Genomic DNA, 96,057 nt, shown 5'->3' on the forward strand with positions numbered 1-96,057 from the left:
AAGAATAATAAACATATTACCAATGACAATAACAGAGAGAGAGAGAGAGAGAGAGAGAGAGAGAGAGAGAGAGAGAGAGAGAGAGAGAGAGAGAGAGCAAAATTCAGAATCCAGTTCTGAATTGGAACAAATTCGGCAATTCTTTCAAGTTAACGGCATTAAATCTATAGAACTTACCGACATAGGTGATGATGAGTTAATTATTAGTTACCAAGATGGCAGAGATAGACGCTGAACTCCTGCTAATAACCAGGAATTAAAAGCAATTAAGAACTATTTACAAAGTCAAGGCAAAAAATCGATTAGTTTAGCAGAATTAACTGAATTAAGTAAAAGTCAGGAAAACAAAAAGAACTATTGACCTTGAATAATCGGCGGTGGAATTATTTTAGCAGGAATTATTGGGTTAGTAATTTGGCTGGCTACTAGGAAGAAAGGAAAGGAGGGATAGGATGAAGAACAATAATTCTCAATTGTTTCTCTTATTAGACGACTTTAAAAATGAGGACGAAGTAAGTAACTTTTTTGAGAAAAACATGTCTGCTATTTTTAAAAATCTGGTACATATTAAAACTAAATGAAGAATTCCTTGTTGTGATTTAGAAGACAATAAAAGAACAATAGATGCTTTGGCTTTTTATAACAAAAAAGGCGAACGAGAAAGATTAGTGCTTTTGGAATATAAACATAATGATCCGAAAAATCCTATCAGCCAATTACTAGGCTATTTTAATATTTTGAGAGATAATAAAGGAAATCTAGTAAGTTTAGAAAAAAGGTACAACAAGTTTTTAACAGAAAACGGCAGAAAAAAGGAATTTGTCGAATGAGAAGATTTTAATTCTAATCAAAAGAAGAATTTTTGAAAAAATAGAATCTTAATTGCTGTAGCTCCTTTTTTTGACAAAAACAGAAAGCAAGAAGCTAAAAGAGAAGAAGAGAAAATTATTTTGATAAAAGTTAAAAAATATGTAAGTAAATACAATAAAAAGGACGAATTTGTCTCAATTTCATTGGTAGAAAATAGCTACAAGGAATTATTAGGAATGTCATCTGAAAGCATAATTATCCAAATCCCTAAAAAAGAGAAGCAATTAGAAAATAATCAGGAAACACTCATTCACATACCCGAGCGTGTGGGAGAAAGTAAAGAAAAGGAAAATAATGAACCAAGTTTAGAACGATTTTTAGCAGGAAAAGAGATAGACAAAAAAGAAAAAGATAAAATGTTAAAAATCGATGAACTTATTAGACAAATTTTCGGAAAAGAGAAAAAAATCAAATTAACTCATGGATATCTTGTTTATTATGACAATATTGACAAGAAGCAAGCAAAAGGACAGATATTAGGCATTAAATTGACTAAAAAAGAGTGTTCAATATGATTGGAAGACAATCAGACAACAAAAGCATTTGTAAGCAAGCCTTACACATCTAATTCGCCAGCAAAGAATTTAACTCGCTTAACTAACATTAAAAACGATGAAGAATACAATAAAATCATGGAAATTTTAGAAGAATATTTAAGCCAATTTAAAGAACAAATTTAACCCCTTTTTTAGTGCTTTTTAATTAAATAAGAGTGTTTAAACTTCTCTTTCTTGCTTGAAATTGTATTTGATATGATAGAAAATAAAGAAACGGTCAGGATTGCCAATAGTCAGTTAAAAGTAGAAAGAGATTCAGAATATACATGTGAAGAATGTGGAATCCAAGCTAGCGAAGGAGACATATTTTATATAGCATATGACACAGAAGGCGACGGCTCCTGATCTGCCTATGTTTGTGAAGATTGTTCTCGATTGTTTAGTTAATGTTCCAATCCTCAAAACTATTCCAACCACCAAAAAAAACATTCTTTTAAAATAAAAATCTAAATAGAATGAACCAATTTGAAAAAGCAATTAAACCCAATGAAGAACTAATAAAAGAATTAGACCAGTGTTGTGGAAAAGAAAGAATTTTAACCGATACTTGGGAAAATAAAGAAGATAATCAAGTTTGCTTAACTTATACTTGTCTAACTTGCCAAAGTTATATTTCTGCTTTGGAGAATAAAGAAAAGCCGATTATAATAGCTAAAAAGCAATATTATCAAATTTGAAATATTAACCAAGAAATCCAAAATAAAATCTGTGAAATAGAAAATTTATTAGAGAAAATAAAAAGCCCAGAAGAGTGTTATAGTTTACCATCAGATGACGCTGACCGATAAGAAGAAGTTAACTGTTGAGAAGCAAAGAGAAATTATTTTTCATAATTTTCATAAATTAAAGAATAAATATTTGAATCAAGGGCAAAAACCAAGAGTTCATTTAGGAGAGCTAGAAGACGATTACTGACGAGAACGAAGACGAAAGAGTTATGGTTTTACTTACTATGTGAAAAAAGATAAAAATATGTGAGTTTTTATTCGCTTATTTCGCAAGCGGAAAATACAATTAAAAGAAATATTTGATACTTTGGCTCATGAATTCGCTCACGTTTGGCTAAACTTTATTGACCCAATAAAATATGCTAAGGAGGAACACAAACATGGCAAGGAACATGAAGAGAAACTCAAAGAATATTATCAGTACTTAATGGAGAATTTGGAAACGGAAGAGAAAGAAATTATAAACAATGAACAGAAAAAATAATATATGAACTTAAAACCAACTTCTTTTGGAACCCACCAGCCCCATGACGAAGTGGCTCAATACGAATATTTAGGCAAGTTATTATTCACCGCTAACCGAAAAGAAATAGATGAAGAAAACACTAAATACATTATTAAAAGAAATGGTAATAATAGTATCCATGAAATAAAAACAGGCAATTGCTTTTTCACTTGAGAAACCCACAGCACTACTGAAAATAATGAAGAAGAATCATTAAAACTAGCAGGTGTAGATTTAACCATTTGAAAAGCAGGTACCGAAAGTGGTGAATGAGTAGTAAAAGCAGTCTACAAACCAGTAATAGAAAAATAGTCAAAATCCCCTCACAGAGCCTTATTATATACAAAAAAATTAACTAACATAGTTAAAATTGTTGTTGATAGCAATGGCAGGAATTGACGGAAAAGTAAAACAATTTTCAGACAATATATTAACTTTAAAGGATATTAGGACTAGACCTGCTTTGTGATATAAGCCTACTGATATTAGTCCTAGTACTGGAAAGAATACTTACATAGATTTAAGGATTTATTATGAATGACCTAACTGAATTAATGATTATTATTTTTTACCTTTACCAGGATTGTGACAAAAATCCAGAGAACAAGTTTGTCAAGATTTATTAAAAAAAGACAATTTGGTTAAATCAGATGGAACAGAAAAAATTAAAAAACAAAGAAAAGAACTAACTGAAGCCCAAAACACTGATAAATATCCCCAAGTAAATTATTATCTATTAAAAGCAACTAATGACAGTATCACTGTAGTTTTCCAAAATTGAAAAGGACATTATTTAACTCGACCTGATACTGTGTTATTTTGGGGAAGAAATGATGGCTCTGGTAAAGCAGGAAAACAAATACCTAATTTATACTGAATTGATAATGTTGACATAATAGATCCAACAAAAGGCTATGTGCTGGTTAAGGCTACTTTAGATAAAATTTGGAGAGATTATAGTAAATATTGTGAAAGCTGAGGAACTGCTATAATAAAAAAAAGCACTATTGGCTTTTATAATCCCAAAGCCAAAATAAAAGGTTTTCAGCATAATGACCATGAAGATGATAGACAAGATGGTAGATATGAAAAAAGAAGCGGAGATTCAGAAAGAAGAGATCCAAGTAATCGTCCTCCTGTTACTCCTCCTCGTCTTACTGGTCACATTCCTACTCCTAGACAAATAAAATTCCTCTCAGTTAATGCAGTTGCATCATCTTATGGAGAAGAATTTACATGTTTAAACATTGGCGACGATTCCCTAACTGTAAGAAAGCAATTTAATCTCCCGAATAATTTTTATATTACAGAAGATTTATACAAAAAAATAAAAAAACACAACAGCAAAGACAGCGGTTTTTTTTATGTCCTTACTGAAGCCGATAGAAAGGAGATTAAAGAAACATAATGAAGAGAAATACACCATTTTACCCATTAAATTTACAACAATTTGCCGAAGAAGGCTGATGAGATAATGCTAACCCTAGAGGAATTTTAATGTGTCCAGCGTGTTTGGCTTGCTTTGACTTTTGTAGTGATTTAGGCAATTCTCGGTCAGTTCCCGGAGGCTACATCCGACCTGAAAATGCTACTTGGCAACCAAAGTTCAATTTAGTTTTTATTCACCCTGATAACAATGCGAACTTTTTAACAGGAATGGCAGGAAATGAAGTATATGACGGAACTAGAATCAAAGATCCTGAAACTGGAGAAGTGGTGATTAAAGTTCCGACTAATTTTTCAGTGCAACCTTGACAAGGAGGAGCTAGAAGTTTATTTACTATTTTCACCAGTAAAGACGAAAATAAACCTTTTTTGTTGTTTTTAGTTGATGAAGGACATAATTTAAAGACTGAAGAAGAAAGAAACGAATTCAGTAGTGGAATAGTTTCAGGAATGGGCTTGTGAATAAAGTCAAAGAAACTTCATTATAGCACTTTACCTAAGATATATAACGAACATCCGCATTTGCTAAATCATTGTTCAGTTTTGCTTTATTTTATGAATAATTCAGCGTTTTCGGCTAATTTGCGACATGTTAAAATAAGAAAAGTTGAGGGAAAATTAAAGATGGTTTACCAAGTATATCGAAAAAGTAGCATTAGTGGAATAACCTATATTTTTATGAGTGGAGAAATTGTTACTAAATGAGAATTAAAAGTAAAGGGACAAATTCAAAATACTCAAGATTTAGTAGGGACTTTATTAGATGGTTTATTTAAGTTTTTATTAGGGGAGGGAAAAGTAACCAAATTGGCAGAAAATGCCGATACTCCTGGATTTGAATGAGGAATAGGAAAAATATGGGCAGGAATTAAGCAAGCAATTAATGGATGAATAAAAAGGCAATGCGGAACTGATTTAAATCAGATATTAACTGGAGAGAAGTATGCCAAATTAATTGGAGCTACTTCTGATAAAAAAACTCTTTCGCATATCAATGAAGCAAAACCAGAGCAAAGCAAACAAGCAAGTTTAAAAGCCACTAGCACCAATAAAGCTAAACCAAGAGAAGTAGAGCCAAGTATGTACCATGCTGATGTCAAAAGTTTCAATTATGACTTTTGAGGATTTTGTAATAATCTTACTAGTCCTATATTTGACATTAAATATCAGCACAGCAACAACTTATACAATAATTTAGTTAATAATAATAACTTGGCTCCTAAGCAAAATATTATTTGTAAATTTAGTGCTTTTAAGCAATTAATGAAAGCCGGAGAATGACAAGGAACAGTAAAGTTAAGATATGATGACCATGGTTTTTTTGCAGGAATACTAAACAGAGGAACTCATTTTGTCGAAACATTTGACAAATACGAGACAACTACCGACAAAGAAGAAAAAGAAAAAACATTTCCAATCTGGCAATATAAAGGAACTGTGTTACAAAGTTTTACTTTTCCATTAGAAAGTCCTACTGGAAATGACCAACAGTTAGCTTTACGAACCAAAACAGCAGGAGAATTAAAAGAAAAGGGTCAAGGGACTGCTCATGATCCAGTCCGAACAGAAGAAACTGCTTTTTATGTGTCTAAAAAATCTTACTGCCGCGGTTCCAGTGGTGATATAATCGAACAATTAATGGAACTTGTTTCTGCACATTTCAAAGATTTTAAGGATAAAAATGATAGTTATTGATATCTTCACGGAGATCGAGATTATACTAGCGATGATATAGAAATAACCGAAGGCGATTACGAGTTTAAAATTATTGGATTTGGAGGAAGAAGTGAAACCCAAATCGGTGTACCAAGTGAAACTAACGGAAATGGTGTTAAAGTTAATAGAGCGAGAGCGGAGTTAAGAGGAGAGCGTTTAACCTTTGTCTTTTCAGAACAAACGCCTGAATCATCAACGCTCGAGTTTGTTAAAGAAGCAGATGACGATGCCAAAGAAGACCAAATTATTATTCAAGATTATGAACAACCAACTACTCCTGATGGAGGAACCGAACTAGACACTGAATTAGACTTAGATTTAGAAGAGAATAGAGATGATCCAGACATAGATGACGTAGATATCGATCCAGATGGTGGCGAAACAGAAAAAGACGATGACATAGACTATGATCCTGACAAAGACCAAGATAAAGACAAGGATAGAGATAAAGAAGATGACGTCGACGACGATATCGATGTAGACCAAGACGACGACTTTGACGATGATTTCGACGACGACTTTGAACAAGAAAAAGATAACGATGAGGATGATGACGACGAAAAAGACGATGACGAGGATGATGACCAAGAAGATGGAGACGAGGATTCTGACAAAGAAGGAGCTTAGAAGTTTAGTAAAGTAAATAAAAGCAAAAATTAAGCCAAGGGGGAAAACATCACTCAACAGAAAAACCAAACAAAAAATCAAGGAAAAACTACATTCACAAACAAAAAATAACACAAAAAGGAAAAAAAGAGAAAGGCAAACCAGAAAGAGAAAAAAAACTATAAGCAAATAGCGAAAAAAAGCACTCATTTTAGAGAAAGCAGAAATAGCCAAACACCGCAAAATAAAGGAGTTTAAGCATTTTGAAACATAAATAAAGAAAATTAAAAATAAAGAAAAAATAAAAAAGTTGTTAATAATATATTATATGGAAGATAAAGATATGGAAAGAAAAAATAAGAAAATGAAAATAATAGGTTATCATTGACCATTGGCAGCACGAGGTCATTATCCTAATGAAGGTATGGTACCGATATACGATTGGAATGACGAAGACAAAAAAGATTTAGAAATATGAATAGAAAAATAAGCAAAAGCAAGTTAATTAAAGAATTTGAAATATGACAGGAATTAAAAATTTAGATCGAATTATAAGAGGAGGTAATTGGAAACTTGATGTTGAAGCAAATGAAAAGAAATTGAAAAAGATTAAAAAGTTGTTTGAGAAGGCTTATACCCCTGAAATTAGAAAAGAAATGAATGAAATTGCTGAGAGTTTAAAAAAAGATAGAGAAAGAACCGGAAAATGACTTTGAGAAAGAGATGAAGAAATAATCCTAAAAGACAAAGAATGTGATTTTAAAACTCCTGCTTGTTCTAAAAAACCTGTTGATTGAGTGGTTCATAATCTAATAAGAAATTACCGAGTCATTTGTAAGAAATGTGGTGAATGATTATCTGAGGAAATAAAAAACGGCAAAGAGTGACACACCATTCCTGAAATTATGGTTAACTCAAAATTATGCATTGAAATCAAAGACAAAGAAGATAATCAAAATGAATAAAACAATAACAACCCTATACGACCACTACAAAAATACTCCTAAAAAACTCAAAATAATCTGTGATTGGGATGAAGTAATTCAATCATTAGAGAGTTATGCTTTGTATAAAGAAGTTCATAAAGAACCTATTGAAAAAGATTATTTTCCAAGTTATTTTGAATGATTTTGAGAAGTTGAGGGAGAAATCAAATATTCTCCTTATGGTTCTAGTATTGTAGACGACGATACCATTACTTCCCGCACAAGAGAAAAACAAATTCAAATCAAAAACTCCCCTAATTTCTATCAAGAAGCACCATTTTTAACTATCGCCAAGGAACTGCTGAAACTGATAAAAGAAGGCAAAGTAAGTAGGTTAATTTTCCTCTCTGCTTATGATAAAAGAAAGTTTCCTTATGGTGATGGGAGAAAAGAGTGAATATTTAAAGAAACCTTTGACAAAGTTGGGTATGAAAGGGAAGATGATAGCTCAAAAACGATACTCCCTTGTTATTTAGAACTAATCGGCTTTGATAGTGAAACCCAAGGACAAACCAAAGCTGACTGAATTAAAGAAAATGCCTCTGACTTTGATTTAGTTATAGATGATAATCCTTTGATTTGTAAGAGTTTAGTAGAAGTTAGCGGAATGTTTTGCTTCAATTGTGTTAAAAAAGTTAGCCAAGAAGTATTAAAAAGCAAAATTTCTATTAGTGGTAATGAAAGCTTAAAAGAAATTCTTAACAAAGAACCATTATCATCAAAAGAAAATGATAGTAAAAGCATAAAGGAATGTGATAAACATTTTGATATAACTGTTCTTGCTCCTTATTATCCAGCAGTAGCAGACCAACATCACCCAGAAGTGTTGTTAGTAGAAAGTAAGGTGAGTGGTTTAAGCAAGGAGGATTTTAATTAAATTTATGGACAAAATGAAAAGACAAGAAAACAAAAGCAAAAAAAATTTAAAAACTACGGGGAAAATCTCAACTAAAATCAATCAAGAAACCGAAATAACTAAACAAAGTGAAAACGAACGCACTAAGTCGCTGGTTCTTAAAGTCACTCCCCAAATGCATAGGGAAATGAAAACCTTAGCTGGCAGAGAGGGAAGATTTATGACTGAAATATTAGAAGAAGCCTGAAAGGAATATTATCAAAAGCATAAGAAAAAATTTAAAAACCAATCTTATTTAAAATAAGAGATAAAATTATAATGATGCCCAAACTTAATCAAAAGACAGTTTACGAACAAACCGAAGAAACTAACTCCTATTTAAAAGAAATAGCCGAAGAATTAAGAAAGATTAGAGAAGTTTTAGAATGTCAAGGAGAAGATGAAGATACAGAGGATGATGATGAAGATGAAGACGATGAACTCGATTGCGTATTATTAGAATGTAAACAATGTAGTTCGGAATTTCCTGAAAGTGTGGGACATGACTGTGATAAAAATGAGGATCCTGACCTAGATCAAGAAAATTAATGAAAAATCAAGAACTAAAAAACTTACTACAAAATCATTACAACCGAATAAAGAAGTTTAATCGGCAAGAATGAAACAAAATGCTAAAAGAGTTAAATGAATTAGTATTAGTGGAAAAAGAGGAAAAAAAACTCAAACTTAAAAAACAGTGAGCAATAGGCTATGATATTCAGGGGAAAAAAATAGAAGCCGATTCACCAACTAAATGTCCTAATTGTCAAACTGCCATTAACGAAACTGAAATGGACATAGTTAAAAGCAATTCCCAAGAAATTATTTGGGAATGCTTAAATTGTGGTCAAGAAATAACAATTCAGAGCTAATACTAATTAAATTAGTAAAATTTACTTAACCAATGCCTTTAACCACAAAAAAAGCCTTAGAAAAATTAAGCCAAAGAAAAAAACAGCGAGAGCAAGAAAAAGTAAATAGCCAAGAATTACAAACCAAATTTAGCCAAATAAACACAGATTATAATGAATTAAAAAAAGCCTATGAAGGTATGGTCACAAATCTAACTAAACTTCAAGAAAAATTAACCCTTAGTGAAGAAGAAAAGGATAAAATTCAACAGCAATTAGAAGAAACAAATACTGTCCTTAATAAGTCAAATCCAAAAATGGTAACCATCGGAACTCAAACTGAAATAAGTAGTCATGAAATTGAGCAAATGCAAAAGAAAATGGCTCAACTAGTAATTTTAGGAAGAACTAGAAGAGAAAAGAATGACCAAATTAAAGGATTGCAAAGGAGAATAAAAGCAAGTGAGCAGCAAGTAGATAGATTATGCCGTGATAAGGCTCATTTAGAGAATAAAGGACAAGAACTAAACCAAAAAATCAACGAATTAGAAGATGAGCTAAAAAAAGAGAAATTATCTACTGGAGATTTAGAAATAAAAATTAAGAATTTAGAAGAAGCTTTAGAGCAAGAAAAGAACGAATATGAAAAAAGTTTAGAAATTAAACAAAAAGAATGGGATATTTTAAATAAGAATTTAGATGAAATAGCCAGACAAGCCAAAGAACAGCATCTACATTTAACTAATTTAGAGCAAATAAAAAATAGGTTAGAAAAGGAATTAAGAGAAAAAGAAGAGCAATACCAACTAATAATTGAAAAACTAGAACACCAATTAAAGCAAACCGGTGAAGATTTAAATTTAGAGATTAATTCCCTTAATTCCGCCCGAAAAAAAGAAAGTGTTGATTTTCAAAAGCAAATAACTAAAATTCAGCAAGATTTAGAAAAAGAAAGACAGCAGGGAAAAGAAACCAATAAACAAACGCAAGAAAGTTTAAAGAAAATCGAAAAATTAAAGAAAGAACTAGAAGAAAAAGAACGAGATAATACTTTTTTGACTAGTAGTTTAAATATTTCAGAAAATAGAAAGAAAGAATTAGAGGTACAGGAAAAACAAGCCCGGGAACAAATCCAAACTGCCAAAAGAGAAATAGCGAATTTAGAACAATCTAAACTAACTGAAAAAGAGCGAGAATTAAGCAATTTTATTGACCAACTTTGAAGCAAATATTTAAAAACTGAAAGCGATTATAATAATCCTAGCCAGTTAAAAAAAGCGGAGGAGGAAATTAATGAGAAATACCAAGAAATCATCACTACTAAACAGACTAAATACGAAAAAGGAGCAAGAACAGAATTTTATCCTGATTATCCTTTTTTATTTTCCTATATTGAGAAATTAAAAAAACAAATTAGCCATCATTATCAACACCGGAAAGAAACTGATAAAATAAATCAACAAATAAACGGCTTAAAAGCCCAACAGCAAGAAAAAATAAGAACAATTTCCTTAACTTCAAGTAAATTAGAAAAAAAACTTAAAGAATGCCAAAAGCAAGTTAAGGATAATAAAGACTTAAATCAGAAAGAACAAATTGCTTTAAAAGCAGAAATAGCTAAATTAAACCAATTAAGAGAAGAATTAGAAAAGAAAACTAAAAAAAAGAAGGAAAAGATTAAGAAGTTAGAAGAGAATATTGAAAAACAAAAGCAAGAAATTGAGAAAACTAATGCTTGAATAGAAGCCGAAAGAAGATTATTTTTAAATTTAGACTTTTCTCCTAAAAGTTTAACAGAATTAAAGAAATTATTAGAGAAAAAAACAGAATGGAAAGAAAAAACAGAGACTAGTAAATATGATCAAGCAGAATTTAAACAGTGATTAGAAGAAAATCCTAGCAAAAAGAGCCAAATTGACTGAAATGGTGTATTAAAAATAAGAAGAGAATGATTAGATGACTTGCTACAAGACCATGGACACCTTAATACTGTTAAGCAAACCATAGAGGAATGAAAAAGCCAAGTAGATAAGCAAAATGACCATCAAATTGAACTACTTAAAGATAGAATTAGATATTTAGAAACTACGGGGAAAACTGAAGAAACTAAACCAGTTAATATTGAAGAATTAAAAGCCAATGTAAAGCAATTAAAGAAATTTATTGAAGAGTTGGGAGAAAACCCTAGTGAAGAACAGCAAGAATTAAGAGAAGAAATAAGGAATAATTTAACTGAATTATTAAGCGAAAGTGAGAGAATAAAAGACTTAATTAAGCAAGAAAAGTTAAAATTTCTTGAATTAAGAAACGAGAAGGAAAAATGAGAAGTAATGAAAGAGAAAAAAGGGAAAAAGAGAGGCTGGGAGGAATTTTATTACTGGCTAAAAGATGGGTTTAATAAAAATGAGGACATTAATAAGAGAACTCGACCTTTCCGAGTGACAACACCATCAGAATTTTTGTGATCACTACAAGTAATAAATCCACTTTCTGCTTATCTTTTTGGGTGTTTAAAAAAAACAGTTGGTGATATTGATTTAACAATAAGTCATTCTTTGACACTTAGTAATTATTTATTCGGGGGTGTTGATATTTTTGTTATTGGAAGAAATCCAGAAGGACAATGAAAAATAGGGAAACGTGATAATAAGATTAATGAATTAAAATTCCTACCTTATGAAGAAGATAAACCATTTCAAGACATGATAACTCCGATTATTGAGACTTGAACAGCGGCAATTAAAAAGGCAGATTCGGAACGAGCAAGAAAACAATATAATAATGCCGATTCCTCTTTTTTTGACCTATTACTAGAAAATTGAAGAAGCTCCATACCTCTAATAGAAAAATTTTCCCAAGAATTAACTGCTGAAGAAGAAACATTATTAACCAAAACTAATAACTTTTTAGATAAAATTAATGAATTCTTAAATCAAGAACCAGAGAACCGAGACCAAGAAGCACTTTGACAAGAATTTCAACAATTAAAAAATTATTTCAGCCAAAATCAGAACAATTTCCCTAATATTAGAACCTATTTTAGCCAAGCATTAGAAAACAATGGTAGTTTAAGTCAAATACTAAATAAAATAATAGATTTAAATCAGCAAAAAGAAAAAATAAGCAAAGAAATTAAAGAGCAAGAAGAGGAATTAAAAGATTATACTAATGCTTTAGATAAATTAAATGATTTAGAAAAAGAATTTTTAGATTTAACCAAAAAATTATCCGAAATTATTCATAAAAATCAGAAATTTAGTGAAGAAGAAATTGAGAAAATAAAAGAATTTAAGGGAGAAGACAAAATGCCTATTTTATGAAAATATGCGGAAAAATATGAAAAAGCAATGCTATCTTGAAATAATAAATGAGAACAGCAGAATAATAAAGAGGAGAATTATCAGCAGGAAATTGATGAATTAAGAAACAGAATATTAGGAGAAAATAATGAAAATCTGAGCCAGTTGTAAATGTTGTGAAAAACAAAATTTTATAGTCAAAGACTACGCCCTAGGAGAAGCATTTAGCCAAAAAACCGAATTTGGAAGAAAATTATTTGAGAGTTTAAAAAATCATTTGCTAGCCTTACAAAACGATTTAAAAAGCCAAGGACACTACGATAGGATATTTATAACTCCTGATGCTTTTACTGAAGAAAATCTAAAGATACCAAAAGACATATTAGACACCTTTTTACCGGAAAATAAAAAAGTTAAACCAAAGAAAGAGAGAAGAACTGAAACAAAAGAAAATCAGTTTAATTTAGCAGGTTGATTATCTGAAAAACAACAAGGGCGAGAAGGAATTGATCAAAAAGATTATGAGAATTTATTGAAAATTATTGGAACTGGGCGAAGCCAAGAACAATTTACTTGGGAAGAAATTCAAGATATGCTTAATGGAGAACAAGATTACGACCAGGAAGAGTAAAATGTATTTGATATTATGAAAAAATACGTAGCATGAGATTATATAGAAAAAATAGATCATTCTGAAGAGGATTTAATTTGTGAAGAATGCGGAGCAGCGACAAAAGAAGCTCACATAGTGGAAAACGAGGAAACTAGGGAAAGAAAACAACTCTGTTATAATTGCGTTAAATATAACGATAAATATAATTGAGAATGAGTTTATGAAGAGGACAACGAAGAAAAAAAATAAATGATTTCAGAAAAACAAAATCCCTTTCCAATAAAAGGCAATTGCCAAGAATATTTAGATATTTACTATCCCTTGAATGAAAGATATAAAGTAAAAATCTTAAACTTGCAAAACAAGAATTTAACCAATGAATTAAGTTTAAAAGATTTTTCCAATTTAGAAGTGTTAAATTGCTCAATTAATCGCTTAACTAGTTTAGATATTAGCCAAGATCACAAATTAAAGATAATTGAAGCCTTTCGCAATAAAATAAAAGCCAATTTAAGCATTTTTTCTCATTTAATTCAATTAAGAAAATTAGATTTAGGAGTAAATAGTGAAGGATTTAGTATAAAACCCACTGACCAAAGATTTATTAACAATAGTTTTGCGGGAAGTTTAGAAAGTTTAAAGAACTGCCAAGAATTAGAAGAATTAAACATTGGTTATCAAAGCGAAATTAGAAAAGGACTAGAATATTTACCAATAAAAAAATTAAGAGTTTTTAATTGCCCAGGGACAGTTTTCGATGAATTATTAAAACCTTTTGACTACGATGTTTTAGCCTGAAAACTTTTTTATTATCCAATGGAAGTGTTTCAGCGTGAATTTACCCAAGAAGAACTAAAACAAGCATTAGAAATTATTTGGAAAGAAAGTAAACAAGAACTAGTAGAGATTAAAAGCCAACGAAATCAACAAGGAACAAAAGAAAAAGTAAAAATAGAAAGATTGGAAAGCAAGATAAGGCTATTGGAAGAAAAAATAAAAAGTTATAAATAATGCTGATATACGCCACCTGCAAATGTTGCACCGAAAAAAACAAGATTGTCAAAAATTACGATATCGAAGGAATATTCAAGCAAAACCCTGAATTTAAGGCTAGATTGCTTAATAGTTTACTAGAACATTTAAGAGAACTTGAAAAAGTTTGCCAAAGCCAAGGACACTACAATAAAATATGAATCAAGCCTGATGAATTTATGAAAGAAACAACAAAGTTACCAACTGAAATACTAGAAGAGTTTTTGCCAGAAGATAAGAAAAAGAAATTTTCTGATACTTCAAGGACTGAAACAAAACACCACGAGGATTATTTAGATATTTATTTTCAATTAGATAAAGACGAAACAGAAGCAAACGAAACAGACAATCTTATACTACATGTTGGGAAAACTCTTGACGACACTTTTCATAAATTAGGAGAGGCTTGGAAAAGCGATGGAAACTGAATAAATGTTTATGATGAAAAAGATGACCCCGTGGTTCCTGATAAATATAAAGGCAAAGAATTAGTCAAGGTGATCTTTTCGGGATTAACACCAGATCAGAAAACGGAAATCATAAATAAAATCAATTCTCCTTCTATTTATGGTTATATTATTTGTCACATTAAAGGAAAAGCTTCTTATGATAAGGAAACAAGGGGTCTAATTTTTAAAGCAGAAGGCTTGATATTTGAAATAGACATATTAACGCCTCTTTAATAGCAGTGTTTGCTCACACGGGACGAGCATGAGTGAGGGAGTGTAAAGAGGAAATAAAAAAACTAACGAAAATAATTGCAAATAAGTAAAAAAAAGCAGTGTTTTTGCCTTTGGTTCGCTATTTTGGCTGATAAAAATATTAAATAAGCGAAGTCTATGGTCTTTATCGAGAAAGAAAAGTGAAACTGACATAATATTATCAAAGTTTGCACTAGATTAGACCAATGAAAGCACAAAGACTTATTTCTTAATCGAAACAACACTTTAAATCATACTTTCAAAGAATTATTTTTAGGAGCTTTAATAGATTGACCAGCTTTACCCAACGCAGAGAAAATAAAAGCAAAAATTCAAGAAACTATTAAAAGATATCGTCCGGATCAAAATGATTGGTGATATCCTGAAGTAATTGAATACTTTTACCCTCGCTATTTAGCAACTAAAGGAGGAGTATTCTTCACTCCAAGGCGTTATTGTGAGTTATTAAGTGAATTAGCCCTTTTGTATTTACCTAAGCAAGAAAACAAAACTTTAGCAGTTTATGACCCAGCTTGCGGAGCAGGAGCTTTATTATATATCTTTCGCCAATATCAACCTAATTGTGCTATTTATGGACAAGAAATAGAGCATGAAAGCGTTCTGATTGCTCGCTGAGTATTATTACGCCAATTCTCACGATTTTTAGGAGGAGGAACAATACCAACCAAGGTGAAAACTAAAAAAGGCAAAATAAAATGTGAAAATACTCTGGAAAGCACTGGATTTAAAAGATATTTTGATTTAGTATTATGTAATCCTCCTTTTAATCAACTTTTAAAAAAAGAAGTTCACAGAACCAAAGACGGGAATACAGCTTGGGTAAGGCAATGCTTGCAAAAACTACAAAAGAACGGAGTTTGCTTGATTATTTTACCAACTAGTATTCTAGTAACTGAACAATTTAAAGCAGAGAGAAAAAGACTAGTACAAAAGAATTATTTAGAAGCAGTATTCTATGACTTTATCCATAAAGATAGTAGCACAGGAAATGCCTTTGATAATGCTCAATTAGATACTTGCGTCCTATTATTAAGAAAAAAACGCCAAGAAAAAGAAAGTGTTTACTTTATTAATTGCTCGGGAAAGACTAAAGAGCAAATAATGGCAGAATTTAAAAGTGAAAATAAAGAAAAAGTAAGCAGAGAAAGACTAAAAGAACACGATTATTGCTTTATTAAATACATTTTAGAAAGATTAGATGAGCCGAATGGAGTAGCAATTAGCAATTATTTTCGCAGAGTTAGTAGCAGAAATCTTAAAGACAAAGACAAGCAAAGTCTAGCAATTAAACTGGCTACTAAATTATTTGAGAAAAATAGAGAACCAATTGCCATGCTAGTAGAGGAAATGGAGAACACTTGCGGAGGAGTAGAACACTGATACTTAATTAGCAAAAAAAAGAAATTAAATTTAAAGGAAAAAGAAGAAAATGAGAAAAGAATGAAAATGCTGATTAATTATTTAGAAAAAAATGAACCAAAGCAGAGGAAGTTTTATTATGGAGCGATAATTAAAGAATTAAGAATAAAAGAATTTTTAGAGTGAAAAGTTTTGTGAGAAGAACCGGAAAAGGAAGAGGAAAATAAAATAGACTTTACACAACCGAACATGAGTGAAAATTTGGAAAAAAGTAGTGAACAGACTGGTTTAAATTAAGAAAAATGCTTTAAAATTGTTGTTGATATGAAATGCGACGATTGTGGAAATGAAGTAAAAGTTACTGAAAATCGCGGAGGTGAACTTTGTAGATGTTGTGATAACTACTTTGATGAAAACAAAATGACTAACAAAGGGATTTGTAAATATTGTGATAAATAATCGCGATGGGAGAAAAACTCTGTCGCATTTGTATGCCAAACGAGTACTGATACATATAATCGTGAACTAAAATGACTAAAAAAACATAAAAATAAAGAATTTCTTTGCTAAATTAGGAAAAATTGTTTGATAAATGCTTATAAATTGGTTTATATGAATGCAAAAGGAGAAATTAGAGAAGGCTATATAGCAGAAGAACAAATTAAATGTTTAGGATGCAATAATATATTGGAAAAGGGCGAAACTGTATTTACATGGCAAGATCTAGAAGACCCATCTGCACTTAGTTGAGGACACGAAAGCTGTATGGAAAGTATAAATGAAGAAATGAAAGAATAAAAAAAACATCACTACTTAACAAAATAAATGGCAGAAAAACTTCCAAAAAAAGAAATAACTTTCAAAGAACTAGCCATTGATCCTCAACACCAAGAAGCCTTTAAAAAAATAACTGATTTAATTAGATTAAGAGAATATGTAGATGAAGAAGGCAATAAGCATCCAGTTAACACTAAATTTGGCATAACTGATAGGGCATTAGGAAAAACTAAAAATAGTTCTATTTTAATGCTTTATATGGTTGCTATCGACGACGATTATCAAGCGGGATTATTAGGAAGAGATTGAAATGAGAATACCACGCAATCAAGACCTTATTATGAAGATTTATTACAAGAATTTGTCCATGAAATATGACAAGACGAAACAGTTAAATTTAAAGATAATAGACAAGCAGAATGAAGAGATAACTGACATTTAGATTGACGTTCGCTTTACCGGGGAATAGTTTATCAAAATAAAGAAAGGATTAAATTTTTAGATTTATATAACCCTAGCCAAGCCAAAAGAAGAATTAATAATCCTTTAACTGATTTAATATTTGATGAGTTTATTCCTTCTCGGGACATGCGAGAGCAAGGAAAAGGCTATCAAATTAATGAAGTTAAACGATATAGCGACATTGAAAAGAGTTGCCGGAGAAATAGTCCTAATATTAACAAAGTATTTTTAGGAAATCCTAATGATCCTTACTGAAATATCCCTTATTTAACTGATTTTGAAGCGGAAAATGAAAAGTTAGAAAAGTGATATTGAGAGAATAGACCTAATGACCCTGAAGAGTACCGAAAATGAAGCTGGATTAAATGGTTATGAAACGACAAAGGACAAGTGCTTTATTTAGAAAAAACAGTAGGGGATATTTATGAGTTTGGAAGTTATGAAGAGTTTAATTGAGACTTATATTTTGCTAAAAGAGAAGATTTGGGAGTAGTTAAGTGAGCTGATGGCTGAAGAATAACTTATACTTTTAATAGTTTGGCTTGTTTTTGAGATCCAATTGATGGCATTGAAGTAATGGTTGAATTAAACTGATTAGAAAAAAATAAACCGCAAGAGTTTAAGGAAGCTCAAGAAATTCAAGATTATGTTGTGGACAATTATACTTTTATTATGAGTAAGAAACCTAACTGATTAAAAGCCATGCTTGATAAGGAGATATTTCAAGAAGAATTAAAGTGAAAACTAACAGAAAACAAGATTAAATTTTTAGACTTAGAAAGTAGAAGGAAAATTGAAGAATTTATTGTTAATGGTAAAACAAAAAGAGAAAGTAAGGATATATACGCACAATAAAAGTTAAAAAAAGACATTCAAAAGACTAGACCACATTTAAGCAGTTTTTAGCCAAAAATAGCATTTAAAGTCCTATGTTTACAAAGAAAAGAAACCTGGCCACTTAAATTAAAAAATAGTATTATGGAAAAAGAAAGTCAACTAATCAGGCAAGAAAAAATAGAATTGTTAAAGAAAGCAATTGGAAAAGAAACTTGCTTTTTGTGTTTCAGACATGTATTTTTGTATTCACTGAAAGAAGGAAGGGAGGAAATTATTAATGGTCTTTCTCTATGCTTAAAATGTGCCAACAGATATCGAATATTAAGAAGTTTAGAGGAAAAATGCGAGTGTGGTTGTGAAAAATGTAAATGTTAACGAAAATATGGTAAAACTTATTAAAATATAACTGCTTCTCTGTTGGCTTCAACTTCTAATAATTTTTTAACAGTGAAGTTTCCTGTTCTATTAGCAAATCCTGATACTTTGATTTGGTCTCCCTCTCCCATTGCTTGCAACTTCACAGTTAAATCATAATCAGGATCAAAGAAAAAAATAACTTGTTCGTTTCCGTCTTCTAAGTCTAATTTGCCGAAATAAAAAGGTTTACCATTTTTGTCTGCTTTGCTTCCTAATTCTCTTTGTAAGGTTCCACTTAATTCTTTTGTTTCACCATTTAAAGTTTGTGGTTTGGGGCAATTATAGCAAGTAAGTGTTTTTCGGCAAGTAGGACAAGTAATGTTCATTAATTAAATTTTAAAAAGATGGTTAAAATTGTCATTGATGACTGGAACAAAATTAAATGAAATACAAAATCCTTTAAATGTAGGTAAATGATTAACAGATGCTTATCAAACAACTCCTCATTCAGATTATGAGATAGAAATAAAAAAAATTATTGAAGAATTAGACACAGAAATTAAAAAAACACCGACTAATAAAACTGAATTAGAAGCAATAAGAAATAAATTAGAGAAAGCGACTGGGATTTGAGTAGCAAGCACTATTACAACTGCTGGAACAACAGGTACAGGAGGAGGAAGCGGCTTGACTCCCATAGATAAAGCAAGAACTGCCTTAAAGAGTGAATTAAAAAGAATTATTGATAAATATGGAAGTGAAACTAGTGTGTTTAAAAACTTTGAAGATGAAGTAGTCGCATTTAACAATAATACTGGAAAGAAAAATTTCCGTCAAAATGCTACTACTTGAAAGGAAGAGGTAGACAAAACACCTGCTGATGGAACTAACACCGATATATTAGACAAAACACAGGCTGATTCAGTAAGATTTGGCTTTGCTCAATATTTTGTATGAACAGTGCTGGAAAATAAAACAAAAAACAACACTGAAAAAAAGAAAATGATAGATGAATACTTTACTACTTGAAAACATGGTGAATTTACTATTTTGACAGATAAAACAAATACTCTAAAAAACGGCAAGAGCATTGAGGAGAATTATAAAGAATTAAGCAAAGTAGATAACTTCGCAAAAGAGAGACAAAAATTAGAAACAGAACTACAAGCGATTATTAACGAATATAAAAACAAAAAGATTGTGACAGGAGATTTTGAGAATGAGTTAGATAAATTTGCTGGGGATGACACAGGAGGAAAAGGACACTGGCATAATGGAGCAAAAAAATGAAGGGATGCCATAAAAGCACTTGGAGAAGACAATACGAAAAAAGGACAATTAGATACTAATGATATTTCATCTATAAAATATGGCTTTGCGGAATTCTTTGTGATATCAGTACTTAACGGATCAAAGAAAAAAGAAGAAAAAAAGGATTTAATTGATGAATATTTCAATAAGTTTAAAGGTGAAGAATACATTTTAAATGAAACAAACGCAAAAACCGAACTAGGAAATAAAAGCATTAAAGAAAAATACGGAAAATTGTAATAGTATTTACACACTCCTAGCAAGAACACCTCCGTTTCTATAAGGGGGGTAACTTGCTAAAAAAAATAAGTAAATCCCGCAAGTTAAAAGAGTTAAGAAGAAACAGTTAAATAATTTTAAAGCAAGTATACTAATAAAGTATACTGAAAATTTAGTTAAAGAGTGTTATAATGTATAATAATGACATCGAATAGCATTAATGGCAATATCGGAATGGTAATTGCCGAGTTAACTGAAAAAGTAACAAAAAAAGATAAAAACGGGGAAACCTACTATCTTCTAAAATTAAGTATCCGCAAAAGACTGACAGAAATGTATTTTGAATTAAGGAATGAAAAGCAACCAATTCCTTTACCAAATAGCGATGATCCGTTATTTGTCTTTACTAATAAAAACAGAAATCGCTTTGCTTTTACTTTGACGGAAAATTGTATTTACTTATTTAAATATAGCAAATCACGCCAAAATGACAACGACTACCTACACGTAGAAGATTGAAGAAAACTAGGAGACGACAAAAGAGTTATCGAAAGAAGTTATCGAGCATTATTAGACAAGAAAAACGACTTTGAAGACGAAGAAGATGAACTAACTAACAAAGAATTATTACTAGAACTAAAAAAGCGAATTAAAGACAAAAGAGTAAAATTCCTGTTCGGAGGAGCAGATGGTGAAGTTGCCAAAGTTTTAGAAGAATATGAACATAGGATTGATACTGACTTAAAGGATAATGAAAGCGGATATTGTCTTAATTTACAAGAATCAGAAGAAAAGGAGGTAAAGCATGAATAAATGAAAAAGAGACTACGATAACCTCTGCACTAAATGCCGAAAACCATTATCCACAAAAGCTCGTCAAGGAGTAGGACTTGATTGTTGAAGGAAGACCGAAGATTGTCCTATTCATGGACTTCTTGGTTATGTCTCTTGGGGTTGGGAGAAAGGACAATTATTAATTCATTGTTCAGCCTGCCAAGAAGAAGATGGAGACAACGGCGTTAGAGTGCTATGAGACAGGAATGCCAAGGAGGTAATTCGTGAATAAATTCTGAACCAAGATAAAGGCTTTATTTAAACCAAAACCTAAAAAACTACCAATCTTAAACACTCCACCAAAAGAGCCTGAGCCAATTAAAGTTAATTACCAACCTAACTGAAAAAAACATTGAAAACTAGTTAACCAATTAGAGCAAGAAATTAAAGAAAAAGGTGAGAGGAGAGAAAGTGGAAAGTAATAATCAACCAATAATTTTCCAAGCCCAAATTAAGCAGGTAGAAACCAAAAAAGCCATTAACGGAAATTCTTATCAGACTTTAACTTTAAGCAATGGTCGGAATACTTGAAAAGTAAACAATTTTGCTAAGTACAATGTTGAGTTTACCGATATTATAGATGAAAATTATTGATTTGCTGTTAGAAATGGAAAGTTGGCAAGTTTTAGCTATAGGCGGCAGGAGGTAAAATTTTAAATGAATTTATTTGGATTTTTTAAGAATTTTATTATCAAATTTTATTTATTGGCTCCTTGTCTTTACACATTCTTTAACTATTTTTTTGTAATCAAAGAAGAGCAAAAATGAACTACTATTGGCTGAGTTTGGTTAATTCTTTCAATGGCTTATTTTGGAGTGGCTTTGTATTTAACTATTAAAAATTGATAGATAGTTAAATGATTAACTGCTGTAATTTAAGAGAAAAAGCAAGCCAAGCAATAAATAGAGAATTTTCCTATTCTCACGAAGAATTAAGAAAATATTATCTTGCTCACATAACCCCTTTATTTCTTTTAGGGAATAATGCTTGTTTTGATTGTCAAAGATTTAGAGAAGAATTTAAGAAACTTTTTGAAAAAGTAGAAAGAGTAATCGAAAAAAATACTAAAAGGATTATCAGTAGTGAAATCAAGCAGTGCATTTACTGCCAAAGAAAAGAAGTAACCATGGCACAAGGAATAGAATACCAATTATCAGTTGATTATGCTAACTTGAAAGAAAATGAAGCAGTTTGTGTTAATTGCTTTCAACTAGTTAAAGAAGAAAAAGCCAAAGGAGGAAATCCGGTGGAAGTCACTAAAAGAGTAGTAGAAAGAACAGGCAGAAAATGAACTCATGAATATCATTGCGATGACTGTTGGGAAATAGCGAAAATCATTGAAGAATTTAAAAAGCAAGGAAAAGAAGCATTTTTAACCCAAAACGCAGAAGAGACTGATAGGTTAGGAAAGATTGCTTGCGATAGAATTATTGCTTACAAACAAAAGAAAGGTTCTCTTTGCGAAAATGGAGAAAAATACTTAGAACAAATGGAAAGATTATTAAAAGGAACGAAACATTAATAAAGAGTGAATAAGAAAGGCTTCAAACACAAATAAAGAAGCAAAGAAAAAAAAATTAGGGTAAAAATAACTTACAATGAGAATAAACGGATACAGAATTATGGGATTAATGGTTATGGGACTAAATATTTTAGGAAAAGCCAGTCAATATGACCAAGCAGCAAAAGCAACTGTGGGAATTAGTGTGGAGTATATCCACCCTAGTTTAGGAGTGGCATCTAAAATAGGAGCAACTTGTGCTGAACCTACTGCTGCTGTTTTAGAACAAGCAACTAATCAATATTGGCTAAATAGTGCTAGACAGCAATATACTCCTACTTGGGAAAAGACAGTAGAAAAAGACTTTTGCCTAGTGGATAAATTATACTAAATGACTAACACTAAACCAGTAGCAAGAACTAAACAAGCTTGAATGCAAAAAAGCATTGAAGCAGTTAAAGAGATAGAAAAGACCAAGAACCCGCAAGAAGTTAAAGATTGTAACGAATAAACAGAAAAGAGAACATACTACAACACTATACAGTTAAAATGTATTGTAATGCCAAGAAACAAACAAAAAATTTATGAACGATATAATTACCAATGCTCTTTAAAGCATAATCACGAAATTCATTTCAGTTATGATTTTACTGAAGATACATTTAAGATTAATAAAGAACAACCGGTAACAAAAGAACGAATAAAGCAGGTAGAAGAAGAAATTTTAGAGTTTTTAAAAAACAATTATTGTGAATTTTGTGATAAAAAAGTTAAAAGAGAAGAACTAACTGGGTTTTCGCACGAGGGATACAATTCATTAGGCACAAGGCTACCAATTTGTAAAGACTGTTGAAAAGAAAAACAAGGAGCAATTGAAAATAACGAGCAGTTTTATTGCACTCTCGACCATTATTTAGAACTAATTGGAGGAAAAGATAGTGAAAGATGCAAAGAACTAGCAAGTTGCTCTGTTTTACCTAATTATCCCAAAACAGGAAAAAAAGACTGAACAGGATTTAATCAACTTGATTTAGAGTGAATAAAAAGACTAGAACAAGAAAAGAATTTAGCAGTAGAAAAACAAAAATGAGAAACATTTGTTAAGCTGAATGACGAACAAAAACTTTTCATTCTAGAATATTTATGCTATTTAAGAGACAATGAGTTAAGAGAAGGCGAAAGATGGGGACAATTCCAAAAAGTAATAGAGATGATTAGAGAAATTTATCGAAATGAAAATAAAGACAATCACTCACACGGGACGAGCGTGCGTGAGGGAGTGTAAAGATAGAGAGGAAAATGAAAATGAAAAAAAACACTAAAATCCTAGAAACTAAAAACCAAAACGGATTAGAAAAAAAGGAAAAACTTACCGAACCTAAAAATAAAGAAAAATCAAAAGTAGAAAAAGTTTTTAGATTAGTAGGAAGCATCAATTTTATTAATTTCAGAACAGTAACTCGTAAAGGAGAGAATTTTGGTAATAAATTCTATGAACTGAATGTAAAAGACAAAATAGAGAACATTCCTGACAAAATAGAAAAAATCTATGTTTTTGAGGACGTAGTAAAAAATGAGAAGATTTGAAAAGATTTAGAAAAAGACGAATGAGTAGATAAAAGATACCTCTTTTTTTGCTATCGAAGTAGTAACAGATTTGGAACGAAATTATACCGATTATTTGATTGAAAAGAAGTGAAAAACGGCAAAGAAAACTAACTATATGTCTACCTGAATTGACTGTCCGGAATGCGATCAAACATTTTGACCTAGCAATCAACCCATTTGTCCTAATTGTAAGCAAGTATTTGAAGAATGTCCTGAATGTGAAGAAGAATTAAGTAGCATTTATAGCTGTTCTATTTGTAGAGATTGAAAGGATGGCGGCAGAGATGGCTATGATAAGAGAGAACCATTATATGCTCCTGGTTCTAATTATGATGATGGCTTAGAATATAGAATGGATACTGTTCATGAAGATGCGGGCTTTCGTTTTTTCTTTACTGGCGACGATTTGATAGGCGATGAACCTCCTCATATTCACATCAAAAGAAAGCATGGTGGTCGGGATAGAGCAAAGATTTGATTAAGAAATTTAGAATGGCATCACTGTTATGGCTTTAACTCCTCTGAACAAAGGAGAATAATGAATATCGTAGAAGAAAAACAAGAATTCTTTTTAGAAGAGTGAGAAAGATTAAGAAGATAAAAAGTGTAAACTTATATATATAACATGAGTGAAGTTCTCCAAGCCAATTATCAAAGAGGAATTAAATATAAGCAGGAGAAAAATATTTGTTTTTCTTGTCAGAAAGAAATCTCCAAAAAAGACCACCGAGAACATCATTATTTTGTAAGAAAAGAAGGAATATACCACAGTAAATGCTATAATGGCAATGACGAAAAAGAAAAAAATAGCCAAATAAAAGAGGCTAATAATTGAGAAGAAATAATTAAAAATTATCCGTGTTCCAACTGTGATTACAACTTTTCTGAAGAAGAATTAAGAAAGAAAAACTGGCAAGTTATTTACTGAGCAGACAAATATTATGCGAGCGAAAAAAACCCTTGTCAAGAAGAAAAAGAAATTTATAACATCAAGCACTTAAATTGTCTAGGTTCCTGCTGATGCGAAAGATGCAAAAAGGCTTATGAGGAAATAAAAAAAAGTGATTATTGCTGAAATTGTCGTAAGAAACTAGGTAATTTAGTTATTGTTTCAAAATTATCAGAAACTACTTATCATCCTGAGTGTTGAGAAAGAGGAGAAACTTTCCCCATAGTTTATAAATGGCATACTCATCCAAGATTACTCGAATTAAAAGTTAATCAAACCAAAATAACCGCTTATTTAGATGATGGGAGAGAAATAAGCATTCCCATTAGCAAACTAGCCAAAAGGTGGCAAAAACCCGATTTAACAACCAAACAATTAGAAAAATATGAAATTGACGAGCGAGAAAGATTTTCTTTTCATTTCCCAGATGCTGACGTCGATGACAATGTTTTGGCATTTGCTGGAAAAAATTGTGGCTGTTGCTAACTTATGAGAAAAGATTTTAAAGAAACTAAACAATGAAACAATTTTTAGCAACAATTTTCGCTTTAGCAGTAATTATCGCAGGAATAATTTTTTGTTTATGAAAAATCAATAAAAAGAAAGAGATTTACCAATCAAAAAAAGGTAAAAATTGTTCTGATTGCGATGATTTTAAGAAAATTAAGAATATTCAGCTTCTAAAATGCCAAACTTGCGATAATTATGGCGAAAATAACAGTTCTAATCAGTGCTGCTCTCATTGTCAACAAAACTTAATTAGTGGCAAAATTCACCATCATAAAAGCCATTGTGAACAAAATCACCACCATTCTCACCATCATCACTGTCAAACAGCAGAAAAACAAGAAAATATTAGCCTTAATTGGTTAATAATTCCCGTAATTATTATACTCGGTGCTTTTGTAGTGGTTAAACAAATTAAGAAAAAATAAGTTATAGACATGGAAAAATCAACAATTATCGTTTATATTTGACTAACTTCATTAACTGTTCTGATTTTAGGAACTCTCTTTGTGGTTTGATGAAAAACTAAAAAAGAAAAAAAGATAAGAAAAAAACAATATAATTGAGGAAAAGCACAATTAGCACTAATTAGTGAACAATTTAAAAACAGATGCTATCTTTGTATGATTAGCGAAGAAGATTTTAAAATGAATGACTGAAAGGATAATTCTCTTGAAGAAGACAAAAATTTAACACCTGAAGAATTAATAAATAACAGAATTACTATTTGCTATACTTGCATGGGCAAATTAAAAACAATGGCGAAAATAAACAGATTTGATTATAATGATTAATTAAAAAATCTAAATAATATGTCTTTTTTCTTTTTTTATTCTGGCTCAATTGGTTGAACTTGGTTAATGTGAGCAGTTAGCCTTTTGAATATTGCTCGCTCCGTTTACATTTACAGCAAAATTGGCTGAAAGATTAATTTTTCTAATTTTCTTACTTTAATTGATTTTATTTTTTTCATATTGTCTATCCTTTTATTTCTTGGTGAAAGTTTAATCCTAATCAAATACTACTTCTTGCTACCTAAAAATTACTCATAGCATGGAAAAACTTTAAATAAAGAAAATCCTATAAAGTTGCTTGCTGAAGAAATAGACTTGATGAATAACAACAACAAAACAACTAATACCGAAGAAGAATTAAAAAAATTAGAAGAATTTCAAGAGCAATTAGGACACATTGAGACTTCTTTTGCTTATCTATATGGAAATCAGTGAGTAAGAAGATTCAAAAGAGATAATTTTAATCCTGAAAGTGTGGAAAAACTGCTCTTAAATGTTTTGCTTTTAAAGGAAATTATCACAGGAGAAGAAGGGCTATTAGAACTAGCAAGAAATAAAGCACTAGACATTGAAAAAAGCCTTTATTATGCTCCAACCAAGAAAATATTTAAGGAAGTTGAAAGAAGAATAGAACGGGGAACTGTCTATTATGAATAAGCCAAAGAGGATGAACGAGATGGTAATGGCATAATAAAAGGAAATAAATACCTCCGAGGCTACGATACTAAAGATTGGAATCTTTTATTAGAAGATAATCAAAAAAGCAAAAGGGAGTATTTTTGCTATGGCTGTGATAGACCAAGAGAAACTGGTCATGAGGGAAGAAGTCTTTGTGATGATTGTTTAAAAGAGGAACTAGAAATAGTTAATATTCAGAAAAATTTACCTTCTAATATGCCTAGGATTAAGTGTAAAGAGTGCGGAGAAGTAAAACCAGTTCTTAAATATCAAAGAAAACTAATTGACCCTGAAACTAAAATTTGCTGACATTGTAAAGAAGAAACGAAAGAAAGAGATGAATAGCAATAATTAATTATGGCAGAAGAAAACAGAGACTTATTAATCGAATTAATGGAAGAAATAGAAGCAGGTAGAATAAAGATTAACAATAACTTCCACTTAACTGATAAAAAAACAGGGCTAGAAGTAGATTTGAACAACTTGAAAATCATTAACTCTCCTGTTGAAGAATGTCATAAGTGTAAAGAAAAAGTTAAAGAATGGTATAGAAGCTGACATAGCAGTTATTATGGAGATGAATATAGTTTTATCTACTGTCTAAAATGTTGTCCTGCTCAATGAGGAAATTTTGATAAGAACAAAGAAAAATGGTGAAGTAAAGATAAGTTTTTAAATTAATAACTTAGCCACGCAAAACATAATCAACCAAAGGAATAATCATTAGCACCAAAGAAAAAATAAAAAGACCTCATTTTGATTTTTGCTAACAGCCATTTCGCTTTTTTTCCGTTTTTGAATTCAAAAGCAAAAACCCGTTTTTGCCGATATTTATATAAAAAAACATTTTTTCGGTAGAACGTCCCCATCATTTTTATCATCATCTATCGTCATATTTTTCTCCCTCTTACTAGCATACCTTGGGTATAATGCCAGTTAGTAGTCTTTTCGAATACCAAACTTTTCCCTCTCTTAGGAAAAGTTTGTTGTATTGTCGTAAAGTAATACTTACTGGAATGAACTCCAAGGATTTACTAGGGGTGGCGGGCGGGAAAAGATAAGAACCGATAGAATTTAACAGCCAAAAATGACTTGTGGGGAGAGTTCGAGGGCAAAAAAGTCTCATCTCATAAATGTATAATATGGGAAGCAGAAAAGAAAGGAAAGCCTTACACAAGTGTGTTCGCGAGTAATCATGAATAGCGACTTTATGAGCAATTATCCCAACCAAACAGGGAATAAAGAAACAAAAAATTCAATATTTAAATCTAATTCGGAAAGAAAAAGTCTAGAAAGCCAGTTAAAGCAAGGAATAATGGCAATGGATCCCAGCGGAACCAGCACTACTAGCATATTTTATTATGAAAACTGAAATCAATGAAAGATTTTGAGTTTCACCGAGAAAAATTGACTAAAGCAAGCAGAAAATATGGAAAATTGACTGGAAAATTTGCGACCAAGTAAAGTATTAGTAGAAACTGGCTTATTATTCAGGAGACAAAAATACAATTACAACATGACTGATCTAATAAAGGTAATAGGAGCCTTAGAATACACAGCTTATCAAAGAGAAACTGAATATATCAGAGTAAGTAATGAATACCGGAAAAGATGAGCCAATGAATACGCTAATAAAGGCTTAATAAAAGGATTAGAACTAAGAAAAATCCAAGGAAAGATGGGAGCTCCTAGAAAAGTATGATTTTTTAAAGACAGAGAACTAAATGAGCATGAAAAAGATGCAATACTGGTCTTTTATGCTTGATGAACTAAAAAAATGGGCAGAGAATGACCTTTTGCTGAGTAAAAAAAACATATGTATAAAGAAGTAAAACACGGCACCGATAAATATTATCGACAATTTATTGAAGATTGAGATAAAAGGCACATTAGGACTGTTAACTTTACTAGCAATTACCATTCTCAACTCAAAGAAGATTATAATTGAATGCTGAATGAAAATGTAGATATCTTTCAACATGTAGAAACTAAAAAGTGAATGATTTACTGTCAACATTGTGATATTTTTTTAAGTGAATATCCCAAAAGAAAAGGTTTAAGCATAGTTGAATTAAGCGAAATCTATTATCAAAACGTTCACAAACCTCACTAAAAAAATAAATGACGCTAATCTATTTAATTCAATGTTCTAATTGCCAAAAGGATACGGGCATAGCAACTATTAACCCAAACATCCTTGAAGAAATTTCTTTTACCTGCGACCAGTGTGGACAAAAAGGATTAGGAACAGACAACTATCGCACCATGGAAAGAGAAAAGTATTTAGAAGGATTTGAGGAAGTTAATTCGGAAGAAAAGGAAAATTAAAACGTATTCTATTTTCTTTTTCCTGCTTTAGTAGTAACTCAAAACATTTTACTAGGTTTAAAACTAATTCTTTTATTTAACTTAGTGTTTTTTAATAATTCTCGTCTTTTCTTTTGGCAATCTTTACAAACTTTACTATCTCTAATTAAACTTTTAAATTTATCAGAACCAAAATAGGCTTGAATCCCTTTACCCTTGTTAGCACGACGAAAATCAGTTAAAGATTTTTCATGTTTATTACAGTGCTTGCTACCTTTTGGTTTAGCAGTGCCTCTTTTAATAGTGAAATAACCTTTAAAGTTAATGCTTTCGCCTTTATTTAACCTTTGCTTAGTTATTTCTAAGAAAGTTTTCATAACTCGCTTAGCTGTTGCTTCACTATTTAAATTACTTTTTTTGTTAATTTCTTTGCTGATTTGGTTAATTCCTAACATAATATTTGTTTTTAGAGAGTTGGTGTTGCTGTTTTGCTAAAAACTAATTATAGTGAAATAATGTCATTAAGTATAATTCACCAAGGTTAGATAATATGAATAGCACTTACCTAGAAGAAAAAACAACAACAGAAGAGCCTCATGCTTGCGAAAGGCATTGTGATCAAAAAGATAAAGATAATTATTATTGAAGAGAAAAATTATTTATGCTCTCTCGCAAATATAAAGCCTGTTATGAGTGCGGTGATACTAAACTTTGACAATCCGAAAGTATGAAATGTATTAAATGCTTAAAAAAACAAGATGATTATGAAATGATTGATTGAAATATTAGACCAAGAAAAGAAATCTATAAACAAAAAAAATTGAAAGGAAACTAAGCCATGAATAAACAATCCCAAAAACTCCAAACCAAATTCACAAGTACTTTAAAAATATTTGCGGGTAAAATGGAAGAAACTAAACAAAAGCAAGAACAAATTTTAGAGAATTTTAAACAAACTCAAAGCCAAGAAAACCAAGAATTAATTAAAGTTTCCCAACAAATCAAACCCAAAGAGGAAACCATGGCAGTTATTCAAAACGCAGTTAATTTAGTAGAGCAACAAATTCAAGCAAGAGACGAAACTAACGAAATCCTAAAAGAGGAAGCAAAAACCAGCAAAGAAACAGTTAAATCTCTAATTGAAACTTATCAGCAGTATCTAGAAAAGACTCACCAAGAAATAGATAACTAAAACGAACAACTAAAAGAACAACAAGAACTTCGAAGACAACAGCAAGAGGAAGAAGCCAAAGAGGAAGAAAGGAAAAGAAAAAACTTTTGAATTATCAGTGCGGTAGTTTGGTTAATTTCAGTGATTTTAACCGGGGTGATTTGTTATTTTATGTGAGGTAGAAAATAACCATGGAAAATAAAGAATTATTATTTAATTTAGTAAAGAAATTAGAAAGCGGAGACATTTCTTTCGAAAAGCATGGCAATGAATACTTTTTTTATCAAAAAGGTTCTAATATTCCAGTTAAAATTGGAGAAATAAAATTTGAAGAAGTAAACTATAATGGTTATGAGAAAGAAGATTGAAACACAAAATTCAAAGATAACTTCTATAAAGAAAAAGGAGTAAAATGTTGAGTTAAAGACTGTCAAAATAAAATACTCCAAGTAGAAGCAGACCATAAAAAAGTTAAAATACCTTGCCAAGAAAGCCATAGCAGAATGCTTTGCTTAAATTGTGCTGATAATTTGGAGGTAGAAAATGAATAAACTTTTAGAATTAAGTGATTACACCAAGACGATTAAAGAACTAAAAGCAGAAAAAAGTGAATTGGTTCGCAAAACTACAAATTTATCTTTTTCTAATATCGCTTTTTACACCCAAGAAATAGAAAAGTGAGAAAATGAACTTAAATTCTTCCAAGAAAAAGTAAAGACTGAAGAATTTAGATTACAAAGCACAGAATTTAAAAAAAAGTATTTATTGCTATGATTGATATGGCTAAAATGATAGAAGAAAGCAAAGAAAAACTTACTAAAAGCCAAAATACTCTACGAATATTATGTTTATCAGAAACAAACGCAAGAAAGGAAACAATTCATAAAGATATAGAAGAGATAAGCATGAATACACTGACGAAATTAAAATCTTAAAAAAAGTTAAAGAAAACTATCAATTAAAAAAACCTTGTCCTGATTGCGAAAAGCAAAAGGCTTGAAATCAAAAATATCTAACTCCTGAAGAACTGAACTCCAAAAAGTGATATTCTAGACATTGATGCCACGAACATTCTTGGGAAAATCCCATTAAATTAAAAAAAGATGAAAAAGAGTTAGAAACTTATCAAAAAACACAAGGCTTTAACATTTCAACAATAATACTTTTAGAAACTTTTCTGATAGTCATTTTTTTGTTTTGTACTATTTTTATACACTTTAGTTTTTTCCTATTGTTCTTTATTGTAAGTTTCTTTTTTGGTTGATTTATTAGAGTAATTGTTGAACATAAAAAAAAAATAACTCAAGAATGAAAAGAATTAAAAACCAAACAAAATTGGTGAACAAAGAAATCAAAAGGAGGTAAAATGTAATGGAAATTAAAAGAGAAATAGAAGCAAATCATAAAGCTCGCTTGGAATTTGCTAAAAAAGAACGAGAATTAAAAACTGGCTATTTAATTCTAACGAACGAACAAATTCTTTATTATCCCAGCAAAAAAGATTGAGAAAAAGACCAAGGAACTGAAGAATACAAGAAAAAATATCCTCAAGAAGAAATCTCTGCTGCTACTAATTTAGACTTATGGCATGCTTGATTAAAAGAAAGAGAGCAGATTTCGGGTCGAAATTAGCAAAATTAGAAAGGGCTTTTTTGTTTTAATTCAGTGGAGTGTATGCTCTACCCCAGCAGTGTTTTGAGGAAAACCATATAATAGTGAGGTTCTTAAGGGCAACACTGCTAAAGAAACAAAAGTAAAAGAGAAAAGAATAAAAATTGTTATAATGAGTAAGAAATACGACGGCAAGCAATTAAGAACTTGTAAACATTGCCATAAAAAGGTCGCTACTGAAGATGGAATTTTAGAAAATTTTTATAGTTTCTCTTGTTCTCCCTGCCATGCTTGATGAAAAAAGGCAACATGATGAGCAGCAGGAATTGGAGCAGTTATAGTAATAGGAACTCTTGTCCTTTTCACTTGGGCTTGGTTTAAGAAATGTAAAGATAACGAAGAGTAAAATAGTATATAATGAACGAAAAAGAGTGCAAATGCGATAAATGCTATCAAAAACAACCAAAAAAAGAATTGGTAAGGGTTGAAAATAAAGCCTATCGCTGTGAAAAATGCCATTGAAAGCATAGAATAATTGACAATGTCTCTTTGTTTGCTATACCATTAATTTTTGGCATTTTTGTTATTTTTTTTAGGCAATTATATACAATTTTACACTAAAAGAATAATTTTCTTTATGACTTGGTTCTTTTTACTTCTTCCTTTCTTTCCTCAGTTCTTCTTTTAAATCTTTTAATTTTAGCGGTGGTGTTTTTGCCAAAATTCTTACTTTTTGCTCAAAGTCAGTTTGAGATACTTCTGCCAATTCTTTCGATGAAGAATACTTTCTTTTCATTAATGCTAAAAATTCTTCTCTATCTTGGGAAATTGAAGCTAACGCTTCCACTGTGTAAATCACTTTCTTCAATTCTTCGCGACCTATTTCCGGAGTTAAGGATTGGTGAAATCTGTATCGGTAATTTCCTCCTTTAGTTTTCGGAGTTTTCTCTTTTAATTTATCTAAAACAATGGTGCCTTTAGGCATATTCTTGTAAACTAATTCATTAGTCAGGGTGCCGACAAATCCTGGTCTTTTGATATTTTCCACCGTAAACGGCAAACCTCATAGTCTAAATATTTCTTTATAAAAAGTTCAAGGGAAAGTTTTTTGTCATTTCAAAATTTCCTCTGAAATAAAGGCTTTTAATATCGCCTGTAGTTCGGCTTGCTCTCTTTCGTATTGGTAGCCAGTAGCTTCGTCTACTAGGGCGATAATGCCGACCTTGGCAAATGATCTTAGTAAAATTTCACACTGGTCAGCGATTGTTTTTTGCCGAGGTGATAAGTGAATGTTTTTTCGGGCTTCTAACATTCCGTCACAAAAATCGACTAATCTAGTTGCTTCATAACCGTGAATTTCATTTTTTCCATCATAACAAATAATTGGGTCAAAGTGGGCGGGGTTTTTGTCTCTATAAATAAAGGATTGCAGTGATTTTTGGTCTAAATATCGCTTTAATCTGGGCCCCCTTTCTTGCTCTCCATTTTCATCAACCATTTTTAAGGCATCTTGCATGCCTCGACTTGACAAAACTCGGATTCCATCTTCAAGAACGAAGCAGGGCAACTCGAACCCGGCTAAGTCTAATTTTCCTTTGTATTTTACTTTTCTTTCGATTTTATTTGTATCTTTCATGTTTTTAATTGATTAATTTTTGATAAGTCAAGTTTTTACCGACTACTGAAGAAAGAATTAAATCAAATCTTTCTCGTTCTTGGTATTTTCTAGTGTTAAACCGTAAAGTGAATTCATTAACATACTTTGATGTATGTTTCTTGCTTATTCAATGGTAGATACCATTAATTCCTCTTTTCAGATGTGACCAAAAGTTTTCGATAGCGTTAGTGGAAGTTGTTCCCTTGACATACTGTTTAGCACTATGATTGACTATCTGGTGATTAAAACTTTGAGACAAACTGCTGTGACGATATCATTCGTCAGTGTAGACATCTGAACCTTTTTCAATGTTGGCTCTGATTATTGGTTCTAGAGTGTTTTGTCGGGTATCAAAAACTACTTGAGTAATCAAATTTCCACCTCTTTCTAACAAACCTAACACGGGAATTTTGTCAGTTCAACTTCGACCTTGGGAATGAGGAACTTTTTTATTTCAGTGGCGGTTTTTGTTTTTTCCACCGATAAAAGTTTCGTCGATTTCTACCAAATCTTTTAGCATAGTCTCAAGTTCTGAGATTTTAAAAGTAGAGCGTAAGCGATGAAGCATAAATCAGGCTGATTTTTGGGTGATTGAAATATCTTTGGCTAGTTGGCAAGAAGAGATACCTTTTTTGTGAGCAGAGAAAATATATAAAGCTCACAGTCATTTTTGAAGTGGTATTTTAGAATTTCTAAATACGGTTCCGGTCTTGATAGTAAAATACTTATTAGTATTTTTGCACTTATATTTGTTGTCAGCACATTTGTAAACTTTAGAATTAGGATCAAAAGGAGAAATCGGTTGACTATTTCAGATAATTGCTTCTAAGTAGTCGATACAATTCTGCTCAGTAGGAAGAGTTATTAGCAAGTCTAATAAACTTTTAAAGTTTTGTTTGAGGAGCATTATGTTTTATTTTTTTAGTGTAAAATTGTATATAATTGCCAAAATTTTTTAAAGTTGATAAATGTTAAATTTCCTTGTTTCTTCCGAAGAAGATGACCAAACAATTATTAGTTTCCTCAAAAGAAGATTTAAAAATACCCCAATTAGTTTAATTTATAAGTTATTTAGAACTAAGAAAATCCAAGTTAATCAGCAAAATTGTCGTTATTATCACTATCGCTTAAAAGAAAACGACCAAATAACTATTAAAGATAAATGATTAAAAGTATCAACAAAGCAAAATTCCTTACCCCTACGACCTGATTTGAATATTAATATCGTTTATGAAGACCAAAATATTTTGTTGGTTTTGAAAGAACATAATCAAGAAATTTATAAAAAAAATGACCCTAATTGCTTAGATAATCAAGTTCAACACTACCTTTATCAGCAGAAACCTGAAAAGTATCAGCGGCAATTACAAAATTTTTTTGCACCCGTAGCCCTTCATCGTCTCGATAAATTAACCAAAGGATTAGTTATTTATGCTAAAAATGCTTCCAGCAAGAAAATTCTCTATAATTCTATTAGCGACAAAAACAAAATTACCAAAACTTATTTAGTTATTTGTGAAAATCAACAGCAAACTTTCATACCTTCTTTTATTCAAGGCTGGATTACCAAAAATGAAGACCAAAAAAAAATGGAATTTGATCTCCAAAAACCAACTAACAGTTCCACAGAAAAACACTGTTCTTTAACTGCCCAAAAATTATTTCAACAAAGCATTTATCAACTATATAAAATAACTTTGGATACTGGTCGCAAGCACCAAATTCGGGCAATTTTGGCTTTTTTTTCAAGTCCCGTTGTCGGTGATAAAAAATATGGTAGCAAAAAAGATTTAAAAAATAAAATCCTTTTATTTGCTTATCAACTAGAATTTAATAATTTACCTCAACCACTGGCTTATCTTAACAAAAAAAGATTTAGCATTGATAAATTAGAAAAGCATTTAATAAGCAACCTTTCCTCTGGAAAATGAACTTCATTTTAGTCAGGATCATAAAAATTCATTATAAATTAGACAAAATGTGAAATTACGAAAAAGACCAAGAATTTAAACAGTGATTAAGGAAAAATTATACTTGTTTACAATGTAAGAAAGAATTATTTATTTTTTCAGAAAACAAAATCACAACAAATTTTTTTACTCGCGTGCATTTGACAATAAAAATTGATGAGCCTTGAAAAATTTTCAGCGAACCAAAGGATAAAGGAAAGTATTGCGAGAAATGTAAAAAAAAATTAGAAAAAGCAGAAAAAAACTGAATATACAATTTAACAAATTTAACCGAACCCGTTGAAGAAGTTTTTTCAATTTTTCACAAAGAAAAAATGAGAAAAACACCCATTCCAGTTGCCGACCAAGAAAAAGTTATTGAATTTTATAAGCAAAAATATTGTTCACTAGATTTAAAATGCTCCGTATGCGGAGATTATTCAGTATGAATTGGAGAAGATGAAAGCGGAGCAAAATGCGTTTTTTATGAAGATTATAGTGCCGTCGAGAATGAAGACAGCAGCGGTGGTATTTACTGTGCCGAGCATATTAAAGGAAAGCACAAAACAGGAAAAATGTGAGCCAGTAATTATTTATACGATTTATGAGAGGAATGAAAAAAAGAAGTAAATAATTCTAGTCAGTCAGTTGTTCCCGAAGCCACAGAAAAACCAACTTCCTTTTGGTTTGCTAATTGGTGGTGGATTATTACTTATTGTAGGTTTTATCTGTTATTCGATAGGTAAAAAGAGAGCAAAGAAATAAGAATTATGATAATTCTTGCTATTGAAACTAGTTGTGATGAAACTAGTATTGCTATTTTAGAAAATAAAAAGGTTCTAAGCAACATTATCATTTCCCAGATTTGAGAACAACAAAAATACGGAGGGGCAGCGCCTAGTTTAGCCGTAAAAAACTACTCATTATAAATGCTGTGAAAAGTGCGGAAAATTAGAAAAAATTGCGTTATAATCAGGCAAATCCTAGCAATTACTTATTTTTCTATTTCTGAGAGGGATAATTAGGTTGTTGAATTATTTTGGCTTCAAAGGTTTCAAAACTAGGAATTTCTTTGTCTCAATCTTTTAAATCTTGATTGTCTTTTCTTAAATCCTCATTTTCTTTTTTTAGGTTGTCTCTTTCTTTTTCAGCATTGGTTTTGTCTCTTTTAGCCTGATCTAATTGAGTGTTTAAAGTATTTTTGTCTCTTTGGAGAGTGTTTTTTTCTCTTTCGGCTTGATTAAGTTGATTTTTTAGAGAATTAATTTCTTGGTTGTTTTGTTGTTTCAACTGAGAGTTTTCATTCCTTAGACTTTCTGCTTGAACTTTATATTTTCCTGCTTTATTTGATATTCCTAATGTTAAGCGTTGTTCATTATAAACATATCTATTTCTATCATTTCTGTGCGTCAAAATTTCGTTTTTGAACATAACTAAATGCGACCTAATTGCTACATTAGCTATCGAGTTATAAACATTAGCTTCTAATGAACTACTTCCATAATTTCAAAGATCTGCCACAAACTTTTCCGTATTATTTCTATTATTATATAGATTTTTGTCTATTATTAAGAGTTCGGTATGTACTTTTACTACTTCTGGTAACTGTTCAAAAGTTAATGTCATTATTCCTCTTCTCCTCCCACTATTTTATTTATTTGCTTTTTAATTACTACTATTTTTTTCATAATATATATATTTTACATTTATAAATAATTTTTTTTATAATTTGGTGAACCAAATTTATATAGTTTTACTCTTGGGTTTTTTTCTCTAAGTTAATGAATATGCGTGTGCGCGAACAGTAAAAACTAAAAACCTCAATAACCTCACCAGCGAATAGTTTTCCCGCCTAGTAAATTGCATAAAAGACAAGAAATTTAGAGTTGTTTCTTGGCAAGGAAAAGTTTTAATGGATTGTTGGAGCATGCCAAGAATTTAGTAGCCCGAGAAAGCACTAGTCAACAAACCCAAGTTCATACGGCTTATTTAGAAGAAATAGTTAGCTAAACACACCCCTTAGTTATTCATTAGTTTTTGTTAAAATCTACTTGCTTATTTAATTGATGTGCCCAATATTTCTTCTCTCTTTTTGTAAGTTTTCTCACTTTCTATCGCTCTTTTTTTTTCCATTTGCTCGATACTTTTTTCTCGCGTTCTTCCAATATATTTTCCAATGATTTTAATTCCCCGTAATTAAGCCAAAAAAATATTTCAATTAAGATTTTTTGTAATACTCTTAACCGTGGAGGAAAGTTTAATAATTCTCTAATTTGGATTTCCTCTAAAAAAGTAAATTTTCTAATAAAAGTTTGGGCTTCGCTATCTGATAGGTTAAAAAAAAAATCAACTAAATGTTCTTTTTTACTATTTAATCAGAGTTTTTTTTGTCCATTTTCACTTTTGGAAATTTTTTTACCTTCTTTGTCGGTTAATAAAGGAAAAGTAAAAACAAAAGTTTTATTTGTGGGATGAATATTATTAATTAACTTCAATCCAGTGGTTAAATTACCTCACTGGTCGCTGCCTCCTAATTGGCCATGACAATTATAGTTCTGATAAAGATACCAAAAGTCGTAGGCTTGTAAAAGAGAATAACTAAACGCCAAAAAAGATAAACCAGTTTTTGAATTTACTCGTTGTTTAATGGTTTCTTTGGCTAATAAATAGTTAATGGTAATATTCCTCCCCACTTTATCAATAAAATCAATAAACCCTAACTTTTCTAACCATTGTCGGTTGTTTAATATCTTAAATTTATTATCATAGAGAGGTCAAATATAGCCTAAATATTTTTCTCATTTTTTCTCATTGCTGTCTTTACTGTTTATTCCTAGTATTTTATATATATTGCTTAATAATTCAGGGCTATGGTTATAAAGTCTCAAAGGAGCAAATTCTACTTTTTCTATTGTTTCTAAAATTGGTGGTCTAACTACTATTCGAGTAAGTTGATTTTTGATTTCTTGATAATATTGGTTTATCTTTTCTGTTGCTAACCGTGGTCTTTCTTTTGATTTATCACTAGGATCGCCAATTATGCTAGTTGCTTCACCTAAAACAAGGAGCACAGTGAATCCTTTTTTGGCAAAGCGAATAGTCTGAATAAGTTGAAATAAATGTCCGATATGAAGGCTTTCACTTGTGCAGTCTATTCCTAAATAAACTACCTTTTCATTAGGATTTAACTGATAAAAGTTATTTTCTAAATTAGCACAATCAGCAATTACTCCTCTTTCTTGTAGATCAATAAAAAAAGTTTTTAATTCATTTTCTAGTTCAGCAGACATGTAAAAGTTTTTTAATTATGCTTTAATTTTTCTTCTATTTCATTAAAAGCATCTTGCGTAAAAAGTAAAGTTGAATGATTTATCATTGCGTAAGTATTGATTAGTTTACTGTTAGTCATTTCTACTTTTGGCAAATTGTGAAATGCCCTTTTTACTTCTTCATTTTTACTTTCTTGCGTAGAAAAAATAATCAAGATTTTTTTGTCGTTTAATTTTAATTCAGTAAGTAGATTATTGGCTTTTTTGGTTTTGTATTCAGAAAGATTTATTTTGTCAATAACCGTTATTTCTCCCTTTGCATTTTTTTTACTTAATACTGATTGGAAAGCCTTTTTTTTTACTTTTTTATTAATTTGGCAACGATAATTTTCTTGACCAGTAGGACCAAATGCTATACCTCCACCACGAAATTGGGGAGCATAACGGGCACCATGGCGAGCCCCACCAGTTCCTTTTTGTCGGTATATTTTTCTAGTGCTTCCTTTTACTTCTCCTCGAGTTTTCACTTTGCTAGTTGCTTGTCTTTGATTGGCTAAATAACTGCGAATGACTAAAGAAACAGTATGAGCGGAATAAGGCGATTGCCAAATTTCTGGATTTAAAGGTAAATTGCCCACTATTTCTTGTTTTTGATTAATTACATTTATTTGCATATTTTTTTTAATTATTTATTGTATTGTTTTGTCGTTGCTAGTTAATTTTACTATTATTAATATTTTTAGTATTCGCTTTTTTATTTATTATTTTGTCAAGTTTTATTTTTCTAACTTTTTAAGACTTTTGTTTCTTCTTTAACATCAAAACAAGACTATAAGATTACTATTTTAACAAGATTTAATTTGTCTTTTTCTTGAAATACCAGTATATAACACCAAATCCCACAATAACTAGTAAAACAATGGCAATAATTCAAATAATACTAGAACTGTCATTTTTATTGTTTTTGGCTGGAACATCGCTAGAAATAGGCTCTTGTTTTTCTTTTCTTGGTTCCTGGTTGTCCTTATTTTCCTTTTTTTGATTATCAGATTTAAAGGATTCAAGAAAAATATTACAAACTTCGTCAAATCATTTTTGGTAAACTTCCTTTTTAAATTTAAAATTTTTGGTGTAAATTTTTACTGTTTCTCCTTTATCATTTTTAAGCACTATTCTGTCTTTTCTAACCTTGCCTGTTTTGTCACTTTTAGAAAAAACTCTCTCTAAGTCTCATTTATCCTCCTGATTAGCATATTCTTTGGCTTTAACAATAATTTCCTCTAAACTATTAACTTTGTGTGTGTGTGTGTGTGTGTGTGTTGTCATTCATAATATTATTGTTATATAATAGAATTTTAACTTAATCGCTTCAAAACTTCTTCTTTTTCTAGCAAATAAATGATTTTTGGTAATTCAGGACCCGATTTTTGTCCGGTCAACTTTCTCCTCATTAAGGGAAATAAATCTTTAACAGTTTGAAGGGCTTGACGAATACTTTCTTCTTTTCAATCTTTTAAAGTTATTAATAATTCTTTTGCTTCTTTTAATTTTTCTAATTGAGAAGGAGGCAAGTCCAAATCAATTTGTAGCGGCTCTTGGAAAAAATATCTGCTTAAATTAATTAATTCCTGAAAATAATTCAATTGAGGACGAAGCAAAAAGGCAATTTTTTTAACCCATTCTTTTTTTTCTTCGGCTAATTGATATTCTTTTTGTAATACTTTCCAAGACCATTTTTCAAATTCTTTTTCCTCCAATTGCCGAATATAATAGTTGTTATATCAGTTGAGTTTTTTCAAAGTAAAAACCGCTCCTTGAGAGTGTAAGCCTTTTAAATTAAAGTTTTCAATGGCTTCTTTTAAGTCAAAAATTTCTTGGGTTATTCCTTTTCCTGGATGTCAACCTAAAAAGAGTAAGTAATTAACTATTGCTTGGGGCAAATATCCTTTTTGACGTAATTGGCAAATCATTTGAAATTCACTAGTTGTCTGGTCTCTTTTAGAAAGTTTTTTTTTTTCTTTATTGAGAATTATCGAAATATGACTAAAAAGAGGGGGATTTAACCCAAACGCTTCATACAAAACTAATTGCTTGCCGGTATTAGATAAGTGCTCCTCGCCCCGTAAAACATGACTAATTTTCATTAAATAATCGTCAACCACACACGCAAAATTAAAATTAGGAATGCCATTTTGCCGAAAAAGCACAAAATCCTCAATATCTTTACCTTGAAAATTTACTGCTCCTCGCACTAAATCAGTGAAAGAGTAATTTCTTTCTTGGGGAACTTTTAAACGTAAGACATAAGGAGTTTGTTGGGAGAGAAAAGATTGAATTTCTTTTTCACTCAATTGTAAGCATTTGCGTGAATATTGATAATTGCCCCGCTTATTTTCCCTGATAAATTGTTCCCTTTCTTGGGCTAATTCCTCAGGGGAACAGAAACAATAATAGGCTTTTTTTTCTATTAGCAACTTTTCAATATATTTCCGATAAATATCTAATCTTTGAGTTTGCCGATAAGGACCATAATCGCCATTTCGGAAAACTGATTCATCGGGTTTTATCCCTAACCATAATAAATCCTCATATAAATTATCAACAAATTCTTCTTTATTTCGTTCTTGGTCGGTGTCTTCAACTCGCAAAATAAACTTCCCTTGGTTTTTTTTAGCCAAAAGATAATTAAATAAGGCAGTTCGGGCTCCGCCAATATGTAATTCCCCGGTAGGACTAGGAGCAAAACGGGTTCTAGTTACTGTAATGTTTTTTTTGTTCATTGAGAATTTTTTGTTCAATTTTGTTTAATTCTCGGTTAACTTGTCAAATTCTTCACGTAGCAAAGAGAATTGGTATTAAATAGCAAATATAAAACAAGGGATGCTCGCTTCTTTTGTCTCCATTAGTTTCTTGGGGCTTATCAATTATATTGGTAAGTATGACAGGAATAACTAAAATTCCAAATTTCTTAAAAGTTTCTTTAAAAAGTTCATTGGTTTCCTGGGTAACCCTCATTAAATTGTTTTTTTTCTTTTCTTCCATTGGAGAAATATCTATATTCAAGGCTAGTCTTTGAAGAGGAGTTTTTAAATAAGAAGTAACAATACTATCAGCAATAAAACAAATTCCAAGAACTATTGCTGTTAAAGAGATGACTAAATTCTCATTATTAACTAGTCAACCAGCGGCTCTTGGTTTAACTAACTCTTTAATAATTCAGTTAGCAATAAAGAAAAATAAAATATAGAGTCCAGCACATAAATACATATTAAATCTTCATTTATTAAATTTAATTTTTATGTCTCTAAAAATATTTCTTTTTTTTCTCAATTCTTCTTTAATTTGTTGATTTTCTTCTTTACCCATATAAGACATTTAATTAAACTGTTAACTGTCAGCGACCTTTTTGGCGACGTCTAACAATTACAGAATAGTTTTTTTTCATTCTTTTGCGAAAACCGCATTTTCTTGCTCTTTTAATTTTACTAGGTTGATACGTTCGTTTCATACAATATATATTTTACACTTTTCTTTTCTAATTGTGTTCTAGTTTTTTTAGTTTTAAGTTTATTTTTGCTAGTGAACTACCCACCACTTATAGAAGTGAGAATATTCTTGCTAGGGTTTGATAAAAGTTTTAGTAGGGCTAAAATAAGAAACAGCATATCTAGTCATTTGGCAAAATTACATTTAATTAGATAGAAATTTATCAACATTTTTTTAAGATTGCTTGGTTTTATAAATAGTACCTTTTTCAACCCTAATATAAGGCTTAAGTTGCTCTTACAAAAGCCTATCTATGAATACATTTCTCTTTATTATCATCAAGTTCTCGTTAACTACTTTAAAAATATATTATAGAGATTTGGGTTTGCTCGTTTTTCCCTATCAATTAAAAAAATGAATCGATAATCTTTGAAAACTAAATAGAACCAATCACGTACGGGTGAATTCTCGTGCTATTTTTTTAAGAGTTTGATCCTAGCTCAGGATGAACGTTAGCAGCATGCCTAACACATGCAAGTCGAGCGGAAAGTGTTAGTAATATCACTTTTAGCGGCGAACGGGTGAGTAATGCTTATCTTACCTACCATTTAGTGGAGGACGTGCTGGAAAGGTCCCGCAAGGGATCTTCTAGTTAATACTGCATACTCTTGGGCTTCGGTCCAAGGAAAGGAAGTCTTCGGACTTTCGCTAATTGATGGGGATAAGTCGCATCAGCTAGTTGGTGGGGTAAAGGCCTACCAAGGCTAAGACGCGTAGCCGGGCTGAGAGGCTGATCGGCCACAAGGGAACTGAGACACGGTCCCTACTCCTACGGGAGGCAGCAGTGAGGAATCGTCGACAATGGGGGAAACCCTGATCGCTGCAATGCTGTGTGAAGGATGAAGGTCTATGGATTGTAAACTTCTTTACTTGGATGTACTCCTAAAAACTTGCATCTGAGCAAAAAGTCACGACTAACTATGTGCCAGCAGTCGCGGTAAGACATAGGTGGCGAACGTTATCCGGAATTATTGGGCGTAAAGGATGCGTAGATGGTAGAGTAAGTTACTGGTTGATGCCAAACTCAATTTGACGGAAGCTGGTAATACTGTTCTGCTAGAGGACAGGAGAGGTTGATGGAATTCTGTGTGGAGCGGTGAAATGCGTTGATCTACAGAGGAACACCAAAAAAGGCGAAGGCAGTCAACTATTCTGTTCCTGACATTGAGGCATGAAAGCGTGGGGAGCAAACCGGATTAGATACCCGGGTAGTCCACGCCCTAAACGATGAGCATTAGATATTAGGCAATATGCTTAGTGTCGCAGCTAACGCTTTAAATGCTCCGCCTGGGGACTACGGCCGCAAGGCTAAAACCTAAAGGAATTGACGGGGACCCGCACAAGCGGTGGAGCATGTGGTTTAATTCGATACAACGCGCAGAACCTTACCAAGGTTTGACATGGAGGGCAAAGTTGAAGAAATTCAACGGAGGTTATCCCGACACAGGTGGTGCATGGTCGTCGTCAGTTCGTGCTGTGAAGCATATGCTTAAGTGCTATAACGAACGCAACCCTCGTATTTAGTTACTATCATTCAGTTGAGAACTCTAAATAGACTGCTAAGGTAACTTAGAGGAAGGAGAGGATGACGTCTGATCATCATGCCCCTTATATCTTGGGCTACACACGTGCTACAATGGTTAGGACAAAGGGTCGCCAACCCGCGAGGGGGAGCCAATCCCAAAAAACTAACCCAAGTTCGGATTGGAGTCTGCAACTCGACTCCATGAAGTCGGAATCGCTAGTAATCGTGAATCAGCAACGTCACGGTGAATACGTTCTCGGGTCTTGTACACACCGCCCGTCAAATCACGAAAGTCGGTAATACCTGAAACCAACTCCCGTGAGGGAAACTCTCGCAAGAGAGGGAAAGTTGACAAGGGTAGGATTGGCAATTGGGGTTAAGTCGTAACAAGGTATCCGTAGGGGAATCTGCGGATGGATTACCTCCTTTCAATACAGAAAGGTTTTTTAGAAAGGTTCTATTTAGTTTTGGGAGATTTTATCTCTCATTATTCTTTGAAAACTGAACACAAAAAAAGATTTCACCAAATAGCGTAAGTTAAAAAGAGTGGATGGTGGATACCTTGGGATTGATAGGCGATGAAGGACGCGATATCCGGCGATACGCCTCGGGGAGTTGGAAAGTGAACTTTGATCCGGGGATTTCCGAATGGGGCAACCCATTACCAGTAATGTGGTAATATCTAAGTTTCATAATCTTAGAAGTGAACCTGGCGAACTGAAACATCTTAGTAGCCAGAGGAAAAGAAAATAAATAATGATTCTCTGAGTAGCGGCGAGCGAAAGGGGAAGAGCCCAAACCAATTAGTTTACTAGTTGGGGTTGGAGGAAAATGCGTTAAGAGTTACCAAAGTTATTGATAGAAGAATTGGTTGGAAAGCCAAGCCAAAGAAAGTGAAAGCCTTGTATTCGAAATCAATAACTCTCTGCATTTAATCCTGAGTACAACGAGGCACGTGAAACCTTGTTGGAATCCACGGGGACCGCCCCGTAAGGCTAAATACTCATCAATCACCGATAGTGAACTAGTACCGTGAGGGAAAGGTGAAAAGAACCCCGGGAGGGGAGTGAAAGAGAACTTGAAACCATCACACTTACAACAAGTCAAAGGACGTTAAAGTCTGATGACGTGCTTTTTGTAGAACGAGCCGGCGAGTTATAATTATTGGCAAGGTTAAACTTTTTTCGAAGTGGAGCCATAGCGAAAGCGAGTTTTAATAGAGCGTGTTAAGTCAATGATTATAGACCCGAAACTAGGTGAGCTAATCATGAGCAGGTTGAAGTGGGGATAAAACCCCATGGAGGACCGAACCAGTGCTCGTTGAAACGATCTTGGATGACTTGTGATTAGAGCTGAAATTGTTATCGAACCTAGAGATAGCTGGTTCTCCCCGATATAGTTTTAGGACTAGCGTCAGACGAAAAGCAAGGGAGGTAGAGCACTGAATATGGAAGGGCCCTTAACTGGGTACCGACTATAATCAAACTCCGAATACCTTTGCTCATTATCTGGCAGTCAGTCTGGGGGTGATAAGATCCCTGGACGTGAGGGTAACAGCCCAGATCATCAACTAAGGTCCCTAAATAATGCTAAGTGTAGAAGGAAGTGAATTCGTTTAGACAGCTAAAATATTAGCTTAGAGGTAGCTATTATCTAAGGAGTGTGTCACAACTCATTAGCCGAAGGAATTTGCACCGAGAATATAAGGGGGCTCAAGCATTATACCGAAGTTATGAACTAAAAGGCATTAATTAGCGTATTTAGTAAAAGAAACATCTGAGACAGAGTTTTGTTAAAGAATTAACTTTTATTAGTCATTAATTAATGCCTTTTAGTGGTAGGGGAGCGTAGCCAAAGTGATGAAGTTAAACCGTAAGGATTAATGGAATTTTGGCTAGTGAGAATGCCGGCGTGAGTAACGCTAGAAGGTGAGAATCCTTCTTGCCGAATGACCAAGGTTTCCAGGGTCAAGTTCGTCTTCCCTGGGTTAGTCGGGACCTAAGGCAAAGCTGAAAAGCGTAGTCGATGGACAACAGGTTAATATTCCTGTACTAGTATTATTACTGACGGAGTGACGGAGACAGTTAAGATAAGCCAACTGTTGAACATGTTGGTCTAAGTATGTAGAGGGCATCATAGGTAAATCCGTGATGCTTCGCCTTGAAATATGATGGATAGGGAAAGGTTCGCTGAGTACCGAAGTATCTGATACTTTGCTTCTAAAAAAAGCTTCTAAGTTTGGTTCGACCAAAAATAATAATATTACCCGTACCGAGAACGAACACACGTGGTCAAGGAGAGTATCCTCAGGCAAGCGAGATAACTATGGTTAAGGAACTTTGCAAATTAATGCCCAGGACAACCTGGTGCCACAGTAAAAAGCACGAACGACTGTTTACCAAAAACACAGCTCTCTGCTAACTCGTAAGAGGATGTATAGGGGGCGCCGCCTGCCCGGTGCTGGAAGGTTAAGAGGAATAGTTAGCCGCAAGGCGAAGCTTTGAATTGAAGCCCCAGTGAACGGCGGCCGTAACTATAACGGTCCAAAGGTAGCGAAATTCCTTGTCAGGTAAGTTCTGACCCGCATGAAAGGCGTAACGATTCGTGCACTGTCTCAACCATAGACTCGGTGAAATCTTAGTACCTGTGAAGATGCAGGTTACCCGCAACTAGACGGAAAGACCCCGTGGAGCTTTACTGCAACCTGATATTGATTTTTCTTCTTATTTATTTGAGGATAGCAATAGGTGGGAGACTATGAAGCCAAGACGCCAGTTTTGGCAGAGTCAACGGTGAGATACCACCTCTATAAGCAGAAAAGTCTAACTTATTGGTTTAGAGCCAAAAGGACAGTGTTTGGTGGGTAGTTTAACTGGGGCGGTTGCCTCCTAAAGAGTAACGGAGGCGTTCAAAGGTATCCTCAGCAGGAATAGAAATCCTGTGGTGAGCGTAAAGGCAAAAGGATGCTTAACTGTGAGACTGACCAGTCGAACAGATACGAAAGTAGGACTTAGTGATCTGCCGATGCTTAGTGGTAAGGTCGGCACTCAACGGATAAAAGTTACCCCGGGGATAACAGGCTTATCTTTTCCAAGCGACCATAGCGACGAAAAGGATTGGCACCTCGATGTCGGCTCTTCTCATCCTGGAGGTGAAGAAGCTTCCAAGGGTTGGGCTGTTCGCCCATTAAAGAGGAACGTGAGCTGGGTTCAGAACGTCGTGAGACAGTTTGGTTCCTATCTATTGCGGGCGCAGGAAATTTGCGGGAGGCTGTCCCTAGTACGAGAGGACCGGGATGGACTAACCAATGGCGTACCAGTTGTCATGTCAATGGCACGGCTGGATAGTTATGTTAGGAATAGATAAGTGCTGAAAGCATCTAAGCACGAAACTAGTCCCAAGATGAGATTTCCCATTCCGAAAGGAAGTAAGATACCTTTTAGACTAAGAGGTTGATAGGCAACAAGTGTAAGCAGAGTAATCTGTTCAGCTCAGTTGTACTAATTTATCGAGGACTTATTTTTTGGTTGAAATTCTTTCTTTTGTGTTCGGTTTTGAGGGAATAAATCCCTCTTTAATAATACTGGTGGTTTTAACGAAGTGAAAGCAGTAGCAATACTGTATAATACCCGTTCCCATTCCGAATACGGCAGTCAAGCACTTCTGTGGCGAAGATACTTTTACAGGAAAAATAGTTCACTGCCAGTATTTATTATATTATCCTAAATGAGTAAAATTATTTTTTTAAATGGTGGTGCCTCCGTTGGCAAAACTACTCTTGCCAAAGAGATTCAGCATTTAAGCAAAGAAAAATTTTTATATGTTGGAATTGATGCTCTTTTTGGTGCCATGCCGAAAAAAATAGTTGGTTTTGACGAACAAGCCGAAGAAGGATTTCGATATGTTATTGACCCTAAAACGGATAAATTAACTGAAATGAAAGCCAGTCCTTATGCTATCCAAGTTTTTACTTGCTTGCCAAAAGTGGTTAAATTACTGGCTGATAATGGATTAAATGTAATTTTTGATGAATGTAACTTTGTCAAGAAAAACGACACCAAATTTTTAATTGATGATTATAAAACTCTTTTCTCCGGTCATGAACTTTATATGATCGGTGTAAAATGCGATTTAACAACTATAGAAGAAAGGGAAAAATCAAGAGGCGATAGAGTTATAGGAATGGCAAAACTTTTTTATCAAAATGAAAAAGACTTCCGCTATCCTTATGATTTAGTTGTTGACACTACCTATGACAAGCATCTTTCTGCTAATGCACAAAAAATTTTAGAATTACTAAAAACTTACTAATGAAGAAAAGCAAAATTATCTTTCTCAACGGCTGTTCCTCAGTCGGAAAGTCTTCTATCGTGGGAGCCATTCAGCATTTAAGTGATGAACCTTGATTAACTTTTGGCATTGATACATTTTTTAAAGCTATGCCTCCAAAATATTTACCTTTTGGGGAGAAAGCCAGTGAAGGAATTCAATTTATTTCAGGAATTGACAAAGAAGGGCTTCCGATTACGGAAGTTAAAAGTGGCTCTTATGGCAAAAAAGTTAGTCAGTCAATCCCAAAAGTTATTAAACAATTAGTTGATGATGGACATAATCTTATTATTGATGAAGTGATTTGAGAAAAAAAAGAAATAGAGAACTATGCTTCGCTTCTTAAAAATCATCAAGTTTATTTCGTGGAAGTTATCTGTAAATTGAAATTAGTGGAAGAAAGAGAAAAAATTCGCGGTGATCGAGCCTGAGGTCTGGCTCGCGACCAGTATGCTAAAATGGAAGAATTTAAAAAAAGTTGAAATAAATATAATCTTAAAGTTGATACTGGCCAGTTTAGTCCTTTTGATAGTGCAAAAATGATTTTAGAATCCATGAAGTTAACACAAAAAACCTCTTAATAACAAATAAAAAGAAACAAAAACTTGTAAAAATAATTTAAAATATAAATTATAATTTGTGTAAATGGTAAAATTGAAAGACAAAAAAAGAATTTCCTCTCTTCACCTAATTAACCAAAAAATACCTTTTGGGGAAATTTTGTTAGTGGAAAACAACGGCGAACAAGAAAATAATGAAATCATTTCTAAGGAAAAAGCCTTAAAGAAAGCCCAAGAACAAAAAAAAGATTTAGTTTGTTTTCGCTTGCCAGACCCCGATAAGAAAACTCTGGCAGTTTGCAAAATAGTTGATTACCAAAAATATCTCTATGAATTAAAAAAAAAGCCTAAGATACAAAAAACTGTTCTTAAAAAAATTGAATTAACTTATCGTATTGGCGAAAAAGACGAAGAAACTAAAATTGAAAAAGTCAAAAAGTGGTTGGAAAGTAATCATCAAGTAAAAGTTAGTTTAAAAATGGTTGGCCGGGAAAGGGAATACAAAGAATTGATTTTGGAAAAGTGTAAAAAGATTATTGCTAACTTGCAATCTCAATCTGAAGGAATTAAACTCCAAGGGAAAATCAAACTCCAAGGGAAAATTTACAGTTTCCTTCTCCAAAAAAGTAAGTAAAAACTATTATATATGCCAACAATCAATCAGTTAGTTAGAAAACCCCGTAAGTCCAAGAAAAGAAGCAAAAAAAGACGTGCCCTAGCTTATGGTTGAAACTCTTCACACAATTCACTTTTTCTTAGTAATAGTCCTCAAAAATGAGGAGTTTGTAAAAAAGTTAGTAAAGCGAAACCCAAGAAGCCTAATTCTGCTCTTCGCAGTACTGCTCGTGTTGAGTTAAGCAACGGAAAAGAAATAACTGCTTATATTCCTGGAGAAGGACACAATTTACAAGAAACTAGTAAGGTACTAGTTCAGGGCGGTCGAATCCAAGATTTACCAGGAGTGAATTTTGTGATTATTCGGGGAACTAGAGACACCGAAGGTGTTAAAGACCGCAAGCAAGGTCGCTCTCTTTACGGAAAAAAGAAAGAAAAAAAATCAAAAGTTACGTAAAAATAAATAACAATGCGCAAGAAAAGAAAAATTAAAAAATATCAGCAACCAGCCGATCCCCGTTTTCCTTCTCCTTTAGTAAGTAAATTGATTACCAAGATAATGCTAAAAGGAAAAAAAACCCAAGCCCGTGGAATAGTTTACCAAACTTTTGCTTACTTAGAAAAGGAATTGAAACAAGACCCACTAGTTACTACCGAAGAAGCAATTAAAGAACTTAAACCAGAATTAGAAACCAAAAAAATTAGATTAGGAGGAACCAGCCAATTAGTTCCCAAGGAGGTCAAACCAGAAAGAAGTTTTTGCTTAGCTTTAAGATGGTTAGTGGAGGCTGCTAGAAAGAAAACTCAAAAAAAAAGACGAAAAGGGATTGGTCGACCAATATTTTACTGTCTAGCCCAAGAAATCATGGAAGCCAGGCAAAAATCCGGAGAAGCTTTTAAAAAAAAAGAAACGGAACAAAGGAAAGCAATTGAAAGTATGACCTTTTCTTCACTAAATGCTTATGCTAGAAAAAAATAACGACTATTTAAGCAAAATCCGCAACATTGGAATTATGGCTCATATTGACGCTGGCAAAACTACTACTACTGAAAGAATCCTTTACCATACTAAAAAAATCCGCATAATTAGAGAAGTTCACGACAAAAGCAGCGGAGGAGCCACCATGGATTATATGGAACAAGAAAAAGAAAGAGGGATTACCATTACTTCGGCTGCCACTACTGTTTTTTGACAAAAGCATCAAATCAACATCATTGATACACCAGGGCACGTAGATTTTACCGCTGAAGTTGAAAGGTCATTGCGAGTTTTAGACGGTGGCATTGTTGTTATTGACGGAAAAGAAGGAGTAGAAGCACAAACTGAAACTGTTTGAAATCAAGCGGACAAGTATCAAATTCCCCGTCTTGTTTTCATTAATAAAATGGATGGTGTAGACCATGTAGAAAACCGCTTTACTGCTTGCTGCCAAAGTTTAGAAGAGAGATTATATGCTAAATTGCTTATTTGTCAATTTCCCATTGGGGAATATCAAGGCATTAAAGGAATTATTGATTTAATAGAAGAGAAAACTTATTATTTTTCAGGTGAACAAGAAGAAAATTATCAAGTTAAAGAAATACCTATTAATTTGCGAGAAAAAGTTCAAAATTATCGGCAAAATTTATTAGAAAAAATTGTTACTTATGATGAAAAACTAGGCTTAAAGTATTTAGAAGGAAAATTGTTAACCGCTCAAGAGATAAAAAGTTTAATCCGCAAAGCGGTACTTAGCGGGGAACAGTTTGCTGTCTTTTGTGGATCGGCTTATAAACATGTTGGAGTAAAATTACTTTTGGACGGAGTGATTGATTATTTACCTTCTCCTCTTGACAGCCATCAAATTACTGTAATTTCTAATCAAGAAGAAAAAGTTATTTCCACTTTCGATCATCCTCATTCTCTCGCTTTAGCTTTTAAAATTAACAACTTTTCTTTTGCTAAACTTACCTTTATTCGGGTCTACTGTGGAAAAATTTCTGCCAATTCCTATGTTTATAATGTCAGTAGAGATAAAAAAGAAAGAGTTAGCCGTTTAGTAAGAATGCACGCCAATAAGCAAGAAGAAATAAGTGAAATAAAAATGGGTGATATCGCCGCTGTAATTGGTTTCAATCACACCAAAACAGGTGATACTCTATGTAGTCAAGAAGAGGGCGTGCTTTTAGAACAAATTAGTTTTACAGAGCCCGTCATATCATTAGCTATTGAACCAAAATCTACCCAAGACCAAAATAAATTAATTAAAAGTTTGCAAACATTGGAAGAAGAAGACCCAACTTTTTTTTGCCACTACAATACAGAAACAAGACAAACAATTATTAAAGGTATGGGAGAACTTCATTTAGACGTTTTAGTCGAAAGGCTAAAAAGTGAGTTTGGTGTAGAAACAAAGGTCGGAAAACCACAAGTTAGTTATCGTGAAACTATTACCAAAAAGAAAGAAAATGTAGAAGGAGAATATGTAAAACAAACCGGAGGAAGTGGACATTATGCCAAAGTTCAAATTACTTTTGAGCCTAATGAGAAAGGCAAAGGATTTGAATTTATTGACAACAAAAGAGGTCAAGATATGTCTGATGAGAATGCTAAAGAAGTGAAAAAGGGATTAGAAGAAGCAATGTTATCTGGTTTGCTCTTAGGTCATCCCTTGCTTGACATGAAAGCTACTTTACTTGGAGGGAAAAGACACGAGGAGGATACTCAACCAGGAGACTTCAAAATGGCTGCTATTTCAGCTTTTCGTGGGAGCGGAATAGAAGAAAGAAGAAAAAAAGCTCAAGAATTAGGGGTAATCTTGTTGGAGCCAATTATGAACTTAGAAGTAAGTAATGTTTCAGAAGAATACTATGGGGCAGTTTTAGCTAGCATTACCAAAAGGCGAGGCACAGTTGAAGGTATTGAAAAAAAAAAAGAAACTTACCTTTTAAAAGGCAAAATACCCTTAGCCGAAACTTTTGGCTATTCCACTATTTTGCGTTCTTCAACCAAAGGAAGAGCCACTCATTATCTCCAATTTTCCCACTACCAAGAAGTTCCCCCATACATTATGGAAAAATTAAAAGAATAGAAGTTGCGCACCAAAAATTACTTAACTGTTTTCTTTCCAATTAAGCATTTTTTTTATATAAATTATATAATTCTTCTAAACTTTCATCAGAGTTTAAGTTAGTCGTATCAATTTTCCAATCAGTTGCTTTTTCTGCTGCTAAAATATTGGCTTGGTCACGTCAGTCTCTTTCTTTTAAATCCTTTTCTACTTCAGACAAGGTTAGATTTTTGCCTTCTTTTTGTAGTTGAAGATATCTTCTCTTTGCTCTGATGGTCAAATCGGCAGTCAGAAAAACTTTAATTTCTGCTTCCGGTAAAACTTTAAAAGTAATATCTCTACCGCTGACTACAAAACCCTTGTTTCTGGCTAAACTTCTGACTAATTGATAAATTATGAGGCGTAATTCTTTAATTGGTGCAAATCGGGAGGCCAAGTTGCCAATTTCTGGTTGGCTCAAAATGCTTTTTTGTTTTTCTAACTCTTGGAGGAAATTAGCAGGGTTTTTTGCCACTTTTTCTTTTTGCTGCGAGCAAATGCTTATAACTTTCTCTTTTTCTTGATAACTTACGCCACCTTCTCAACAGATTTTGGCAAAATAACGATAAAATAGACCACTATCAACAAAATGATAATTGATTTTTTGTGCTAAAGTTTTCCCTAAGCTTGTTTTTCCTGAACCAGCCGGACCGTCAATTGCAATATTAATTTTGGACATTTAATTTTATTTTAATTTTTATTGTTTCTTCTTTCTCTACTTCCTTAGCAATTTTTTTCTCAACAATTAAATAATGCTTTTTCGGATTCAGAATTTACTTCTATTTTATCTTTCTTTTCTTGATACTCAATACCCTTGGCGCAAAAACATCGGGTCAGGTAGGTTTTTTTCTTGGGTTCGGGTTTAATTATCTCTCTGCTTAACTTTCGCACTATGTCTAATATCTTTTCGTTGGTCATGATATTGCTGTGTAAGATTTCGCGACAGATTTCATGCTTGTTTTTTTCTAGGGGAGTAGGATTTTCCGGTAAAATCCATGAGCCCCCTTGATAGTTAGGGCTGGCTAATTGGTTAAGATATTCCTTAAATTCAAGGTCGGGATATTGACTTTGAGATTTGTTTTTTGCCATGTTAAAAACTAATTTTTAAGCAAAAATGAATGTTTGCTATTGTTTTTTTATTACCAATAATGGTTAAAACTTCTGGCTTAGGAAACATATAAAAAAGATTTTTATAAATTAAACAAATCTTTAATTATTGCTCCTAAACATAATAATCCTAAACCAAACAAAACTAATCAACCTAAAACACTATTTTTATCAGAAGAAATATAAGGATTTACTGATTTCACATTTCCTCGATGATAATAATAGTAAACGTTTTTGGCAGGCTTTTTTAAATGGCGAGAATAGCGAGCTATTTCCTTTTCTAAACTTTGAAAACCAACTACCTTTCGTCCCCTAAAAATAATTCTACAAAATCCCGGAGGTAAATTATCTCTACTAGTAAAAGATAATTCTCCACCTTCTGTTAACAAAGTATAAGACTTATAACCGTCATAACTTTGATTGTTAGTTATTAACTTTCCTTGATATCCATGATACATATTTTATCTCTTGTTTTCTAATTCCCTTTGATTAACCGAAACTGCTGTTCTACGAAAGATAAAAGCATCTCGAATTCTTCTTGCTAATTCATTCCTAGCAGGAGCAGAGGGGAAAAAAATGCCCTCTGCCCTTCATTTACCACTTCCTCACGTGACATCATTTGCTGCTTGCCTTGCTTCCTCTTCACTATATACTGTATCATTTTTACTATTTCCGTTTCCATCAATCAGAACAATGGTAAGACGGAAGTTCTACAACTTTCTGCTTTTCTTTGTAATTCTTGAATTTGACTTTCCAGTTGACTAAGGCTACAACTACATGAATTGTTTAAACATGGTCCATGACCCTCCTGGTTTTCACTTAAATAATTACTACCACTGCGATTAATCACTTTGGCTCTTGCTGCTGGTGATAAACCTGATTGTTTGTTTTCATTTTCTACATATTTTACTTCATATGTCTTCGGTGTTACCGATATAAATTTGTCGTTTTTCATAATATATAAGTTTTTACACCCAAAATTTTTTTTATAATAATTTGGAATAGTTATAAACTACCAAATTATAATTTTACTCTTAGGTTTTTCTTTAAGCAGTGAATATATGCGCGCACGAAAGAGGGAGATTTTAAGGTGAATGTTTTTGCTGAAAATTTGGATGATTTTGACCCAAGTAAGAAAAAATTTTTGCTAGAAAAAAAATAACTTTATTTAGTTGTTTAAATAAAAACTAAAGTTAATATTAAAAGAATAATCGCAAAAACTATATACTTTCGTACACTTCTTACAAAAACTCCACCTGAATTTAAAGGCTGATCGTTTATGAGAATATAGGAAAAAGCTGGTTTATGAACTTCCTCCTCTCCGCTGGGAATTTTTTATAGCATCTCGCACAAAGCATAATATTTTTAGTTTTACTCGCCGGCTTTTCTAGCAACTAATTTTCTTTCTCAATAATATAATTTTGCCCGACGAACTTTTTGGTTAATTCTGCCTAATTTTTTAATTCCAACGATCAGAGGTGAATGATAAAAAAAAACTTGCTTGACAATTAATTTATTGCTTTCGTGAAGCACAGTAAAATTATAACTAATTTGCTTTTTTCTTTTTTGGGCAATAATTGTTCCTTCAAATGAAGACATGTGTGCTTCTTTGCTTTCTTTACCTTGAATTCCCATAATTACTTTTACTTTTTCTCCTATTTCTAAGGAAGGCAAATCGTTTCGCAAGTATGGTTGATTAATTTGGTCTAACAAACTGCCTTGATTAGAAGATTTAAGTTGTTCCATAATAGATATTTTTAATACTGAAAGAGCAATTTTTTTATTTTTATCTTTAGCTCTCATATACTCTTTTCTTTGCCGGCAGAAAAAAGTCCAGCACAAAAATCAATTTTTTTCTAAAAAAATGTGTCTTTTTTAGATAATTAAACTCAAAAAATTAAAAAGTTGTAAAAATTAGATATGGAAAAAGAGCAAGAAACAATTGAAGAAAAAACAGAGCCAGAAAATTTAAATGAAGACAAAGAAACAACAGAAGTAGAAAAGGATAAATCCAAATCGCACAAAAAAGTTTCTCCTAAGTTGAAAAAAGTTAAAAAAGTGTCAATAAAAATAGTAAAAAAAAATAATTATTTCACTCGCAATAATATTACTTATATTGATTATAAAGATACTAAGTTGTTAAGCCATTTTGTTAATAAACAAGGGCAAATAATACCCAAAACCTTTGTCAGATTGCCAAGCAAAATTCAAAGAATGGTAGCCAAAAATATTAAAAGAGCTAGGCAAATGAAACTAATGCCTTATATTATTGTTAACCAGGGTGAATTTTAGCAAATTTTTAATTAGCCGGTTTTATTACTTAGAAAGTTAGGAAAACCGTTTCCATTCAATAGAAATAGAAAATTATTTGAGTTCTGCGACAATTGAGAAAATTAAGAGTAACCAAAGAGCCACTAAAAACCAAAATCATTTCTTGTTTTTCCCGAAAATTCAACTATGCCAACTTCAAGGTTTATTACCATATCTTTTATTTCATTTATTTCAAAACTTAGACCGATTTAAAGAAAAAATTACCGAAATAATAAGATAAAATAACCACACCAATGCTGCATATTTCCATTCTCACAAAATAAATTTACAATTCTTTCCACAAAAAAAGCCTAAAACAAGGATTCCTGTGATGAAATAAAGTAAAAAATAGAAAACAAAGTCTTCTGTTTCTTGGCGTTTATCATTGTCTTTCTTACTTGACATTATATAACTTATATAATTTTATGTTATTCAAAAAAAAACAATATGGAAAACTGGGAAAAAGTTAAAGAACTGGCAGGAAGATATTTTTACCCTTTCCGAAAATGATGATGGATGCCAATTTTAATAGTTTTTTGGGTTTTTCGCTGCCAAGGTAAACAGATTTGATTTTCATTGACAAAGGAAAAAAAGAAAATTTTTCGCCAAACAGGGATTTTTCTCTTGGTAATGGCTTTAATTCATTTTTTAATTAAATGATTATTATCTTTCTCTCACTTACCTTTGCGGGCTAAGTTAATTGAAAAACTGATTTCACTAATTACCGAAGCGAAAGGATTTTTGGGACTATTGCCAATAATTTTGGGTTCTTGTGTTTTTGCTCCTATAATTGAGGAGTGTCTTTATCGTTTTTTTATTTTTAAGATTTTGGGTGAGAAAAATCCTTTTTCTTATTTACTTTCCTATTTTACTTTTATTTTGGCTCACTGGCAAGTCCGAGGAGAAAATTTTGCTTCTCTTTTTTTTCAATATTCCGTGGCGACAGTTGGTTTTATTTGAATTTACAAGAAAAGTAATTGGAATCTAATTTATCCCATTATTTTACACTCTTTGGTGAATGTATTGTTTATTGGGATAACCCTAATTAATCCTGATTTTCCTTTGATTTAAACTTAAAAAATATTATATTTCAACAATATGACCAATGAAAGGACAATGGAACACTGAGCTCTTAAAGATTTAAGAGTAGATTTAACTAGGGAAGAACACGAAAACTATTGAATTTATCCCCAAGGAAATACGCACGATCCGTTAGTCAGAAAAATACTAGAAAGATGCGACGGCAAACCAAAATATTGCCCATTATCCGAATTTCTAATTGAAACAAAAATAGGTAAAGGCAAGCCCGAATACATATTTCGTATTAAGAAAAGACCAATAATCTTGCTGGTAGAATGTAAAACTGAAAATGCTAACCACCAATCTGAAAAATTAGATAAACCGGCTTTCTATAATGTTGATGGTTTACTATATTACGCTAAATATTTTAAAGATGATTTTACTGTTTTAGGCTTGGCAATAACTGGTCGAGAGAGAAATAATTGTCAAATTAGTTTTTTTACTTGGCTGCAAGAAGAAAAAAATTTCAATCCGAAAAATATTCAAAAACACGAAAGACTCCGTTCCATAGAAGAATATTTTCCTGTTGAATCAAAACCCTCTTTAGATATAAAAATGGTAAGAAAAAGTGCTAAAGAATTGCACGAAATTATTTATCAAGGATTAGGATTTACCGAAAAGGAAAAACCTCTCTTTATTAGTGCTTGCTTAATAGCTCTAAAAAATGAAGATTTTCGCAACGAATTTTCCACCAAAACTACTCCTAGAAGTTTGGTTTCGGCTTGCAAAGGAGCTATTGAAAGTGAAATAGAAAAAGTTCAAGAAAAAGAAGTAGGAAAAAAATATGAAGACTTAAAGAGTAGTTTAAAAAGAATTATTGGCAACAATGAAAAGTTATCTTCTACTTCAAATAATAAGAAAAATTCCTTCGTCAATATCCTCCGAACAATTAAAAATGATATTTGGTCTTTTATCGATAAGGGAGACATTATTGGAGAATTTTACCACGAATTTTTAAAATATTCTACTGGTGACGGAAAAAATCTCGGTATTGTTTTAACTCCTCCTCACATTGCCGACTTGTTTTGTGAATTATCCTTAAAGGAATTAGGACAAGAAAAGTTCGCTAAGGAAGACAAATTTTTGGATGTCTGTTGTGGCACCGGCTCTTTTTTGGTAAGTGCTTTAAATAAAGGAGCCGATAGAAATAACATTTATGGTATAGAAATTAACCAAGATGTTAGTAATTTGGCTTTAACTAACATGATTTTGTGAGGAGATGGCAAATCTCATATTTTTCGTAAAGATTGTTTTGATAAAGAATCAAAAAATTTAATCAAGGAAGCAAATTGTAATATTGCCTTTTTAAATCCTCCTTATTCCCAAAAAAAGCAAAAGGAAGGAGAAGGAAAAAGCGAAATAGAATTTATTGAACTTTCTTGTGATTTGCTAAAAAAAGGTGGTTTAGTAATAGCAATAATTCCTTTATCTGTCGCTATTGGCACCAAATACAAAACTGAACGAGAAAGAATTATGAAAAAACACACTTTGAAAGCCGTAATGACTATGCCTTCTGATTTGTTTTCAGGAAATAATAGTGGTAGCCATACCTGTGTTATGATTTGAAAAACCGGAGAAAGTCATAATAAAGAAACTTATTCAACTTGATTATCCAATTGAAAAGACGATGGTTTTGTAATCTTGAAAGGAAAAAGATTTGACAAAGATAATAAATGAAAGGATATCAAAAAACAATGAATAAAAGATTTTTGCCAAAAGAAAGATAAATATAATTCAGTTTTTCGGGGATTGGATTATAAGGATTGTTGGTTAGCCGACGCCTGGGTTGAAACTGATTACAGGCAATTGACCGAAAAACATTTTGAAAAAACCATTCGCGATTATTTGGCGTTTCGAATTAGTGTAATAGAGGAAGAAAAAAACCCTATAAATAAAAATGAATAAATTAGATATTAGTGATTGAAAATATTTTTCTTTGGGAGATAAAGAATATTTTGAGATATGTAGAATAAAAAAGCCAATAATTCTTTCTAACTATAATGTTTCTGCAATGAAAGGAGAAAACAAATTTCCTATTGTTTGTTCCAGTTTAGAAAATAACGGAGTAGCGGGGTGAATTATTGACAACAACAACGAGGAAGTATTGCATTACGAAAATGCCATTACCGTTGCCCAAGATGGTTCAATTTTTTCTTCTTTCTATCAACCTTTTAAATTTTATACTCGAATTAATATGCTTATCTTTCGCTTAAAAAAAAGACAACTTAATCACCATTTAGCATTTTTCCTTTGTAGCATAATTAATTTAGAAAAATTTAAATACTCTTTTGGACGAACTTTAAAAACAGGAGATATCTGAAAAACTAAAATTCCTCTTCCTGTTAATGAAAAAGGAGAACCAAATTGATTATGAATGGAGAATTATAGTAGAAAAATATTTGAAAAAGTTAAAAAAGATATCATTGGATTAATTGACAAAGAGAGAGAGAGAGAGAGAGAAGAAATTAATATTTATCCTGATGATTTGCAAGAATTTAAAATTAGCAATTGTTTTTATATTCTGAGAGCCAAAATTACCAAAAAAGAAGATATTTTACCAGGAGAATTTGCCCATATTACAGATAAAAGTGGTTTTAACGGCTATGAAGGTTCTTCTTATTTCTGAACTGAAAAGGCTAATATTATAAGCATAGGAACCTATAGCGGTAGTTCTTTTTATCAAGAAAAAAACTTTACCAATTCTTCCCATCAGTTGATAAAAATTTGACCTAAAAATAGACAACTAAACAAATATAATGCTTTTTTTATTGCCACTATTTTGAATCAAGGAGCACCACGATATTCCTATGGAAGAATGAGAAGTTTATCAGAATTAAGAAAGGAAAAAATACCTTTGCCTATTGATAAGAACAAAAAAATTGATTGAGATTATACGGAAACTATAACAAAAAACATTTACCAAAAAATTATCCTTAAATTTGAGAAAATATTAACTGAATTAGATGAATAATGCTTCTCAGCAGAAAAGTAAAATCTAAGGAAAAATAAATTGCTGTTTTTTTATATATTCAAATTAGTTTGTTGGAGATTTAGGCAAACTATTTAGCAGAATTTGCCGCATTTTTTTGCGAATGTGGCGACAGGTAATTCGAAAAAGCCCCGAAGTTTCTCAAAAAAAAGCTTCTGGGGGGTCTTGCGGAAGCCATTGTCTCACATGTACTAGGAAACGAACTTTTTCCAAACTTTCCAAATAATTAGCTCAGGAAAAGTCAATTTCTCGCACTAATTGCGATTTTAAATATTGTTGAGATCCTGACTGGTTAGTCGTCAACTTTTGTCGCAAAATCATGGCAAAAATATTAGGACTAGTTAGCACTTTTTGGCGATAACTATAAATTGTTTTTCGTTGATGATTGATTAAAAGGTCATAATTCAAAGTATATTGACGACCGGAAGCATGGGCATTGCGAAGCATTTCCTGCGGTTCAGCCACCATCATATTAAACCATTTACCACTTAAAGGCTTACGAAAAAGTTCTCGTAAACTATTGCCCTGAAAAATTCTGGTAATTTGCTCCCTTACTTGGTAGTTTTTGATTAATTCATCTTCCAATGAAACGTAAAATTGGCTTTCTCCGGAATCTCCTTGTCTTCCGGCTCTTCCTCGCAATTGATTATCAATTCGACGGCTAAAGTTTCGCTCTACTCCAATTACTAATAAACCACCAACCTTGCGACTTTCTTCGGTCAAAATAATATCAGTTCCACGTCCAGCCATATTAGTCGAAATAGTTACGGCTCCTAATTCTCCGGCTCGCTTAATAATTTGGGCTTCTTCTCGGTGGTTAACTGCGTTTAACTTGTGGTGAAAAATGCTTTCTTTGGCGAGTAAAGTTGAAATATATTCAGAAACATCTACGCTGGGAGAACCCACTAAAATGGGCCGTTTTTTGGTCTGTTCGTTTTTTTTAATTCTTTGAATAATTGCTTGGTATTTGCTTTTTTTATCTAAAAAAATTAAATCATCACGGTCTTTACGGATTAGTTTTTTGTAAGGGCGAATGGCAATCACTTCCATTCCGTAAACTTGACGAAATTCTTCGGCTTCGGTCATGGCAGTTCCGGTCATGCCGGCCACTTTATCAAAGAGACGAAAAAAATTCTGGTAAGTAATTACTGCTGATGATTTGCTAGGTGGGCTAATAGGAATTCCTTCTTTGCTTTCAACTGCTTGCTGAATACCAGAACTGTATACTCGATTTGGCACTAATCGTCCGGTCAAAGAATCAATAATGACGATTTTTTTTCTCTCGTAATCAACGATATATTCTACTCCGTTTTGATAGAAATGTTTCGCTTTTAAGGAATTATGGAGCAAAAAATTAGTTTCGTGGTGCTTAAAAGAAAAAAGATCATCAATTCCGTAAAACGTTTCGGCTCTTTTGATTCCTTTGGCAGTTAATCAGAGTTCTTTTTCTTTATCGTCAACTTTGTAATCTACTTTTTCAACTAATTGCTGGGCTAGATAGGTAGATTTTTGGTGTTTTTCCTTAATCGCTAATTCATCACCCCCCCATCTTTGTGAAATAATTAAAGGGTTTTGGGATTCATCAATTAAAATAGAGTCTACTTCATCTAGTAAAGCATAAGTAAAACGCAAGTTATTTTTATCTTCAATTCGGGTTATTAAATTGTTTCGTAAGTAATCAAAACCTAGTTCGCTGCCAATGGTATAAATGACTGTGGAGTTAGCATAAAGTTCTTTTTTTTCTTCAGAACTATGAGAATTAGAGTTAAATCCTGAAGTAATACCAAAAAAATCGAAAATTGGTTTGCCTAAATTTCAATCTCGATTAGCCAAATATTCATTAACCGTAATTACATAAACCGGCTTACCAGACAGAGCATTTAAGCAAACTGGTAAAAGAGCAGTGAGGGTTTTTCCTTCTCCCGTATTCATTTGGGCAATATTACCATAGTGAAGCACGATTCCCCCAAAAACTTGCGTAGGAAAAAGTAAAAGACCAATTTTTCGGTGAATAACTTCTCTCACCAGAGTAAAAACGGGCACTAAATATTTGTCCAAGTCTTTGCTTTTGCGAATTTTTTCTCGCAGAATTGCGGCTTTTTTTTGCAATTCCTCATCAGTTAAAAGGCTAGTTTTCTTTTGGCGAGTTAAAATTTCTTTTTGCAAGCGGGCAAATTTGCGAAGGATAGCTTTTTTTCACAAAAGGTCAAACATATAACTTATTTTTAATTTTGCTCTGACACCATTTTTAAAAACTCAGTTAAAATTTAACAAACAGTCTTAATCCATACTTATATTTAAAAAAGTTATTAAAAATAAACCATAAATATGGATATCGAAAAAATTAGTATGTTTTTTCAAAAAGTCGGACAAGAAGTTTGAGAAAACGGAGAATTAAGCCCAAGCAATAAAGCCATTTTGCGTTCAATAAGCGTTAACCAAATTCGCCAGTATCGAGAACAATTTCAGCAAATGGTTTTTCAGGAATCTCGCCGGTGAGCAAATACTCCTGTTCGGCAAGAATTATTAGACGCAGCAATAAATTGTGCACAAGTTTTTTCGAATGATTTTGATTATTACGTCAAAGATTGCTTGGATATTCTTTGTGATAATAAAGGAAACGCCATAATTAATAAATTACTTTCTCGGACTAGCCAATATATCAACAATTATGTGGTCGTGGAAGATACCGACGAAATTGATGATGCCACTTATCAGCAAATGCGTTCACAATTTAAGCAATTTATTTTATTATTCCAGGAACAAATGAGAAACCACGGATTTACCAAAGTAAACGAGGAAAGAGTAAAAGAAATATTAAGAAATTTAAGTGAGGAAGACATTCGGACAATTCGCGAAGTCTTACGAAAATTTGCTCTCAAAGCCATTGACACTGAAACTGAAATTTATAGCCAAATTCCACCAGTTTGAAGAGCAGAGGCTAAAAATTTTTTCAAATCAGCAGTTAATTTATGTGCTGGTGTTTTAGACGAAAACTTAATTTATGACTGTTTACAAATTGGCTTAGATGCTACCTATAACAACATTAATCAAGAAGAAATACAAAATAGAATATTTAAAAGATTAGCCCAACAGTTAAATCAGTGAGCGGCACAAAGAAAATTATATGTGAAAAAGGCTTCTTCGGCAGGCACAGCGAAAATTTTGCCTTTAACTCAACAATTAACTATCCAATTTAATGAAACTAATAATTACCAAATTCAACAATTACAAGCAGAAATTAAGCGGCTGCAAAAACAAATTCAGGACTTAAAAGCAGAGAGAGAGAGAGAGAGAGAGCAAAGAACCCGATTCCGTTGGTTCCAATTACCATATTAGCGATGGGACAATAGAAAATTACCAAAAAGAATTAGCAAAAAAACAAAGCCAACTAGAAGATTTACAAAAATCGGAAAAATCAGCACCCGAAACCTGACATAAAAATCCTTTCGCCATCATAGTTCACAATCAAGAAGAATTAAATGAATTCGCTAAGAAAATGGAAAAAATTGACAAACAGCAGCCCAAAAAATTAAGTGGCGGCACAGTTGCTTTAATTGCGTGTGGCTGCTTTCTGGTTGGTGGTTTGATAACTTTCTTGCTGTGGCTTGCTTTTCGCAAAAAAAAAGTTAAATAAAAAACTTAGGAAAAGAAAATTAGCGATTTGAGATTGCCAAAATAGTCGGAATGTTTGATTAGTAGAACAAAAGTAAAAAAGTAATTTTACAGGTGAAATATAAACAGTATAAATATTGGATTTATGAGGATTAAAGGGGGCTTGGGTCGTTCCTTTCCCTAATTAAAAAAAACACATTAAATAATATGAAAAAAAAAAAAAAATGTTTTAAATGTAATAAAGGAAATAACCTGCTTTTTATAATAAGGACAAATTTTTAAAAGAAGTAAAAAATAATAAAAAAAAACGCATATTTACCGCTTATGTTTATGATGAAATACAAGAAAATTATTAAGTCAAAGTTAAAAAAACTGCTTTTAGTAACGGCTGTTTTAAAAGTTTAGGCATATAGAAAAAAATGAACTATAAGAAAAGAGTTGTTAAAAATAATCAAATGACTAATAAAACTAAAAATAAGTTTACTACTCACAACAAAAACAAAAAATATGAACAAGAATAAAATTACTCCTGAAAGTTATTCTTTACTACAAAAAGAATTAGTGGATTTAGAAAAAACCATAAAAAAAACTGCTGAAGAGTTAGGGCTAAGTGGCTTTGATTCTGATCTTACCGAAAATGGTGATTTTACGTCACTATGAGAAAAGTTAAAAGAAAAGAAAAGCAAATACCAGGAAAAATTTTTTTTGCTAGAAAACGCCGAGATTTGCCAAAAAACTAATAATAAATCATTAATCGGACTAGGAAGCATAGTTACTTACAAAATATTAAACACCGGAGAAGAAAAGACTGTGGAAATAACTGATGCAATTGAAGCGGACCCGCCTCAAAAAATTTCCATGTATAGCCCTCACGGCGAAAGTTTATTAGGAAAAAAAGTTGGTGATATTATCAATAACCAGGGAAAAGATAAGCACCAAATTAAAATTTTAGCGATTAAATAATGATTAAAATCGGTTTAGTTGGTTTACCAAATGTCGGAAAAAGCAGTTTATTTCGTTTCTTGACTCAAAAAGAAAGCAAGGAAGGCATTGAAAATTATCCGTTTGCGACTATTAAGCCTAGCCATGGCATAATGCCCATTCCTGATTTTCGTCTAGAAAAACTGGCACAAGATTTTCAAAGTGGTAAAGTGACTCCTAGTGCTATTGAATGAGTAGACATTGCTGGTTTAGTCAAGGGTGCAGCTCAAGGCTTAGGACTAGGTAATGAATTCCTTTCTCACATTCGAGAAGTAGATTTAATTTGTCATGTAGTTCGTTGTTTTGCTGGTTCCAATGTTGAACACGTAGAAAAAAGTGTTAATCCTCTTCGTGATTATGAAATTATTCAAAGTGAATTAATTCTTGCTGACTTGCAGCAAATTGAAAAACGAAAGCAAAAATTACAAATTTTACAAAAAAAACAACCACAACAAGCCGAGAAAGAACTAAAAATATTAACTTATTTGGAACAAAATTTAATGAATAACTGCGTTCTTTTCCAATTAAAATTAACTGCTGAACAAAAAAATCCCGAATGGATACAAATAATCAAAAGTTATAACTTGTTAACAGTCAAACCAATAATTATTATTGCCAATTATAATCAAGAGGCGGAAATTAAAGAACTAGAAAATTACGCTCAGGAGAAACAAATTTATTTTTTCCCCCTCTCAGTGAAGGATGAAAATGATTATTTAGATTTATCAGTTGAGGAAAAAAAGGAACTCGGAACGGACTGAAAAACTACCAACCTTGGCTTACTTGCCGAAAAAATTAAAGAATTATTGAACTTAAAAGTTTTTTTCACCGCTGGTCCAAAAGAAACTAAAAGTTGACTGGCTAGAAAAGAAATGAATGCTAAACAGTGTGCTGGCTTAATTCATTCTGACATTGAAAAAGGGTTTGTTTGCGTCCAAGTGTACAATTATCAAGATTGATTAATTTATCCTAGTGAACAACAACTAAGTGAACTAGGTAAAATTCGTAGTAAAGGTTCTCAATATATTATCCAAGAAGGAGATATTTGTCATTTTTTATTTAGTGCTAGATAAAATATTTATATATATGAAATTTAAAACTTGAGAAAAAGTATTTTGAGGAATAATTATTGGACTAATAATAATATCATTACTATCACTTCTTATGCATAAAGGAGACGTTCAAGTGACCGTAAACAATCGGGTAACTTATGTAAGTAAAGGCAAAGTGGCTCTATATTGTGTGCTTTTTTATGGAGTTATAGGTCTAATTTTTTGAGCAATCATTAAATTATTCACGGGTGGATTTAAAGAATAAAAAACGTCTTAATTGTTAAAAATTAACTTAATGATAATTTGCTTTTGTCAGAAAAAAATAAATATCCTTTGGGTTCCGTAGCGCAGCCTGGTTAGCGTGCCTCCCTGTCACGGAGGAAGTCGCGAGTTCGAATCTCGTCGGGACCGCCATAAAATTATGTCAGAAATAGCAATCAATAAACCAAAATTACAATTACCTCTTTTACTAACGGATGGATTTTTTCTTTTTCCTAAATGTAATTATTCTTTACCACTAATAGGAGAAAACGAAAAATTAAAGCCAATTTTAATTCAGGCTTGAAAAGAATACCAAGGTCAATTATTAATCATTTCCAGCAAGGAAAAAATTGCCGACCTGGGAGCAATCCAGAGTTTAGATAATTTTTATTCCGTAGGAACCTGAGGAAAAATTATTTTAGATTTAACCCACGAAGCCAATGTCGAACTAGTAATTAATTCGCTCCAAGAAATTCAATTAGAAGGGTTAGAAAGAGCCCAAATTATCAATCCGCAAAAAGTTAATGATTTTTGAAAAAGTGAATACCAAATTTTAGTGGAGCCAGAGCAAAATCGGGATGAAAAAGTTTTAAATAAATTAACTGAAAAATTTATCGCTTATTTGCCTAATATTTTAAAAAAAATTAACTTAGATTTTGCGGAGAAATTTCATTATTTAGCCATGAGTAATTTAGGCAATTTTATTGATTTCTTGGCTCAAATCAATCAGGAAATGCCTCGCCACCACAAGCAAGCCATTTTGGTGAGTGTCTATTTACCTCAAAGATTAGATTATTTGCTAGAAATGCCTCCGAAAGAAAATGAGCAAAAAGCAGTAGAAAAAGACATTAATAATCGAGTGAATGCTGAAGCCAAAAAAGAAGAAAAAATTTGACAATACCGAAAAATAATTAGTAAAGCCCAAGAGGAGTTAGAAAAACTTGAAGGCTCAGGAGCAAAAAGTTGAGAGCAAGAATATTCACAAAGATTAGAAAAAGAACCTTTCCCTGAGGAAGTAAAAAAAGTGGTTCGGGAACAAATTAAACAACTGAAAATCGTGCATCCACATTCCGGAGAAGCACATATTATTCGTAATTATGTTGATCTTTTAATGGCTCTTCCTTGGTTGCCAACCCAAGTTACTCCCGAAAATCAAGACATAAAAGAGGCTAAACAAATATTAGAACAAGAACACTTTGGCTTAAAAAAAAGTAAAAAAATTATCCTTGAGCTTTTGGCAACTATTAAACATGTTGGCGAAAATTTAGGAGAAATTATTTGTTTTGTTGGTCCACCCGGCACGGGAAAAACTTCTCTTGCTAAGTCTATTGCCAAAGCAATGGGGAGAAAATTTGCTCATATTCCTCTCGGGGGAATAAGGGATGTAGCTTTAATATCAGGATTTCGGCGAACTTATATCGGAGCCATGCCCGGAGAAATTATTAATAAATTTAAGATACTAGGAGTAAAAAATCCGGTATTTTTATTAGACGAGGTAGACAAAATCAATAAAATTTCTGGTTATCATGGCGACCCCTCTTCAATTTTATTGCATGTTTTAGACCCCGAGCAGAATAAAAAATATGTCGATCATTATTTAGAAGTTCCTTTTGACTTGTCCCAGACCCTTTTTATTTGCACGGCTAATTATCTTTCAAATATTCCGCGACCCTTGCGAGATAGAATGCAAATAGTTCAATTTTCCTCCTATGCTCCTTCGGAAAAGTTAAAAATTGCTAGAAATTATTTGATACCCAAAAATTTAGCAAAATATAAATTAAAAGCAATTGATTTTGTTAAAAAAAGTGTCGAATTTATTATCGACAGATATACTCGAGAAAGTGGAGTTCGAGAATTAAATCGTTTAATTCAAAGCATCTTTAGGTCTTTTATTTTATATACTGAAGAAAACAAAGATAAATTAAAAGCAAAAGAAGTAAAAATTTCGCCAAAAATTATTAAAAGTGAAGATTATCTAAGCGAACCTATTTACGAATTTACGCAAAAAGAAGAAAATCCTTCTCCAGGAGTAGTTAATGGTCTAGCCTGAACTGAAGTGGGAGGAGAAATTTTACCTATTGAAGTTAATTATCATTCAGGAAAAGGAGAATTAGGCAAATTAACCGGTAGTTTAGGTGAAGTGATGAAAGAATCAGCAATGGTGGCTTTTAATTATATTAGGAGTTATTTAGAAGAAGTTAAAGACAAGACTAATACAGAAGAAGAAAAAGAAAAAATTGAAAATTATCTAGCCACTTTTAACAAAAGTAACTTTAATCTTCATGCTCCCGAAGGAGCAGTAAAAAAAGACGGACCAAGTGCCGGTATTGCTATTACTACGGCCATTCTTTCATCTTTAACCAAACAAACTATTCCTGCTGATATAGGAATGACAGGGGAAATTACTCTTACCGGTAATGTGCTTGCGATTGGTGGTTTAAAGGAAAAGGCTATCGCGGCCCACCGCAGTAAATTAAAAACTATTTTTATCCCTAAAAAGAATGAAAGAGATATTAAAGATATTCCAACTGAGGTTCGCAAAGAATTAAAAATTATATTAGTTAGTAAATACTGAGAAGTATGGGAAAGTTTGTTTCCTCCAAAAATCGTTCCTTACATTGCTGACACTGCAACTGCCACTTATGTCTAATAATTTATGGAACCGTGACCGAGCGGCTTAAGGGAGTAGACTGCAAATCTGCTATTTCGTTGGTTCAAATCCAACCGGTTCCTCCAAAAATAAATTATTGCCAAAGAAAAGCAAGAAAAGTGTCATTTACTAACCTATTTTTTAATTAAATGGAAAGAAAAAAAAATCATCATAAAACCATAAAATTAATATTAAGAAGCATTGATAATGTTTACCTCATAATGGAAACAAAAAAATGGCTTCTAAATGGGAATGTTAGTTTTGACTTAATTCAGACGATAATTAGGGCAGCAAAAATTTGAAAAAATCAAGATAATAACAAAATTGACGAAAGTCCAAACATTCCTGTAAGTTTGTTGAATAACAACTACAGAACTAACTACGCAAGAATTTAATTCTTAACTAGTTCTTATTACTTGTTCCTTTCAAGTAGTTCGTAATGATAAGGAATTAGCAAAGAGAGTTTGTTTGCTTACTCCTTTGTTGATTATTTAAAATAAACTATTTGGCTGTAATATTTGTCAGTTAATATTGAGCCAAGAAATTTTAACTGAATAAGCTGTAGTCCTAATTATCTACTATTTAAGGACAGGGGTTCAATCCCCTCATTTCCACCATTTAAGCAAAATTGGCAAATTAGATCTTTTAATTGCGGAAACATTGTTAACAGAATTGTTTATGAAACTCTCCCGCTGGAAACTTTTTCTTTTAAAGAAACTTACTATTTGACCAAGAGCAATTATTTATCTGTTTACTTGGTTTTAGGTTTTACTTATACTCTAAATACTACTGTTGATACCAATTGAAATGCCCGTGTTTTAGGCACAATTAATAAGTTACTTCCAAGAGGCTTTATCCAAATACTGCTTTTTTTATTAGTGAAAGTAGTAATTCATTTTTTTTTAGTATTTTTTTTAGAGTGTTTGTTCGCCAAGATAGGTAAAATAAATATTTCCAGCAAAAACTTTTTTTGAATGGAAAAAATTATCAAGTAAAAAAAGTGATTTTAGAAAAGTCATTAAAAGAGGAGAAAAAAATATCAGGAAGGTTATCCTGCGAAGATGATTTTAATATTAACTTTTCTGTGCGAATTGCTTCAAAAGTCAAACTGATTGAAAAAAAGGATTTTGTTAAAGAAATTACTTGATGAGAAGCAAATCGGGCTAAATTTCTTTTTTCTCTAATTTTGTCTTTGGTAATGAACTGCTTATTTGTTGCTAGTTTCTTTTGATTTTTTTAACAAAATCTTTCTTAATATCTCTCGTTTTCTCCTACTTTCACTGGTAAATTAAAGTTAATTAAACAAAAACAACAAATTTTTATCTATGATGCTTATTAAAGTCTAGTCTGCTGGAACAAAAATAAATGCTCTGCCATGGAATAACTAAAAATAAATTAGTCATGCCAACCAGAATACCGACAAACATTTCACTAAAAAAAAGTGCTATTAATTATTTTAGCAATTACTTTTTTTTTAGTAATATTGTTTCTTATCATTTACTCTTATTATTTTGCTTATAAAAAAACACATATGAAGATTAAAATAATAAAAATGCTAAAAAAATTTCCTGTGGAAAAAGAACTAAATCGTGATGGAAATGAGCGTAAGAAGCATTTTAAAGAAATAATTAACCACCTTATTGAATATTACGAAATAAAAGACAAGCAAGAAATAAATGAATTAAATCGTTATTATAAAGAAATTGAGCGAAATCTTGATTATGAATTAAACAAACAGAGAGAAAACAAAACCATTCGCGAATTTTTTGCTCGGTATTTAGACTACTGCTTAAATGCTTATAAAGAGAAAAGTGCTGATGTAAATATAATTATTGGCACATTAAAACAATTTCACAACCCTTATTCTAGCGGATTTCCTGCTGATAGCGAACTCGGGCATAATTTACAAGAAATCGGCAACCAAAAAAAGAAAGAAATTGAGGAAATTATTGATGACTATTTAAGTAAAAATAATACAATGAAAATAGAAACTATTATTAATATAAATTTATTAATTCCTGAACTTAGTAAAAAGAAAAAAACCCCAGAAATTAAAAAAATTTTTGAAGAAATAATCAGAGAAATTTGTGAATATTATTCAGTAGAGAAAAAACACCCAACAAAAAAAAATTTAAATAAAAAACTTGATGAGATAAAAAAAAATATAACTCCTGAAAATGCCGAAAATATTGTAAAGCAAGACCTCAAAGATTTTTTTAAAGATTATTTACTTTTTTGCCAAGGAGAGTATAAAGATGATGACAGTGAAAAAGATAAAATAATAGTTGAAAATTTAGAGTTATACCAAACCAAAGAAGAAAAAAATTTTGTCTTATGTTTATCATAATGTTCTATCTCAACAAGAAAAATCAGAAGTTGACCGAATTGTTAATAACTGAAAAAGAAAGTTAAGCAGGAAAACCAAGACTGAAAATTCCGAACAGGAAGACGAAATAGTTGAAATAATTAATATTAACCCTGATTTAAATTTGAAAATAAAAAAATTGGAGGAAACACTAGACTTATGAAAAGAAGAAATTCGTCTTAAAAACATTGAACTAGACAATTTAAGGAAAGAATTAGATAGCAAAGAAAAAGCATTAAGAGTTTACGAAATGAATGCCAATGATGAGGAAACAGTAATAACAGCGAGAAAGGAAAAAGAAGACGCTGAAAAAAGAGCCCATGAAGCCGAAGAAAAAAAAAACGAATATTTAGATTGAATAGTAAAAAATGTTGGAAGAATAGAAAATGAAAATAAGAATAAAAGTGGCAAAGGTAAGGATTGAAAAAAAGAGACTGAAGACATCTTAAAAAAATTAAAAGAAGACAGTGAAGAATTAGGGAATATTGAAAAAACCATTAAAGACACAAACGAATTAATTGAAAAAGAAATTATAAATGCAGAAGAAACAATAGATGAAATTCCTGACGAGACTGCTATCGCTAAAAATGCAAGACTAACCAAGCAACTGATTAGCAAATCATCACGCGATAAGGAAGCCAAAGGGAAACTAAAAGAATTTATAGAAATCCCTGATTTAAAGGAATATAACGATTCATCAGAAGACAACCAAGCGTGACAGAAACGGGTTGATGAATGAATAGAATTGAGAAAAATATTAAAAATTGGTAGAGCTAATATAAGTGGTGAAAGTGGCATGTTAAAAGCAGCAAAAAGAAATGAAGAATCTTTAAGCCTGCTTATCAGGCGAAAAACGGTTGACTTTCCTAGGGCAATGCAAATTACTTATAATGCTTTAAAAGATGCCAAAGGAACAAACATTACTGACGAAAATTTAACAACTGAAATTAATCGTTTATACCCTAAAACTATAAAAAGTGGGGAAACTTGAATAAATTATTTACATGATGACAATAATGTTGCTAATGCTGCCAATTTAGCCCAAAGAACTACCATAATTTATGAAGCCATTTCAAGTTTAAAAGGAAAAGAAAAATTAACGCAAATAACTGAATTGAAAAAAATATTTGAAAATGGTCTTGGAGAGTTAGAATTTGATTACACTAATAAAAAAATACAGGATTTAGTGAATGCTAATAATAAATTTCTTATTTGAATGAATGAATTAGGTATAAAACTTGATTTTAACGAAGAAAAGCGAAAAAATATTAATCAATTAAAAAATAATCTTGAAAAAACTTCTGATTCTATAAAAAAAGAAATAAACACCGCGAAGAACAACGCTCAAACGCGTTTAACCACGCTCAAAGGAGGCATTAACGATAACGCTTTAAAAACCAAGATTAACGACACCGACCACAACACCATTGCCACCGGCGACAGTTGAACCGAGCACTTTAACCGTCTCACTACCGCTCAGGAGTTAGACGCTTACACCGGCAAAGTAGAAGCAGCCATTCGGGCCTTAACTTTAACGGCTGCTCGCACCGCCACTAAAAACCGCATTGAAGCAGCTCGGTCTGTGGCAACGGCCATTAACCACAATGACTTAAAACGCAAAATCAACGACGACGGAGAAACCATTGCCGACCCAGGCGACAATACTGCCGACAGTTGACACGCTTGAATTGACAACGCTAACGCAGCCGAATTAGCCGAAAGAGAAGGGAAGGCTCTCAAAGCCATTGCTGCCATTCGCAACGACTTAACTACGGCTATAACCACAGAACAACATAATATTGAAACCGCCCAAGACTTAACTAATCTTGACCCTAATCAACAAGTAAGCGATGCCGACTTAAAAGATTGGTTAAATAACCCTCCTCAAAATGCTGGAATTGCTGATGGTGATGACTGAAAAAACTGATTACAAACTAGTGCTAATGTTGAGGAACTAACTAACCGAGTGGGCTTAATTTATCAAGGAATTGGGATTATTCGCCAAAAACAAGCCGTTGTGTGAGTAATTGAAGAACTTTGTAATAATCAAAATGTCAACCATAATAACTTATATGATCAATTAAGAGATGAGGGACACATTACTGATGAACCTACTTGACAAGTTTATATTATCAACTCTACTCCGGCTGATTTAGCAGAACGAAAACTAAATACTTTAAATTCTTTGGCTAAATTAATTATTGCTAAACATAGCACAACCACAACTACAACCGACCAAAGCCAATTAAGCCAAATTCAGCAAGAATTAACAAAAGAAAAAAAAGCCCACGACTAAACTAAAATTAATTTAGAAACTGCTAATACTGATAAACAAAAAACGGAGCAAGAAAGAGACAATTATAAACAAGAATTAGACCAACAAGAACAAAAAATAGTTCAGCGATTAAATAATTCTCTAAAATTAGGCTTAAATAAAGATGAAAAAGACTTAAATAAAGCCATTATTGAAATTCAAAGATTAATTGATAAACCACCAATTATTAATAATGTAGATAATATAGATTGTGAAATTATTAAACAAGAATTAATTCAAGCCCAGCAAACTATTACTAGATTAGAGAAAGAATTACAGGAAAAAAATCCTTTTGGTGAAAACATTCAAGAAATCATTAAAGTTGATGAAAAATTATTGAAACAAAACCAAAACTTACAAATTGATCTAGATAAACAAATTCAAAATTATCAACAATTAGCCGAAACCCGAAATAAAGCAGTATTCAAACAAATTCAAAACATTAATGAAAAAAAACTTACTGAAATATTACCTGAAATTCAAAAAGAAGAAATTCAACAAGTTATTCAAGCCAATAATTATAACGAACTGGCTAACCAAAGAAATAAAGTAATTGCTAAATATATTAACCAAAATGCTAGTGAATTAACAAATACTCAAAAAGAAAATATAAAAATAACTGAAAAACAGAAACAAGAAAGAATTGTTTTAATTAGTTTATTGGTAGTGAGTTTGGTAAGTATTGGGTGATTACTAGGCAAGATAAAGAAAAATAAAAAAACTTAAATTGACAATTTTCTGAACGAAAAAAAGAAATTGAAACATAATTATTGAGGTTGCAAAAAGTTGAAAACATTTAAATAGTCCTGGGTAGTTAATTGTTGAGGGCGAATGTTTTTTTCATAATTTAACTGTTGAAATACTTCTCTGATTTTTTTTTCCTGATAAGAAGCAATTAATAAATTATTTCAAAGAGTTTTGCGTCGGTGCCGAAAGCAATTTTTCAAAAAAGCCCAAAACTGGACTCGTTTTTCTTTTTCTAATTCAATTTCCTTCTTTATTTCTAGGCGAATTAAAGCACCGTTGACACTTGGTTGCGGAAAAAAGCATTGTTTAGGGACAGAAAAAATAATTTCCGCTTTGGCAATTAAGGAAATATAAACCGATAATGAAGAGTATTCTTTTTTGTATCTTTGGGGAGTGGCTACCCATCTTTGGGCCACTTCTTTTTGTATCAAAAAAACCAAGTTTTCAAATAATTCAGTATTTTCTAATAAGTTAAAAATCAAAGAATTAGCAATTGAATAAGGCAAGTTTCCTACTATTAAGAAAGTTAAAGATTGATTGTATTTTTGCCGAAGTTCTAGCCAATTAATTTTTAGAGCGTCTTGGTGGAGAAAAACAACCTTATTTTTTTGCTCTTTATTTCATTTGCTCTGTAACCAAAAATGTAATTGAGTGTCTTTTTCATAACTGATTACTTGATAACAGTTGCTCTTAGCCAAAAACTCTGTTAAGTGTCCATAACCACTACCAATTTCTATAATTATTGTTTTTTCATCAATGGGACAACTGTTTACAACCTTTTGGAGAAGATTCTTGTCCAGTAAAAAATTCTGTCCTCATTTTTTCTTTGGTAAAAAAGGAAATTTCATTTTTTTGTGTAATATCTAGCCTCTCCGGTTAAGTTTCTTGAAAACGAACCTAATTATTTTAAAGTTGTGCTTCTTAACTCTTAATTGGTTAATCTTTTCCACAAATTCTTCTTGGTTGGTAAGATTTTTTTTCATTATTTAAAAATTTTATCAACAACATTACAAAATTATTTTTTTCTGGAACAAAATCACTAAAATTCGCCACGTTTCTTTCAAGCACTCTCGTGAACGTGTGTTTATTCTATTTAACCCATATCCTACAAAAAATAATTCTTCTTGGTAATTTTAGAGGTAAAGCCCTTTTCAAATCCTTGGAAAAAAAATTAGAGAATAAGGAAATTGTAATAAAAATTCTTAATCCAAAAATGAGCCAAAAAAATCATAACCAAAAACTAAAATCTAGTTTAAAACTCCTGATTGGTTTTGGTAATCCAGGTAGAGAATATCAAAAAACTCGGCATAATTTAGGTTTTCAAGTAATTGATTATTTAGCCAAACAGTTAAATCTCTCCTGACAAAAAGAAAAATTTAAAGGATTATACACCACTGGCGTTTATCATCAGCAAAAAATTATTCTTTTAAAGCCTTTAACTTATATGAATAACTCCGGAGAATGTGTTCGAGATTTTGTAAATTACTGAAAAATACCATTAGAAAACATTCTCGTTATTTATGATGACTTGTCTCTTCCCTTAGGAAGTTTTCGTTACCGACAACAAGGTTCCAGCGGAGGACACAATGGAGTAAAAAATATTATTGAATGTTTGGGCACCCAAAAATTTCCCCGATTGAAGGTTGGTATTGGTTCTAATGAAAAGATACTTTGAAAAGATTGAGTTTTACAAAAATTTAGTGAAGCAGAAATTAAAGAAATTAAAAAAATACTTCTTGAACTAACTGATTGGTTGTTAGGATGAATTGGATATTAATAGTAACCTAGTTGCTTGCCATAATTAACTTACATATATATTTTTAACCAAATTTAAAACCAACAACTAAATAAAGATATTTTTTTAGTAAAAATTTTTCCCCTCCTTCGAGCGCGCACATTCATTATTTAGAAAAAAACCAGTAAATTTATAAATTTGGTTCACCAAATTATTATAAAAAAAATTTTGGGTGTAAAATATATATATGCCTATTTCCAAACTTTATTATAAATAATAACCTTGCTAAACTCCTTTAAATTCAGGGTTGTTATTTTTTTTGGTTTTTGTCTATATATAATATTTTAGCATTTTCTTAGTTTTTTATATACCACTAATATATCACTTTCATATGCTTTCGTGTGTTAGTGATATATTAAAATAATCCTTAACTTGCTAGTCTATTTAGTAGGCTAAAACCCTTATTATGAATAACTTTTGAACCCAACTTGAAAACCAACAACTAGCCAACAAAGAAGCAACTGAGAAATATTTACTGACTAAACTTGGCTCTCCCAAAACCGAAATCCAAACCAACCTTTACGGAGAAATCTTAAAGAAAATAGTCTCTTACTACTTCACCTCTGAAGAACCCCAAAACTACACCACCTACTCCCTCTTTGGCTCCATCACTGAAATCTCAGAAAAGAAATATAAAGAAGGCAAAAACAAAGGTCAAACTTATTATGTCCTCAAACTCGGAGGAGGAAACACTAAAGAAACTCTCCAAGCCCGAAAAGAAAACCTCACCCAAGAGAAATGAAACCAAATCACTAAATTAGCCATCTTAGGCCAGAATTTAGTTTTCAAGTATCGAAAATGAATCACCAACAAACAAGTTTTAGACTTCTATCCCCAAGGCAAAAAGTAAGCATTATGAACTATCCAAGAAAAAATAATTTACTACGTAAATTATCCATAAAAGAACCTCGACGAAAGCACAACGGGCAGGAGATGTTGGCTGGATGGTTGACTGTGAAGGAGCAGAGATTTATAATCTCGCTCACTCGGTCAATACCTGCCAAATATCCCTTCCCCGTTGGCTTTCCTTGCCCTTGTATACACACGAAAAATTTTTTAAACTATGACAACTAAACTAATCAATTGAAAATCCATTTATAAACTCTCCCCACTTTTTCACATTTACTTCACAGCCAGGAAAAGAGGAAAGTCCGACACCAAAGGCTGGTCATTCCTGGAAGCCATAACCAAAGATACTAATTTTCGTTTTGCTTGAATTCGGAGAAGGTGGCATGATAGTTTACTTTCTACCAAACCTTTTTTTGAAGACCTAGTAGCTAAGTTCTGTGAAGAAACAGGACTTAACCGAAACCATTTTGAGATTAAAGAAAGAGGTCTCTTTTACCAAGGAGCCAAAAGAATTGATTTTTATGACCTTTTTTCTTATCAGAGAGCCCGAGGAGCCATTGCCCGGACTGTCTACCAAGAAATCGTCTTTGAAGAGGCTATCCCTATTGACCAAGAATTCCTCTATGTCGGAGGGAGAACGGAACAGTGAATGTTTAAAGACCTCATTGACAGCCTAAAAGGTCGGAAGGGTAAAGATGGCAAGAAGTTGCCTCTCACCACCAAAATCACCTTTCTGGCCAATCCTTATTTATTCTCAGCTTGGTTTTTGGATGTTTTTAAGAATATTCATAAACTCCGGAAGTTGGCAGAAGAAAAGAAAGCCAAAAATGATAGCTCGGGTGTTCTGGAAGTGGCCAAAGATGATGAAGCAGGAGTAGAGTGATTGTTATATCTCAACTTAATTGAAGGTGAATATGATGCCCACTCCCGAGCCTTAGAAGAGAAAATCAACCCTAGCACAGTTAATTGAGATGATTTCATGATTGATGAACCCAAGAAATACCAAATACTCTATGCTATACAAGACTTCTTTTTCTGTGAACTGGGAGACAGAAAGGTTCATAAGAAATATGCTTTGCTGCATTTCACTAAAAACACTAAGCAGACTGACAGCCAGTTAGTTAACTTTTGCTTTGATTGAGAGGAAGTTGCCAAAAGTAAGTTAAAGAATTGTAGGTTGAGGAAAAAAGAAGAGATTGTTAGGAAGTGAGTGAAAATGCTTAAAGAAGGAATGTTGAGGTTTCGAGATTATCGGGGAAGGGATTGATTTTTAGAACAGATAAAAGGAGTTCAAGGGAAGGTGAATAAAACCTAAAGGGATTTGTTATTTTTTAGATGAGCCTGGAGTGCCGTAAGTTGGTTGGATGATTTGAGCTGTTTGTTCTTTGTCTTCAAAATGTTCGTCTAAGTCAATTACTTGATGGTCTTTCTTAATCTTTTCTTGCCCGTTTTCTAAATCTTTTTCACTAACATCAATACCTGCTGTTTCTTTATTAAAGTAGCCCAGTTTTTCTAATTCTTCTAATGCTTTCGACAAATTTTCTCTTGCCCGTTTTGTATCCTCGTCATTTCAGTCTATTTCATTAAATACAAGACCAACAGCTGTATCTATTCCTTTTTCTTCATCTTTTCTAAAAATGTTTTTTATAAGTCTCTTTATTTCCTCCTTAGCTAATTCTGTTTCTTTATCAAGAATTTCTTCTATTGACTTGTCGAACGAACCAATCTTTTTCTTTAATAAAATTTGTATAGTTTTGTATAGAGACACCTCTTTTATGTTTTTTGCAATAATCATTGAATAAGAATAAACCACTTTTGACTCTAAACTTCTTTTTTTTATTTGTTTATTAATTTTCTCCTCAGAAATTCCTTGTAGATAGTCACTCACTGCTTCTTTAAAAATTAATATTGAATATTGCATTTTTTCTACGTCACCAAACATTTCTGTAACTCTTTTCAGACCTTCTCATAATAAACTATTGGCTTGTTTAGTCTTCAAAAAAATCAATCTCAAACTGTTCCCTTTTAGCAAATCTAATCTTGCAAAAACGTAATCTTTGTTTTCTAAAAAATTATTTAATGTGGTTTTTAAAATCCTAAGTTCTTCGGTTAATTCTTTTGAAAAAGAAAAGTGAGTAATAGGCTTAAGAGAATCTGCTGCTTCTTGGTAATTATTAAAAATATTTTCGACGTCTTCGGAAAGTTTATTAAATAACTTTGCTCTTCCATCAATTCCAAATATTTTATCTTTGGAAAATGAAAGAATAATATCTATCCCAGCACTAATAGTCGTAATTATTCCTCCCGTTTGAGCATCTAACTTTTTAGATAATAATAGACTACCGCTTATTAAAGAAGTAAATCGATTTAGGTATTGCAAAGTCGTATAGCATGCTTCAAAAGGAAATGTTTTTATCAAGTAAATAAGTTTTTTTTCTCCTCCTCATTTTTCAATAGCAAGTTGCATGATATTATAAGAATTATGTAGCTTTTCTACAGGAAAACTTTGAACTTCCCTAATTTTATAATTCTGGAACTGTTTTTTTAAATATTTATCTTTATCAGGAAGTTTACTAATGTTTTCAGGAGTTTCTTGTTCCATGTCTCTTAATTGTTGAGCATGACTTGATTGGATTGGTTCCAAACCAATATCTATTCATTCCTTAGTTTGCTTTTTATTGAATCCCCTTAATTTTCATTCAATTCCCCATTGATCCTCAAAATCTTTATGAATGTCCTTTCAATTTTCCATGTTATTCTTGATCTCCTTTCTTTTTAGTTAGGAAATAAATCACTAATCCAATTAATCCTAATCCTGCTATTCCTCCTAAAATTCATGGGAGATAATTCTTTGGCTTCTCTCTCTCTCTCTCTCTCTGTATTTGTGGGGTTAGTGAGTGATTTATTATTTTTTAAGTTTTCTTGTTCGTGGGAAGATAAATTATCATATTGTTTTTGACAGTTGGCTGAGCAAGTGTCATTAAATTTGCTTTCAAAATATCAGTTGTCGCAGGTGGGGCAAATTTCCCCTCTTTGATAGATGCCAACTCATCATAAACCAGCTCCATTATCACCATAATTGTTTAACTGAATTTTTGCTTCATCTTGTCTAACTTTTTCTGTTCAGTTATTTTTGTCTTTTTCTCAACAATCTAAACATAATACCAATTTTCGTTCTTTTCTTTCTTGCCGAGTGTATTTATCACCAATGGTAATATTGATATTTTGCTGCCAAACTTCCTTTTGACATTGATTACAAGTAAAATCTTTTTTATGTTCAGAACAATAACCTTTTCCAGACAAAGCATCGTTTTCACAACGACGAGTAATTTCTCCTTTTTTATCTAATTTTGGAGGGTCAATAAAAATTCGACATCTTTTTTCGTGAGCTTGCTTTCTTTTAGTCTTTTCTTTGCTTCTTTTTTCTTTCTGTTTGTTATAACATTCTTCACAAACTATTCTATCATCAAAACCTACTTCATTAGGAGCAAATAATTCTTCATCATTACAACTTCATATTTTTGTTTCTTCATTTTTTACTATTTTGTGGCAATTAGAACATTCTTCGTGGTTTTTGATTCATTTTTCATGACAACTAATACACAATTTCTTGCTTTCTACTTCATAATAGATGCCTCCTTCTTCCTTTAAGTTAGTTCCACAATCATCACATTTTAAATCTTTTGACATATTATTATTTTTATCAATAAATCACAAATTAATCAAAACAAGAAGAATATAAACCTTTACTAATTATTCAAGCTGGAAGTATTTCATCTATTTCGGGAAAATAAATATATCTACCTTTATTGTGTAGTTCAGGATTTTTTAATTGCTCGGGCTTCACATTCTCTCCCAATATTCTTTTTTTAGTAAGCAAATCGACCAGAATGCTTATTTCTCTGCCATCATCTAACTGGGTGATCAATTTTCTTCTGCTTATTCGACAATTAATTATTTTTGCCTCTTGTTTTTCTTTGGAGAAAGTAGGTTTTAATCTTTCTTGCTCGATTTCTCTTAATCTTGCCATAGTATATTAATTTTTTATATCTGCTTTTTTTAATTCACTTTCTATTTTGTTCATAATGTCAGTTAAGTTTTGCTGAACAAATTTTATTATTTTCTTGTCATCTTTGATTTTTCCTCACTTTACTTCTACTTGGCAACTTGGTAAATATACTCTCGCTTCTCCTTCTTGTCCCTTGAAATGAATGTGAAGTAAATTAAGAGGCTTGTTTTCTGGTGGAACAAATTCGTGGGGGTAAAAATAAATCCAATAACCCTCCCACCTTCTTCTTTGGTCATCAAAAAGCTGCCCCATTGCCATTATCATTCTTCCATAGGGTTCTGTTGGTAGAAATCCTAGACAAATAGGAGATAAGTCAAGAGAATTTTGATTTAAAGAATTATTATCACATCTCAGACACTTTTCATTTTCCATTATCCCAGCACACTTATAACAAAACATAATTATTTTAGTTTTTGGTTAACTTCTCATAAATAACATTCACGGGTTCTGGTTCCTAATTTTCCCTTTTGATTTTCTGGCAAGTTTTCTAACAAATTTTTTAATTCCAACAATTCTTCTCGGGAAAGATTAGGCTTGATTTGGTTTTTTTCGGCTAAATAATCCTTTAAGTTTCTCATATCAATTTTTTACAATTCTTCCTCCTCTTCCTGCTCATCTTCATTTTCTTCCTCTTTTTCGGTTTCTTCTTCATTTTCTTCCTCTTTCTCCTGTTCTTTTTCTCGTTCTCTTTTCTTTTCAGTTTCCTGCTCTTGTTCAGTTTCCCGTTCATCTTCTTTTTCTGTTTCCTGTTCGGTTTCCTGTTCCTGTTCTCGTTCCGTTTCTCTTTCTTGCTCTCTTTCTTTACTTTTTTCCCCAATTCCTTGTTCGGCTTGTTCTTGCTCAATTTCATTTAAGTTTAATTCTTCTTCTATTTCTGTTTCATTTTCAAATTCTTTTTCTTGTAGTTCTTCATCATCTAACTCTTGGCTAGTAGTCTTTTTAGCTTCTTTGATGGTAGTTTTCTTGACAATCCTTTCTTCCTGTTTAGTTCCTTCTTCTAACCATAATTCAAATTTAGCATTACCTGAACCACTAATTGTCAAACGAGCCCGAGTAGCCCAATTAGTTTGAGTTTCAGGATCTCGTTCACAATAACTCGATAATTTATATTCATATTCAGCATTACCATCTAATTCAATGGTTTCGTTAATTGTCACTCCATTTTTAAATTTTCAAGTCCCTTCTGACTGACCACATTCAGGATTATTACAGGGACATCTTCAACTAAAATCTTTTTCTGTGAAGGAGAAGATTACTTCATTTTGCCTAGGTAAATCTTTTCGGTAGTAAGTAAATCAGGTTGGACTCTCCACTTCTTTATAAAATGCCCGTATTTTGGTTTCATAGATGGTGAAAGAAATTCAACCATTATCAAGCATAAATCCTTGACTGCCGAAGTTACCTTGGAATTGTCGGGCTTCGGATATTTCGTTTCAATATTCCCCGTTTTGGTATGCTAGAGTATTTAGGAGATAGTGGTATCTGAATTTAAGCATGGTGACCTCCTACTCTTCTATTTATCTCGGTCAATAATTCTGCTGTGGAATAAGTTTTTAAAGATTGATTTTGGCTTGATTTTTCTTGGAATAATTTGCTATAATCTTGATAGAGAGTGCTATGGTCATTATGAATATAATTCATTGTCATATCCGTGCTGCTGTGTCCTAATTGCTTCTGGATAGTTTCCAATCTCCCTCCTTGCTTATATAAATTAGTAGCCAAGGAACGACGGAAAGTATGAGGAGTAATTCACTTGTTAACTCCTGCTAATTTTAACCTTTGTTTTATTATTTCTCGGACGTGGTCAGTAGTGATTTTTAATCCTTTTCAACGGGTAAATAGATATCCTGTGAGTTGAGGTTGGAAATACTGTACTAAAAAATCAGGAATGAAAACAAATCTATCTTTATTGCCTTTCCCATGAACTCGTAAAGAATTATTTTGTCAATCTCTATGCTTAATATTCACTAACTCGGAAACTCTTAGTCCTGAATAAAAGAGAAAATCTAAAATCAAATTATTTCTTTGGTGAATGGCTTCACTCTTCTCAAATCTAACACTTTTCAATAATTCTAATTCTTTCTCATTAATTGTGGTGTAAAATTTCTTAACTTTGTCAGGAATAAGATCGTATATTCTTTCTCATTCAATATCCTTAATCTTTTGGAATTTAGCATAAGAAAGCAAAGCCACAGTATATAATTGACAAGTAGCAGGTTCTAATCTTTTAACTAATCCTTTTATAAAAACTACCAAACTTTCAGTAGTTAAAGTCAGTTCTTGACCATACTTTTTAATTATTTTCTCATAGGTAATTATGCTAGTAGTGGAATAGTTATTTTCTTGTAATCAATTGAGGTAATTTGTTTTCATACTATTTCTTTACCTCCCCTGTTTTTTCAATAAATTCCTTACAATTTTGGCAGATATAGCCTTTGTCTAGTTTCACTAAACCTAATTTAATAATGTGTTGGTATTCAGCAACTTTTTGACAACCTGGTTTGCTGTATTGGCAAAGTTTAGTTTTCATGGTCTGCCTCCTTCATTTTTTCTCAGTTGATGAGATAATAAGTTCCCATGAAATTCTTACAGTGGAAAAGATACTCTTTACCGAGGAATTGGTTTGCTTGGAGAGCTTTTCAGACGGCTGAATTACAGCTATCACTAAAAGCATTAATTTTTTGGATTTTTTCTTGGTCGGAGATAATTACTGCGAGAGAGTAATAAATAGTTTTGTCTTGCTTTTTTTTGGCTTTTTTATCAGTGATTTTACCTATTAATTGGTAGATATATTGCTGTCTTTTAGTCATTAGGTTTGGCTCCCTTCACAAACTTCACATTTCTCTTTCAGGGTGAATATTCTTTCAAGTTTCATTTCTTTTTGGCAAATAGAGCAGTTTTTATTTGCTATTCAAAAGAGTATGCCAAGCAAGAAAAGAAGGTTAATACCGGTGAGGATTAGAATTAACATGCCGACCTCCTTTTTTGTTCGTTTTTTCGGATTTGTTTAGTGAGCTTTTTGATTAGTTTCTTGTGATGCTTAGGGTTGAAAGATTTCATTAGACTAGTTATTGGTTGAGGAGTAGGCTTAATTATTGGTTTTGGTTTAAATCAGTTGGTTAGTTTAGTTCAGAGATTATTCATGCTGGACCTCCTTGGCTTTTCAGTGGCAATTCTTACAAGTTAAAGTTTCGGGCATCCAATCTTTATCAGATAAGCAAATATAACATTGTCTATTTTTCGCACTTAATTCAAGGGTTCTTTCTTGCCATAGTTCAATAATCTTATCCTTTTCTGTTAGTGCTTCATTCATTATCTTTATTGACTGGTTGGTTAAGTTATCTAATAATTCGTTGGTTTTCTTATCTATTGCCATTATTGGTTGGTCTCCTTATTTTCTTTAATCTCCTTTTGTCTTTTAATGGCTTCATACTTTCAAAAATGGTCGGCTGGTATGTTTTCCTTTCTTGCTTTTTGGCTTCATTCTAACATTAACCCCGCACACTTTTTACAAGTCATCGTTTCGTAAACTTCCATATTGTCTTCCACACAATTTAAGCACTTTTTATTATTTACTGCTAATTGTTGGGCTTTCCATCGTCAATAACTAACAATTGTCTCTTCATTTGCCAAGGCTTTTCTTTCTTTATCTTGGACTTGAATAGCTTTTATTTTCCTTTCGGTATCCTCTAACTCTGAAGCAATTTTTTCCAAGAAAGTAGTTGGGCCATCTCAGACTAATTTTTGCTTATAGTATTCATTCGAGTAATAAAAAGCTTTTAAGTCTAAATAGGCTTGGAGTAAAGAAGGATATTTTTGGTATCTTTCTAATTCTCTAAGTTGCTCTTGCTTTTTAGTTAAGAATTCGGTAGTTTGGGTTCAACTCTTCCGCTGTTCTCAAGCTATGGAAAGGAGGAGTTGGTTTTGTTTTTGGAGGGATTTGGTGGTTATTTCAGGAGAACCAGTAATTATTTTAAAATCTGAACAGGTGAAACTAGGTCGGGTGCTGTTGCTGTTGGCTCAATTTCCTTTTAATTCTACTTGGCTTCCTTTGGTGATGGTGGGTTTGGATTTAAAGACTACGGGGATTTCTTGGTGTTGATTTTCTATGCTGAAAAAGCCGTAATAGAAAGGTTCGGTTTTGGTGTTTTTGGTTTCTATACGGGAGGTGAGGATACCTTGAATTTGAGTATTATTCACGGATTGCCTCCTTATTTATTGCTTGGTTAAGCATGTTTTTAAGTGCTTATTAATAATTCCTTTGATTTTGAATATGATGTCTCAATCCTGCTTTTGTTTTCAATGCCTATAATCTTCTTGGATTTGTTGGCTGTGAGCTGAACAATAATAAAATCCTGCTGTTACTATTTGGTTGGGACAAATTAAGCATTTTTCATTTAGCCGTTGAGGTTCGTGGTCGGCCAACACCCCGTTGTTTTTGATAATTTGTTCTTTCATATCTATTTCACATATAGACAAAAGGGATGGTAAAAGAACTAAAATTCAAGCAAAGTGGAATTTACTGGTAATCTTTTTCGCAGTTTATTAAGGAATAAGAAAAAGTAAAAATTTTGTGTTTATTTTTTATATGAGGAAAGTATTCTGCTAATTTGTGAGTGAAGGATTTGAGTACCAATCGTGGCTCAGTTAAGCAACTTGTCAACGGAATTTAATGGCTAACTAAACAGCAAGGGTCAAATGGCTAAGCAATTAAATGTTGAGAAAAAAACAAATGACAATATTATTTAGAAAGAATTTATTAATTTCCTTGTTTTTTTCAGTGTTTTCAAAAAAACTCTTTATTCTTCCTGGTTTAGTAGTCTTTTTTTCGCTTCTTCTTTTTTGATAACTAAAAATGCTTTGTTTTTGGAATAGAGGCGACTGCTTTTAATAATTACTTTATCGCCAACTTTTAGAGCAAAATTTTCATTGTGAACTTGTAACCGTTTTTCTTTTTTGATAACCTTTTTGTATTTAGGATGGCTTTTGTGAGAAATTAATTCTACTTTCACAGTCTTTAAATCCTTTTTACTAACTACTGTTCCGGAAAATATTTTGTTCATATATAAATTATTTTTTCTTTTTTTCAGTGTTCAAAGAAAGGTTAAAGTATTTAATCAAATAATCTCCTACTCCCCCTTCATAATTTTTTTTTTCAGTGATATCTCGCCCTAAAGTTTTTAAGTAAGTTTCGGCATTTGCCATGGCTACTCCTCAACCTCCACGATCTGTTGTGTCCCTAATCATTTCAATATCATTTTCACTATCGCCAAAAGCAATAATATCTTCCATAGGAATACCATAATGGTGAGACAGGGTATTGACCGCTATGCCTTTATTTGCTCCTGCTGAACGAATGCGAATTACTATTCTTTTAGGATCAGGAACAAGAGTAGGAGATTTGGAATTTTTTGGGTCTTTTTTTAATTTATTAACCACATCAAAAAAAACCGAAACATGGTATTTTTTGCGTAAAGTAGCAATGATCTCATTAAGTTTTTTTTCTTCATTTTCAAATTCCAAGATTAATTGTAAAGCGTTTTTTTTTTCTAAACTTTTTAGGATATCGTTAGTGTGAGTAAATTTATTCATGTTGAACCAAACTTCATGTCAATAAATATCTTTATCTTCAGTGCAAATTATTTCTCGGTCAACATTGTCTACCAAAGAATTTAGTAAATTTTCTTTAACTACTTTTTCTTGCATAATCCCTCTAACTATGCCGTTTGAGATATGGTTAATATTGATAATTTCTGTCCCTTTTTTCAATTTTTCTTTTTTTGGATTATTAATATAAGCCCCATTGTAAGTTGCCATTAAGGTATTTAAGCCTAGTTTTTCGTAGTAAGGTAAAGCGGATAAATAATTACGACCAGTAACAATACAAACTTTATGACCTAATTGGTGTAAATAAGTGAAGACTTTGTGATTTAATTCATTAAAAGTGCGAAAATCTTTATCTAAAGTAGTACCGTCTAAATCGATTAAAATTAATTTTTTTTTAGTTATTTGGATATCTTTTTTTGTTGCTTTCTCTGCCATAATTATATTTTTATAGCCTTGGTGTGTTAAAAAAAGCAAACATAAATATTAGCGATACATTTTTTGGTGTTAGTTATTTGTAATATTTGTGGTTCCTTGATGATTTCTTTTGGTCACACTTATAATGATTAAATTTGTTGATTTTAGAAAATCCTTTATCACTTCAAGTTTTCGTTATTTACTTCAGTAAACCCTTTAAAGGAGTCTTTGTTTTTTTCAGTTAGCCATATTATTTTTTTTTCTTGTTTTTTGGCAATCTTGACAAATAAATCGTGGCTCTTTTCAGGGCGTTCACATATATTTCATTACTCTCTTAAATTTGTTATCTAGTTTTTTGTCGCAAACTTTACACTTGCTTTTCATTATGTTTTTATAATCAGAACTTTTTTCTACTAGCTCACTTATCTATAGCCAAATAGATATGAAAGAAACAAAAGTAAACCAAAATACAACTGAAAAGAGCAGTGTTGGTGGCTCCAAGTTAGACCAACAAATAATCACAGGAACCCTAACCTCCCGTATAGAAACCAGGGAAACCAAAACCGAACCTTTCTATTACGGCTTTTTCAAGTTTCCTAATCAAGAACAAGAAACCCCTGTCATTTGAAAAAAACAAGCAAAACCAGATATCAAGAAGGGAAGCCAAGTCCAACTAAAAGGCAACTGAGCCAAAAGCAACAACTCTCGACCCAGTTTCACCTGTCAAGTATATCAAATCCTCAAAGACCCACCAGAATTAACCATCCAATCTCTCCGTAAACAAATTCAACCCCTCCTCTCTTTTACCTTAGAGCAAAAACAAGAATGGCAACAAAAAACAGACTTCCTTTTTAGTAAAAATAGAGCCTTAGAGAAATTAGAAAAAATAAGTAAACTTGGCAACCAATACCTCCAAGCCTATTTACTAACCAAAAATGCTCGGTATTCCAACTATCAGCAAGAGTTATTAAAACACACGAACTTTACTTCAGAAACCTATTTAGAAAGAATGGCCTCTGAATTAGAAGACACAGAGAGAAGAATTAAAGCAATCCAAGCCCAAGACAAGGCTAACCAAAGAATAAGAGAACTCGAACAAAAAATATCTGACCTAGAAAAACAAAACCAAGACTTAGATTATTTGCTAACCAGTGGCAAAAACAGTGAAATTATTAAGAAACTACAAACTAAAATCCAAGAACTGAATAAAAAAACTGATGAAATTGAAAAGGAGGTCAACCAATAATGGGAGCCTCCACCAACTACCGAGACATAAATATCCATAACTACCTAAGGGAATTAGATTGTTCCCAATGTAGTCAACCCTTCACAGAACAAGACCTCAAAGAAGACAACTTTTCCCTCTGATGGGACACCTCCAATGACATAGAATTCAAACCCCTCGGGAGAAACTGACACTGACTAGGAGTAATTGTTAAAGATATCACTCACAAATTAATCACCAGTGAAACAATTGATGATTATTATAATTGTCCTGATTTAGTTGAAGGGGAAGACATTGAAGAACTCAAAGAAATGCCCGAAACTAAGGAGGTAATCCATGAATAATCTTTGAATCAAAATCAAATCCTGATTTAAACCAAAACCAATAATTAAGCCTACTCCTCAACCAATAACTAGTCTAGTGAAGTCTTTCAACCCTAAGCATCACAAGAAACTAATCAAAAAGCTCACTAAACAAATCCGAAAAAACGAACAAAAAAGGAGGTCGGCATGTTAATTCTAATCCTCACCGGTATTAACCTTCTTTTCTTGCTTGGCATACTCTTTTGAATAGCAAATAAAAACTGTTCCCATTGCCAAAAAGAAATGAAACCTAAGAGAGTATTCACCCTGAAAGATAAATGTCAGGAATGTGAAAGGAGGAAAGATGACTAAAACCTACCAATTCCTTGGCAAAATAATCAATTTTCAGCAAAAGAAAATTTACAGCAAAACCAAACCTGAATATTACGGCCAATCTTACTACAAACTAGAAATCTTGACTCCGGAGCAAAGAATCAAAGGCCTTTATGTTTTTGCTAATTTACTGAAAAACCAGCAAATTTGACCCGAAATAGAACAAGCTGAATGTCTGAATAAACAATACCTCTTTTTTTACCAAAGAGGTCGAATGAATGCTACTCTTTTAGTGGATTGGAAGGAATTAGAGCATGAAAACTAAACTTTGCCAATACCAAGCTCCTAATTGCCAAAAAACAGCCACTTTTCAGCATATTCTCAAATTAGGTTCAGTGAAAATAAGTAAGCAATGAGTTTGTGCCAGCTGTAAACAACACCTAGAAAAGGAGGTAAATAAATAGCATGAAAAACAATTTAACCTCGTATATCAAGTGATTACAAGACAAAAACTTATCTCCTAACACTCTTTATATCTACCAAAAAGTAGTGAATAAGTATTACGGAAACAAACCACTCACTACAGAAAATATTCTCACCTTTACCAAAAGACTAGTCCAAAAAAGAGAGCCAGCCACTTGTCAACTGTACCTAGCAGCTTTAAAGTCTTATGCCCAGTATCAAAAAAAGCAACCAGGAATTGATTGAACCAGAATCAAAAACTTTATCCCTAAAAAAGTCCGAAAGTTCTTCACCACTATCGACCAAGCAGAGTTAAGCCAATTAAAGCAAGTTAGATTTGAAGCAAAAGAAACTACTTATCAAAGAAACAACTTAATTCTGGATTTTCTTTTTTATAGTGGCTTACGGGCTTCGGAATTAGTAAATATCAGGCATCGTGATTGAGAAAACAATTCTTTGCGAGTTCATGGCAAAGGAAACAAGATTAGATATGTCTTTTTACCTGATTTTCTAGTGAAACATTTACAACCCCATTCACTAGGGTATTTATTCACCCGTTGAAAAGGATTAAAAATCATTGCCGACCAAGTGCGGGAAGTAATCAGAGAAAGAGCAAAATTAGCCAACTTAAAAAAGTGAGTTAGTCCTCATACTTTCCGGAGAAGTTTTGCCACTCTCCTAGATAGAAAAGGAGCTAGATTAACCACTATTCAAAAACTCTTGGGTCATTCTAATCTAGAAACCACAGCTCAGTATATCCACAATGACTATAATACTCTTTACCAGGATTATAGTAAACTGTGGCTAACCCCCGAAAGGAGACAATATGAAGTTTAAATACAATTATCTCCATAATACCTTAGCATACCAAAACGAGGAATATTGAAACGAAATCACCGAAGACCGACAATTCCAAGGCCACTTTGGCAGTCAAGGATTTATGCTAGAAAATGGCTGAATATCTTTTACCATCTATGAAACAAAAATACGGACATTTTATAAAGAAGTGGAGAGTCCAACCTGATTTACTTACTACCGAAAAGATTTATCCAGAGAATGCCCCATAATCTTTACCTTTACAGCCCAAGATGAAGTAGAGAAAATCAACGGCAAATGGAGGAGTAAACATGCTTAGCGTTCCAGTTAAAAACACCCTCTCCAAGTCCCGTATCACACGAGACTTACAGAGAGAAAATAAAACGGTGTCCGTAAACCGTCCCTATAAAAACAGTCTGCTCGGAGGTCAGAAAAAGTAGCATGGTAGGTCGTAAACCCCAACTCCAAAGACAAGCCCGAACTATCACTGTCAGAGGTGGTGACGAAGTCTATACCCGTCTATCCAAAAGGCAATATGAGACTAGAAGAGAACACTTTGATGATAACCCTCCATCTCACCTAGCAGGCTTTGATTATGATGATTGAGTAGGAATGGGCAGCCAAGGAGGAAGACCCCGAAAGTGAACCAGTGAAGCAGAAAGAAAAAAAACTGCCCGAGCCAAAGCAAAACTAGCCCGAGGTGAACCTCTCACTCACCAGGAAAGAGAACTCTTGGGCTTGGTTAAGAAAAGACCTGGTGCTTACCAAAGCACTCTGGGTCGAGCCATGACCTCCCAAGAAAGAAAAGCTAAATGGAAAGCTGCTCGAAAGAGTTAATTAATGGTCTTTTGCTGGCCAGACCTAAAAGAAACTAGTATCTTTGAAACCACTTAATCTGCCAATAATCTAGTTTAAGTAGACTGAGAACCAATGGAACTGAAAGCATCGACACTAGTGCTTGCCAATAGGTGATACCATGAATAAGGTGAAAACATTGGACCCATCAAAGTCCTCACTTTTTTATTTTAGTGATTAAGTTTACCTAGAGAAAGAACAGTCTTTTTCTTATTAATCTTTTTACAAACTCTACAGGGAAAGAACAAGCTTGAATTTTGCCTAAAAATGCCCTTTTTTGCCTGTTTCCCTTTGTTAGTATTCCATTTAGTATTCAGCATTTTTATTTATAAAAATCTGTATTCTATTTGATGTTCTACTTTACGGAGTATCCCCCTTAACCTTACCAAATTAAAAATAAAGGTGATGGCTAATGGTAAAAGAAAAAAGTTAGTTAAATAAAAATGAAAGCACACGAAAGACACACGACCCTCGTGTGCTGCTGTAATTCTAAAAAGTTAATAAATTAAAGCTTAGCAAGAAGGCTAAAATCCTTATTATGAATAACTTTTGAACCCAACTTGAAAACCAACAACTAGCCAACAAAGAAGCAACTGAGAAATATTTACTGACTAAACTTGGCTCTCCCAAAACCGAAATCCAAACCAACCTTTACGGAGAAATCTTAAAGAAAATAGTCTCTTACTACTTCACCTCTGAAGAACCCCAAAACTACACCACCTACTCCCTCTTTGGCTCCATCACTGAAATCTCAGAAAAGAAATATAAAGAAGGCAAAAACAAAGGTCAAACTTATTATGTCCTCAAACTCGGAGGAGGAAACACTAAAGAAACTCTCCAAGCCCGAAAAGAAAACCTCACCCAAGAGAAATGAAACCAAATCACTAAATTAGCCATCTTAGGCCAGAATTTAGTTTTCAAGTATCGAAAATGAATCACCAACAAACAAGTTTTAGACTTCTATCCCCAAGGCAAAAAGTAAGCATTATGAACTATCCAAGAAAAAATAATTTACTTTGTAAATTAAAAAAAAATAAACCCACCCAAGGCACTAGCGGGACGGAGATGCTGACTGGCTGGTTGTCTGTGAGATATCACTTACCCAGCGGGGTAAGGATAAATCCTGACTTCAGCGTCAGCAAATCCTTCCCCCGCTGGCCTTGTTGGCCCTTATGTATACGGGAAAAATATTTAGGAGGTAAAGAAAATGAATAGAATATTAAGTATTGACCCCTCAGGGACAGGAACCACAGGAATTTATTTTAAGAATGGCAAACAAGAGAAGTTTAATCACTATCAAGGAAAAGAGTGGCAAAAACACTATGATTTTATTGTTTCTTTAGTCAAAACCTATCAGCCCACTGTTTTGCTTTACGAACACACGAATTTTATTAACACCAAAGGCAAGGACATGACCAGTTTATTAAAGTTGCTGGGAACCCTAGAAGTATTGCCGGTGGAGAAGGTGAAGAGTGTGCCAGTTAATCAGGTGAAAGCCTTAAAAACCAAACTACTTAGTGGAACCAAAACCATAGCAGGCTTAGAGTTTAAGAAAGGCCGAGGTAAAGGGTGAAGTTGAAAGAACCAGAGAATTAGTATCCATGAACTAGATGCTTGGTTAGTTTACTGATTAGGGAGGGAATATGAGTAAGTTAATTAACTGGAAAGGAATTTACAAACTCTCTCCACTCTTTCACATCTACTTTACAAGCCGTAAAAGAGGAAAGTCTGACACTAAGGGCTGGTTCTTTTTAGAGGAAATAATCAAACCTAACAACACTTCCCGTTTTGCTTGAATTCGTCGTCGTTGACATGACAGTCTCCTTTCCACCAAACCTTTTTTTGAAGACTTAGTAGCCAAGTTTTGTGAAGAGTATCCTAATCTCAACCGTAATCACTTCGAAATCAAAGAACGAGGACTATTCTACCAAGGAACTAAAAGAATAGATTTTTACGACCTCTTTTCTTACCAAAGAGCCCGAGGAGCCATTGCCCGAACTGTTTACCAAGAAATCGTCTTTGAAGAAGCTATTCCGATTGACCAAGAATTCCTCTATGTCGGGGGTCGAACTGAACAGTGAATGTTTAAGGACTTAATTGATAGTTTGAAGGGCAGGAAGGGCAAGGATGGCAAAGCCTTGCCACTTCAAACTAAAATCACTTTTCTGGCTAATCCTTATTTATTTAGTGCTTGGTTTTTAGATGTTTTTAAGAATTAACAGAAGTTTTTTTCCTTAAACCAAGCAAATCAAGCAGCATCAACCTGACTTACTTAGCTTTCACAAACCTATATAATAATTATTACTGACCTATCAGCAAAAACTTTTCAAAAAACTCTCAGCCAAAAATCACCTAAAAACTCACCACTTATTTTACTGACCTATCAAAAAAAAGCCTACGAGACCATATATCCCCCCGTCACCCACACGTCCCCCGTCGTCACCCACACGACGAGTTTTTCCCGTATTTCACCAGAAAAAACAGCCAATCACTAAAAAGGGACATATGAACGAAAACAACCAACCAATCACCCCCATCAAAAACAGTGAAGACCTCGAAAAATTAATCCTCGATTTAAAAACGGAAATCCAAACTAAAAACCAAGAAATAGAAACCTGAAAAAACGGAAAAATTAAAACCGAGCAATCTCTCTTTGAAAAAGAACGAGAGAATACTCGTCTCCAACAAGACATAGATGCTCTAAAAAGAGAAAACCATCGTCAACGAAGAATTGATTTAGACCAAAAAGAAACCAAAAATAAAAATGAGTTTCTCACTGAATTCACCAAATTACAGCAAGCCAAAATCCAAGGAGGTCTTAAATAATGGTGGACTTCAATCCCCTCTTGGAAAACCTTCAAGAACGAGTAGTCCAAGAAAAACCTTTGAAGTTAATCTATGCTGATAACACCTACTCCGTATTTAACAAAGGAACTACGGAATTCCACGGAGCCGAAGAGGAATTTATTGGAGACCAGCCCTTAGAAGGAGTAAAATGAAAGAAAACTCTTAAAAGTAGTGATGCTGAAAACTTGCCAGAAGTCTTCTCTTGTCGATTAAAAATCATTCACGACCACTTTTACTACACCATTTATAACAAAAAGGTCATGAAACGAGCCTTACAATCTCCGACTGAAATGGCAGCTCTGGTCGACCAATTAACGGACAGCATGACTACTAAGCCCAAGTTAGACTTGAATCGAGTTTTAACTAAAGTAATCTGCACCAAAGACAATTACAATAATGCTGCTTGGGAAACCGTCACTGCCGAGGAAGCCAAAATTGACAGCCTAGATAAAGCCATAGCCATTTTAAGGAAAATCAAAGCAGCAGCCAACGGGATGGTGGAACCTTCGGACAAGTATAATAGAGGATATCAAAAACCAAATAGCCACGACTGAAACAAAGTAGTTACTAATAGTGAAAGCCGAAAGAATTTAGTTTTAACTATTGACCCGGATTTCCTTGATGACTTAGAAATCTACTTTCTAGCTGATGTGGCTCGTGACTCTAACCTTAACCCCTACAAACTTTTCAAAGAAGTAATTGTAAAGAAACTCACCAATAATGCCTTGGCTACGCTCCATGACGAAAAAAGTGTAGTTTACCGGATAATTAATGAAGATGGAATTACTCACGAACAAGTCTTTGGTTCAGGCAACAGTAAATTTGGCTATCATATGACCGTGATTGGAGGCATGATACCTTTCACCAACAGTTGAGCCCTAGCCAGAGCATAGGAGGTATATGTATGTTAATATTGAGAGGAGAAATCAGCAAAAGTCGGGAACAAACCAAAAACCAACAAACCCAAACCGACTTAAATAAAATTCTTAAAAAATGAAAGTTCGGAGGTCAACCTTTTAAAAACACCGAGGACTTTCTCACCAAAATGGGTGGCTGAGTAGATAAACAAATTGATAAAGACAAAGAACTAAACGACTTTTTAAAACTTTTTGACCTAGAAAACCTCAACCAAATTAAAGGAATAGAATTGAAAGGAGAAGGAGAATAATATGAATTACCGAGAACAATTATTACGACAGCAACACAAAAATCACTTGGCTAGTCTAAACCAAAAATGACAACAGGAACGGAATATCTTACAAAACGATATCACCACTCTCCAAAATAGCACTGATGTAATCATTGTGGAGAATTTGGATAAAGAGAATAAGGAACTCAAAAAAACCATCCAAGCTCTCACCCTCTTAGCCCAAAACAGAAAAGAACAGTTAGAACAAGAAAAACAAGCCCTAATCACCCTAGCCCAAAAGAAAATCACCAACCAAAAGCAAGCCCAAGAACTCCTAAAAGAACTCCAAGAAAAGTGAACTAATGAAAAACAAGAATGAACCAACCAAGAAAAAGAACTCCAAGAGCAACTCACCCAAACCCAAGCTGAAAATAAACATCAATTCTCCCGTATCAAAGAAGAAATGAAAAAAGTTCAGAACTTGACTGAGCAAATTACCCACTACCAAAAACTTTTTGAAAAAGAACAGCAAGCCAACAACCAACACTGAAAAGATAAAGGAGAATTACAGCAACAGTTAGAGAAAGAGAAAGAAAGCCGTAATAAAGAAATAACCAACCTCAACCAACAACTCACTCAAAGTCAAGAAAGAGAAACTAACTTAAACCAAATCTCAGAACAAAAGGAAATCAGAATTACCCAACTCAACCAAGGATTAAAGAACTTAGAAAAAGAACTCAATCAAACCCACAACAAACTAGACCAAGCCCAAGAACAAAATCAACAAAAACAAACCCAAATTAATCAACTCAACCAAGATAAAGGGGAATTACAAACCAAGATTACAGAAAAAGATAAGACTATCACTAACCAAACCAAAACTATCCGAGAACAGTTAGAGAAAATCAATACCCAAGACACTAAATTAACCAAGCAAAAAACTCTCTTGGAAGAATTACTCACAGCCCGAGAAGCAAGATTACAGGAGGTAGAAAATGACTAAATACAAAACCGAAGAATTTAAGCAGTGGTTGGAAGAAAAGCCCGAAAGAAAAGAAAACTTGCCCTATTGACCTGCTTTCTTTGATTACCAAAAAGAGAATTTTATAAAAGAAGAAAATGAACAATCAGCAGCTCACACTATTCATTGACTTAGCAAATACTATGTGATATCTTTACAATGAATGCAAGAAGTAGACCAAAGAGAGAGAGAGAGAGAGAGAGAGAGAGAGAAA

At 32.4% G+C, this 96,057-nt stretch carries 126 protein-coding genes, 2 tRNA genes, 2 rRNA genes and 1 other RNA gene (1 of these 131 only partly in view); 97 read left to right on the forward strand and 34 right to left on the reverse strand.

Annotation, left to right across the window (positions count from 1 at the left end; all coding sequences use genetic code 4):
• The 24 genes from GvMRE_RS02590 to GvMRE_RS02695 all read left to right on the forward strand — a co-directional run.
• A protein-coding gene (locus GvMRE_RS02590; protein ID WP_147409730.1) for a hypothetical protein crosses the window boundary here: on the forward strand, positions 1–153 show its 3' portion. The gene continues 486 nt to the left of window position 1, outside the view; the window shows 153 of its 639 coding nt (coding positions 487–639); its start codon lies beyond the left edge, outside the window; its stop codon occupies positions 151–153.
• Between the two features lie 299 nt (positions 154–452).
• Positions 453–1,550, forward strand: a complete 1,098-nt coding sequence (locus GvMRE_RS02595; RefSeq protein ID WP_147409731.1) for a hypothetical protein — start codon at positions 453–455, stop codon at positions 1,548–1,550.
• A gap of 51 nt (positions 1,551–1,601) precedes the next feature.
• Positions 1,602–1,814, forward strand: a complete 213-nt coding sequence (locus tag GvMRE_RS14110) for a hypothetical protein (RefSeq protein ID WP_147409732.1) — start codon at positions 1,602–1,604, stop codon at positions 1,812–1,814.
• A gap of 68 nt (positions 1,815–1,882) precedes the next feature.
• Positions 1,883–2,215, forward strand: a complete 333-nt coding sequence (locus GvMRE_RS02605) for a hypothetical protein (protein ID WP_147409733.1) — start codon at positions 1,883–1,885, stop codon at positions 2,213–2,215.
• Positions 2,199–2,639, forward strand: coding sequence for a hypothetical protein (locus GvMRE_RS02610; protein WP_147409734.1), 441 nt, complete (start codon positions 2,199–2,201; stop codon positions 2,637–2,639). Before GvMRE_RS02605 ends, GvMRE_RS02610 begins: the two co-directional genes overlap by 17 nt.
• A gap of 3 nt (positions 2,640–2,642) precedes the next feature.
• The gene (locus GvMRE_RS02615; protein ID WP_147409735.1) at positions 2,643–2,972 is read left to right on the forward strand and encodes a hypothetical protein; all 330 of its coding nucleotides are present in this window, start codon (positions 2,643–2,645) and stop codon (positions 2,970–2,972) included.
• Between the two features lie 73 nt (positions 2,973–3,045).
• The gene (locus tag GvMRE_RS02620; protein WP_147409736.1) at positions 3,046–4,068 is read left to right on the forward strand and encodes a hypothetical protein; all 1,023 of its coding nucleotides are present in this window, start codon (positions 3,046–3,048) and stop codon (positions 4,066–4,068) included.
• Entirely contained in the window at positions 4,068–6,449 is a 2,382-nt protein-coding gene (locus GvMRE_RS02625) for a hypothetical protein (RefSeq protein ID WP_147409737.1), read from the forward strand. Before GvMRE_RS02620 ends, GvMRE_RS02625 begins: the two co-directional genes overlap by 1 nt.
• 307 nt (positions 6,450–6,756) lie before the next feature.
• Entirely contained in the window at positions 6,757–6,918 is a 162-nt protein-coding gene (locus GvMRE_RS13405; protein ID WP_172575223.1) for a hypothetical protein, read from the forward strand.
• A gap of 31 nt (positions 6,919–6,949) precedes the next feature.
• A complete protein-coding gene (locus tag GvMRE_RS02630) occupies positions 6,950–7,393 on the forward strand; it encodes a hypothetical protein (protein ID WP_147409738.1) in 444 nt (147 codons plus the stop codon).
• Positions 7,386–8,291, forward strand: coding sequence for a hypothetical protein (locus tag GvMRE_RS02635; protein ID WP_147409739.1), 906 nt, complete (start codon positions 7,386–7,388; stop codon positions 8,289–8,291). Before GvMRE_RS02630 ends, GvMRE_RS02635 begins: the two co-directional genes overlap by 8 nt.
• Before the next feature lie 13 nt (positions 8,292–8,304).
• On the forward strand, positions 8,305–8,574 hold the full coding sequence (locus tag GvMRE_RS02640) for a hypothetical protein (RefSeq protein WP_147409740.1): 270 nt from the start codon (positions 8,305–8,307) through the stop codon (positions 8,572–8,574).
• Positions 8,575–8,591: 17 nt separating this feature from the next.
• A complete protein-coding gene (locus GvMRE_RS02645; RefSeq protein ID WP_147409741.1) occupies positions 8,592–8,858 on the forward strand; it encodes a hypothetical protein in 267 nt (88 codons plus the stop codon).
• The gene (locus GvMRE_RS02650) at positions 8,858–9,181 is read left to right on the forward strand and encodes a hypothetical protein (RefSeq protein ID WP_147409742.1); all 324 of its coding nucleotides are present in this window, start codon (positions 8,858–8,860) and stop codon (positions 9,179–9,181) included. Before GvMRE_RS02645 ends, GvMRE_RS02650 begins: the two co-directional genes overlap by 1 nt.
• A 32-nt stretch (positions 9,182–9,213) precedes the next feature.
• Positions 9,214–12,630 carry a coiled-coil domain-containing protein gene (locus GvMRE_RS02655; RefSeq protein WP_147409743.1) on the forward strand — a complete coding sequence of 1,139 codons (3,417 nt, stop codon included), beginning with the start codon at positions 9,214–9,216 and terminating at the stop codon, positions 12,628–12,630.
• Complete coding sequence (locus GvMRE_RS02660; RefSeq protein WP_147409744.1) at positions 12,608–13,090, forward strand: hypothetical protein; 483 nt, start codon at positions 12,608–12,610, stop codon at positions 13,088–13,090. The genes GvMRE_RS02655 and GvMRE_RS02660 overlap by 23 nt, the downstream gene beginning before the upstream one ends.
• Positions 13,091–13,105: 15 nt before the next feature.
• The gene (locus GvMRE_RS02665; protein WP_147409745.1) at positions 13,106–13,321 is read left to right on the forward strand and encodes a hypothetical protein; all 216 of its coding nucleotides are present in this window, start codon (positions 13,106–13,108) and stop codon (positions 13,319–13,321) included.
• A complete protein-coding gene (locus GvMRE_RS02670) occupies positions 13,322–14,083 on the forward strand; it encodes a hypothetical protein (protein ID WP_147409746.1) in 762 nt (253 codons plus the stop codon).
• Positions 14,083–14,787: a hypothetical protein gene (locus GvMRE_RS02675; RefSeq protein WP_147409747.1), complete on the forward strand. Its 705-nt coding sequence runs from the start codon at positions 14,083–14,085 to the stop codon at positions 14,785–14,787. The genes GvMRE_RS02670 and GvMRE_RS02675 overlap by 1 nt, the downstream gene beginning before the upstream one ends.
• A 156-nt stretch (positions 14,788–14,943) precedes the next feature.
• The gene (locus GvMRE_RS02680) at positions 14,944–16,482 is read left to right on the forward strand and encodes an HsdM family class I SAM-dependent methyltransferase (protein ID WP_147409748.1); all 1,539 of its coding nucleotides are present in this window, start codon (positions 14,944–14,946) and stop codon (positions 16,480–16,482) included.
• 27 nt (positions 16,483–16,509) lie between these two features.
• The gene (locus GvMRE_RS14315; RefSeq protein ID WP_281267941.1) at positions 16,510–16,644 is read left to right on the forward strand and encodes a hypothetical protein; all 135 of its coding nucleotides are present in this window, start codon (positions 16,510–16,512) and stop codon (positions 16,642–16,644) included.
• A 153-nt stretch (positions 16,645–16,797) separates the two neighbouring features.
• Positions 16,798–16,983: a hypothetical protein gene (locus tag GvMRE_RS02685; RefSeq protein ID WP_147409749.1), complete on the forward strand. Its 186-nt coding sequence runs from the start codon at positions 16,798–16,800 to the stop codon at positions 16,981–16,983.
• 27 nt (positions 16,984–17,010) lie between these two features.
• A complete protein-coding gene (locus tag GvMRE_RS02690; RefSeq protein ID WP_147409750.1) occupies positions 17,011–18,279 on the forward strand; it encodes a hypothetical protein in 1,269 nt (422 codons plus the stop codon).
• Positions 18,280–18,402: 123 nt separating this feature from the next.
• Positions 18,403–18,636, forward strand: a complete 234-nt coding sequence (locus GvMRE_RS02695) for a hypothetical protein (protein ID WP_147409751.1) — start codon at positions 18,403–18,405, stop codon at positions 18,634–18,636.
• A gap of 20 nt (positions 18,637–18,656) precedes the next feature.
• Here the strand turns inward: GvMRE_RS02695 and GvMRE_RS02700 are convergent, their stop codons facing one another.
• A complete protein-coding gene (locus tag GvMRE_RS02700) occupies positions 18,657–19,004 on the reverse strand; it encodes a hypothetical protein (protein ID WP_147409752.1) in 348 nt (115 codons plus the stop codon).
• A 37-nt stretch (positions 19,005–19,041) separates the two neighbouring features.
• Here GvMRE_RS02700 and GvMRE_RS02705 point away from each other — a divergent pair, with 37 nt between their 5' ends.
• From GvMRE_RS02705 to GvMRE_RS02790, 19 genes are all read left to right on the forward strand, one after another.
• Positions 19,042–20,169: a hypothetical protein gene (locus tag GvMRE_RS02705; RefSeq protein ID WP_147409753.1), complete on the forward strand. Its 1,128-nt coding sequence runs from the start codon at positions 19,042–19,044 to the stop codon at positions 20,167–20,169.
• A gap of 180 nt (positions 20,170–20,349) precedes the next feature.
• Positions 20,350–20,961, forward strand: coding sequence for a hypothetical protein (locus GvMRE_RS02710; RefSeq protein WP_147409754.1), 612 nt, complete (start codon positions 20,350–20,352; stop codon positions 20,959–20,961).
• A complete protein-coding gene (locus GvMRE_RS02715; RefSeq protein ID WP_147409755.1) occupies positions 20,954–21,214 on the forward strand; it encodes a hypothetical protein in 261 nt (86 codons plus the stop codon). Before GvMRE_RS02710 ends, GvMRE_RS02715 begins: the two co-directional genes overlap by 8 nt.
• The gene (locus GvMRE_RS02720) at positions 21,207–21,404 is read left to right on the forward strand and encodes a hypothetical protein (protein WP_147409756.1); all 198 of its coding nucleotides are present in this window, start codon (positions 21,207–21,209) and stop codon (positions 21,402–21,404) included. The genes GvMRE_RS02715 and GvMRE_RS02720 overlap by 8 nt, the downstream gene beginning before the upstream one ends.
• A complete protein-coding gene (locus tag GvMRE_RS02725) occupies positions 21,379–21,639 on the forward strand; it encodes a hypothetical protein (RefSeq protein ID WP_147409757.1) in 261 nt (86 codons plus the stop codon). Before GvMRE_RS02720 ends, GvMRE_RS02725 begins: the two co-directional genes overlap by 26 nt.
• Before the next feature lie 200 nt (positions 21,640–21,839).
• The gene (locus tag GvMRE_RS02730) at positions 21,840–22,505 is read left to right on the forward strand and encodes a hypothetical protein (RefSeq protein ID WP_147409758.1); all 666 of its coding nucleotides are present in this window, start codon (positions 21,840–21,842) and stop codon (positions 22,503–22,505) included.
• A 76-nt stretch (positions 22,506–22,581) separates the two neighbouring features.
• Positions 22,582–22,875 (forward strand): hypothetical protein, encoded by a 294-nt coding sequence (locus tag GvMRE_RS02735; RefSeq protein ID WP_147409759.1) that lies wholly within the window; start codon positions 22,582–22,584, stop codon positions 22,873–22,875.
• Positions 22,876–23,043: 168 nt separating this feature from the next.
• Positions 23,044–23,769: a hypothetical protein gene (locus tag GvMRE_RS02740; RefSeq protein ID WP_147409760.1), complete on the forward strand. Its 726-nt coding sequence runs from the start codon at positions 23,044–23,046 to the stop codon at positions 23,767–23,769.
• A 20-nt stretch (positions 23,770–23,789) separates the two neighbouring features.
• Entirely contained in the window at positions 23,790–24,203 is a 414-nt protein-coding gene (locus GvMRE_RS02745; protein ID WP_147409761.1) for a hypothetical protein, read from the forward strand.
• A 4-nt stretch (positions 24,204–24,207) separates the two neighbouring features.
• Positions 24,208–24,693, forward strand: coding sequence for a DUF4160 domain-containing protein (locus tag GvMRE_RS02750; RefSeq protein WP_147409762.1), 486 nt, complete (start codon positions 24,208–24,210; stop codon positions 24,691–24,693).
• Between the two features lie 24 nt (positions 24,694–24,717).
• Positions 24,718–25,527 (forward strand): DUF2442 domain-containing protein, encoded by an 810-nt coding sequence (locus tag GvMRE_RS02755; protein ID WP_147409763.1) that lies wholly within the window; start codon positions 24,718–24,720, stop codon positions 25,525–25,527.
• 32 nt (positions 25,528–25,559) lie between these two features.
• Positions 25,560–25,976, forward strand: a complete 417-nt coding sequence (locus GvMRE_RS02760) for a hypothetical protein (protein WP_147409764.1) — start codon at positions 25,560–25,562, stop codon at positions 25,974–25,976.
• A 9-nt stretch (positions 25,977–25,985) separates the two neighbouring features.
• Positions 25,986–26,342, forward strand: a complete 357-nt coding sequence (locus GvMRE_RS02765) for a hypothetical protein (RefSeq protein WP_147409765.1) — start codon at positions 25,986–25,988, stop codon at positions 26,340–26,342.
• A gap of 318 nt (positions 26,343–26,660) precedes the next feature.
• Entirely contained in the window at positions 26,661–26,999 is a 339-nt protein-coding gene (locus tag GvMRE_RS02770) for a hypothetical protein (protein ID WP_147409766.1), read from the forward strand.
• 237 nt (positions 27,000–27,236) lie between these two features.
• Complete coding sequence (locus tag GvMRE_RS14320) at positions 27,237–27,365, forward strand: hypothetical protein (protein WP_281267942.1); 129 nt, start codon at positions 27,237–27,239, stop codon at positions 27,363–27,365.
• Positions 27,366–27,377: 12 nt separating this feature from the next.
• Complete coding sequence (locus GvMRE_RS02775; protein WP_147409767.1) at positions 27,378–27,701, forward strand: hypothetical protein; 324 nt, start codon at positions 27,378–27,380, stop codon at positions 27,699–27,701.
• A gap of 514 nt (positions 27,702–28,215) precedes the next feature.
• Positions 28,216–28,827 carry a hypothetical protein gene (locus GvMRE_RS02780; RefSeq protein ID WP_147409768.1) on the forward strand — a complete coding sequence of 204 codons (612 nt, stop codon included), beginning with the start codon at positions 28,216–28,218 and terminating at the stop codon, positions 28,825–28,827.
• A 9-nt stretch (positions 28,828–28,836) separates the two neighbouring features.
• Positions 28,837–29,133, forward strand: coding sequence for a hypothetical protein (locus GvMRE_RS02785; RefSeq protein WP_147409769.1), 297 nt, complete (start codon positions 28,837–28,839; stop codon positions 29,131–29,133).
• 8 nt (positions 29,134–29,141) lie between these two features.
• Positions 29,142–29,348 carry a hypothetical protein gene (locus GvMRE_RS02790; RefSeq protein ID WP_147409770.1) on the forward strand — a complete coding sequence of 69 codons (207 nt, stop codon included), beginning with the start codon at positions 29,142–29,144 and terminating at the stop codon, positions 29,346–29,348.
• Between the two features lie 8 nt (positions 29,349–29,356).
• Here GvMRE_RS02790 and GvMRE_RS02795 read toward each other — a convergent pair whose 3' ends face one another.
• A complete protein-coding gene (locus GvMRE_RS02795; protein WP_147409771.1) occupies positions 29,357–29,782 on the reverse strand; it encodes an HU family DNA-binding protein in 426 nt (141 codons plus the stop codon).
• 95 nt (positions 29,783–29,877) lie between these two features.
• On the opposite strand from GvMRE_RS02795, the gene GvMRE_RS02800 reads away from it, so the two are divergent.
• The 7 genes from GvMRE_RS02800 to GvMRE_RS02830 all read left to right on the forward strand — a co-directional run bounded on the left by GvMRE_RS02800 (position 29,878) and on the right by GvMRE_RS02830 (position 32,730).
• The gene (locus GvMRE_RS02800) at positions 29,878–30,162 is read left to right on the forward strand and encodes a hypothetical protein (protein WP_147409772.1); all 285 of its coding nucleotides are present in this window, start codon (positions 29,878–29,880) and stop codon (positions 30,160–30,162) included.
• A gap of 3 nt (positions 30,163–30,165) precedes the next feature.
• Entirely contained in the window at positions 30,166–30,519 is a 354-nt protein-coding gene (locus GvMRE_RS02805) for a hypothetical protein (RefSeq protein WP_147409773.1), read from the forward strand.
• Between the two features lie 170 nt (positions 30,520–30,689).
• Positions 30,690–31,049, forward strand: coding sequence for a hypothetical protein (locus tag GvMRE_RS02810; RefSeq protein ID WP_147409774.1), 360 nt, complete (start codon positions 30,690–30,692; stop codon positions 31,047–31,049).
• Positions 31,042–31,293 (forward strand): hypothetical protein, encoded by a 252-nt coding sequence (locus tag GvMRE_RS02815; protein WP_147409775.1) that lies wholly within the window; start codon positions 31,042–31,044, stop codon positions 31,291–31,293. The genes GvMRE_RS02810 and GvMRE_RS02815 overlap by 8 nt, the downstream gene beginning before the upstream one ends.
• Positions 31,294–31,869: 576 nt before the next feature.
• A complete protein-coding gene (locus tag GvMRE_RS02820) occupies positions 31,870–32,130 on the forward strand; it encodes a hypothetical protein (RefSeq protein ID WP_147409776.1) in 261 nt (86 codons plus the stop codon).
• Between the two features lie 151 nt (positions 32,131–32,281).
• Positions 32,282–32,515, forward strand: a complete 234-nt coding sequence (locus GvMRE_RS02825) for a hypothetical protein (protein WP_147409777.1) — start codon at positions 32,282–32,284, stop codon at positions 32,513–32,515.
• Positions 32,516–32,526: 11 nt separating this feature from the next.
• Positions 32,527–32,730, forward strand: a complete 204-nt coding sequence (locus GvMRE_RS02830; protein ID WP_147409778.1) for a hypothetical protein — start codon at positions 32,527–32,529, stop codon at positions 32,728–32,730.
• Positions 32,731–32,761: 31 nt separating this feature from the next.
• On the opposite strand, the gene GvMRE_RS02835 is transcribed toward GvMRE_RS02830, so the two are convergent.
• Together GvMRE_RS02835 and GvMRE_RS02840 are read right to left on the reverse strand one after the other, a co-directional pair.
• Entirely contained in the window at positions 32,762–33,745 is a 984-nt protein-coding gene (locus tag GvMRE_RS02835; protein ID WP_147409649.1) for a P63C domain-containing protein, read from the reverse strand.
• 4 nt (positions 33,746–33,749) lie between these two features.
• Positions 33,750–34,673 carry an IS1595 family transposase gene (locus GvMRE_RS02840; RefSeq protein ID WP_147409650.1) on the reverse strand — a complete coding sequence of 308 codons (924 nt, stop codon included), beginning with the start codon at positions 34,671–34,673 and terminating at the stop codon, positions 33,750–33,752.
• A 61-nt stretch (positions 34,674–34,734) separates the two neighbouring features.
• On the opposite strand from GvMRE_RS02840, the gene GvMRE_RS02845 reads away from it, so the two are divergent.
• Genes GvMRE_RS02845 through GvMRE_RS13410 form a run of 3 tightly spaced genes read left to right on the forward strand, consistent with a single transcriptional unit; the run spans position 34,735 to position 36,644 of the window.
• Positions 34,735–35,709, forward strand: coding sequence for a pseudouridine synthase (locus GvMRE_RS02845; RefSeq protein WP_147409779.1), 975 nt, complete (start codon positions 34,735–34,737; stop codon positions 35,707–35,709).
• Between the two features lie 35 nt (positions 35,710–35,744).
• Positions 35,745–36,461, forward strand: coding sequence for a hypothetical protein (locus GvMRE_RS02850; protein WP_147409780.1), 717 nt, complete (start codon positions 35,745–35,747; stop codon positions 36,459–36,461).
• Between the two features lie 24 nt (positions 36,462–36,485).
• Positions 36,486–36,644 carry a hypothetical protein gene (locus GvMRE_RS13410; protein WP_172575224.1) on the forward strand — a complete coding sequence of 53 codons (159 nt, stop codon included), beginning with the start codon at positions 36,486–36,488 and terminating at the stop codon, positions 36,642–36,644.
• Between the two features lie 73 nt (positions 36,645–36,717).
• Here the strand turns inward: GvMRE_RS13410 and GvMRE_RS02855 are convergent, their stop codons facing one another.
• The 7 genes from GvMRE_RS02855 to rpmH all read right to left on the reverse strand — a co-directional run bounded on the left by GvMRE_RS02855 (position 36,718) and on the right by rpmH (position 42,492).
• Positions 36,718–37,341: a coiled-coil domain-containing protein gene (locus GvMRE_RS02855; protein WP_147409781.1), complete on the reverse strand. Its 624-nt coding sequence runs from the start codon at positions 37,339–37,341 to the stop codon at positions 36,718–36,720.
• 485 nt (positions 37,342–37,826) lie between these two features.
• Positions 37,827–39,005: a tyrosine--tRNA ligase gene (gene tyrS / locus GvMRE_RS02860; RefSeq protein WP_147409782.1), complete on the reverse strand. Its 1,179-nt coding sequence runs from the start codon at positions 39,003–39,005 to the stop codon at positions 37,827–37,829.
• Between the two features lie 11 nt (positions 39,006–39,016).
• The gene (gene rplD / locus GvMRE_RS02865; protein WP_147409783.1) at positions 39,017–39,658 is read right to left on the reverse strand and encodes a 50S ribosomal protein L4; all 642 of its coding nucleotides are present in this window, start codon (positions 39,656–39,658) and stop codon (positions 39,017–39,019) included.
• A gap of 181 nt (positions 39,659–39,839) precedes the next feature.
• A complete protein-coding gene (locus GvMRE_RS02870; protein WP_147409784.1) occupies positions 39,840–40,310 on the reverse strand; it encodes a hypothetical protein in 471 nt (156 codons plus the stop codon).
• 29 nt (positions 40,311–40,339) lie between these two features.
• Complete coding sequence (gene gltX, locus GvMRE_RS02875; RefSeq protein ID WP_147409785.1) at positions 40,340–41,764, reverse strand: glutamate--tRNA ligase; 1,425 nt, start codon at positions 41,762–41,764, stop codon at positions 40,340–40,342.
• The gene (locus tag GvMRE_RS02880; protein WP_147409786.1) at positions 41,736–42,350 is read right to left on the reverse strand and encodes a hypothetical protein; all 615 of its coding nucleotides are present in this window, start codon (positions 42,348–42,350) and stop codon (positions 41,736–41,738) included. Before GvMRE_RS02880 ends, gltX begins: the two co-directional genes overlap by 29 nt.
• A gap of 13 nt (positions 42,351–42,363) precedes the next feature.
• The gene (gene rpmH, locus GvMRE_RS02885; protein ID WP_147409787.1) at positions 42,364–42,492 is read right to left on the reverse strand and encodes a 50S ribosomal protein L34; all 129 of its coding nucleotides are present in this window, start codon (positions 42,490–42,492) and stop codon (positions 42,364–42,366) included.
• Between the two features lie 455 nt (positions 42,493–42,947).
• Here rpmH and GvMRE_RS02890 point away from each other — a divergent pair.
• The 8 genes from GvMRE_RS02890 to fusA all read left to right on the forward strand — a co-directional run bounded on the left by GvMRE_RS02890 (position 42,948) and on the right by fusA (position 52,630).
• A 16S ribosomal RNA gene (locus GvMRE_RS02890) occupies positions 42,948–44,484 on the forward strand.
• Between the two features lie 101 nt (positions 44,485–44,585).
• Positions 44,586–47,579: ribosomal RNA gene (locus GvMRE_RS02895) — 23S ribosomal RNA — on the forward strand.
• Together the 16S and 23S rRNA genes form the textbook arrangement of a ribosomal RNA operon.
• A 202-nt stretch (positions 47,580–47,781) precedes the next feature.
• The gene (locus GvMRE_RS02905; RefSeq protein ID WP_147409788.1) at positions 47,782–48,366 is read left to right on the forward strand and encodes a phosphotransferase-like protein; all 585 of its coding nucleotides are present in this window, start codon (positions 47,782–47,784) and stop codon (positions 48,364–48,366) included.
• Complete coding sequence (locus tag GvMRE_RS02910) at positions 48,366–48,965, forward strand: chloramphenicol phosphotransferase CPT family protein (RefSeq protein WP_147409910.1); 600 nt, start codon at positions 48,366–48,368, stop codon at positions 48,963–48,965. Before GvMRE_RS02905 ends, GvMRE_RS02910 begins: the two co-directional genes overlap by 1 nt.
• Before the next feature lie 64 nt (positions 48,966–49,029).
• The gene (infC, locus tag GvMRE_RS02915) at positions 49,030–49,578 is read left to right on the forward strand and encodes a translation initiation factor IF-3 (RefSeq protein ID WP_147409789.1); all 549 of its coding nucleotides are present in this window, start codon (positions 49,030–49,032) and stop codon (positions 49,576–49,578) included.
• Between the two features lie 12 nt (positions 49,579–49,590).
• The gene (gene rpsL / locus GvMRE_RS02920) at positions 49,591–50,016 is read left to right on the forward strand and encodes a 30S ribosomal protein S12 (protein WP_147409790.1); all 426 of its coding nucleotides are present in this window, start codon (positions 49,591–49,593) and stop codon (positions 50,014–50,016) included.
• A 12-nt stretch (positions 50,017–50,028) separates the two neighbouring features.
• Complete coding sequence (locus tag GvMRE_RS02925; protein WP_147409791.1) at positions 50,029–50,538, forward strand: uS7 family ribosomal protein; 510 nt, start codon at positions 50,029–50,031, stop codon at positions 50,536–50,538.
• The gene (gene fusA / locus GvMRE_RS02930; protein ID WP_147409792.1) at positions 50,522–52,630 is read left to right on the forward strand and encodes an elongation factor G; all 2,109 of its coding nucleotides are present in this window, start codon (positions 50,522–50,524) and stop codon (positions 52,628–52,630) included. The genes GvMRE_RS02925 and fusA overlap by 17 nt, the downstream gene beginning before the upstream one ends.
• 40 nt (positions 52,631–52,670) lie before the next feature.
• Here fusA and cmk read toward each other — a convergent pair whose 3' ends face one another.
• The 5 genes from cmk to GvMRE_RS02955 form a co-directional block, all read right to left on the reverse strand.
• The gene (gene cmk / locus GvMRE_RS02935; protein WP_147409793.1) at positions 52,671–53,327 is read right to left on the reverse strand and encodes a (d)CMP kinase; all 657 of its coding nucleotides are present in this window, start codon (positions 53,325–53,327) and stop codon (positions 52,671–52,673) included.
• A 44-nt stretch (positions 53,328–53,371) separates the two neighbouring features.
• Positions 53,372–53,737 (reverse strand): hypothetical protein, encoded by a 366-nt coding sequence (locus tag GvMRE_RS02940; RefSeq protein WP_147409794.1) that lies wholly within the window; start codon positions 53,735–53,737, stop codon positions 53,372–53,374.
• Positions 53,738–53,838: 101 nt separating this feature from the next.
• Complete coding sequence (locus GvMRE_RS02945; RefSeq protein ID WP_147409795.1) at positions 53,839–54,213, reverse strand: hypothetical protein; 375 nt, start codon at positions 54,211–54,213, stop codon at positions 53,839–53,841.
• An 83-nt stretch (positions 54,214–54,296) separates the two neighbouring features.
• Complete coding sequence (locus GvMRE_RS02950) at positions 54,297–54,710, reverse strand: hypothetical protein (protein ID WP_147409796.1); 414 nt, start codon at positions 54,708–54,710, stop codon at positions 54,297–54,299.
• Between the two features lie 416 nt (positions 54,711–55,126).
• Positions 55,127–55,501 carry a 50S ribosomal protein L19 gene (locus GvMRE_RS02955; RefSeq protein ID WP_172575225.1) on the reverse strand — a complete coding sequence of 125 codons (375 nt, stop codon included), beginning with the start codon at positions 55,499–55,501 and terminating at the stop codon, positions 55,127–55,129.
• 294 nt (positions 55,502–55,795) lie between these two features.
• Between GvMRE_RS02955 and rpsR the strand changes: the two genes are divergently transcribed.
• From rpsR to GvMRE_RS02975, 4 genes are all read left to right on the forward strand, one after another.
• Positions 55,796–56,047 carry a 30S ribosomal protein S18 gene (gene rpsR, locus GvMRE_RS02960; RefSeq protein WP_245939630.1) on the forward strand — a complete coding sequence of 84 codons (252 nt, stop codon included), beginning with the start codon at positions 55,796–55,798 and terminating at the stop codon, positions 56,045–56,047.
• A gap of 465 nt (positions 56,048–56,512) precedes the next feature.
• The gene (locus GvMRE_RS02965) at positions 56,513–57,136 is read left to right on the forward strand and encodes a CPBP family intramembrane glutamic endopeptidase (RefSeq protein ID WP_147409799.1); all 624 of its coding nucleotides are present in this window, start codon (positions 56,513–56,515) and stop codon (positions 57,134–57,136) included.
• Between the two features lie 27 nt (positions 57,137–57,163).
• Positions 57,164–59,050: an HsdM family class I SAM-dependent methyltransferase gene (locus GvMRE_RS02970; protein ID WP_147409800.1), complete on the forward strand. Its 1,887-nt coding sequence runs from the start codon at positions 57,164–57,166 to the stop codon at positions 59,048–59,050.
• Positions 59,043–60,116, forward strand: a complete 1,074-nt coding sequence (locus tag GvMRE_RS02975; protein ID WP_147409801.1) for a restriction endonuclease subunit S — start codon at positions 59,043–59,045, stop codon at positions 60,114–60,116. Before GvMRE_RS02970 ends, GvMRE_RS02975 begins: the two co-directional genes overlap by 8 nt.
• Before the next feature lie 63 nt (positions 60,117–60,179).
• Here the strand turns inward: GvMRE_RS02975 and GvMRE_RS02980 are convergent, their stop codons facing one another.
• On the reverse strand, positions 60,180–62,348 hold the full coding sequence (locus tag GvMRE_RS02980; protein ID WP_147409802.1) for a preprotein translocase subunit SecA: 2,169 nt from the start codon (positions 62,346–62,348) through the stop codon (positions 60,180–60,182).
• A 114-nt stretch (positions 62,349–62,462) separates the two neighbouring features.
• On the opposite strand from GvMRE_RS02980, the gene GvMRE_RS02985 reads away from it, so the two are divergent.
• From GvMRE_RS02985 to GvMRE_RS03030, 12 genes are all read left to right on the forward strand, one after another.
• Complete coding sequence (locus GvMRE_RS02985) at positions 62,463–63,473, forward strand: hypothetical protein (protein WP_147409803.1); 1,011 nt, start codon at positions 62,463–62,465, stop codon at positions 63,471–63,473.
• Positions 63,474–63,633: 160 nt separating this feature from the next.
• Positions 63,634–63,771, forward strand: a complete 138-nt coding sequence (locus GvMRE_RS13415) for a hypothetical protein (protein WP_172575226.1) — start codon at positions 63,634–63,636, stop codon at positions 63,769–63,771.
• Between the two features lie 485 nt (positions 63,772–64,256).
• Positions 64,257–64,712: a GreA/GreB family elongation factor gene (locus GvMRE_RS02990; RefSeq protein WP_147409804.1), complete on the forward strand. Its 456-nt coding sequence runs from the start codon at positions 64,257–64,259 to the stop codon at positions 64,710–64,712.
• Entirely contained in the window at positions 64,712–65,803 is a 1,092-nt protein-coding gene (gene ychF / locus GvMRE_RS02995; RefSeq protein ID WP_147409805.1) for a redox-regulated ATPase YchF, read from the forward strand. Before GvMRE_RS02990 ends, ychF begins: the two co-directional genes overlap by 1 nt.
• A 315-nt stretch (positions 65,804–66,118) precedes the next feature.
• Positions 66,119–66,196: transfer RNA gene (locus GvMRE_RS03000), tRNA-Asp, on the forward strand.
• Positions 66,197–66,203: 7 nt separating this feature from the next.
• Positions 66,204–68,693, forward strand: a complete 2,490-nt coding sequence (gene lon, locus GvMRE_RS03005; protein WP_147409806.1) for an endopeptidase La — start codon at positions 66,204–66,206, stop codon at positions 68,691–68,693.
• An 8-nt stretch (positions 68,694–68,701) separates the two neighbouring features.
• A tRNA-Cys gene (locus GvMRE_RS03010) sits at positions 68,702–68,779 on the forward strand.
• Positions 68,780–68,941: 162 nt separating this feature from the next.
• Positions 68,942–69,310, forward strand: a transfer-messenger RNA (tmRNA) gene (gene ssrA, locus GvMRE_RS14495).
• 353 nt (positions 69,311–69,663) lie between these two features.
• Positions 69,664–69,933: a hypothetical protein gene (locus GvMRE_RS03015; RefSeq protein ID WP_147409807.1), complete on the forward strand. Its 270-nt coding sequence runs from the start codon at positions 69,664–69,666 to the stop codon at positions 69,931–69,933.
• Positions 69,934–70,224: 291 nt separating this feature from the next.
• Positions 70,225–71,040, forward strand: a complete 816-nt coding sequence (locus tag GvMRE_RS03020; RefSeq protein WP_147409808.1) for a hypothetical protein — start codon at positions 70,225–70,227, stop codon at positions 71,038–71,040.
• On the forward strand, positions 71,021–73,354 hold the full coding sequence (locus GvMRE_RS03025) for a hypothetical protein (protein WP_147409809.1): 2,334 nt from the start codon (positions 71,021–71,023) through the stop codon (positions 73,352–73,354). The genes GvMRE_RS03020 and GvMRE_RS03025 overlap by 20 nt, the downstream gene beginning before the upstream one ends.
• Before the next feature lie 354 nt (positions 73,355–73,708).
• Complete coding sequence (locus tag GvMRE_RS03030) at positions 73,709–74,098, forward strand: hypothetical protein (protein ID WP_147409810.1); 390 nt, start codon at positions 73,709–73,711, stop codon at positions 74,096–74,098.
• A gap of 41 nt (positions 74,099–74,139) precedes the next feature.
• Here the strand turns inward: GvMRE_RS03030 and rsmA are convergent, their stop codons facing one another.
• Positions 74,140–74,967: a 16S rRNA (adenine(1518)-N(6)/adenine(1519)-N(6))-dimethyltransferase RsmA gene (gene rsmA, locus GvMRE_RS03035; protein ID WP_147409811.1), complete on the reverse strand. Its 828-nt coding sequence runs from the start codon at positions 74,965–74,967 to the stop codon at positions 74,140–74,142.
• A 365-nt stretch (positions 74,968–75,332) separates the two neighbouring features.
• On the opposite strand from rsmA, the gene pth reads away from it, so the two are divergent.
• The 3 genes from pth (at position 75,333) to GvMRE_RS03050 (ending at position 78,078) form a co-directional block, all read left to right on the forward strand.
• Positions 75,333–75,896 (forward strand): aminoacyl-tRNA hydrolase, encoded by a 564-nt coding sequence (gene pth / locus GvMRE_RS03040; protein WP_147409812.1) that lies wholly within the window; start codon positions 75,333–75,335, stop codon positions 75,894–75,896.
• Between the two features lie 424 nt (positions 75,897–76,320).
• Positions 76,321–76,764, forward strand: coding sequence for a hypothetical protein (locus tag GvMRE_RS03045; RefSeq protein ID WP_147409675.1), 444 nt, complete (start codon positions 76,321–76,323; stop codon positions 76,762–76,764).
• Between the two features lie 213 nt (positions 76,765–76,977).
• Positions 76,978–78,078, forward strand: a complete 1,101-nt coding sequence (locus tag GvMRE_RS03050; RefSeq protein WP_147409813.1) for a hypothetical protein — start codon at positions 76,978–76,980, stop codon at positions 78,076–78,078.
• Between the two features lie 9 nt (positions 78,079–78,087).
• Here the strand turns inward: GvMRE_RS03050 and GvMRE_RS03055 are convergent, their stop codons facing one another.
• The 16 genes from GvMRE_RS03055 to GvMRE_RS13435 all read right to left on the reverse strand — a co-directional run bounded on the left by GvMRE_RS03055 (position 78,088) and on the right by GvMRE_RS13435 (position 87,237).
• The gene (locus tag GvMRE_RS03055; protein ID WP_147409814.1) at positions 78,088–79,515 is read right to left on the reverse strand and encodes a hypothetical protein; all 1,428 of its coding nucleotides are present in this window, start codon (positions 79,513–79,515) and stop codon (positions 78,088–78,090) included.
• 23 nt (positions 79,516–79,538) lie between these two features.
• Positions 79,539–80,453 (reverse strand): hypothetical protein, encoded by a 915-nt coding sequence (locus tag GvMRE_RS03060; protein ID WP_147409815.1) that lies wholly within the window; start codon positions 80,451–80,453, stop codon positions 79,539–79,541.
• Positions 80,454–80,481: 28 nt separating this feature from the next.
• On the reverse strand, positions 80,482–80,793 hold the full coding sequence (locus GvMRE_RS03065) for a DUF2442 domain-containing protein (RefSeq protein WP_147409816.1): 312 nt from the start codon (positions 80,791–80,793) through the stop codon (positions 80,482–80,484).
• Between the two features lie 6 nt (positions 80,794–80,799).
• Positions 80,800–81,231: a hypothetical protein gene (locus GvMRE_RS03070; protein ID WP_147409817.1), complete on the reverse strand. Its 432-nt coding sequence runs from the start codon at positions 81,229–81,231 to the stop codon at positions 80,800–80,802.
• 2 nt (positions 81,232–81,233) lie between these two features.
• The gene (locus GvMRE_RS13420; RefSeq protein ID WP_172575227.1) at positions 81,234–81,410 is read right to left on the reverse strand and encodes a hypothetical protein; all 177 of its coding nucleotides are present in this window, start codon (positions 81,408–81,410) and stop codon (positions 81,234–81,236) included.
• 9 nt (positions 81,411–81,419) lie between these two features.
• Entirely contained in the window at positions 81,420–82,328 is a 909-nt protein-coding gene (locus tag GvMRE_RS13425; RefSeq protein WP_172575228.1) for a hypothetical protein, read from the reverse strand.
• The gene (locus GvMRE_RS03080) at positions 82,321–83,205 is read right to left on the reverse strand and encodes a tyrosine-type recombinase/integrase (RefSeq protein ID WP_147409818.1); all 885 of its coding nucleotides are present in this window, start codon (positions 83,203–83,205) and stop codon (positions 82,321–82,323) included. Before GvMRE_RS03080 ends, GvMRE_RS13425 begins: the two co-directional genes overlap by 8 nt.
• A 1-nt stretch (position 83,206) precedes the next feature.
• Positions 83,207–83,362: a hypothetical protein gene (locus GvMRE_RS13430; RefSeq protein ID WP_172575229.1), complete on the reverse strand. Its 156-nt coding sequence runs from the start codon at positions 83,360–83,362 to the stop codon at positions 83,207–83,209.
• Positions 83,352–83,720, reverse strand: coding sequence for a hypothetical protein (locus GvMRE_RS03085; protein WP_147409819.1), 369 nt, complete (start codon positions 83,718–83,720; stop codon positions 83,352–83,354). The genes GvMRE_RS13430 and GvMRE_RS03085 overlap by 11 nt, the downstream gene beginning before the upstream one ends.
• A 76-nt stretch (positions 83,721–83,796) precedes the next feature.
• The gene (locus GvMRE_RS03090; RefSeq protein ID WP_147409820.1) at positions 83,797–83,976 is read right to left on the reverse strand and encodes a hypothetical protein; all 180 of its coding nucleotides are present in this window, start codon (positions 83,974–83,976) and stop codon (positions 83,797–83,799) included.
• Entirely contained in the window at positions 83,969–84,208 is a 240-nt protein-coding gene (locus GvMRE_RS03095; protein ID WP_147409821.1) for a hypothetical protein, read from the reverse strand. The genes GvMRE_RS03090 and GvMRE_RS03095 overlap by 8 nt, the downstream gene beginning before the upstream one ends.
• Positions 84,208–85,032, reverse strand: coding sequence for a hypothetical protein (locus GvMRE_RS03100; protein WP_147409822.1), 825 nt, complete (start codon positions 85,030–85,032; stop codon positions 84,208–84,210). The genes GvMRE_RS03095 and GvMRE_RS03100 overlap by 1 nt, the downstream gene beginning before the upstream one ends.
• A 15-nt stretch (positions 85,033–85,047) precedes the next feature.
• Entirely contained in the window at positions 85,048–85,290 is a 243-nt protein-coding gene (locus GvMRE_RS03105) for a hypothetical protein (protein ID WP_147409823.1), read from the reverse strand.
• 341 nt (positions 85,291–85,631) lie between these two features.
• Positions 85,632–85,895 (reverse strand): 30S ribosomal protein S17, encoded by a 264-nt coding sequence (gene rpsQ, locus GvMRE_RS03110; RefSeq protein ID WP_147409824.1) that lies wholly within the window; start codon positions 85,893–85,895, stop codon positions 85,632–85,634.
• Positions 85,896–85,902: 7 nt separating this feature from the next.
• Positions 85,903–86,874, reverse strand: coding sequence for an HAD-IIB family hydrolase (locus GvMRE_RS03115; protein WP_147409825.1), 972 nt, complete (start codon positions 86,872–86,874; stop codon positions 85,903–85,905).
• A 195-nt stretch (positions 86,875–87,069) separates the two neighbouring features.
• The gene (locus tag GvMRE_RS13435; protein WP_172575230.1) at positions 87,070–87,237 is read right to left on the reverse strand and encodes a hypothetical protein; all 168 of its coding nucleotides are present in this window, start codon (positions 87,235–87,237) and stop codon (positions 87,070–87,072) included.
• Positions 87,238–87,295: 58 nt separating this feature from the next.
• Between GvMRE_RS13435 and GvMRE_RS03120 the strand changes: the two genes are divergently transcribed.
• The 17 genes from GvMRE_RS03120 (at position 87,296) to GvMRE_RS03190 (ending at position 95,825) form a co-directional block, all read left to right on the forward strand.
• Positions 87,296–88,099, forward strand: coding sequence for a coiled-coil domain-containing protein (locus GvMRE_RS03120; RefSeq protein WP_147409826.1), 804 nt, complete (start codon positions 87,296–87,298; stop codon positions 88,097–88,099).
• On the forward strand, positions 88,099–88,422 hold the full coding sequence (locus GvMRE_RS03125) for a hypothetical protein (RefSeq protein ID WP_147409681.1): 324 nt from the start codon (positions 88,099–88,101) through the stop codon (positions 88,420–88,422). Before GvMRE_RS03120 ends, GvMRE_RS03125 begins: the two co-directional genes overlap by 1 nt.
• Complete coding sequence (locus GvMRE_RS03130) at positions 88,415–88,594, forward strand: hypothetical protein (RefSeq protein WP_147409680.1); 180 nt, start codon at positions 88,415–88,417, stop codon at positions 88,592–88,594. The genes GvMRE_RS03125 and GvMRE_RS03130 overlap by 8 nt, the downstream gene beginning before the upstream one ends.
• A complete protein-coding gene (locus GvMRE_RS13440; RefSeq protein WP_172575217.1) occupies positions 88,588–88,752 on the forward strand; it encodes a hypothetical protein in 165 nt (54 codons plus the stop codon). The genes GvMRE_RS03130 and GvMRE_RS13440 overlap by 7 nt, the downstream gene beginning before the upstream one ends.
• Entirely contained in the window at positions 88,745–89,038 is a 294-nt protein-coding gene (locus GvMRE_RS03135) for a hypothetical protein (protein ID WP_147409679.1), read from the forward strand. Before GvMRE_RS13440 ends, GvMRE_RS03135 begins: the two co-directional genes overlap by 8 nt.
• The gene (locus GvMRE_RS13445) at positions 89,028–89,177 is read left to right on the forward strand and encodes a hypothetical protein (protein ID WP_172575216.1); all 150 of its coding nucleotides are present in this window, start codon (positions 89,028–89,030) and stop codon (positions 89,175–89,177) included. Before GvMRE_RS03135 ends, GvMRE_RS13445 begins: the two co-directional genes overlap by 11 nt.
• Before the next feature lies 1 nt (position 89,178).
• Positions 89,179–90,012 carry a tyrosine-type recombinase/integrase gene (locus GvMRE_RS03140; protein WP_147409678.1) on the forward strand — a complete coding sequence of 278 codons (834 nt, stop codon included), beginning with the start codon at positions 89,179–89,181 and terminating at the stop codon, positions 90,010–90,012.
• Entirely contained in the window at positions 90,002–90,310 is a 309-nt protein-coding gene (locus GvMRE_RS03145; RefSeq protein WP_147409677.1) for a hypothetical protein, read from the forward strand. Before GvMRE_RS03140 ends, GvMRE_RS03145 begins: the two co-directional genes overlap by 11 nt.
• Positions 90,311–90,432: 122 nt before the next feature.
• The gene (locus GvMRE_RS03150) at positions 90,433–90,828 is read left to right on the forward strand and encodes a hypothetical protein (RefSeq protein ID WP_147409676.1); all 396 of its coding nucleotides are present in this window, start codon (positions 90,433–90,435) and stop codon (positions 90,826–90,828) included.
• Between the two features lie 556 nt (positions 90,829–91,384).
• Positions 91,385–91,828 carry a hypothetical protein gene (locus GvMRE_RS03155; RefSeq protein WP_147409675.1) on the forward strand — a complete coding sequence of 148 codons (444 nt, stop codon included), beginning with the start codon at positions 91,385–91,387 and terminating at the stop codon, positions 91,826–91,828.
• Between the two features lie 5 nt (positions 91,829–91,833).
• Positions 91,834–92,061, forward strand: a complete 228-nt coding sequence (locus GvMRE_RS03160; protein ID WP_147409674.1) for a hypothetical protein — start codon at positions 91,834–91,836, stop codon at positions 92,059–92,061.
• Complete coding sequence (locus tag GvMRE_RS03165) at positions 92,054–92,497, forward strand: hypothetical protein (RefSeq protein WP_147409380.1); 444 nt, start codon at positions 92,054–92,056, stop codon at positions 92,495–92,497. Before GvMRE_RS03160 ends, GvMRE_RS03165 begins: the two co-directional genes overlap by 8 nt.
• Positions 92,490–93,065, forward strand: coding sequence for a hypothetical protein (locus GvMRE_RS03170; RefSeq protein WP_147409827.1), 576 nt, complete (start codon positions 92,490–92,492; stop codon positions 93,063–93,065). Before GvMRE_RS03165 ends, GvMRE_RS03170 begins: the two co-directional genes overlap by 8 nt.
• 286 nt (positions 93,066–93,351) lie before the next feature.
• Entirely contained in the window at positions 93,352–93,672 is a 321-nt protein-coding gene (locus GvMRE_RS03175; protein WP_147409368.1) for a hypothetical protein, read from the forward strand.
• The gene (locus GvMRE_RS03180) at positions 93,672–94,586 is read left to right on the forward strand and encodes a phage major capsid protein (RefSeq protein WP_147409191.1); all 915 of its coding nucleotides are present in this window, start codon (positions 93,672–93,674) and stop codon (positions 94,584–94,586) included. Before GvMRE_RS03175 ends, GvMRE_RS03180 begins: the two co-directional genes overlap by 1 nt.
• Before the next feature lie 11 nt (positions 94,587–94,597).
• Positions 94,598–94,861, forward strand: a complete 264-nt coding sequence (locus tag GvMRE_RS03185) for a hypothetical protein (RefSeq protein WP_147409193.1) — start codon at positions 94,598–94,600, stop codon at positions 94,859–94,861.
• A 1-nt stretch (position 94,862) separates the two neighbouring features.
• On the forward strand, positions 94,863–95,825 hold the full coding sequence (locus tag GvMRE_RS03190; RefSeq protein ID WP_147409196.1) for a coiled-coil domain-containing protein: 963 nt from the start codon (positions 94,863–94,865) through the stop codon (positions 95,823–95,825).
• Positions 95,826–96,057: the final 232 nt, after the last annotated feature.

This window comes from endosymbiont GvMRE of Glomus versiforme, assembly GCF_003546845.1.